This window comes from Clostridium chauvoei, from assembly GCF_002327185.1.
In the GTDB taxonomy this organism is placed as follows: Bacteria; Bacillota; Clostridia; order Clostridiales; family Clostridiaceae; genus Clostridium; species Clostridium chauvoei.
In genome coordinates, this window is record NZ_CP018624.1 from 749,731 (window position 1) to 865,073 (window position 115,343).

General features: G+C 27.3%; 116 protein-coding genes, 1 tRNA gene and 5 pseudogenes (2 of these 122 only partly in view). 97 read left to right on the top strand and 25 right to left on the bottom strand.

What is annotated here, in order from left to right:
* The 7 genes in view from BTM21_RS03430 to folK are tightly spaced (at most 14 nt apart) and all read left to right on the top strand, a layout consistent with a single transcriptional unit that may run on beyond the window.
* Positions 1–484, top strand: the 3' portion of a protein-coding gene (locus BTM21_RS03430) for an anthranilate synthase component II (protein WP_096145339.1). Its footprint begins 107 nt before the window's first position; the window shows 484 of its 591 coding nt (coding positions 108–591); its start codon lies off the left edge, out of view; it ends in the stop codon at positions 482–484.
* Positions 485–1,840 carry an aminodeoxychorismate synthase component I gene (pabB, locus tag BTM21_RS03435; protein WP_021876119.1) on the top strand — a complete coding sequence of 452 codons (1,356 nt, stop codon included), beginning with the start codon at positions 485–487 and terminating at the stop codon, positions 1,838–1,840.
* A complete protein-coding gene (locus tag BTM21_RS03440) occupies positions 1,840–2,595 on the top strand; it encodes an aminotransferase class IV (RefSeq protein ID WP_021876118.1) in 756 nt (251 codons plus the stop codon). Before pabB ends, BTM21_RS03440 begins: the two co-directional genes overlap by 1 nt.
* Positions 2,595–3,149: a GTP cyclohydrolase I FolE gene (gene folE / locus BTM21_RS03445; RefSeq protein ID WP_021876117.1), complete on the top strand. Its 555-nt coding sequence runs from the start codon at positions 2,595–2,597 to the stop codon at positions 3,147–3,149. The genes BTM21_RS03440 and folE overlap by 1 nt, the downstream gene beginning before the upstream one ends.
* 10 nt (positions 3,150–3,159) lie before the next feature.
* Entirely contained in the window at positions 3,160–3,633 is a 474-nt protein-coding gene (locus BTM21_RS03450; protein ID WP_021876116.1) for an HD domain-containing protein, read from the top strand.
* A 13-nt stretch (positions 3,634–3,646) separates the two neighbouring features.
* On the top strand, positions 3,647–4,456 hold the full coding sequence (folP, locus tag BTM21_RS03455) for a dihydropteroate synthase (protein WP_021876115.1): 810 nt from the start codon (positions 3,647–3,649) through the stop codon (positions 4,454–4,456).
* A gap of 14 nt (positions 4,457–4,470) precedes the next feature.
* Positions 4,471–5,292 (top strand): 2-amino-4-hydroxy-6-hydroxymethyldihydropteridine diphosphokinase, encoded by an 822-nt coding sequence (gene folK / locus BTM21_RS03460; RefSeq protein ID WP_021876114.1) that lies wholly within the window; start codon positions 4,471–4,473, stop codon positions 5,290–5,292.
* A gap of 31 nt (positions 5,293–5,323) precedes the next feature.
* On the opposite strand, the gene BTM21_RS03465 is transcribed toward folK, so the two are convergent.
* A complete protein-coding gene (locus BTM21_RS03465) occupies positions 5,324–5,812 on the bottom strand; it encodes a DUF4883 family protein (RefSeq protein ID WP_021876113.1) in 489 nt (162 codons plus the stop codon).
* Positions 5,813–5,930: 118 nt separating this feature from the next.
* Between BTM21_RS03465 and BTM21_RS03470 the strand changes: the two genes are divergently transcribed.
* The 5 genes and pseudogenes from BTM21_RS03470 (at position 5,931) to BTM21_RS03490 (ending at position 10,851) form a co-directional block, all read left to right on the top strand.
* Entirely contained in the window at positions 5,931–6,209 is a 279-nt protein-coding gene (locus tag BTM21_RS03470; protein WP_096145340.1) for a hypothetical protein, read from the top strand.
* A gap of 262 nt (positions 6,210–6,471) precedes the next feature.
* Positions 6,472–7,488, top strand: a complete 1,017-nt coding sequence (locus BTM21_RS03475; RefSeq protein WP_021876111.1) for a pyruvate kinase — start codon at positions 6,472–6,474, stop codon at positions 7,486–7,488.
* An 82-nt stretch (positions 7,489–7,570) separates the two neighbouring features.
* Positions 7,571–8,340: pseudogene (locus tag BTM21_RS03480) on the top strand (response regulator).
* 64 nt (positions 8,341–8,404) lie between these two features.
* Positions 8,405–9,195, top strand: a pseudogene (locus BTM21_RS03485) (ABC transporter ATP-binding protein).
* A gap of 3 nt (positions 9,196–9,198) precedes the next feature.
* Positions 9,199–10,851 (top strand): hypothetical protein, encoded by a 1,653-nt coding sequence (locus tag BTM21_RS03490; protein ID WP_021876107.1) that lies wholly within the window; start codon positions 9,199–9,201, stop codon positions 10,849–10,851.
* 159 nt (positions 10,852–11,010) lie between these two features.
* Here the strand turns inward: BTM21_RS03490 and BTM21_RS03495 are convergent, their stop codons facing one another.
* Together BTM21_RS03495 and BTM21_RS03500 are read right to left on the bottom strand one after the other, a co-directional pair.
* A complete protein-coding gene (locus BTM21_RS03495) occupies positions 11,011–11,328 on the bottom strand; it encodes a DUF1540 domain-containing protein (RefSeq protein WP_021876106.1) in 318 nt (105 codons plus the stop codon).
* A 32-nt stretch (positions 11,329–11,360) separates the two neighbouring features.
* Positions 11,361–11,903, bottom strand: a complete 543-nt coding sequence (locus BTM21_RS03500; protein WP_021876105.1) for an NADH peroxidase — start codon at positions 11,901–11,903, stop codon at positions 11,361–11,363.
* Positions 11,904–12,003: 100 nt separating this feature from the next.
* Here BTM21_RS03500 and BTM21_RS03505 point away from each other — a divergent pair, with 100 nt between their 5' ends.
* Together BTM21_RS03505 and BTM21_RS03510 are read left to right on the top strand one after the other, a co-directional pair.
* A complete protein-coding gene (locus tag BTM21_RS03505) occupies positions 12,004–12,735 on the top strand; it encodes an MATE family efflux transporter (protein WP_021876104.1) in 732 nt (243 codons plus the stop codon).
* Positions 12,736–12,872: 137 nt separating this feature from the next.
* A complete protein-coding gene (locus BTM21_RS03510) occupies positions 12,873–13,076 on the top strand; it encodes a Na+ driven multidrug efflux pump (RefSeq protein WP_021876103.1) in 204 nt (67 codons plus the stop codon).
* Positions 13,077–13,226: 150 nt separating this feature from the next.
* On the opposite strand, the gene BTM21_RS03515 is transcribed toward BTM21_RS03510, so the two are convergent.
* Positions 13,227–13,310, bottom strand: a tRNA-Leu gene (locus tag BTM21_RS03515).
* A 248-nt stretch (positions 13,311–13,558) separates the two neighbouring features.
* On the opposite strand from BTM21_RS03515, the gene BTM21_RS03520 reads away from it, so the two are divergent.
* From BTM21_RS03520 to BTM21_RS03555, 8 genes are all read left to right on the top strand, one after another.
* Positions 13,559–14,251: an iron-sulfur cluster assembly scaffold protein gene (locus tag BTM21_RS03520; protein WP_021876102.1), complete on the top strand. Its 693-nt coding sequence runs from the start codon at positions 13,559–13,561 to the stop codon at positions 14,249–14,251.
* 22 nt (positions 14,252–14,273) lie between these two features.
* Positions 14,274–15,275, top strand: a complete 1,002-nt coding sequence (locus tag BTM21_RS03525) for a GGGtGRT protein (protein WP_021876101.1) — start codon at positions 14,274–14,276, stop codon at positions 15,273–15,275.
* Positions 15,276–15,578: 303 nt separating this feature from the next.
* Positions 15,579–16,892: an NCS2 family permease gene (locus BTM21_RS03530; protein WP_079481484.1), complete on the top strand. Its 1,314-nt coding sequence runs from the start codon at positions 15,579–15,581 to the stop codon at positions 16,890–16,892.
* A 348-nt stretch (positions 16,893–17,240) separates the two neighbouring features.
* Positions 17,241–18,662, top strand: a complete 1,422-nt coding sequence (locus BTM21_RS03535; RefSeq protein ID WP_021876099.1) for an amino acid permease — start codon at positions 17,241–17,243, stop codon at positions 18,660–18,662.
* 247 nt (positions 18,663–18,909) lie between these two features.
* A complete protein-coding gene (locus tag BTM21_RS03540; RefSeq protein ID WP_021876098.1) occupies positions 18,910–19,200 on the top strand; it encodes a hypothetical protein in 291 nt (96 codons plus the stop codon).
* A 77-nt stretch (positions 19,201–19,277) separates the two neighbouring features.
* Entirely contained in the window at positions 19,278–20,162 is an 885-nt protein-coding gene (locus BTM21_RS03545) for a LysR family transcriptional regulator (protein ID WP_079481483.1), read from the top strand.
* Positions 20,163–20,264: 102 nt separating this feature from the next.
* Entirely contained in the window at positions 20,265–21,287 is a 1,023-nt protein-coding gene (locus tag BTM21_RS03550) for a YeiH family protein (protein WP_079481482.1), read from the top strand.
* Between the two features lie 174 nt (positions 21,288–21,461).
* Positions 21,462–21,623 (top strand): hypothetical protein, encoded by a 162-nt coding sequence (locus BTM21_RS03555; RefSeq protein ID WP_021876095.1) that lies wholly within the window; start codon positions 21,462–21,464, stop codon positions 21,621–21,623.
* 25 nt (positions 21,624–21,648) lie between these two features.
* Here BTM21_RS03555 and BTM21_RS03560 read toward each other — a convergent pair whose 3' ends face one another.
* Together BTM21_RS03560 and BTM21_RS03565 are read right to left on the bottom strand one after the other, a co-directional pair.
* On the bottom strand, positions 21,649–22,530 hold the full coding sequence (locus BTM21_RS03560) for an NAD-dependent epimerase/dehydratase family protein (RefSeq protein WP_021876094.1): 882 nt from the start codon (positions 22,528–22,530) through the stop codon (positions 21,649–21,651).
* A 103-nt stretch (positions 22,531–22,633) separates the two neighbouring features.
* Positions 22,634–23,860: an aminopeptidase gene (locus BTM21_RS03565; protein WP_021876093.1), complete on the bottom strand. Its 1,227-nt coding sequence runs from the start codon at positions 23,858–23,860 to the stop codon at positions 22,634–22,636.
* A gap of 171 nt (positions 23,861–24,031) precedes the next feature.
* On the opposite strand from BTM21_RS03565, the gene glsA reads away from it, so the two are divergent.
* The 4 genes from glsA (at position 24,032) to BTM21_RS03585 (ending at position 28,911) form a co-directional block, all read left to right on the top strand.
* Positions 24,032–24,949 carry a glutaminase A gene (gene glsA, locus BTM21_RS03570; protein ID WP_021876092.1) on the top strand — a complete coding sequence of 306 codons (918 nt, stop codon included), beginning with the start codon at positions 24,032–24,034 and terminating at the stop codon, positions 24,947–24,949.
* 182 nt (positions 24,950–25,131) lie between these two features.
* Positions 25,132–27,738, top strand: a complete 2,607-nt coding sequence (gene polA / locus BTM21_RS03575; RefSeq protein WP_021876091.1) for a DNA polymerase I — start codon at positions 25,132–25,134, stop codon at positions 27,736–27,738.
* Between the two features lie 13 nt (positions 27,739–27,751).
* Entirely contained in the window at positions 27,752–28,351 is a 600-nt protein-coding gene (coaE, locus tag BTM21_RS03580; RefSeq protein WP_021876090.1) for a dephospho-CoA kinase, read from the top strand.
* A 14-nt stretch (positions 28,352–28,365) separates the two neighbouring features.
* On the top strand, positions 28,366–28,911 hold the full coding sequence (locus tag BTM21_RS03585) for a lytic transglycosylase domain-containing protein (protein WP_079481481.1): 546 nt from the start codon (positions 28,366–28,368) through the stop codon (positions 28,909–28,911).
* A gap of 25 nt (positions 28,912–28,936) precedes the next feature.
* Here BTM21_RS03585 and BTM21_RS03590 read toward each other — a convergent pair whose 3' ends face one another.
* The 3 genes from BTM21_RS03590 to BTM21_RS03600 all read right to left on the bottom strand — a co-directional run bounded on the left by BTM21_RS03590 (position 28,937) and on the right by BTM21_RS03600 (position 31,898).
* On the bottom strand, positions 28,937–29,797 hold the full coding sequence (locus tag BTM21_RS03590; protein WP_021876088.1) for a 50S ribosomal protein L11 methyltransferase: 861 nt from the start codon (positions 29,795–29,797) through the stop codon (positions 28,937–28,939).
* A gap of 92 nt (positions 29,798–29,889) precedes the next feature.
* Positions 29,890–30,504, bottom strand: a complete 615-nt coding sequence (locus BTM21_RS03595) for a flavin reductase family protein (RefSeq protein WP_021876087.1) — start codon at positions 30,502–30,504, stop codon at positions 29,890–29,892.
* A gap of 110 nt (positions 30,505–30,614) precedes the next feature.
* A complete protein-coding gene (locus tag BTM21_RS03600) occupies positions 30,615–31,898 on the bottom strand; it encodes a D-alanyl-D-alanine carboxypeptidase family protein (RefSeq protein WP_079481480.1) in 1,284 nt (427 codons plus the stop codon).
* Positions 31,899–32,056: 158 nt separating this feature from the next.
* Between BTM21_RS03600 and BTM21_RS03605 the strand changes: the two genes are divergently transcribed.
* Positions 32,057–32,833 (top strand): polysaccharide deacetylase family protein, encoded by a 777-nt coding sequence (locus BTM21_RS03605; protein ID WP_021876085.1) that lies wholly within the window; start codon positions 32,057–32,059, stop codon positions 32,831–32,833.
* Positions 32,834–32,869: 36 nt separating this feature from the next.
* Here the strand turns inward: BTM21_RS03605 and BTM21_RS03610 are convergent, their stop codons facing one another.
* The gene (locus BTM21_RS03610; protein WP_021876084.1) at positions 32,870–33,595 is read right to left on the bottom strand and encodes a type 1 glutamine amidotransferase; all 726 of its coding nucleotides are present in this window, start codon (positions 33,593–33,595) and stop codon (positions 32,870–32,872) included.
* A gap of 14 nt (positions 33,596–33,609) precedes the next feature.
* Positions 33,610–34,968 (bottom strand): Mur ligase family protein, encoded by a 1,359-nt coding sequence (locus BTM21_RS03615; protein WP_079481855.1) that lies wholly within the window; start codon positions 34,966–34,968, stop codon positions 33,610–33,612.
* A gap of 203 nt (positions 34,969–35,171) precedes the next feature.
* On the opposite strand from BTM21_RS03615, the gene BTM21_RS03620 reads away from it, so the two are divergent.
* The 6 genes from BTM21_RS03620 (at position 35,172) to BTM21_RS03645 (ending at position 42,808) form a co-directional block, all read left to right on the top strand.
* Entirely contained in the window at positions 35,172–36,095 is a 924-nt protein-coding gene (locus BTM21_RS03620; RefSeq protein ID WP_021876081.1) for an alpha/beta fold hydrolase, read from the top strand.
* A 145-nt stretch (positions 36,096–36,240) separates the two neighbouring features.
* The gene (locus BTM21_RS03625) at positions 36,241–38,178 is read left to right on the top strand and encodes a sensor histidine kinase (RefSeq protein ID WP_096145341.1); all 1,938 of its coding nucleotides are present in this window, start codon (positions 36,241–36,243) and stop codon (positions 38,176–38,178) included.
* The gene (locus BTM21_RS03630) at positions 38,165–39,031 is read left to right on the top strand and encodes a hypothetical protein (protein ID WP_096145342.1); all 867 of its coding nucleotides are present in this window, start codon (positions 38,165–38,167) and stop codon (positions 39,029–39,031) included. Before BTM21_RS03625 ends, BTM21_RS03630 begins: the two co-directional genes overlap by 14 nt.
* Positions 39,032–40,156 (top strand): sensor histidine kinase, encoded by a 1,125-nt coding sequence (locus BTM21_RS03635; protein WP_096145343.1) that lies wholly within the window; start codon positions 39,032–39,034, stop codon positions 40,154–40,156.
* Positions 40,157–40,215: 59 nt separating this feature from the next.
* Complete coding sequence (locus tag BTM21_RS03640; protein ID WP_021876077.1) at positions 40,216–40,773, top strand: TspO/MBR family protein; 558 nt, start codon at positions 40,216–40,218, stop codon at positions 40,771–40,773.
* Between the two features lie 70 nt (positions 40,774–40,843).
* A complete protein-coding gene (locus BTM21_RS03645) occupies positions 40,844–42,808 on the top strand; it encodes a DNA topoisomerase (RefSeq protein WP_021876076.1) in 1,965 nt (654 codons plus the stop codon).
* Between the two features lie 159 nt (positions 42,809–42,967).
* Here the strand turns inward: BTM21_RS03645 and BTM21_RS03650 are convergent, their stop codons facing one another.
* The 3 genes from BTM21_RS03650 to BTM21_RS03660 form a co-directional block, all read right to left on the bottom strand.
* Positions 42,968–44,596, bottom strand: coding sequence for an IS1182 family transposase (locus BTM21_RS03650; RefSeq protein WP_079481794.1), 1,629 nt, complete (start codon positions 44,594–44,596; stop codon positions 42,968–42,970).
* A 112-nt stretch (positions 44,597–44,708) separates the two neighbouring features.
* Positions 44,709–45,413 (bottom strand): LrgB family protein, encoded by a 705-nt coding sequence (locus BTM21_RS03655; RefSeq protein ID WP_079481478.1) that lies wholly within the window; start codon positions 45,411–45,413, stop codon positions 44,709–44,711.
* The gene (locus tag BTM21_RS03660) at positions 45,413–45,787 is read right to left on the bottom strand and encodes a CidA/LrgA family protein (RefSeq protein WP_021876074.1); all 375 of its coding nucleotides are present in this window, start codon (positions 45,785–45,787) and stop codon (positions 45,413–45,415) included. Before BTM21_RS03660 ends, BTM21_RS03655 begins: the two co-directional genes overlap by 1 nt.
* Positions 45,788–45,927: 140 nt before the next feature.
* On the opposite strand from BTM21_RS03660, the gene BTM21_RS03665 reads away from it, so the two are divergent.
* Positions 45,928–46,899: an acyltransferase family protein gene (locus BTM21_RS03665; RefSeq protein WP_021876073.1), complete on the top strand. Its 972-nt coding sequence runs from the start codon at positions 45,928–45,930 to the stop codon at positions 46,897–46,899.
* Positions 46,900–47,107: 208 nt separating this feature from the next.
* Positions 47,108–47,284 (top strand): annotated as a pseudogene (locus tag BTM21_RS03670) (ABC transporter substrate-binding protein); the annotation flags it as partial.
* Positions 47,285–47,349: 65 nt separating this feature from the next.
* Here the strand turns inward: BTM21_RS03670 and BTM21_RS03675 are convergent.
* Positions 47,350–48,945, bottom strand: a complete 1,596-nt coding sequence (locus tag BTM21_RS03675) for a recombinase family protein (protein WP_021876071.1) — start codon at positions 48,943–48,945, stop codon at positions 47,350–47,352.
* A 91-nt stretch (positions 48,946–49,036) separates the two neighbouring features.
* Positions 49,037–49,495: an ImmA/IrrE family metallo-endopeptidase gene (locus tag BTM21_RS03680; protein ID WP_021876070.1), complete on the bottom strand. Its 459-nt coding sequence runs from the start codon at positions 49,493–49,495 to the stop codon at positions 49,037–49,039.
* Between the two features lie 222 nt (positions 49,496–49,717).
* Here BTM21_RS03680 and BTM21_RS03685 point away from each other — a divergent pair, with 222 nt between their 5' ends.
* Both BTM21_RS03685 and BTM21_RS03690 read left to right on the top strand, forming a co-directional pair.
* Positions 49,718–49,981, top strand: a complete 264-nt coding sequence (locus BTM21_RS03685) for an ABC-three component system middle component 6 (RefSeq protein ID WP_079481476.1) — start codon at positions 49,718–49,720, stop codon at positions 49,979–49,981.
* Positions 49,956–51,692 carry a DUF2326 domain-containing protein gene (locus tag BTM21_RS03690; protein WP_161493100.1) on the top strand — a complete coding sequence of 579 codons (1,737 nt, stop codon included), beginning with the start codon at positions 49,956–49,958 and terminating at the stop codon, positions 51,690–51,692. The genes BTM21_RS03685 and BTM21_RS03690 overlap by 26 nt, the downstream gene beginning before the upstream one ends.
* 116 nt (positions 51,693–51,808) lie before the next feature.
* Here the strand turns inward: BTM21_RS03690 and BTM21_RS03695 are convergent, their stop codons facing one another.
* The 3 genes from BTM21_RS03695 to BTM21_RS03705 all read right to left on the bottom strand — a co-directional run bounded on the left by BTM21_RS03695 (position 51,809) and on the right by BTM21_RS03705 (position 54,098).
* A complete protein-coding gene (locus tag BTM21_RS03695; RefSeq protein WP_096145344.1) occupies positions 51,809–52,660 on the bottom strand; it encodes a hypothetical protein in 852 nt (283 codons plus the stop codon).
* A 38-nt stretch (positions 52,661–52,698) separates the two neighbouring features.
* Positions 52,699–53,604: a DUF4236 domain-containing protein gene (locus tag BTM21_RS13565; protein WP_021876067.1), complete on the bottom strand. Its 906-nt coding sequence runs from the start codon at positions 53,602–53,604 to the stop codon at positions 52,699–52,701.
* A gap of 119 nt (positions 53,605–53,723) precedes the next feature.
* Complete coding sequence (locus BTM21_RS03705; RefSeq protein ID WP_021876066.1) at positions 53,724–54,098, bottom strand: helix-turn-helix domain-containing protein; 375 nt, start codon at positions 54,096–54,098, stop codon at positions 53,724–53,726.
* Between the two features lie 172 nt (positions 54,099–54,270).
* On the opposite strand from BTM21_RS03705, the gene BTM21_RS03710 reads away from it, so the two are divergent.
* From BTM21_RS03710 to BTM21_RS03875, 35 genes are all read left to right on the top strand, one after another.
* Complete coding sequence (locus BTM21_RS03710) at positions 54,271–54,462, top strand: helix-turn-helix domain-containing protein (RefSeq protein ID WP_161493099.1); 192 nt, start codon at positions 54,271–54,273, stop codon at positions 54,460–54,462.
* Positions 54,463–54,573: 111 nt separating this feature from the next.
* Complete coding sequence (locus BTM21_RS13640) at positions 54,574–54,747, top strand: hypothetical protein (protein ID WP_021876064.1); 174 nt, start codon at positions 54,574–54,576, stop codon at positions 54,745–54,747.
* Between the two features lie 64 nt (positions 54,748–54,811).
* Positions 54,812–55,003, top strand: coding sequence for a hypothetical protein (locus BTM21_RS03715; RefSeq protein WP_021876063.1), 192 nt, complete (start codon positions 54,812–54,814; stop codon positions 55,001–55,003).
* 179 nt (positions 55,004–55,182) lie between these two features.
* Complete coding sequence (locus BTM21_RS03720) at positions 55,183–55,674, top strand: helix-turn-helix domain-containing protein (protein ID WP_079481473.1); 492 nt, start codon at positions 55,183–55,185, stop codon at positions 55,672–55,674.
* A 147-nt stretch (positions 55,675–55,821) separates the two neighbouring features.
* The gene (locus BTM21_RS13820; RefSeq protein WP_021876061.1) at positions 55,822–56,682 is read left to right on the top strand and encodes a hypothetical protein; all 861 of its coding nucleotides are present in this window, start codon (positions 55,822–55,824) and stop codon (positions 56,680–56,682) included.
* A 1-nt stretch (position 56,683) separates the two neighbouring features.
* Positions 56,684–57,988 carry a replicative DNA helicase gene (dnaB, locus tag BTM21_RS03730; protein ID WP_021876060.1) on the top strand — a complete coding sequence of 435 codons (1,305 nt, stop codon included), beginning with the start codon at positions 56,684–56,686 and terminating at the stop codon, positions 57,986–57,988.
* 1 nt (position 57,989) lies between these two features.
* Positions 57,990–58,187: a hypothetical protein gene (locus tag BTM21_RS03735; protein WP_021876059.1), complete on the top strand. Its 198-nt coding sequence runs from the start codon at positions 57,990–57,992 to the stop codon at positions 58,185–58,187.
* On the top strand, positions 58,150–58,404 hold the full coding sequence (locus BTM21_RS03740) for a hypothetical protein (RefSeq protein WP_151901569.1): 255 nt from the start codon (positions 58,150–58,152) through the stop codon (positions 58,402–58,404). The genes BTM21_RS03735 and BTM21_RS03740 overlap by 38 nt, the downstream gene beginning before the upstream one ends.
* A gap of 381 nt (positions 58,405–58,785) precedes the next feature.
* Entirely contained in the window at positions 58,786–59,175 is a 390-nt protein-coding gene (locus tag BTM21_RS03745) for an ArpU family phage packaging/lysis transcriptional regulator (RefSeq protein WP_021876056.1), read from the top strand.
* Between the two features lie 237 nt (positions 59,176–59,412).
* The gene (locus tag BTM21_RS13750) at positions 59,413–59,571 is read left to right on the top strand and encodes a hypothetical protein (protein ID WP_165489634.1); all 159 of its coding nucleotides are present in this window, start codon (positions 59,413–59,415) and stop codon (positions 59,569–59,571) included.
* Complete coding sequence (locus tag BTM21_RS03750; RefSeq protein ID WP_021876055.1) at positions 59,564–60,202, top strand: tyrosine-type recombinase/integrase; 639 nt, start codon at positions 59,564–59,566, stop codon at positions 60,200–60,202. The genes BTM21_RS13750 and BTM21_RS03750 overlap by 8 nt, the downstream gene beginning before the upstream one ends.
* Before the next feature lie 419 nt (positions 60,203–60,621).
* Positions 60,622–61,200: a recombinase family protein gene (locus BTM21_RS03755; RefSeq protein ID WP_021876054.1), complete on the top strand. Its 579-nt coding sequence runs from the start codon at positions 60,622–60,624 to the stop codon at positions 61,198–61,200.
* A gap of 39 nt (positions 61,201–61,239) precedes the next feature.
* Positions 61,240–62,013: a phage terminase small subunit gene (gene terS, locus BTM21_RS03760; RefSeq protein ID WP_079481471.1), complete on the top strand. Its 774-nt coding sequence runs from the start codon at positions 61,240–61,242 to the stop codon at positions 62,011–62,013.
* Positions 62,006–63,316: a PBSX family phage terminase large subunit gene (locus tag BTM21_RS03765; RefSeq protein WP_079481470.1), complete on the top strand. Its 1,311-nt coding sequence runs from the start codon at positions 62,006–62,008 to the stop codon at positions 63,314–63,316. Before terS ends, BTM21_RS03765 begins: the two co-directional genes overlap by 8 nt.
* A gap of 92 nt (positions 63,317–63,408) precedes the next feature.
* Positions 63,409–64,872 (top strand): phage portal protein, encoded by a 1,464-nt coding sequence (locus BTM21_RS03770; RefSeq protein WP_079481469.1) that lies wholly within the window; start codon positions 63,409–63,411, stop codon positions 64,870–64,872.
* The gene (locus BTM21_RS13645; protein ID WP_079481468.1) at positions 64,862–66,220 is read left to right on the top strand and encodes a minor capsid protein; all 1,359 of its coding nucleotides are present in this window, start codon (positions 64,862–64,864) and stop codon (positions 66,218–66,220) included. Before BTM21_RS03770 ends, BTM21_RS13645 begins: the two co-directional genes overlap by 11 nt.
* Positions 66,213–66,524, top strand: coding sequence for a hypothetical protein (locus BTM21_RS03780; protein WP_079481467.1), 312 nt, complete (start codon positions 66,213–66,215; stop codon positions 66,522–66,524). Before BTM21_RS13645 ends, BTM21_RS03780 begins: the two co-directional genes overlap by 8 nt.
* Positions 66,525–66,737: 213 nt before the next feature.
* Positions 66,738–67,013: a hypothetical protein gene (locus tag BTM21_RS03785; RefSeq protein WP_021876048.1), complete on the top strand. Its 276-nt coding sequence runs from the start codon at positions 66,738–66,740 to the stop codon at positions 67,011–67,013.
* Positions 67,014–67,200: 187 nt separating this feature from the next.
* Positions 67,201–67,794, top strand: a complete 594-nt coding sequence (locus BTM21_RS03790; RefSeq protein ID WP_021876047.1) for a phage scaffolding protein — start codon at positions 67,201–67,203, stop codon at positions 67,792–67,794.
* 15 nt (positions 67,795–67,809) lie between these two features.
* On the top strand, positions 67,810–68,697 hold the full coding sequence (locus tag BTM21_RS03795; protein ID WP_021876046.1) for a hypothetical protein: 888 nt from the start codon (positions 67,810–67,812) through the stop codon (positions 68,695–68,697).
* 43 nt (positions 68,698–68,740) lie between these two features.
* Complete coding sequence (locus tag BTM21_RS03800) at positions 68,741–69,061, top strand: phage head-tail connector protein (protein ID WP_021876045.1); 321 nt, start codon at positions 68,741–68,743, stop codon at positions 69,059–69,061.
* Positions 69,058–69,372: a phage head completion protein gene (locus BTM21_RS03805; RefSeq protein ID WP_079481466.1), complete on the top strand. Its 315-nt coding sequence runs from the start codon at positions 69,058–69,060 to the stop codon at positions 69,370–69,372. The genes BTM21_RS03800 and BTM21_RS03805 overlap by 4 nt, the downstream gene beginning before the upstream one ends.
* A complete protein-coding gene (locus BTM21_RS03810) occupies positions 69,365–69,775 on the top strand; it encodes a hypothetical protein (protein WP_079481465.1) in 411 nt (136 codons plus the stop codon). The genes BTM21_RS03805 and BTM21_RS03810 overlap by 8 nt, the downstream gene beginning before the upstream one ends.
* Positions 69,776–70,129 (top strand): hypothetical protein, encoded by a 354-nt coding sequence (locus BTM21_RS03815; protein ID WP_021876042.1) that lies wholly within the window; start codon positions 69,776–69,778, stop codon positions 70,127–70,129.
* On the top strand, positions 70,130–70,687 hold the full coding sequence (locus BTM21_RS03820; RefSeq protein WP_021876041.1) for a hypothetical protein: 558 nt from the start codon (positions 70,130–70,132) through the stop codon (positions 70,685–70,687). It begins immediately after the preceding gene.
* Positions 70,688–70,757: 70 nt separating this feature from the next.
* Positions 70,758–71,060: a hypothetical protein gene (locus tag BTM21_RS03825; RefSeq protein ID WP_079481464.1), complete on the top strand. Its 303-nt coding sequence runs from the start codon at positions 70,758–70,760 to the stop codon at positions 71,058–71,060.
* A 313-nt stretch (positions 71,061–71,373) separates the two neighbouring features.
* Positions 71,374–74,133 carry a phage tail tape measure protein gene (locus tag BTM21_RS03835; RefSeq protein ID WP_021876039.1) on the top strand — a complete coding sequence of 920 codons (2,760 nt, stop codon included), beginning with the start codon at positions 71,374–71,376 and terminating at the stop codon, positions 74,131–74,133.
* Positions 74,130–74,834 carry a hypothetical protein gene (locus tag BTM21_RS03840; protein WP_079481463.1) on the top strand — a complete coding sequence of 235 codons (705 nt, stop codon included), beginning with the start codon at positions 74,130–74,132 and terminating at the stop codon, positions 74,832–74,834. The genes BTM21_RS03835 and BTM21_RS03840 overlap by 4 nt, the downstream gene beginning before the upstream one ends.
* Positions 74,834–76,267 carry a phage tail spike protein gene (locus BTM21_RS03845; RefSeq protein ID WP_021876038.1) on the top strand — a complete coding sequence of 478 codons (1,434 nt, stop codon included), beginning with the start codon at positions 74,834–74,836 and terminating at the stop codon, positions 76,265–76,267. Before BTM21_RS03840 ends, BTM21_RS03845 begins: the two co-directional genes overlap by 1 nt.
* Complete coding sequence (locus BTM21_RS03850; RefSeq protein ID WP_021876037.1) at positions 76,268–76,546, top strand: hypothetical protein; 279 nt, start codon at positions 76,268–76,270, stop codon at positions 76,544–76,546.
* A gap of 1 nt (position 76,547) precedes the next feature.
* Positions 76,548–77,828, top strand: coding sequence for a hypothetical protein (locus BTM21_RS03855; RefSeq protein WP_096145345.1), 1,281 nt, complete (start codon positions 76,548–76,550; stop codon positions 77,826–77,828).
* Between the two features lie 50 nt (positions 77,829–77,878).
* Positions 77,879–78,400 carry an SGNH/GDSL hydrolase family protein gene (locus BTM21_RS03860; RefSeq protein ID WP_242969967.1) on the top strand — a complete coding sequence of 174 codons (522 nt, stop codon included), beginning with the start codon at positions 77,879–77,881 and terminating at the stop codon, positions 78,398–78,400.
* 10 nt (positions 78,401–78,410) lie between these two features.
* On the top strand, positions 78,411–78,644 hold the full coding sequence (locus tag BTM21_RS03865; protein WP_021876035.1) for a hemolysin XhlA family protein: 234 nt from the start codon (positions 78,411–78,413) through the stop codon (positions 78,642–78,644).
* Between the two features lie 19 nt (positions 78,645–78,663).
* Positions 78,664–79,071, top strand: a complete 408-nt coding sequence (locus tag BTM21_RS03870; protein WP_021876034.1) for a hypothetical protein — start codon at positions 78,664–78,666, stop codon at positions 79,069–79,071.
* A 70-nt stretch (positions 79,072–79,141) separates the two neighbouring features.
* On the top strand, positions 79,142–80,197 hold the full coding sequence (locus BTM21_RS03875; protein WP_079481462.1) for an N-acetylmuramoyl-L-alanine amidase: 1,056 nt from the start codon (positions 79,142–79,144) through the stop codon (positions 80,195–80,197).
* A gap of 104 nt (positions 80,198–80,301) precedes the next feature.
* Here the strand turns inward: BTM21_RS03875 and BTM21_RS03880 are convergent, their stop codons facing one another.
* Positions 80,302–80,553 carry a spore coat protein gene (locus tag BTM21_RS03880; protein WP_021876032.1) on the bottom strand — a complete coding sequence of 84 codons (252 nt, stop codon included), beginning with the start codon at positions 80,551–80,553 and terminating at the stop codon, positions 80,302–80,304.
* Positions 80,554–80,566: 13 nt separating this feature from the next.
* Positions 80,567–80,752 carry a hypothetical protein gene (locus BTM21_RS03885; RefSeq protein WP_021876031.1) on the bottom strand — a complete coding sequence of 62 codons (186 nt, stop codon included), beginning with the start codon at positions 80,750–80,752 and terminating at the stop codon, positions 80,567–80,569.
* A gap of 225 nt (positions 80,753–80,977) precedes the next feature.
* Here BTM21_RS03885 and BTM21_RS03890 point away from each other — a divergent pair, with 225 nt between their 5' ends.
* The 9 genes and pseudogenes from BTM21_RS03890 (at position 80,978) to BTM21_RS03935 (ending at position 91,336) form a co-directional block, all read left to right on the top strand.
* A complete protein-coding gene (locus BTM21_RS03890) occupies positions 80,978–81,649 on the top strand; it encodes a manganese catalase family protein (RefSeq protein WP_079481461.1) in 672 nt (223 codons plus the stop codon).
* Between the two features lie 991 nt (positions 81,650–82,640).
* A pseudogene (locus tag BTM21_RS03900) lies at positions 82,641–83,441 on the top strand (ABC transporter substrate-binding protein); the annotation flags it as partial.
* A gap of 102 nt (positions 83,442–83,543) precedes the next feature.
* Positions 83,544–84,311: an ABC transporter ATP-binding protein gene (locus BTM21_RS03905; protein WP_079481459.1), complete on the top strand. Its 768-nt coding sequence runs from the start codon at positions 83,544–83,546 to the stop codon at positions 84,309–84,311.
* Positions 84,304–85,092 carry an ABC transporter permease gene (locus tag BTM21_RS03910; RefSeq protein WP_079481458.1) on the top strand — a complete coding sequence of 263 codons (789 nt, stop codon included), beginning with the start codon at positions 84,304–84,306 and terminating at the stop codon, positions 85,090–85,092. The genes BTM21_RS03905 and BTM21_RS03910 overlap by 8 nt, the downstream gene beginning before the upstream one ends.
* A 125-nt stretch (positions 85,093–85,217) precedes the next feature.
* On the top strand, positions 85,218–86,948 hold the full coding sequence (locus BTM21_RS03915; protein ID WP_079481457.1) for a tetratricopeptide repeat protein: 1,731 nt from the start codon (positions 85,218–85,220) through the stop codon (positions 86,946–86,948).
* Positions 86,949–87,014: 66 nt separating this feature from the next.
* Complete coding sequence (locus tag BTM21_RS03920) at positions 87,015–88,115, top strand: hypothetical protein (RefSeq protein WP_021876024.1); 1,101 nt, start codon at positions 87,015–87,017, stop codon at positions 88,113–88,115.
* 72 nt (positions 88,116–88,187) lie between these two features.
* The gene (locus BTM21_RS03925) at positions 88,188–89,072 is read left to right on the top strand and encodes an undecaprenyl-diphosphate phosphatase (RefSeq protein WP_021876023.1); all 885 of its coding nucleotides are present in this window, start codon (positions 88,188–88,190) and stop codon (positions 89,070–89,072) included.
* 224 nt (positions 89,073–89,296) lie between these two features.
* Positions 89,297–90,397, top strand: coding sequence for a 6-phosphofructokinase (locus tag BTM21_RS03930; protein ID WP_079481456.1), 1,101 nt, complete (start codon positions 89,297–89,299; stop codon positions 90,395–90,397).
* Between the two features lie 159 nt (positions 90,398–90,556).
* A complete protein-coding gene (locus BTM21_RS03935) occupies positions 90,557–91,336 on the top strand; it encodes a serine hydrolase (protein WP_021876021.1) in 780 nt (259 codons plus the stop codon).
* A gap of 71 nt (positions 91,337–91,407) precedes the next feature.
* Here BTM21_RS03935 and BTM21_RS03940 read toward each other — a convergent pair whose 3' ends face one another.
* A complete protein-coding gene (locus tag BTM21_RS03940) occupies positions 91,408–91,770 on the bottom strand; it encodes a hypothetical protein (protein WP_021876020.1) in 363 nt (120 codons plus the stop codon).
* Between the two features lie 306 nt (positions 91,771–92,076).
* On the opposite strand from BTM21_RS03940, the gene pyrB reads away from it, so the two are divergent.
* The 7 genes from pyrB to BTM21_RS03975 all read left to right on the top strand — a co-directional run bounded on the left by pyrB (position 92,077) and on the right by BTM21_RS03975 (position 98,301).
* Positions 92,077–93,000, top strand: a complete 924-nt coding sequence (gene pyrB / locus BTM21_RS03945) for an aspartate carbamoyltransferase (RefSeq protein ID WP_193433060.1) — start codon at positions 92,077–92,079, stop codon at positions 92,998–93,000.
* Positions 93,000–93,422, top strand: a complete 423-nt coding sequence (locus BTM21_RS03950) for an aspartate carbamoyltransferase regulatory subunit (protein WP_021876018.1) — start codon at positions 93,000–93,002, stop codon at positions 93,420–93,422. Before pyrB ends, BTM21_RS03950 begins: the two co-directional genes overlap by 1 nt.
* Positions 93,423–93,440: 18 nt before the next feature.
* Positions 93,441–94,637: a dihydroorotase gene (locus BTM21_RS03955; protein ID WP_021876017.1), complete on the top strand. Its 1,197-nt coding sequence runs from the start codon at positions 93,441–93,443 to the stop codon at positions 94,635–94,637.
* A 12-nt stretch (positions 94,638–94,649) separates the two neighbouring features.
* Entirely contained in the window at positions 94,650–95,525 is an 876-nt protein-coding gene (pyrF, locus tag BTM21_RS03960; protein WP_021876016.1) for an orotidine-5'-phosphate decarboxylase, read from the top strand.
* Between the two features lie 17 nt (positions 95,526–95,542).
* On the top strand, positions 95,543–96,280 hold the full coding sequence (locus tag BTM21_RS03965; protein ID WP_021876015.1) for a dihydroorotate dehydrogenase electron transfer subunit: 738 nt from the start codon (positions 95,543–95,545) through the stop codon (positions 96,278–96,280).
* A gap of 19 nt (positions 96,281–96,299) precedes the next feature.
* Positions 96,300–97,199, top strand: a complete 900-nt coding sequence (locus BTM21_RS03970) for a dihydroorotate dehydrogenase (protein ID WP_021876014.1) — start codon at positions 96,300–96,302, stop codon at positions 97,197–97,199.
* A 259-nt stretch (positions 97,200–97,458) separates the two neighbouring features.
* Positions 97,459–98,301 (top strand): hypothetical protein, encoded by an 843-nt coding sequence (locus tag BTM21_RS03975; protein ID WP_079481455.1) that lies wholly within the window; start codon positions 97,459–97,461, stop codon positions 98,299–98,301.
* A gap of 41 nt (positions 98,302–98,342) precedes the next feature.
* On the opposite strand, the pseudogene BTM21_RS03980 reads toward BTM21_RS03975, so the two are convergent.
* Positions 98,343–99,739: pseudogene (locus BTM21_RS03980) on the bottom strand (alanine/glycine:cation symporter family protein).
* A 291-nt stretch (positions 99,740–100,030) separates the two neighbouring features.
* Positions 100,031–102,622 (bottom strand): transglycosylase domain-containing protein, encoded by a 2,592-nt coding sequence (locus BTM21_RS03985; protein ID WP_021876011.1) that lies wholly within the window; start codon positions 102,620–102,622, stop codon positions 100,031–100,033.
* Positions 102,623–102,731: 109 nt separating this feature from the next.
* Here BTM21_RS03985 and yunB point away from each other — a divergent pair, with 109 nt between their 5' ends.
* Positions 102,732–103,388, top strand: coding sequence for a sporulation protein YunB (gene yunB / locus BTM21_RS03990; RefSeq protein WP_079481453.1), 657 nt, complete (start codon positions 102,732–102,734; stop codon positions 103,386–103,388).
* Between the two features lie 200 nt (positions 103,389–103,588).
* Here the strand turns inward: yunB and hpt are convergent, their stop codons facing one another.
* A complete protein-coding gene (hpt, locus tag BTM21_RS03995) occupies positions 103,589–104,113 on the bottom strand; it encodes a hypoxanthine phosphoribosyltransferase (RefSeq protein ID WP_079481849.1) in 525 nt (174 codons plus the stop codon).
* A gap of 139 nt (positions 104,114–104,252) precedes the next feature.
* Here hpt and hflX point away from each other — a divergent pair, with 139 nt between their 5' ends.
* The 8 genes from hflX to BTM21_RS04035 form a co-directional block, all read left to right on the top strand.
* The gene (gene hflX, locus BTM21_RS04000; RefSeq protein WP_021876008.1) at positions 104,253–106,049 is read left to right on the top strand and encodes a GTPase HflX; all 1,797 of its coding nucleotides are present in this window, start codon (positions 104,253–104,255) and stop codon (positions 106,047–106,049) included.
* A gap of 38 nt (positions 106,050–106,087) precedes the next feature.
* Entirely contained in the window at positions 106,088–106,747 is a 660-nt protein-coding gene (locus BTM21_RS04005) for a hypothetical protein (protein WP_021876007.1), read from the top strand.
* A gap of 64 nt (positions 106,748–106,811) precedes the next feature.
* On the top strand, positions 106,812–107,708 hold the full coding sequence (locus tag BTM21_RS04010; RefSeq protein ID WP_021876006.1) for a nucleotidyltransferase domain-containing protein: 897 nt from the start codon (positions 106,812–106,814) through the stop codon (positions 107,706–107,708).
* Positions 107,709–107,735: 27 nt separating this feature from the next.
* Entirely contained in the window at positions 107,736–109,139 is a 1,404-nt protein-coding gene (gene pdxR / locus BTM21_RS04015; protein ID WP_096145347.1) for a MocR-like pyridoxine biosynthesis transcription factor PdxR, read from the top strand.
* A complete protein-coding gene (locus BTM21_RS04020; protein ID WP_021876004.1) occupies positions 109,139–109,789 on the top strand; it encodes a YigZ family protein in 651 nt (216 codons plus the stop codon). The genes pdxR and BTM21_RS04020 overlap by 1 nt, the downstream gene beginning before the upstream one ends.
* 108 nt (positions 109,790–109,897) lie before the next feature.
* Entirely contained in the window at positions 109,898–110,629 is a 732-nt protein-coding gene (locus BTM21_RS04025) for a YebC/PmpR family DNA-binding transcriptional regulator (RefSeq protein WP_021876003.1), read from the top strand.
* A 462-nt stretch (positions 110,630–111,091) separates the two neighbouring features.
* A complete protein-coding gene (locus tag BTM21_RS04030) occupies positions 111,092–113,095 on the top strand; it encodes a PAS domain-containing sensor histidine kinase (protein WP_021876002.1) in 2,004 nt (667 codons plus the stop codon).
* A 316-nt stretch (positions 113,096–113,411) separates the two neighbouring features.
* On the top strand, positions 113,412–115,343 hold the 5' portion of the coding sequence (locus BTM21_RS04035) for a 5'-nucleotidase C-terminal domain-containing protein (protein ID WP_021876001.1). It continues 165 nt past the right edge of the window; only the first 1,932 of its 2,097 coding nucleotides appear in the window; it begins with the start codon at positions 113,412–113,414; the stop codon falls past the right edge of the window.

A 115,343-nucleotide genomic window follows, 5' to 3' on the forward strand; every position in this document is an offset into this window, starting at 1 on the left:
TGAAGAAATAGAAAAGTTAAATATAAATGGAATTATAATATCTCCAGGTCCTAAATCTCCAAAAGATGCAGGAATAAGTTTAGAAATTTTAGATAAATTTAAAGGGAAGTTACCCATATTAGGGATATGCTTAGGTCATCAATGTATAGGGCATTATTTTAAAGGTTACATAATAAAAGGAAAAGAACCTGTTCATGGAAAAATGAGTATGGTAAAACATAATAATAAAGAGCTTTTTAAGGATATTAAAAATCCACTTAGAGTTACAAGGTATCATTCTTTAATAATAGATAAGAATACTTTACCTTTAGAATTAGAAGTAACTTGTGAAACAGAAGATGGGATAATTATGGGAGTTAAACATAGAGAGTATCCTATTTATGGAGTTCAGTTTCATCCAGAGGCAGAAATGACAGAAGAAGGACATGGAATCTTAAATAACTTCTTAAAGATAACAAAGGAATTTAAAGGAGGAACTTTTTAGTTGAATTTTAAAATAAAAGAAATAGTAACAGAATTAAATTCTTTAGAAATTTATAATGTGTTTGAATCTGAAAAAGGTACAATATTATTAGATTCATCTAAAGAAGATAAAATGTTATCAAAGTTTTCATTTATAGGATTAAATGAATTTTTGAGGTTTGAATCTAAAGGGGATAAAGTATTTATAGATAATAAAGAAATCCAGGGGAACCCTTTTTGTGTTTTAGAAGGCTTACTTAATAAATATAAGATAAGTTTTAAAGAATATAAAGATATTCCATTTTTATCAGGTTGTATAGGATATATATCTTATGATACAGCTAGAATTTTAGAAGAGTTACCCAATACTTCTAAAGAAGATTTTAATATTCCAGATATGAGATTTTCATTTTATGACAATTTGGTAATTTTTGATTTAATAAATAATAAGAAATATATAACATCTTTAGGACTTAAAGAGAGTAGTGAAAAATCTTTAAAGAAAATAGAAGATAGAATAAAAGCTGGAGTAAAAATAGAGGAAGAGAAAGTAGTTTGTAAAAATAACAATTTCCAATCTAATTTTACTAAAGAGGATTATAAAAAAGCAGTAAAAACCCTTAAGGATTATATAATTAGTGGTGATGTATATATAGCTAATATGACTCAAAGATTTTGTTGTGAATGTAAAGAGGATGCATTTAATGTTTATAAGAAATTAAGGACTATAAACAAAGCACCTTTTTCTGCTTTTGTTAATTATGAAGATTTTCAAATAATTAGTTCATCACCAGAGAGGTTTATTCAAATTAAAGATAATAAAGTACATACAAGACCTATAAAGGGAACTAGACCAAGAGGGGAAAATAAAAAAGAGGATTATAAAAATAGTCAGGAATTATTAAATAGTGAAAAGGATAAAGCAGAGCTTTTAATGGTAGTTGATTTAGAAAGAAATGATTTAAGTAAAGTATGTAAAAATCATTCAGTAAAAGTTACAGAACTATTTAAACTTGAAAAGTATGCAACTGTATTTCACTTAGTTTCAACGGTAGAAGGGGAACTTAAGGATGATATTTCAGCTGTAAAGTGTATTAAGGAATGTTTCCCTGGAGGATCTATAACTGGGACACCTAAAATAAGAGCTATGGAAATAATAGAAGAATTAGAAGGACTTAAGAGAAATTTATATACAGGGTCTATTGGTTATTTTGATTTAAGAGGGAATTCTGACTTCAATATAGTAATAAGAACCATCTTAAAAAAAGACAATAAAGCGTATTTTGGAGTTGGTGGCGGAATAACTTATGACTCCATAGAAGAAGATGAGTATAATGAAACTTTAGATAAAGCAAAAGCACTTATGAGGGTATTATAATGAGGGAAATTTTACATAAACATGAAAAATTAAGTTTAGATGAAGGAGTTTTTTTTGGAAGAGGAGTATTTGAAACTATTCTAGTTAAAGAAAAGCCAATATTTTTTGATGAACATATAGAAAGGTTAAATCAAGGGATAGAGGTATTAGAAATAGGAGAAAAGGTTGATAAATCTATATTAAAAATAGAAATAGATAAATTGAATTTAAAAAATAAAGCTTTAAAAGTTCTAGTAACTCCAAAAAATCTAATTTTAATAGATAAGGAAATACCCTATTCGGATGAAGATTATAAAAAAGGATTTAAATTGAAACTATCAAAAGTTATTAGAAACTCGACATCTCCTTTAACTTATATTAAATCAATAAATTATATGGATAATTTATTAGAAAATAAAAAAGCTAAAAAAGAGGGATATAATGAAGTTATCTTTATAAATGAAGATGCTTTTATTACTGAAGGAAGTACATCTAATATATTTATAGTAAAAGAGAATAATATATATACTCCAAAGATAGAGTGTGGATTACTTAATGGAACTATAAGGAAATATATTTTAAAAAATACAAATTGTATAGAGAAAGAATTTACAATAGAGGAATTATTAAATTCAGACGAGGTATTTATAACTAATAGTTTATTAGGTATAATGAGAGTTATTAGTATAGAGGAAAAAATATTTAATAAACATAGTATTACAGATTATATAAGAAGAAAATATACTAAAGACGTAGAAATGCTAGGAGGGGAATAATGATAGATAAAGATAAGGTGAAAGCTGGAGTAAAATTAATATTAGAAGCTATTGGAGAAGATGTAAATAGAGAAGGGTTAATAGAAACTCCTGATAGAATAGCAAGAATGTATGAGGAAATTTTCTCGGGCATTGGACAAACAGCAGAAGAAATATTATCAAAAACATTTAAGGTAGAAAGTAATGATTTAGTTATAGAAAAAGATATAACTTTCTTTTCTATGTGTGAGCATCATTTAGTACCTTTTTATGGTAAAGCACATATAGCATATATACCAAAGGACAGAGTTGCAGGGTTATCTAAATTAGCTAGATGTGTAGAAATTTATGCAAAGAAACCACAACTTCAAGAAAAATTAACAGCAGAGGTTGCAGATGCTATAATGGAATATTTAGGTGCAGAAGGTGCCATGGTAGTTATAGAAGCAGAACATATGTGTATGACTATGAGAGGAGTTAAAAAGCCAGGAACTAGAACTGTAACTACAACTTATAGAGGTAGATTTAAAGAAGATTATGAGTTAAGACGAGAAGTTCTTGCTTTAATAAAATAGGGGGGACACTTTGGAGAGATTAAATAAAATTTTAAATAGCAAGGAATATAAGGGATATATTAAAAAATTAGAAGGCTATGAAAAAGATAGGGAGTTTTGTAAACATGACTTTAATCATTTTACAGATTTAGCAAGAATAGCTTATATAAAAGTTTTAGAAAGAGGACTTTTATATGATAAAGAAATAATATATACTATTGCATTTTTACATGATATAGGTAGAGTATTACAGTATGAAAGTAATATACCCCATCATGAAGGAAGTGCAATAATTGCAAAAGAGCTTTTAGAAAAAAATAATTTCTCTAATGATGAAATAGAGCTTATTTTAAAATGTATAATAAATCATAGAAAAGATAGTGAAAGTGAACTTGAAAAGATAATATACGAATGTGATAAGTTATCAAGAAATTGTTTTTCATGTAAAGCAATTTCTAATTGCTATTGGGATGAAAATAAGAAAAATAAGCTTATCAAGTATTAAAGGGGTGTAATATATGAATATAGGAAGTAAAAATTTTAATATAGGTGATAGAACATTTATTATGGGGATATTAAATGTAACTCCAGATTCATTTTCAGATGGAGGAAAATTCAACGAGATAGATGCAGCTGTAAGAAGAGTAAAGGAAATGATAGAAGAAGGTGTTGACATAATAGATATTGGTGGAGAATCAACTAGACCAGGATCAGATTATGTAACAGAAACGGAAGAAATAGAAAGAGTTGTTCCAATAATAAAAGCTATAAAGGAATTTTTTGATATACCAATTTCAATAGATACCTATAAAAGTAAAACAGCAGAAGAAGCAATAAAAGCAGGGGCAGATATTATAAATGATATTTGGGGCTTTAAGAAAGATGAAAATATGGCTAAAGTGGCAGCTAAATATAATGTTCCATGTATTTTGATGCATAATAGAGAACCTAAAAAATACATTAATTTAATGGAAGAAGTACTTAAGGATTTAGAAGAGAGTATAGCTATTGCAACAACAGCTGGAGTCAAAAAGGAAAATATAATATTAGATCCAGGCATTGGGTTTGCTAAAACCTATGAAGAAAATTTAATTGTAATGAACAATTTAGAAATGATAGTTAATATGGGATACCCTGTTCTACTTGCAACATCTAGAAAGTCAATGATAGGCTTAACTTTAGATCTTCCAGCAGATGATAGAGTTGAAGGGACACTTTCAACAACAGTAATGGGAATAATGAAAGGTTGTCATTTTGTTAGAGTTCATGACATTAAGGAGAATAAAAGGGTAGCAGTAATGACAAATAAAATATTAAATGCAAAGTAAGAAGGTGATAATTTATGGGTAAATTATATTTAGAGAATATAGAGATATTTGCTAATCATGGTGTGTTCCAAGAAGAAAAAAATTTAGGGCAAAAGTTTATAATAAGTTTAGAGCTTAAATTAAATACAAGAGATGCGGCAATAACTGGAGATTTAAACAAGTCTGTTCATTATGGTGAACTATGTCATGAAATAGAAAAAGAATTTCAAAAAGAAAGCTATGATTTAATAGAAACAGCAGCAGAAAAAATAGCAGAGTTTATATTATTTAATTATGAGTTAGTAAAAGAAGTTAAGGTTATACTAAAAAAACCTTGGGCTCCAATAGGAAGACATTTAGATTATGCAGCTATAGAAATAACTAGAGGATGGCATAAGGCATATATATCTTTAGGAAGCAATATAGGACATAAAGAAGAAAATATAAAGGAAGCTATAGAAAAAGTAAATAATAGTAAATATATTAAAGTTAATAAAATATCAACTTTAATAGAAACAGAACCTTGGGGTTATGAAGAGCAAGATGTTTTTATAAATGGAGCAATAGAAGTATATACTACCCTTTCACCAAAAGAATTAATAAAAGAACTTTTAAAAATAGAATCAGATATGAAAAGAGAAAGAGTATTAAGATGGGGACCTAGAATTATAGATTTAGATGTAATATTCTATGATAATTTAATTTCAAGTGATGAAGAAATTATTATTCCACATCCAAGAATGGAAGAGAGGGAGTTTGTATTAAAACCATTAAATGAAATAGCTCCAAATATGTTACACCCTATTTTAAATAAAAGAGTTTTTAGATTATTAGAGGAATTAAAAGAAAATAATTAAAAAAACGGATATTTGATATCCGCTTTTTTTATTAGCCTTCAAAGCCTCTTGATATTTTTTCTATATATTCACAGAATTTATAAAGGTTATAATATGCGGGGACATCCTCCATAGTTATAATATCTTCTTTATAAATTCCATCCCAAGGATACACAGAAATTTGTTTATCATTAAAGGCATTTATAACATATTTTGCATTTTCAAATTCTATTATTAATTTATATCTAGGTTTAATATTTTCTTCTAAAGTTGTATCATAACTAGATTCTTTTAAAGACTCTATAAACTCTAAAAGGATACTATGTTCTTCTGGATTTACATCATAATATTTATAAACATTTAAATCAAAAATTTTAAGAGTGTAGGATTCTTTATTTACTAACTTTGTATATATTTCTTCTGTATAAAAATAAGGTGTAGGTTTATTTTTAGCATTTATGTATTCAGGACCAGCTAAGCTACATCCAGGTAAAATACAAATAAATAATAAAATAATAATTAATTTAAAGTAACGTTTCACTATAATCCTCCAATTATATCAATTTCTTTATAAACTTATTCTAAAACAATAAAATTTAGAACATTTTCCTTTTTAATGAATACTATATAATTATAAATAATTTTCCTTGGAGGATATCGTGAAGTTTGGGATTGATATTAATAATAGGAAAATGTTAATTACTATTGTAGAGAAAATGAAAGAAAAAGGACATTGGGTAGTAGATTTATCAAATGAAGCAAGTGGGAATAGAGGACAAATAGTTTTTAGGAAGGCTTTGCTAGCGAATTTAACCAATATAGATTTTTATATGGGAATTGAATTTGTAGATAAGCTACCTATTTATGAAGTATTTTATGATGAAAATATTTTATCAGAAACCTGTTGTAATGAGATAAAAAATTATTTTCAGGATTAAATAAAGAATTGAACTGTACTGGTCAAAGTAATTTGTACTTGGTAAAAAACACTAAGTCACCGGCAATATATATTAAAATACCTATGTCAGATAAAGGTATCATAGAGAGTGATTATCTAGATAAACTTATAGAAATATTAGTAAAGCTTCAATAGCTCTGACAGGAGTTTTCTTGTTAGAGTTTTTATTTTGTAAGTCTTTGTAATAATTTAAAGTTGATTGTAGTAATAATAAATGATTAGTAATTTTAGGAGAGGAAACTATGCATATTATAGCAACTGTAGGACCAAAATCATCAGAAAAATGGATCCTAAAAGAGTTTATAAGTAAAGGAGTAGACATATTAAGGCTAAATTGTTCTCATTTTAATGAAGAGGAATTTTTAGAGGTAGTTAGATATTCAAGAGAAATAAAAAGCGATATACATATAATGACTGATTTATGTGGGGAGAAAATAAGAGTATCATCTGAACTTAAGGATATTTATAAAATATATAATGGAGAGATAGTGTATTTTTGTGGAGAAGACTTTTATAAAAATATAAATATAGAACAATTAAAGGATATGAAATTAATTCCACTAACTATTAAAGCTCAAATATTACTTGAGGAAAGTATAAATAATATATCAATGAAAGATAATACTATGAATTTTGAAATACTAGAGAAAAAACAAGGGATAATTAAGGCAAAAGTTATAAGAGGTGGAATAGTTAGAAGTGGAAAAGGGTGTAATGTACCTAATTTAAAAAGAAACGAGACTTTTTTAAGTGATAAAGATAAAAAAGACATTAAATGGAGTATGGAGAAAAACATAGATATTATTTGTCAATCCTATGTTGAAACTAAAGAAGATATTGAATTTTTAAAAGCATATATTGACAATGAATTTGTAGATTATAAAAAACCAGAAATTTGGGCTAAGGTTGAAACACCAGAGGGAATTAAAAATCTTAAAGATATATTAACTGTTACAGACAATGTAGTAATAGGAAGAGGAGATTTAGTGCCAGAGTCAGGAATATTAAAAGCGGTTGAATTGGAAGATAAAGCTATAGAGTATATAGTTAAAAATAATAAAAATATAATTGTTGCTACTAATTTATTAAATAGTATGAAGCTTGGTAGTAGAGCAAGTCTACCAGAAGTAGAAAGTATCTATACATTTATTAAAAAAGGTGTAGGAGGTTTTTTACTTGCAGGGGAAACGTCAATAGGGAAAGCTCCAATTAAAACTATAGATTTTTTAAATAATGCAATAAAGTACTATAAGGATTAAAATACTTTATAATCTTTATAAAGAGTTAACTTCTTATTTCGAAAATAGAATTATAAAACATTAAGAGATGAGGAGAATTAATATGTACACAGTATTGCATATAGAACAAAGTGAATTTTTCTTAAAAATAGTTAAAAGTGAAGTATTAGGGAAGGGATATCAGTATATTTCAACAGAAAGCTTTAATGAGGCTAGCCGTATATTAGAGAATGATAAAATAGATTTAATAATAACATCTTTTTATGCAAAGGGTGGTAAACTTGAAGATTTCGTTAAAGATGTGAATTCTGAATACAACATACCTATATTTGTTGTTACTAGCAATGATGTAGATGAGAGTAGCAGAAATATTATTAATTTAGGGATTAGCGAATATATTTTAAAGAAAGATTTACAAGTGGAAATAAAAAACATCTAGATACAATCTTTAGAGAAGATGAATATATGAGATGTTTAAAAGAAGTTAAGATAGCAGTATTAGAAGACAATAAGCTTGAAAGAATAATAGAAAAGAAAATGCTAGAGGATCATGGAATAAAAAATGTCGATTATTATCAATCAGGAAGTGATCTTTTAAATAGTGAAGAAAAGTATGATATATATTTAGTAGATATCATATTAAAAAATGAATTTGGAAAAGACATTATAAGAAGAATAAGAAGAAATAATATAGATTCATCTATAATAGCGGTTACAGGATTAGATAATCAAAAGACACTTGCTAATCTATTAAATACTGGTGCAAATGACTTTATAACAAAACCTGTTAATGAAGATATGTTTATTGCAAAGTTAAAATCCAATGTAAGAGTTTATAATTTAGAGAAGAAACTTAAAAAATACCAAAAATAAAAAATTAACAAATTGTTTACAACCCTCCTTGATTAACATAAAATGTATTCAAGGGGGAGTTTTTATGTGTAATTTAAATAATAAAGTAATAGAAATTAAAGATTTAAAAATGAGCTATGGTAGTAAAAAGATGTATTAAAGGGTATCAATCTAGATATAGAAAAAGGAAATATAATTGGATACATAGGTCCAAATGGAGCAGGAAAAAGTACAACAGTAAAAATAATATTAGGATTAGTTAAAGGATTTACAGGTGAAGTTAAAGTATTTGGACAAGATATAACTAAGGATGATGGAAATTATAAAAAAAGAATAGGTTATGTTCCTGAAGTTCCAGAGATATATGATAGTCTGACGGGAAAAGAATACTTAACTTTTATAGGTGAACTTTATGGCTTAGATTATGAGAAAGCAGATGAAAAAGCTAAAAAACTTATGACTATTATGGGAATAAGGGAGGTATATTATAAGAGAATATCTTCTTATTCAAAAGGAATGAAACAAAAGTTAATAATTATATCAAGTTTGCTTCATAATCCAGATATATTATTTTTAGATGAGCCACTTAGTGGTTTAGATGCCAATAGTGTAATGATTATTAAAGAGATATTAGCAGAGCTTGCAAGACAAGGGAAAACTATATTTTACTCGTCTCATATAATGGAAGTTGTTGAAAAAATAAGTGATAGAATAATCCTTATAAATGATGGAAATATTGTAGCTGATGGAGCATTTAATGAATTACAAGATAATTGTAAGGAAGGATCTCTTGAAGGAATATTTAATCAATTAACTGGATTTAATGACCATAAAGAGTTAGCTGAAAAATTTATATCTATAGTTAAAGAGGTGTAGTATATGAAGGAATTTAAAGTTTTCAAGATACTAGACAGATTAAAAGGGATGTATACAAATTTAGGTGTAGATTATGATGTTATGAAACTTATATTAAAAACTAAACTCACTATGGATAGAAGAAAAACGTCTACAGTTTTTAATGGAAATTATAAAAAAAATACTACTTCAGAAAATGCTAATAAAGCTATGATAATGTATGTAATTATGGGATTTATAATGATGCTTTTTATAGTAGTTAAAATGAATATTATGTATCAAATGTGTGTTTACTTTTTTATGTTTATGTTTTTTGTATTGACTATATTTATATCTGACTATGCATCCATACTTTTAGATGTAAGAGATAGTAATATAATATCAACTAAAGGAGTAAGTTCAAAAACTATAAATGCAGCTAAGATTACTCATATTATTGTTTATTTAGTAACTTTAACTTTAGCTATGGGGGGATTCGGATTAATAGTATCCTTAAGATATGGAATACTATTTTTCTTAGTATTTTTAATAAATTTAATATTAATAGATTTATTAATGATTATGATAACGGCATTAGCATATTTTTTAGTGCTTAAATTTTTTGATGGAGAAAAACTTAAGGATATTATAAACTTTGTTCAAATAGTACTTAGTATATCTATGGTATTGATGTCTCAAGTGCTTCCTAGAATGTTTTCATTTGTAGATGTTGAAGTTATTTATAATCCTAAATTATGGCATTATTTTATAGCACCAATGTGGTTTGCAGCTCCATTAGAAATGATTGTAGAAAAAAGAAGTGATAGTTCACTTATTATTATGACTATACTTTCCCTAATAATACCTATAATAACTATATGTATTTATTCTAAATTAACACCTGCTTTTGAAGAGTATCTACAAAAGTTAAATAATAATAATTATAAAATTAATAAAGAGAAGTTTAGTTTATACAAAACAATAGGAAAAATAATTTGCAAAGATAAAGAAGAAAGAATTTTTTATAACTTTACAAATAATTTAATATCTTCAGAAAGAGAATACAAGCTTAAGGTTTATCCCAATGTAGCTATGGGATTAGTATATCCTTTTCTATTTATGATAATTGATAAATCACATAATGAAAGTTTTTCGGCATGGATAGCACGTCTTCCAGAAAGTAAGACTTTTTTAACGATATATTTAGCTCTTATGATTATTCCAACTATTATAATGATGATTAAGTATTCAGAAAAATATAGAGGTGCGTGGATTTATGAAATAGTACCTATAAAAAATATATCATCTATATTTAAAGGATCTATAAAGGCGATATATGTTAAACTGATACTTCCTAGTATACTTATATTATGTATAATATTTACTTGCTTATATTCCTTTGGAGTTATAAAGCATTTAATAGCAGTGATTTTAGCAAGTATATTTATGTCAATAGTATGTTTTGCAATAGGGGATAAGGCTATACCTTTCTCGTTAGATTTTAAACCAGGAGAAAATGGAGGCGATATTTCATCGTTTATATTAACAATGTTTTTAATGGGCATTATTGCTGGAGTACATTTTTTAGCAACATTAATACCTATTGGAATATATATTTATATAGCAATTCTTTTAATAATAGATATATTGTTATGGAAAAACTCTTTTAATATATCTAAGAAGTCTATAATGAATTAAGATATTATTAATAATTTTGTATACTTTCTGTAACAGGATTGACACATAAGGGGTGTATTATAAAACCATGATAGTGATGCAGAAAGAGATTTTCATCATTGATCAATAATTATCCCCTTTAATAAAATTAACACCTATTGCTAGGTGTTAATTTTTTATTTATTTATTAGAAAAACTTTCACAATTAGTTTCAGTATAAATTTTTGCTTCGTTTCCAGATACGTCAATTGAATTTAAATTACATAATTTATTGTTATTATGGGTGCAACTTTCAACTTGACAAACGATACAATTACAAGGTCCTTCTTCTTTAGTAACATTTGTTAAATTACTATAATGTTTTTCATCTAAGAAAGAGCCACAACAAGTATCATGTTTATGGCAAGCTGTTTTACCACCTATATCAACACGATCAGAAAAACATATACCTGATTTATTATATGAACAATTATTTACATCACAATTAATTTTTTGCATAGAACTCACTCCTTCAAATAAAAGTTTTAATTTTAGTGGAAATATCTTTCAAGAAGACCTTTGAAGGCTCTTCCATGTCTAGCTTCGTCTTTACACATTTCATGAACACTATCGTGAATTGCGTCTAAATTATTTTGTTTTGCTAAAGTAGCAAGTTTTTTCTTACCATCACAAGCACCATATTCAGCTTCCACTCTAGCCTTAAGGTTTGCTTTAGTATCTGGAGCAACAACTTCACCTAACATTTCAGCAAATCTTGCAGCATGATCAGCTTCTTCAAAAGCTATTCTTTTATAAGCTTCACCAACTTCAGGGAATCCTTCCCTATCAGCTTGACGAGACATTGCTAGATACATTCCAACTTCAGTACATTCACCTATGAAGTTTGCTCTTAACCCTTCTATTATTTCAGCATCGATACCTTCGGCGATTCCAATTCTATGTTCATCAGCCCAAGCTAAATCATCTGACATTTCAATGAATTTATCAGCCCCAACTTTACAAACAGGACATATTTCAGGTGGTGTATCTCCTTCATGAATATATCCACAAACAGTACAAACAAATTTTTTCATTAAAGTCCCTCCTAGATTTATAAAATTATAGATATAAAATTTATATCTAATTAAAGTATGTCCGAATTTTTGAATAATATTTCATATAGAAGGGGGCATTATGGAAAAAATAAAGGATTTTTTTAAAAATAAGCAGTTTTTTAAAACTTTAATTATATTAGCATTACCTATTATATTGCAAAATATTTTAACTTCATCATTAAATATGGCTGATACATTAATGATTGGTTCTATTGGAGATGAACAAGTTGCAGCAGTAGGTATTTTTACAAAAGATCTACAAGTTATAAAAGAAGCATCTTCATATTTAGCTATTGTAAGTATAAGTTATATTGTAACAGCAATTACATTTACTATAGCAACAGCATTAAGATGTATGGAAGATTCTAAGACACCTATGATTATAAGTGCAGTTGCAGTTTGTATAAATATAGTATTAAACTATATTTTTATATTTGGTAAGTTTGGAGTACCAGAGATGGGAGTACAAGGAGCTGCTATTGCAACAGTAATAGCAAGATTTGTAGAATGTACTCTTCTAGCCATTAAAGGGCATAAACATAAAGTATTGCATGGAGAATTTAAAGAGTATTTTATGTTTAAAAAAGATTTTGCTTTTTCAATTTATAAATCAGTAATTCTAGTAGTTCTTAATGAAGCTTGCTGGGGATTTGGTACTTTTTTCTATTCAATAGCATATGGAAAGCTTGGTACAGAGTCTATGGCAGCAGTGCAAATAACAAATAATATTCAAAACCTTTTCTTTGTAGTATGTTTTAGTATGGCAAGTTCTTCTCTAGTAATGATAGGAAATTTAATGTATCATATATAGTTAAAGAATATTCAATATTAATATTAAGAATATATAGTGTATGTTACCCTATAAGAGTAGTTAATTTAGTTCTTATAGTAGGAGTATTTAGAGGTGGTGGAGATGCTAGCTTTGCTCTAAAAGCAGAAGTATTGACTATGTGGTTTATTGGAGTTCCTATGGCATTTATAGGGGCAGTACTATTAGGATTTCCTATATATTTAGTAATTTTAATGGTAACAGCGGAAGAAATAGCGAAGTTTATAGTATCTATATTTAGATTTAAAAGCTATAAATGGGTTCATAATGTAATAGAAAAATCATCTGTAAATAAAAAAAACAAAGAGGACTATTTAAAATAAAATAGTCCTCTTTGTTTTTTGAAATTTCATATTAATTAGGAATTTTATATATCCTTAATACTATTATTATCATAATAATAATAAATATATACATAAAATAAAAAATATCACAACTTTTTATTAAAAATTGTGATATTTTTATAATTTAATTGGTGCCGGCAGAGGGAATCGAACCCTCACGGTAAAACCGCATGATTTTGAGTCATGTGCGTCTGCCAGTTCCGCCATGCCGACAAGGTCTCTTCATTAGAAAATAATATCATAAAAGAATAAAAATTTCAAGTTTTAATTTTTTATTCCTAAAAAGATAAAAATTTTACAATAAAATCTTGTTAGTATGGACAAGTTCTGATATTATTAGAAGAGGATAAATTTAACCCAGTGGGTTTAATTTTGACCCAGTTATGTGTAGTCTACATATTAAACACATAGTTAGTAGAAGAAGACTACGACTATTTAATAATTAGGGAGGAATCAATGATATGATGTATTCAAGAGAAGTTGAAGAAATGTGTGTTGTTGCTAAGGGACCTAATCATGGTCCAGCACCGATTCCTGTAGAAGGAAGATGGGTACAATCTAAAGAAGTTAAAGATATTTCAGGATTAACTCATGGTGTGGGTTGGTGTGCACCACAACAAGGAGCTTGTAAATTAACTTTAAACGTTAAAGATGGAATAATAGAAGAGGCGTTAGTTGAAACAATTGGATGTTCAGGAATGACTCATTCAGCTGCTATGGCTTCAGAAATATTACCAGGAAAGACTATATTAGAAGCATTAAACACAGACTTAGTTTGTGATGCTATAAACACAGCTATGAGAGAATTATTCTTACAAATAGTTTATGGAAGAACTCAAACTGCTTTCTCAGAAGGTGGATTACCAATAGGAGCTGGACTTGAAGATTTAGGAAAAGGATTAAGATCTCAAGTTGGTACTATGTACGGAACAGTTGCTAAGGGACCAAGATACTTAGAAATGGCAGAAGGTTATGTAACTGAAACAGCTTTAGATGCTGATGGAGAAATCATAGGTTACAAATTCGTTCACTTAGGCAAGATGATGGAAATGGTTGCTAAGGGAATGGATGCTAATGAAGCTTTAGCTAAAGCTACAGGACAATACGGAAGATTTGATGACGCTGTTACAGTTATAGATCCAAGACACAAATAATATTGTAAGGAGGAATAGAAACATGGCATTATTTGAAAGTTATGAAAGAAGAATTAACCAAATCACTCCAGTATTACAAAAATACGGAATGGAAAAAATAGAAGATGCTAAGGCTGTATGTGATGAAAAGGGAATCAACGTTTATGATATCGTTAAGTCAACTCAACCAATCGCATTCGAAAACGCTATGTGGGCTTACACTTTAGGTGCTGCTATAGCTATAAAGAAGGGCTGCGTAAAGGCTGCTGATGCTGCTGAAGCTCTAGGAGAAGGATTACAAGCATTCTGTATCCCAGGATCAGTTGCTGATGATAGAAAAGTTGGTTTAGGCCACGGAAACTTAGGAGCTATGCTTTTAAGAGAAGAAACTAAATGTTTCGCATTCTTAGCAGGACACGAAAGCTTCGCTGCTGCTGAAGGTGCTATAAAGATAGCTGAAAAAGCTAACAAGGTAAGAAAAGAACCTTTAAGAGTTATATTAAACGGTCTTGGAAAAGATGCTGCTTATATAATTTCAAGAATTAACGGATTTACTTATGTTCAAACTAAGTTTGATTACATGACTGGTAAATTAGAAATAGTTAAAGAAAAAGCATACTCAAACGGACCAAGAGCTGCAGTTAAGTGCTACGGTTCAGACGACGTTAGAGAAGGTGTTGCTATAATGCATCACGAAGGAGTTGACGTATCAATCACTGGTAACTCAACTAACCCTACAAGATTCCAACATCCAGTTGCTGGAACATACAAGAAGGAATGTGTAGAACAAGGTAAGAAGTACTTCTCAGTTGCATCAGGTGGTGGTACTGGAAGAACTCTTCACCCAGATAACATGGCAGCAGGTCCTGCTTCATACGGTATGACTGATACTATGGGAAGAATGCACTCAGATGCACAATTCGCAGGATCATCATCAGTTCCAGCTCACGTTGAAATGATGGGTCTTATCGGAATGGGTAACAACCCAATGGTTGGAGCTACAGTTGCAGTTTCAGTTGCTATAGAAGAAGCAATGAGCAAGTAATAAGCTTTGATATTCAACAACAATAAAGTCATATCACAGTTATTAAACTTGTGTTATTGATGATAGAGTTGTGTTAAAAGTTGTGAAAATAATGAAGGAGAAATCCTTTGTTATTTCACAACTTTTTTGTTTTCATACGTATATTTTTATTTATAAATTTAATAAAATATGCAAATAACAATAATATTGCGAAATTTATTTAAAAAATACATAAAAATATTTGTATATTTACTTGGCAATTGACGAAAAATGTTGTATTATAGTTCAGGGATTTATAAAAATATACGAAAGAAGGAAAGTTTTATGAAAAACACGAAAATTAATAGTTATTTAGATAATTATTTTCACTTAGGTAAAAATAACACTAATGTAAAAACGGAAATGATAGCAGGTATAACTACTTTCATGACTATGGCTTATATATTAATAGTTAACCCATCAATATTAGCAGCAGCTGGAATGGATAGTGGAGCAGTATTTACAGCTACAGCAGTATCAGCAGTTATCTCAACGTTAATAATGGGATTATATGCAAAACTTCCTTTTGCTCAAGCACCAGGAATGGGATTAAATGCTTTTTTTGCCTTTACAGTAGTATTAGGCATGGGATATTCTTTTGAGTTTGCTTTAACAGCAGTATTTTTAGAAGGATTAATATTTATAATATTAACAGTATTTAATGTTCGTGAGGCAGTAGTTGATTCTATACCAAGCAATATTAAAAAAGCTATTTCAGTTGGAATAGGTTTATTTATTGCTTTAATAGGATTAGAAGGAGCAGGAGTTGTAATTAAAGGAGAAGGAACTTTAGTAGCTCTTGGAGATATAACTAAGGGAAGTGCATTACTTGCTATTATAGGTATAGTAATTACAGCAATTTTAATAGCTAGAAATGTTAAGGGTGCTTTATTCTTAGGAATGATAATTACAGCTATAATAGGAGTTCCTATGGGAATAACACCAATTCCAACCAATATATTAAGTACACCACCTTCATTAAGCCCTGTTTTTATGAAGTTTGAGTGGCATAATATATTCTCATTAGATATGGTAGTTGTATTATTTACATTATTATTTATGGACATGTTTGATAATATAGGAACTTTAGTTGGAGTTGCAACTAAAGCAAAGATGTTAGATGAAAATGGTAAAGTACCAAATATCAAAAAAGCTTTATTTGCAGATGCTATTGGTACTACATTAGGAGCGTGTCTTGGAACTAGTACAGTAAGTACATTTGTTGAAAGTGCTTCAGGGGTTGCTGAAGGTGGTAGAACAGGATTAACAGCTGTATCTACAGCTATAATGTTTGCTTTTGCATTATTCTTTGCACCTTTATTCGGAGTTATAACTCCGGCTGTAACATGCTCAGCTTTAGTGTTAGTTGGATTATTTATGTTAGAGCCAATACTTGAAATAGATTTAAAAGATTGGACTGAAGCTATACCAGCTTTCTTAACAATAATAATGATGCCTTTAGCATATAGTATATCAGATGGTATTGTTTTTGGAGTGATATCTTATATTATAATTAAGCTATTTACAGGAAGAAGAAAAGAAATAAGTATGACAACTGTAATAGTGGGTATAATCTTTATACTTAAATTTATAATTTAATATTAAATATAAGCATGTTTAAGATTAACTTTTCTTTAAAAGAAATCTAAAACATGCTTTTTAATTAGAAGGTAGTAGTATTAATTTAAAAGTTAAGTGGGATTATTAGCTAATAATATAATAAGTTTTTTTAGGATAATATATTAATATAGCACAAAATGTATTTTTATAGATTATATTTAATAAATAATTTATATATATAACTTTAATATAATAATAAAAGAAAAATCAGAATATTTTTTGTGATTGTCGAACTCTAAATAGGCTGGTAGAATAAGAGAGTATATATTATTATATTATAAATATATTATAAATTTTTAGAAAGTTAAAATTTTAGGAGGAGTAGAAATGACAGACAACTCTAAAAACATTAGATGGTATAATCTTGCCTTAATGGCATTTGTATCTGTTTGGGGATTTGGTAATGTAGTTAATAATTATGCAAATCAAGGATTAACAGTAGTTGTATCATGGGTATTAATAATAGCTTTATATTTTGTACCGTATGCATTAATGGTTGGAGAATTAGGTTCAACATTTAAAGATGCAAAGGGTGGAGTAAGTACATGGATTAGAGAAACAATGAGTCCTACATTAGCTTATTTAGCAGGGTGGACTTACTGGGTAGTACATATCCCTTACTTAGCTCAAAAGCCACAATCAGTTTTAATAGCTTTAGGATGGACAATAAAACAAGATGGTTCTTTAATAAAGAGTATGGATTCATTAGTAGCGCAAGGGATAACTTTAGTAGTATTCTTAGTATTTTTATGGATAGCATCTAGAGGTGTTACATCATTGAAGAGAATAGGAACTATTGCAGGAACATCAACTTTCATAATGTCAATATTATATATTTTATTAATGGTAGCAGCTCCAGCAATAAGAGGTATAGAGCCTGCAACAACTAATATTACATTTAAGACAATTATGCCAGAGTTTAATTTTGCGTATTTCACTACCTTATCAATGTTAGTATTTGCAGTTGGTGGATGTGAAAAGATATCACCATATGTAAATAATATGAAAAATTCAAGTAAGGAATTCCCAAGAGGAATGATTATATTAGCTGTTATGGTTACAGTATCAGCAATTTTAGGATCTATAGCAATGGGAATGATGTTTGATTCAAATAATATTCCAAAAGATCTTATGATGAATGGTCAATATTATGCATTCCAAAAACTTGGAGAATATTATGGTGTTGGGAAATTATTATTAATAATTTATGCTTTAGCTAATATGCTAGCTCAAATTTCAGCATTAGTTTTCTCAATAGATGCACCGTTAAAGGTTTTACTTTCAGATGCTGATTCAAGATATATACCAAAGGCTTTAACTAAGACAAATAAATATGGTGCTCCAATAAATGGATACTATATGACAGCTGTATTAGTAGGTATATTAATTATGATTCCAGCTCTTGGAATAAGAGATATGAATGCATTATTTGATTGGTTATTAAAATTAAATTCAGTAGTAATGCCACTTAGATATTTATGGGTATTCTTAGCATTTATAATGCTTAAGAAGGCTGCTGGTAAATTTAAAGCAGATTATAAATTTGTTAAGAATGATAAATTTGCTTTAATAATAGGTGTTTGGTGTTTTGTATTTACTGCTTTTGCATGTATTATGGGGATGTTCCCAAATGGAGTTGAAACTTATTCAAGTCAATGGTGGTTCCAAATAGTACTTAATGTACTTACTCCATTTGCATTATTAGGTTTAGGTTTAATTTTACCTAAAATAGCTTCAAAAACTAATTAAAAATTAAATTTATAGCTACTAGCATATTATGTTAGTAGCTATTTTTTATATAAAAAAGTATAAATTATTATATTAAAATAAATAATAAATAGTGAAGCAGGAATGAGTAATAAATAATACTAAGTGTTAAAAGGTAAAATAAACTATCTTATAAAATAAATAATATCACTTATTGAAAGTTTTAAATTATTGTTGTATAATAAGGACAAGCAAAATAAAAAAATAAGTAAGATTGAGGTATGGAATTATGAATGGTGGATTTAAAACTTTATTATACATATTAGGTGGATTTTTAGTTTTTTATTTAATTATGTCTTTAACATTTACAATATTGCCATGGGCAATATTAATAGGATTAATTTTATATATCTTCTTTAAAATTAAGGGTTGGTTTATTCAAAGAAGAAATAATAAAAATTCTAATCAATATTATAATAATGAAACTTCAAATTATGATGTAAAAGTAGATACAATAGAAACAGATGACATAGTAGGAAATATTATTGATGTTGATTATGAAGATGTAGATAATAAATAAATTATAAAAAACTCAGCAGGTGCTGGGTTTTTATGTTATTATTAATAAATTAGAAATATTTTGTAGGAGAAGGTAAAATGAATTTTAGAAAGTTAAAGATATTTTATGAGACAGCCACATGTTTAAATATGACTAAAGTAGCTAAAAATATGTACATAAGTCAACCATCCATAAGTCAAAGTATAAATGAGTTAGAGAACGAATTAGAAGTTAAATTATTTGATAGAATAGGTAAAAAGTTATATTTAACTCATGAAGGTGAAATATTTTTAAATTATACAAGAAGAATTTTAAATCTTTATGATGAAAGTACTAAGATATTAAAAGATTTTAATAATAATATAAAAGGAAAAATAACGATAGGTGCAAGTACTACTATAGGTATCTACATATTACCTGAAATTATAAAAGAGTTTTCAAGTGAATTTAAAGATATAGAAATATCACTAATTATTGAAAATACAGAGCATATAGAAAAGCTTATTTTAGAAAATAAAATTGATTTTGCATATGTTGAAGGTAGTGTACAATCAGATGAAATAAACAAAGAAAAAGTATGGGAAGATGAACTGGTATTTATTTGTGGTAAAAATCATAAATTTAAAGAAGAAAAAATTATAAGTGGAGAAAAGTTAGCAAAAGAAAAATTTATAATGAGAGAAGATGGAAGTGGAACAAGAGAGCATGTAGAAAATTTTCTTAACAATAAAAACTTACCTTTTAATATATTCTTAGAATTAGGCAATACAGAGGCTATTAAGAGGACTGTAGAGGCTAATTTAGGAATAGGGTGTATTTCTCTTATAACTATTGAAGAAAAGCTTGAGAGTGGAGATTTAAACGCTTTTAGATTGAAAGAGGGAGTTATAAAAAGAGATTTGCTTTTTATAATTCATAAAGATAAGTTTATCTCCAATAATATGAAAAAGTTTATGGAATTTGCTGAGAAAAACAGTATATAAGTAAATACCTATTATAACTATAAATTAATAGTATTTTACCTTTTAAGTCTTTGAATTTATAATCATATCTGTAGAAACGAGATTGAATTTAGAGGTGAAGAAATGTTAGGTAAATTTAAAAAAATTTTTCCTGGTTTAATTATATGTTTAATTGTGGGAATAATATCAGAATTTTTAGGTAGCTACTTTACTACCATAGGAGCAGCGAGTTTTGCAATATTTATAGGAATAGTATTAGGTAATACGATTTTTCATAAGAAAAAATATGAAGATGGAACTAAATTTGCAGAAAAAGATTTGTTAAATTATTCAATTGTACTTATGGGAGCAAATTTAAACTTAGCTGAAATATTACAATTAGGATATAGCGGTTTAATTTTTATAGTACTTCAAATGACTTTAACAATGACAGTAACTTATTTTATAGGAAGAAAGTTAAGATTCAATAGAAAATATTGCTTATTAATGTCATCAGGAAACTCAGTTTGTGGATCATCAGCTATTGGAGCAACAGCACCAGTTATTAATGCAGATGACTCAGATAAAGTAATATCAATTACTATAGTAAATGTTATAGGAACTATATTAATGATATTATTACCTGTAATTACATCAGTATTATATGATAATGCAACTCTTCAAACATCAGCAATTATGGGAGGAATTTTACAATCAGTAGGACAAGTTATAGGATCAGCAAAATTCGTTAGTGACGATGTTGTTAAATTAGCTACAGTATTTAAAATAATAAGAATTATATTAATAGTAGTTGTAGTTTTAATTTATGAAAAAATAGATTTCTCAGAAGAGGAAAATAAAGAAGAATTAAAAAAAGATAAAGTGGAAGAAGTTAAGAAAAAGAGAAGATTAAATATTCCATGGTTTATAACAGGATTCTTTTTAATTTGTATTCTTAATACTTTAGGAATAGTACCAGAATTTGTAGCTAAATCATTTAAGTGGATAAGTGGAAACTTTGAAATAATAGCTTTAGCTGGTATTGGAATGAGAGTGAAAATAAGAGATTTAGTAAAAGAAGGCCCAATGGCAATGTTATACGGATTGTTAGTAGGTACTTGTCAAATTATATTTGCTATAGTTTTAATAAGACTACTTATAAAATAGAATAGTTAAAACTATAAAAATTATTTTAGGTTATGAAAATAAAGGCAACTCATTAAAGAGTGTCTTTATTTTTTTGTTTAAAGCTAACTTAAGAATAAATCTTTATAGCAATTAATACTAGAATAAAAAAATTATAAAGGTAAAAAATAAATAGGAAGTATAGGAGGTGTTTTTATGGCTCATAAGAATAATAAAAATTCAAAAGATAATAAAAAGGCTAGTAAAAAAACTAAAGCAGAATTAAGAAAGATGCAAGCTGAAACCGCTGATGAGGTTGGATATTCTAAAGAATCAAGAAAACTTGGAAAAGATAAGCCAAGAAGTGAAGATAATTAAAAAATAAAAAAACAAATGGATTTTTTTAAAATCCATTTGTTTTTTTATAAGTTAAATTAAGACCTTGATCTAAATATATAACTGGAAGGTGAAATCCATTTTTTCTTAAATCAGTAATGTTTAAATTTAAATCCATACTTTTAAAAGGAAAGGAGTTTTCGACATTCAAATTATCTGTAGTAGTTTTTATAGTAGGTTTTATACCTAGGACTTTACCACAAGTTTCAATTAATTCTCTCAAAGAAATTCTACTTGGGCTTGTTACGTTATATGCTCTATTTATATGATCATTATAAATTGCACACTCACAAATCTTTAATAAATCTTGTATATAAATGAATTGAATTTTTATATTATCATCTGGAATATAGATAATCTCATTATTTTTTATTTTATCGAATAAAAATGATTCTCTATAAATATTATTTCCTTCTCCATAAACGTAAGATGGTCTGAATATTATAGCATTAAGATTATTATTTGAAATTAAGTTAGTTATATATTTTTCTGCATCAAGCTTACCTAAGCTGTAGTTTCCGAAAATAGAGTTTTCACCTTTTTTAGAATCTTCAAAGGTTTCCTCTTTAGATGGAGTATATACAGCGGCTGAAGAAAAGAAAATATATTTTTTTATAGAAGATGGATTAATACAATTAAAAAGAATTTCTACATCTTCTTTACTATAAGCTGATATATCAAAGATAATATCGTAATGTTTAGTTTTTAAGACTTTATTTAATTCATCTTCACAACGTCTATTACATATTATATGAGTTCTAAAATCAATAGAATCTATATTTACGTCTTCATTAGTAAGAATATCTACTTCGTAGTTTTTATCAGTAAGATATTTAGAAAGAGATCTAGATACAAACCAATTATCACCTAAAATTAAAATATTAATCATTTTTTCCTCCTAATGTTTAATTTAGTCTATAGTATAAAGTATAGACTAAACCTCACATATAATATACATATTAATTTTAGATAAAATTAATTAATAAAAAAATTTAAAATGCCCAGTTTCCATTTTTAAATATTTCAAAAGCATCTTTGTTTTCAGTGAAGCCTGTTATATCTAAATCTTCAGTACCAATCATAAAGTCAACATGTATTATTGATGTATTAACACCCTTTGATTCAAGTTCTTTATTAGACATTTCAGAGCCGTTTTCAATGCAAATAGGATAAGCTTTTCCAAAAGCTAAATGACAAGCAGCATTTTCATCAAATAAAGTGTTATAAAAAATAATATTAGAATTAGAAATAGGAGAATCGAAAGGAACTAAAGCCACTTCACCTAAATATCTAGCACCTTCATCACTTTCTAATAATTCTTTTAATACTTCATAGCCTTCTTCAGCAGAGAAGTCAACAACTTTACCCTCTTTAAAAGTAAGTGAAAAATTATTTATTAAATTTCCACCGTAGCTTAGAGGTTTAGAAGAAACAACAGTACCATTAACACCATTTTTCTTAGGAAGTGTAAAGACTTCTTCAGTTGGCATATTAGCATTAAACTCAATTCCATTAGTACAATCTTCAGAACCACCAAACCAAATATGTCCTTTAGGTAATTCTATAGTTAAATCCGTGCCTTTATTATTTTTAAAATGTAATCTTTCGAAGTTTTTATTATTTAAATAAGTTAATTTTTCTCTTAAATTTTTATTATGTTCTTCCCAAGCTTTAATAGGATTTTCATTATCTAATCTAACTACCTTAAAAATAACTTCCCAAAGCTTTTCAACAGCAATTTCTTTTGAGACATTAGGGAATATTTTTAAAGCCCAGGCTTCTGTAGGAATAGATATTACAGTCCAACGAATTTTATTAGACATAGAGTATTCATAGTATTCAGATAAAGCTAATTGTCTAGCTTTTTGCATAGCTGCAATTTTATCCATAGAAATACCCTTGTATGCATCAGGATCAGATGCTGATATTGAAATTACACATGCTCCATTTCTTGCATAATAATTATAAGATTCTCCAACCCAATCAGGAACAAAAGAAAGAGTTTCTATAGAAGAGTTTTCAAGTTTTATTCTTTGTAGTTTTTGATCATTATAGTGTACTACTACATCTTTAGCGCCTATAGTATAAGCTTCTTTAGCAATTTCTCTTGCAAAATCAGCACATTCAATAGGTGAGTTTATTATAACAGTTTGGTCTTGTTGAATATTAACTCCTTTTTTAACAGCTAATTCAGCATATTTTTTTAACATTTTTTCCATTTAGTAACACCTCGCAATATTTAATAATATATTTTATATTTTCCCACAATTTTAAAAATCAGTCTAGTAATTTAATAAGAGATGATTTACCCTTGTATATACTTTAATTTATTAATATAATAGAAATACTTGAATTTAGAAGTTATAAGAGATAATACGAGGTGATTATATATGTTTAATTTATTAGAGACTTTAGTAGAAAAAAATAGAGGATATGGAGCAGAAGGAAAACTTGCATCATATATACCAGCACTTTTAGAAGCTGATCCAAATAATTTAGGAGTATGTGTTGTAGATTTACAAGGTAGAGAATACTCTGCAGGAGATTGTGATGTAAAATTTACAATTCAAAGTATTTCAAAGGTTGTAACATTAATATTAGCATTAAGAGACAATGGAAGAAAAAATGTATTTAAGAAAGTAAATGTTGAACCTACAGGAATGGGATTTAATTCAATTGTAAATTTAGAAGTTACACAAAGTGACAGACCGTATAATCCTATGATAAATGCAGGAGCTATAGTTACAACTTCTTTAATAGGTGGGGTAACAGAAGAAGAGAAGCTTAATAAGATATTAGAATTTTTAAGAAAAGCAACTAATAATGATGATATTACATTAAATGAACAAGTGTATAAATCAGAAAAAGCAACAGGAGATAGAAATAGATCATTAGCATATTTTATGAAAAGTAATGATATATTATCTGGAGATATTGAAGAAATTTTAGATCTTTATTTTAAACAATGCTCAATAGAAGTAACAGCAAGAGATTTAGCAAGGTTTGGAGCTGTTTTAGCCAATGAAGGGGTAACTCCTTGGGGCGATGAAAGATTAATGTCTAGAGAAGTATGTAGAATAGTTAAGACTATAATGGTTACATGCGGAATGTATGATGCGTCAGGTGAGTTTGCAGTTCATGTTGGAATACCAGCAAAATCAGGTGTTGGTGGAGGAATTTTAGCAACAGTACCTAGAAGATATGGTATAGGTATATTTGGACCTGCATTAGATCAAAAAGGGAATAGTATGGCAGGACTTAAAGTTATAAAAGATTTATCTGATGAACTAGATTTAAGTATTTTTTAGTCTAAAATTCATGAATTAATTATAAGTAATTTGGGTAATTTTATAAATGATACTTAATATTTAATATATAAGTAAAATTTAAAATCTTACTTAATGATATAATGATTTTATAGTTAAAAAATAGTATAATTTATAGTAAAGAAAAAACTCTAAGGAAATTAATCCTTAATTTGGAGGAATAAATGGAAAGATTACTTATTTTAGATTCAAATTCTCTTTTAAATAGAGCATTTTATGCTATACCACCACTTACAACAAGTGATGGAACACATACTAATGCAGTATATGGTTTTACTAATATGCTATTTAAAATGAAAGATGAAATTAAACCAGATTATATTGTTGCAGCCTTTGATAAAAAAGGACCAACTTTTAGACATAAAGAATATGAAGAGTATAAAGCAGGAAGAAAGAAGATGCCACCAGAGCTTGCAGAACAATTTCCTTTAATAAAGGAATTACTAGGTTTATTAGCTATAAATGTTTATGAAATAGATGGCTTTGAAGCTGATGATATAATAGGTTCTTTAGCAAAATATGCAGAGAAAAATGGTATTGAAGTATATGTAGTTACAGGAGACAAGGATGCTCTTCAATTAGCTTCACATAATATTAATGTTGTTATAACTAAAAAAGGTGTTACAGAAACAGCTATATATGATGAAAAGACTTTCATAGAGGAATTTAATGTTACACCAACACAATTTATTGATGTTAAAGGGCTTATGGGAGATAAATCAGATAATATTCCAGGAGTTCCAGGAGTAGGTGAAAAAACGGCTTATAAATTAATTCAAACTTATGGTTCTGTAGAAGAGGTTCTTAAGAATATAGATAATATTAGTGGAAAAAAGCTAAAGGAAAACTTAACTAATTTTAGTGAGCAAGCTATATTCAGCAAAAAGTTAGCCACTATAATCACTGAAGTACCAATAGAGTTTGATTTAGATGATATAAAAAGTAAAGAGGCATATGACAGAGTTGGAGCAAAGAAGTTATTATTAAATCTTCAAATGAAATCTATAATTAATAAATTACCTGGAAATGATGAAGAAGCAGAACAAGTAAATATAGATTTCAAAGAGGTAAATACTTTAGATGAATTTAAAAAAGCAGTAAGCGAATTAGGAGATAAGTGTTTTATTACATATGAAGTAATAAACTCTTCAAAATATTCTAAGATACAATTAGCTACCTTGAATATAAATGATGGTAAAAATACATTTATAATTGATATAGATAAAGTTATGAATGAGAACAGCGATGATGCTTTAGCTTCATTAAAAGCTTTTATGGAAAATGAAAACAAGATTAAAGTTATACATGATGCAAAGACTTTAATAACTATATTAAATAAAAATAATATAGAAATAAAAGCTTTTGAATTTGATACTTCAATAGCTGCTTATTTAATAGATTCATCAAAAGGAAACTATGAAGTACAAACTTTAATAAATGACTATTTAGGGGAAGATATTAATGGCGAAGGGAATTTATTAAAGGCAAAAAATATTGCAAAACTTAAAGAGCTATATGATGTATTAAAAGATAAAATAAAAGAAGAAGCTATGGAAGAACTTTATTATAAGGTAGAACATCCTTTAATATATATTCTTTCTTCTATGGAAGCTTTGGGCTTTAATATAAATAAAGATAAGTTAGATGAATTAGCTATTATATTTAAAGAGGAAATAGCAAAGACTGAAAAAGAAATTTTTGAGTTATCAGAAGAAGAATTTAATATAAATTCTCCAAAGCAACTTGGAAAAATACTTTTTGAAAAATTAGACTTACCAGTAATTAAGAAAACGAAAACAGGATATTCAACTAATGCAGAAGTCTTAGAAAAACTTCAGGATAAGCATGATATAATACCTAAAATAACTTATTATAGACAAATAACAAAATTAAATTCAACCTATGTAGAAGGACTTAAAAATGTAATTGATGAGGATGGGCATATACATTCAAGCTTTAATCAAACTGTAACAACTACAGGAAGACTTTCAAGTACAGAGCCTAATCTACAAAATATACCTATAAAGCAAGAGATGGGTAGAGAAATAAGAAAAGTGTTTATACCTATGGAAAGCAATGATATATTACTTTCATGTGACTATTCGCAAATAGAACTAAGAGTTTTAGCTCATATGGCTGGTGATGAAAATATGATAGATGCATTTAAACACCATAGTGATATACATACTAAGACAGCTTCAGAAGTATTTAAAGTGCCTGTAGAAGAGGTTACATCCTTAATGAGAGGTAGAGCTAAGGCAGTAAACTTTGGTATAGTATATGGAATTAGTGATTTTAGTCTTTCACAAGATTTAAAAATAACTAAAAAAGAAGCTTCAGAATATATGGAAATATATTTTGATAGATATCCTAAAATAAAAGGATATCTAGAGGGCACTAAAAATGAAGCAAAAGAAAATGGGTTTGTATTGACAATTTTAAATAGAAGAAGATTTATACCTGAAATTAAATCTTCAAATAGGATTGTTAAAGCCTTAGGTGAAAGATTAGCGATGAATGCGCCTATACAAGGAAGTGCAGCGGATATTATAAAATTAGCTATGGTTAATGTTTATAACAAATTAAAAGAAAGAAAATTACAAAGTAAAATTATATTGCAAGTTCATGATGAACTTATATTAAATGTTAAAGAAAATGAACTTGAAGAAGTTAAAAATATAGTAAAAGAAGAAATGGAAAATGTATTACAAATATCAGTGCCACTTGAGGTTGATATTAATATAGGAAAAACATGGTATGAGGCTAAGTAGGGGGGCTTAATTAATGATTAAGGTAGGGTTAACAGGTGGAATTGGATCTGGCAAAAGTACAGTTTCTAAAATGTTAATAGAAAAGGGGTTTTCTATTATTGATGCAGATAAAATATCCAAAGATGTGTTAGAAAAATACCCTGAAATATTAGAGAAGGTTAAAATTGAATTTGGATCAGGTTTTTTTGACTGGAGAGGTGAGTTTAGAAGAAGAGAGTTTGGTAACCATATTTTCAGATTTCCAAAACAAAGAAAAAAATATGAAGAGATAATTATACCGTATATAAAAAAAGAAATCTTAGAAACTATAGATAGATACGAGAAAAATGGAGTAGATATTGTAATTCTTGATGCCCCAACTTTAATTGAAAATGATCTACATAATAATATGGATTTTGTTGTTTTAGTTTGGGTAGATAATAATACACAAGTTCAAAGAATAAAAAATAGAGATAGACTAGGAAGAGAAGAGGCAATTAATAGGATTAATTCACAGATGCCTTTGGAGAGAAAAAAGGAATTTGCAAGTATTATATTAAATAATAATGGGGATTTATTAAATACTAAAAATCAAGTAGATGGATTAATAGAGTTTTTAAGAGAAATTTGTTAGTAGGGAGAATGACTATGAAATTTAAACGCATATTAATATTCTTGCTTACCTTAATTATAGGATATTTTGGGTTGATTTTTTTCATGAAACAGTATGTTTTTCCTTACAAATATACTGATTACGTAGAGAAATATAGTGAGGAATATGACTTAGATCCATTATTAGTATTAGCTGTTATAAAAGCTGAAAGCGATTTTGAAGAACAGGCTGTATCTAATAGAGGAGCTAAGGGATTAATGCAAGTTATGGATAATACAGCAGAATGGGCATGTAAGGAAATTGGCATAAATTATTTTATGCCTAATATGCTGATGGATCCTGAATTAAATATAAGGCTTGGATGTTGGTATTTACACAATTTACGAGATGAATTTAAAGACTTAGATTTAATTATAGCAGCCTATAATGGGGGAAGTGGAAACGTAAATAAATGGTTAAATGATGATGAGTATTCAAAAGATGGAGAAACATTATCATATATACCTTTTAAAGAAACTAAAAAATACGTTGATAAAGTAAAAACTAATTACAGTGTCTATAAATATCTATATGGAAAGTAAAAAAGCACCAAAAGGTGCTTTTTTATTATTTAAATATTGCAGTTATCCATTCGTTTGTTTGATATTTTTCTTGTAATTTAAAACCATAGTTTTCTACGGCTTGTCTTACTTCATCAAAACTCCATTCTACTAAACCGGATATAAGTATTTTACCATTTTCATCTAAATGTCTTTTGATGAAATCCATAAACATTTTAGTTTCTTCTCCACCAATATTTATATATATCCATTCAAATTTTTCATTAACATCCATTTCATCTGATAGTAAATCTCCTATAAGAACTTTAATGTTATAAAGTCCATTAAGAGAAGCATTTAATTCAACTTCATCAGTAACATCTCTTATATCTACTGCGGTTACTGAGGAAGCACCTGCAATTGAAGATGCAATAGATAATATTCCAGAACCAGTACCTATGTCTAGAACATTTTTGTTTGTTAAATTTAATTTAGTAAGAATTAAATTTAAAAGGTCTTTTGTAGTTTCATGAAGTCCAGTTCCAAAAGCTCCTTGAGATATGAAATTAATTTTACTTTTATTGTTAATTTCTTCTTCTGGAGAAGCAAGAACCCATTCATTGTTAATTTCAACGATAGGAAAATCATAATTTGTATAATCATAATTAACTTCTTCAATATTTTCAAGTTTTGTTTCTAAAAGTGAAGTAACTAATTCTTTAAAGTTTTCAAAATCTTTATCTTCACCATCAAAAGCAACTTTAAGTGTAATTGAAGAATCATTTTTTTCTAAATATCCATATCCATAATCATCTTTAGTTATTTCAAGTGGAGTATCATAGAAAAAATTGAAGATATCATTGATTTGCAAAAGTTCAATTTTTTTATCTAAATCACAATTAAGAATATTATAAGATATAATTTTCATAAGAATACCTCTTTTATAAAATTTTAATTAAAGTATAAATTATGTAAAGCTGAAAGTCAATATAAAATTTGTAATAAAATGGTGATTGTTGACTACTTTCTTTTTTTAGGACTTTTATTAGTTTTTTTTGTCTTTAGATTCTTTTTTTTAGCTACTGAGAATCCAAAACTACCTATTGAATTTTGAGGAAGCCTAAAGTATTCCCCATGACAATAGGAAATTAAATCACCTTTCTCAAAGTGAATTTTCCCTTTTTCATCAATAAGAGAATCATTAATATGAGATGCTAAAACTTCGGCAATAAACATATCGTGAGTTCCAAGTGGTAAAATTTGTTTTACTTTACATTCAATTGTTATAGGACATTCATCTATATAAGCTACATTAACATTTGTACCTTCTTTCATAGTAAAGCCCATTTCTTTTATTTTATCAATTTTTTTACCAGGTTTAACACCACAAAAATCAACAGCTTTAACCATTTTAGATGAAGGGATGTTAACTATAAATTCCATTGTTTCCTTTATATATTCATAAGATAATCTTTCAGGTCTTATAGATATAGAAAGCATAGGAGGCTTTGTACATACAGTTCCAGTCCAACCAACAGTAAATACATTATCTTTACCATCTGAATTTCTAGAAGTTATTAAAACTACTGGTACAGGGTTTAAAACCACACTACCTTTAAAATCAACTTTTTTCATAAATTAGCTCCTTATCTTATATAATTACTTTAGAATTATAACATATTTAAGAAAAATGTGTTAGGAATAACATGGATAACGTATATAAAAAAAGTGCCTTAAGGCACTTTTTAATATCTTCTTCTTCTTCTAGATCTTCTTTTTCTCATATTAACAATTCTTATTATAATTAAAACTAGTATAGCTATTATAGCTACTATTAATATAAATGCTAAATAAAAACCTAAGTTAGCTTTTAATAATTCACCAGTTGAAACATCAACAGTTCCTTTTACTTCTTCATTATGACCAAGAGAAGAATATGTTAAAGCAACTTCTTTACCACCAGTTAATTTCCAAGCATTTTTATCTTCATTTAAATATTCTATTTTAGAATTTTTATCGTTAAAGTCATTTTTATAATACATAACATCTTCTGATACTTTTACAGGAGCTGTTATAGTTTTTTTAGGACCGAAGAATCTAAAAACTTTATATTCTAAATCAACAGTACCAACTTCATCTCCAGCTTTTTTATATACTTGTTTTTCAGAAGAATAACCATAATCAGCTATTTTTTCTGTATCTTTAAATACTGCAGTTCCATCAGCACCATATTCAGATTTTAAAACAACAGTAACTAGATTCCTTCCGTTTCTTTCATAGAAGCCTACGAAGCAATGACCAGCTTGAGTTTCTGTACCTGTTTTACCACCAATGTTTCCATTCTTGCCTAAATTTTTGTTTCTACTTTCTAATATATATGTAGAACCTGTTATATTTATTTTAGCAGCAGGATTATAAGGTTTTAATGTTTCTCTTACCCAATCATTTTTAAAAGATTCTTTAGCGATTATAGCTAAATCATAAGGTGTAGCATAATTATAACTAGTAGGTGTATCTTCTAAACCATTTGGATTTACAAAGTGTGAATCCTTTAAGCCTAATTTTGCTACTCTTTCGTTCATTAAGTTAGCGAAGTTATCTACACTTCCAGCAACTGATTCTGCTATCATATAAGCAGCGTCGTTAGCAGAGAAAATAAGAAGTGCTTCCATTGCATCTTCACCAGTTAGAGTATCTCCGACCCTCATTTTTTTAAAGTTTACATTAAGAGAAGCATCAGGTTGTTTTGCTGCAGCTTCAGTAAAAGGAATTGAATCTCCTTTAGTTTTGTTTTCAGCAAATAATAAAGCTGTTAATAGCTTTGTAGTACTTGCTAATGAATGCTTTACATCAGCATTTTTGGAGTAAATTACTTCATTAGTATCCATATCCATTACTATAGCAGCTTCTCCAACTATTTCAGGATTAGAAACAGTAGTTCCTTCTGCATTAACCCTACTAGCTAAAGGTGCCAATAAAGATATGGAAAGAGCTAGTGCTAATGATTTAAGTATACTTTTTCTTTTCAAAATAAATCTCCCCATCTCTATTAATATTTTAAATTTTCACTTGTATAAGTATAACACTTACGTTACATAATAACAATAATAATGTATTTAAATTACTTTTATATTAATTTCATGTTATAGTAATTTAATAACTGGACAAAATATATTTAGTTAAGGAGGTGATTAAAATTAAACTAAATAATCATTTAACTAAATACTTTAAGTTTGCAATTATTTTTATAGTGATTTTTTTTGCAATTATTTTAAATTATACCCCTGTTGCTGCTAGTAATTCAGATTTTACAAAAAAAGTAGTTTATCTAACTTTTGATGATGGACCAAATGAAAATATAACTAAAGAGATTGTAAATATATTAGAAAGTAATAATATAAAAGGAAGTTTTTTTCTAATAGGAGATAATGCTAATAATAATAAGGGATTAGTTAAACTTCTAAAGGAAAAAAATATGACTATAATGCCACATACTAATATACATAAATATAATGAAATATATAGTAGTACAGATGAATATTTTAATGATTTAAATAAGTGTGAAGAGACTATTTCTAACATTATAGGAAAAAGAGATTTCAAATTTATAAGAATGCCTGGGGGTTCTGATAATACTATTGGAAATGAACAAATAATGACAGAAATAAAAAATAGGATAAAAAGTGAAAATAGATATTATATAGACTGGAGTGTGGATTCAGGAGATACTGAAGAGCAAGGAGTATCTGTAAACTTTATAGACTCTAGAATAAAGGAATACGGAGGATTATACCCTGTAGAAGTTGTGCTAATGCATGATATTAGTGGAAAAGAAACTACAATAGCTGCACTTCAAAACACTATAAATTTCTATAAAGAAAAAGGATATAAATTTAAATCTTTAGATGAGATTGAAGATGATGATATAGAGTATTTAAAAAAGATTAAAGTAATAAATAAATAAAAATAAATGCTAAGCAATTAAGCCTAGCATTTATTTTTATTTAGAATTAAGTCTATTTATCATAACTTCTTTAGCTTTTAACTCTAATGAGTTATCTATATTTTCAAGATTAATGTTACCATACTTATTTTCTAAAGCTAATTTTAAAAATCTATCAGCAAGCTCAGGGTTTTTTGATAGGAGAGATCCATGAAAATAAGTGCAGAAAGTATTTTTATAAATACAGCCTTCTTGACCATCTTCACCATTATTCCCAAAACCATGTTTACAAACTCCAAGAGGAGATAAGTTGTTTATATAGGTTCTACCAGAATGATTTTCAAAACCTACATAAGTTTCATCAAACTCTTTGTTATATATAACCGTATCACCAATGAAACGAGTATTCCCACCTTCTGTATATATATCAAGAATTCCTAAACCGTCTATTTTCTCACCATTAGGTGCTCTATAATAGTTTCCAAGCAATTGATACCCACCACAAATAGCAAGTGTAACCTTACCAGATTCTATATATTTTTCAATAGCTTCTTTTTTATTAGTTTTAAGATCATCAGATACAATAGATTGTTCGTAATCTTGGCCACCACCAAAAAATAAGAAATCTATATTTTCATAATCAAATTCATCATTTAATGAAGTATTTATAATATTAACTTTTATCCCTCTAGCTTCAGCTCTATGTTTAAGAATTAGTATATTACCGACATCTCCATAAACATTAAGCAAATCAGGATAAAGGTGACAAATATTTAATTCCATAATTAAAATCTCCTTTACCAAAGTTTATCTATATAACCTTTTGAATGAAGGTATTTTCTAAAGTTAATCATTGCAGTATAAGTTGCTAACACATAAACTTTATTATTAGTACCATTTTTAATTTTTTCAGTAAGGCCTTCAAAAGTTTCTTCTAGGATAAATTTATCAGGATCTAATCCTGCTATTTTAAGTCTAACTGCCATATCATAACAACGCATACCAGATATAAATACTTCATCTATATTTAAAGTATGAAGTTTTTCAAAATCAACATCCCATATCCATGAAACGTCTCTACCATCTGCATAGTTATCATTTAGTAAAAAAGCAGAACTGAATGATTCATTGTTTAAACATAAAGTATCTAAAGCTTGATTATATCCAGCTGGGTTTTTTACTAATATTATTTTTAAATTCTTACCATCAATATTAATGACTTCTTGTCTACCAAAACTTGAAGTTTGATTTTCAAGAGAGTTTTTTATTATATTTTCATCTATGCCAAGTTCTTTGGTAATAGAATATGCACATAATGCATTATATATATTATATACACCAGATTGACTTACAGTAATAGGTAGATTATCAAAACGGACAGTTGAGCTTTCAGCTGTTAACTCTATAATCTCATCTACTCCATATTTAAGATCAGCTCTCTTATATCCACAGCCTGTACAGTAGAAATCACCTAAATGATTATATGTAATATGGTTATATTCATAAGGAGATTTACAAAATTTACAAAACTTTGCATCTGCATTGACATCAATTTTTTTATTTTCGTTAATTGGTGTATTAAAACCATAAAAAACAGTTTTATTTTTTACTTTTAGGTTACCAAGAAGAGATTCATCACCATTTAAAACAAGTGTTGAGTCTGGTACAAGAGTAACACCTTCTAAAATTTTAGTAAGAGTAGTATAAACTTCACCATATCTATCAAGTTGATCTCTAAATAAATTAGTAACAGTAATTATTTCTGGAGTTATATATTTTGTTATATATTTAATGTTTGCTTCATCAACTTCTATAATAGCGTATGTATCTTTAGCTTTATTGAAGAATTTATAGTTATCTATAAATGTAGTAACTATACCAGGGAATAGATTTGCACCAGTGTTGTTAGTTATTACATTATGTCCGCTTTCTTTTACGATATTATAGATCATACTAGTTGTAGTTGTTTTACCGTTTGTTCCTGTAACTAGAACGACTTTATATCCATTGGAAACCTTAGATAATATATTTTTATCTATTTTTAAAGCTACCTTACCAGGAAATGTAGTTCCTCCTTTTAGTATTGTTTTTGTTAGAAAAATTGTAATTTTTGAAGCTAGAATGCTTAATACTGACTTAATACTAATTGTCTTCACCACCTTATAATACTTATCCAATATTATTTACAATAATAAATGGATTTAATCATTTAGTTAAAAATCAAATTTAAACTATCAATAGTATATCACAAACTTCAAAGGTTACCAATGAAGATAATATAAGTTTTGTTTATAAATTGACATACTTAAATAGATATATAATAATATATGGAAATAGAAACTTTAATGGGGTGTATTAAATGGAAAAGTTTATGTTTAAGGATAAAGAGGGAGTAAATATTAGTTATTATAAATGGACTCCAGATATAGAAAATGTACGAGGGGTTATACAGATAGCTCATGGGATGACAGAAACAGCAATAAGATATGATTATTTTGCTAAAAGATTATGTGAAAAAGGATATGTGGTCTACGCTCACGATCATAGGGGGCATGGAGATACGGCTAAAATGAGAGAAGATTTAGGATATATAGCAGATAATGATGGGTTTTATTGGATGATAAATGATATAAAAGAACTTACTGATATAATTAAAGAGGAAAATAAAGGAAAAAAGTTAATATTATTTGGACATAGTATGGGATCTTTTTTAAGTCAAAGATATTTTCAATTATATGGTAATGGTATTGATGCGTTAATACTTTCAGGAAGTAATGGAAAACCTAAAAATATAACTAAACTGGGAGCTATAGTTGCTAGGATAGAGATGAAAATAAAAGGAAGAAAAGCCAAAAGTAAGTTGATGGATAAGTTATCTTTTGGTGGTTTTAATAAAAATTTCAAACCAAATAGAACAGAGTATGATTGGTTATGTTCTGTTGAAGAGGAAATAGATAAATATATAGAAGATGAAAAATGTGGCTTTATATGTTCAACTTCATTTTATTATGATTTAATTAAAGGATTATGGGATATTCATAAAAAAGAAAATTTAAGGTCTATGCCTAAAGATATTCCGATATATATATTTGCAGGGGATAAAGATCCAGTAGGATATTTTGGAGAGGGAATAGTGAATTTATATAAAACATTTAAGTCTATAGGGATAAAAGATGTGGAATATAAATTATATAAGAATGGTCGCCACGAAATGTTAAATGAGAATAACAAAGATGAAGTAATTTTTAACATTATAAAATGGTTAGATTCTAAAGAAATATAAGAGATTTTACAAAAAAGAGAAATTATCTTAATTTAAGATGGTTTCTCTTTTAATTTTACATAATATAAGAATTTAACTAATATTTTCAAGTAAAATGTTCCATTATTAGTAAAAATAATGTAGAATATTTAATGAGGTGAAAAAAATGGATAACCATAAGTTTTCTGATGAAATATTTTGTGATGATAATGTGTTTAATGTAGAAAAAAATAATTTTTTAAAAAACTTACTTAGATTTACAATATTAAATTTAGTTATCATGATGATTTTTACTCATAAAAATATTATGGGATTTATTATATTAGAGTTAGTTTCATTAATGTTTAGTATAGCAGCACTTATGTTTGTAATTCATAGTAGTTACTTTAGTGAGTTAAAATTATATAAAGTTTTAAAATTTCATTTAGGCTTAATTTGTATTATTTACATAATTAGACTTTTTCCTAATGGTTATTTTGGTGGGATATATTTTAGAATTACCGATATAAAGATTTTATGGGATAATAATTTTAATTTTATCCTTATGTATTATTTAATAGCCAATTATAGATGTAAAAATACTAATAGAATATATATAGATTATATTTTTTGGACCGGAGTTAAAGGGATTTTATATATTATAAGTTCTAGACATTTATTAACATGGTTAATACCTAATGTTTGTTTAAGTATAGAACTTTTATTATTAATAATAGCATTTTATAGAATAAGAAGAAAAAAAATAATTGAGAATAATAAAATAAATATTTTTAGTATAAACCTAATAATGTCTATAATAGCTGTTTTTGTAACCTTGATTTTTCAAGGTGGATGGGTAACAAATTTTAGTATAATAAAATTTGTAATATATGAATCATGTATGTTATCTTTAATGTTAAATTTAATACAAAGTACATATAATTTTATTTTTAAAGAAACATATGAAGAAAATAACAAATTAGAAATAATTAACAATAGAATAAAGGTTAGAAATATTGAAATGGAACGATCTCAAGAGTTTATGATGGAAAGAGAGGGGATGTATAGAAATTTTCTAGGGGTTATTCCAAAACCTATAGTAAAAATTAATACTTTGAATAATAGAATTTTTTATTGTAATAAGAGTTTCTTAAGTTTAATAGGTGAAAAAAATATTAGAAATGTCATAAATAAAAAATTAGATTCTATAATAGAGCATAATATTTACTTTAATGATTTTTTTAACCTAGATAAAAACAAAGGATATATGGCTTTATTAAAAGGAAAAGAACCTAGAAATTTGGAAATAAGATTATTAAAGATTGACGAATATAATAATAAAATTATGTTTAGTCTAGAGGACATTACAGAAAAAGTAGAAATGGAAAAGATGAAAAAAGAGATGGAGGAAAATAAGTTAAAAGATATATTAAAAAAGAATTTTTTATCTAATATATCGCATGATTTAAAAACTCCAATTAATGTTATTTATTCAGCGGTACAAATAGATGAAATATTAATAAGTAATAATGATATAAATAGTTTAAGAAAGTACAACGATATAAGTCAGAAAAATTGTTTAACTTTAATACAACTTACAAATAATTTAATAGATATAAGTAAAATAAATATTGCTTATTTACATCCTAAATTAGAAGTAAGGAATATCGTTTCAGATATTGAGGAAAAGGTTATTTCTCTAGCAGAGTATGTTAAAAATAAAAATATAAATATGATTTTCGATACATCTGAAGAAGAGATTTATGTAAATATAGATAAAGAATTTATAGAAAGAATAATCTTAAATCTTATTTATAATTCGGTAAAGTTTACAAAATCAGGAGGTTATATTTATATAACTATAACAGCAGATTATGAAAAAGTTTATATAGAAATTAAAGATACAGGAAAAGGAATGAGTAAGGATTTTACAAGACAAGCTTTTAAAAAATATTCAATGGAGAATATAGATAATAGAATAGAAGATGGTTCAGGCGTAGGTCTGTTTGTTGTATATAATTTAATTAAAAAGCAAAATGGTAATATAAAATTAGAAAGTGAAATAGGAAAGGGTAGTACGTTTACTATAGAATTTTCAAGGGTAAAAAGATATGGAGTTTCGTAGGTTAGATAAAGAGAAGAAGGTTATAGAAAGAGGATTATTAACAAGATTTTTTATAATATGTATAATTGGATTATCTATATTTTCTAGTGAAATATATAGATATAATTTCAACATAAATATTTTATGTATAATCATAGCCATACTTATATTTTTTATGTCAAATATAAAAAAAAGTAGAAAAGATTTAGGTTTTATAAAATATATAGGAATTGGTTTTTTTTATATTACGTTATTATTAATATTGCGTTTAAATTATGTAGTAGACATGAGTAATAAATTATCATGCATACTAATTAATATATTATTATCATATTTTGAATCAGTTGTATTACTACTTGCACTTATATTAGATAAAAAAAATAGTTCAACATTTAAATCTAATGTAGTATTTATAGTAACTATCATAAGTATGGTTATTTTTCTAAATTTAAATAATAATTTAGTTAATAAACATATACTAGGCCCTAATTTGTTTATAATATTAAATTTAATATTACTTGTAGCACATTTAATATATATTAAAAAATCTCATAATATAAAAGTATCAATAGAAAAAAGGCTTTTAATATTATGGAGTATAATAACAACAATATATAATATAATTGCATATTTTGAAATTAAGGATTTTTTCATATTAAGTTATAGTATTTGTACTATAAAATTAATATCATTTATAATAATGTACAAGTTAGTAGAGAGAAATTTATTAAGTAATGCATATGAACAAGCTTTTGAAGGTTTAAAAGAACTACAAAATAATAATAAGGAATTAAATGCAAGTTTAATAAGAAGAGAAAAGTTATTAAAAGATACAAAGAAGCAAATAGCTAAAAGTGAAAAAAGATATGAATAGATGATAGAGTCAATTTCAGAAGGTATATTAATTTTTAATAATAACAATTTAAGTTATATAAATGATGATGGACTCGATTATGTTTTTTGTAAGTTAAGAGGCGGAATTATTAATGAAGATATAAATTATATTTTAGAGGTACTTATAGGTCAAAAATTTAATGAAGAAGAAATAAATAGTGGTTTTATAAAAGAAGTAAAAATAAAGGATAAAAGCAATGGAAATAGGGTTTTAGAGATAACTTTAATAAATATGGATTTCCAAAATAAGATCCTTTTAATTAAGGACATTACAGATTTGAATGAACATAGAACAATTATTAAAAATGTTAAAAAATATATTTCTAGTGAAAAAGTAAAGGATGAATTTTATTCAAATATATCTCATGAATTAAGAACTCCTATAAATGTTATATCTTCAGCACTACAATTAAATAAATTAATGATAAGTGATGGAAATATAGAAAAGGTTGTTAGAAATAATAAACTTATTAAACAAAATTGTTTGAGACTTATAAGAACAATAAATAACTTTATAGATACAAATAAATTAACAGAAGGATTTTTAGAGGCTAATAAAAAAGTTTACAATATTGTAGATATAGTAGAAAATGTAGTTCTTGCAAGTAATAAATATATGCTTTTAAAAGAAAATATATTAATTTTTGATCCAGAAGAAGAAGAGATTTATATGTATTGTGATAGGGTTCATATTGAAAGAATTATGTTAAATATACTGTCTAATTCTTTAAAACATGGAGAAATAGGCGGTAAAATAGAAGTAAGTATTAAATGTCTAAAAGATAATATAGAAATAATAGTAGAAAATAATGCTAAAGCAATTCCAGAAGATAAAAGAAGAGTTATATTTGATAAATTTACTAAATTAGATAATTCTTTAGCAAGACCATCAGAAGGAAGTGGACTTGGATTATTTCTTACAAAAAATTTAGTAGAGTTAAACGATGGGAAGATAGATTTAAAAACTATAGGAGAAGATGGAAACAGATTTATAATAAACTTTCCTTATTCAGATGAAAAATATGTATCTTACAATGATGTATTACATGAAATAAATCAATTAGAAGAAAAAGTAGATATAGAATTTTCAGATATATATTTTTGATTTCATACTTTTAAGAAATAGCGCATATATAATAATGAAATATTACTTTGAGGTGTGTTATGAAAGAAAAGGCTAAAAAGATAAAAAATAAAGTGAATAAGAAAGGGACGAAGCATAGTTTTAATATATTTAAGGTAAATGGACAATTTAAATTTATTCCATTGATAATAAATATATTAATTCCGGTAGTTGGTGGGTTAGTAGTTGGGTATTTAAATAAGAATACTATGGGTACATATGCAATGTTAAAAAAACCGATATTTACACCACCTAGCTATGTATTTCCAATTATATGGACTATATTATATGTGCTAATGGGAATTGCAGCATATAGAATTTATATGAGAAATAAGCAAGGTGCTAATGATAATGGGGCATATTTCTTTTATTTAGTTCAACTTATATTTAATTTTATGTGGAGTTTTATTTTCTTTACATTTAGATTATATGGAATAGCTTTTATATGGCTTATTATATTATTTATATTAGTAATAATAACATTTATAAAATTTATTAAAGTAGATAAGATTTCAGGAATATTATTAATTCCTTATATGATATGGCTTATATTTGCTGGTGTTTTAAACTTTTTTATTTGGATGTTTAATGAAATGTAGTTAATTATATAGTATAATAAAATGAGCCCTCTTATTTAGAGGGTTTATTTTACTTAGAAGGGAAGTTCTTATGGGAAAAACTTTGTTTATAGCAGAAAAACCATCAGTAGCAATGGATTTTGTTAAATTATTAAACGTAAAAGCAAAAAGAAATAATGGATACATAGAAGGGGAAAAGAGTATATTTACTTGGTGTGTAGGTCATATGGTAACAATGAGTTACCCAGAAGTATATGATGAAAAGCTTAAGTTTTGGAATTTAAGAGATTTACCATTTCTACCTAAAGAATATAAATATGAGGTAATACCTTCAGCATCAGCCCAATTTAATGTAGTTTCTTCCCTTATGAATAGGGATGATGTAGATACTATATACGTATGTACTGACTCAGGGAGAGAAGGAGAGTATATATATAGATTAGTCGATGATATGGCAGGTAACCCTAATAAAGTTAAGAAAAGAGTATGGATAGATTCACAAACAGAAGAAGAAATAAAAAGAGGAATAAAAGAAGCAAAACCTTTATCGGAATATGATTCATTAGCATATTCTGCTTATTTAAGAGCAAAAGAAGATTATATCTTTGGTATTAATTTCTCAAGATTATTAACTCTTAGATATGGAAGAGTTTTAGCTAATATAATAAAAACAGATAAGAATGTGGTTATTGCAGTTGGTAGAGTAATGACATGTGTATTAGGAATGGTAGTAGAAAGAGAACGAGAAATAAGAGAATTTAAGAAAACCTCTTTCTATAAGATATCAGGTGAATTTTCAAAAGAAAATGAAGAGAGTCTTTTATTAAAAGGAGAATGGAAAGCTATAGAAGGATCTAAGTTCTTTGAATCACCTAAGTTATATAATGAAGTTGGATTCAAGAAAAAAGAAGATGCAGAGATATTAATGAAAGAGATTAGAGATATAGGTTTTGGAATTATTAAAGAAGTGAAGAAAACTAAAGAAAAAAAGAATGCACCTTTATTATTTAATTTAGCAGAAATACAAAATGAATGTACAAAAAAATTTAAAATAAGTCCTGATGAAACATTAAAGATTATACAAGGGTTATATGAAAAGAAGATGGTTACTTATCCTAGAACAGATGCTAGAGTATTATCTACAGCAGTAGCAAAAGGGATAAAGGGTAACTTAATGAAACTTATACATATGCCAATAGGTGATAAGTTAAATGATATAGTAAAAACAATTATATCTAAAGATTTAAGCAAATCTATAATAAAAAGTAAATATGTAGATGATAGTAAAATAACAGATCACTATGCCATAATTCCAACAGGAGAAGGAAAAGAAAATTTAAATAGACTTCCAGAGTTAGATAGAAAGATTTATATATTAATCTTAAAAAGATTTTTAAGTATATTTTATCCACCAGCTCAATATAGTAAGATTGCAATAACTATATCTGTAGGGAATGAAAATTTTTTATTAAATAAAAAAGTTTGCATAGATAAGGGATATTTAGTAATTATAGAAGAAAATAAAAATGATGAGGAAAGTGATTTCCAGGGAAATATACGTAAAGGAACAAAGGTTAATATAAATGAATTAGAGATAAAAGAAGGAGAAACTTCACCACCTAAGAGATATACAACAGGATCTATGATAATAGCCATGGAGAACGCAGGTAAGTTAATAGAGGATGAAGAATTAAGAGAGCATATAAAAGGTGCTGGTATAGGTACATCAGCAACTAGGGCAGAGATATTAAAAAAATTAATGAATATAAATTATATTAAATCAAATAGCAAAACTCAAATCTTAACACCAACAGAGCTTGGAGAGATGATATACGAATCTATAAGAATATCTATACCATCGCTATTAAACCCTTCACTAACAGCTTCATGGGAGAAGGGGTTAAAGCTAGTAAATGATAAAGAAATTGAGCCTAATGAATTTATGATTAAGTTAGAAGCATATACAAGGAAGAACACATCAAAAGTATTAAGTAACTCTAATATGGCTTACTTAAACGCAAAACTTTCAAAAGTTAAAGAGCAATACTCAAAATAAAAAAATGGGGCTGTCGCATAGCGGGTAAAAAAATCCGCTAGCGATAGCTCCTTTTCTATATTTTTATAAAATTTATTACACATTTTATAATATAAATAAACTCTATTTAAAAATAGACGCACTTTAATAAAGCTAATAAAAAAGACTTAAAAAATTTAACTATAAAGCTTCTTTTAGCTCAAATAAATGCTTACCAGTTCGGTTAGATTGTATTTTGTTATGTAATTTATTAACATTATGAGCCATAGCAATTAGGATGCTTTCTGCTAAAACATTCTTTTGACCACGACACATAAATCTTCTGAAATTCATATCATGTTTTACTTGTGCAAAAGAGCCTTCTGCTTGAATACTTCTATTCATTCTAAGTAAGATGCCTTCATCAGTAATAATTCTTTCTAAATCTTCTTTTCTTTGACGATTAAACTTTTTTGAAGTTTCAAGTTTCTTAGTTCTTTCCCCCAATGGAATTTTAGAATTATTTCCTTTAATACATTTACTCTTAAAGCTACAATTACTACAGTCCTCACATGAATAAATTGTTTTTTCACTTTCATATCCTGTTTTAGATTTCTTGAACTTTATACCATTGACTTTTAGAGTCTTACCATTCTGGCAAATAAATAAATCATTCTCAGCGTCATAATCCATATTTTCTATTCTGCCAATATCATTCTTATACTTTCTTGTCTTTGATATTTCATAATTAGAAGGTTTAATAAATGCTATTTGATTATTATCCTCAATAAATGAGTAATTCTCTTCACTTTCATAGCCAGCATCAGCAACTATTTTTGAATATTTAAAATTTAGATGCCATTCCATACTTTTTAAAAAGGGTATTAATGTAGTAGTATCTGTTGGCTGTGGTCCCACAGTAAGCCACGAAATATATTCTGCATCAACACCGTGTTGTACATTATAAGCAGGTTTAAGTTGACCATTTTTCATAGCATCTTCTTTCATTCTCATAAAAGTAGCGTCATTATCTGTTTTTGAATAACTATTTCTTTCTCCGCAGGTGTATACTTTTTGGTTATATTCTTTGAATTTTGAAAGATACTCTTCAAGCTTCTCTATAGATTTTTGAAGTGGTGATTTTCTTTTACCACATCCGTGGACGAATTCAATAGTTTCAATTTTCTTTAATTCATAAAGCCTTTTCTTTAGCTTTTTTACGTGCCTCATTTGAACTTTATTTTTATAAATCAATTTAATACCATAAAGTTCTTCGCATTCTTTTACAAGGTCGGCTATTTTTGTTAATAATTTAGCCATGTTTTTTGTCACAGCTTTTTTCCAAACGAATGTATATTTATTTGCATAAGCTTCTATTTTAGTACCATCAATAAATATTGATCTGCCTGATATTTCTCCAATCTCATAAAGAAAATTAGACATTTCAGCCAATATCTTTTCAGCACATGGAGCAAAATGTAAACTTCTAAATCTTGCAAATGTTGAGTGATCCGGAGCAGATGCCCCTTCGAGTAAAAACATAAAATTTATATCTCTAAGACATGCTGTTTCTATATCTCGTGAAGAATAGAAACCATTCATATATCCATAAAGCACAATCTTTAACATGTTCGTTGGCGATACTTGATTTTCTCTTATTTTAGAATAAGTAGAATATAGGTCAGTTAAATCCATCTCCTCTACAAACTGACTTAGTAATCTCACCGAATCATTTTCTGGAATTATGCAATCTATATCAAAAGGAAGTTTTAATTGATAAAACTTTCGATTTACAGTATAATTTTGTTGTAAAATATTTTTTAGTTGCATAAAAAACATTTTACCATAAATCCTAAACTATTGAGTTTAGGATTTATTTTTTTTGCATCAAAAAGGAGCTGTGCACTATTATTTAGTGCGACAGCCCCATTTTTTATTTGATTTAAGATAATATTAATGAAATCAAATGAAAACATAATGGAGCTAAAAATACAGTCATTATTCCCGCAATACCTATTGATAATGAACTCATCGCTCCTTGAGTTTCTCCAAGTTCTAAAGCTTTGGTTGTACCAACAGCATGAGAGGCAGTCCCAATAGCTATTCCAACAGCTAATTCACTTTTAATTTTAAATAAGTGACAAAGGGTAGGTCCTACAACTGCTCCCATAATACCAGATACTATTATTGCAAGTACTGTAACTGGTACTAGTCCACCTAATTGATTTGTTATTTCAATACCTATTGGAGTTGTAACTGATTTTGATAATAATGATATAGTAAGTACATTTTCTAAACCAAAGGTAAAGCATAAAATAATTACTGATGTTATTCCAACAAAGCTACCTATAAAAATACCAATAAGAATAGGGACAAGATTTTCTTTTAATAAATGAAACTGCTTGTATAAAGGAACTGCTAACACTACAGTTGCAGGCCCAAGAAACATATTAATAAATTGACCTCCATTATTATAAGAGTCAAAATCTATATTAAATATAACTAAAACTGCAATAATTATAGCAATAGCTATTAATAATGGATTAAATATGGGAAGTTTTGTTTTCTTATAAACAAATAATCCAATTTCAAAAGCTAATAATGATAGCACTATACCAAATAGTATATTGTTTGTTAAAATGTCCATTAAATTTCTTCACTTCCGTTCTTTTTTTTATTCAACGTATTACTTACCACTTGAACTACTAGTCCTGTAACTACAATTACAATTGCTGTTGCAACTGCACATATTAAAACTATTTTAATAAGACTAGATTTTATGTTATCAAAAGAAGTTAAAAGTCCAACTCCTGCAGGTATAAAGAAAAATGCTAAATGATCAAGAAAAAAGTTTGAAACAGTTTCTACACTTTCTACCTTTATTACATTAGTACATAATAATAAAAGTAACAATAGCATTCCTATTATATTTCCAGGTACAGGTAGACCAAGTCCTTTTGAAATTAATTCTCCTAATAAGTAAATTCCTAGAATTATGATTGACTGTCTAAATAATTTCATATAAACCCTCCTTAGTTAGTCCCCATTATTATAATTTAGCACTATTTTATTTATTAGTAAATGGCATTAAATACTTATTGAAAGATGTTAACCTTTTCCTGTATAATTTAATTTAGCTTATCGAAAAAAGGAGTGAAAATATGGAAAAAACAGAGAGAAATTACTATTTCGATAACTTAAAAACTTTTTTAATAATATGTGTAATTATAGGAAATTCTTTAGAACTTGCAAATCCTACTTCAGTAAATATACATACTTTTATATTAATACTTTACATATTTCATATGCCTATGTTTGCATTTGTATCTGGATATTTTTCGAAATTAAGTAGACGAACAACAAAAGAAAAAGTAATAGATACAGTGAAAATTTATTTTTGTACACAAATATTTTATACACTATTTAATTTTTTAATACTTGGAAAATTAAATGTTAAATTAGAACTTTTAATGCCACAGTGGACATTATGGTATTTATTATCTCTAATTTTTTGGTACATAATATCAGACTATATAGATAATTATAAAAAATGGATAGTATGTACTGTTATTTTATCAATGTTAATTGGATTAGATGGAAGCGTAGGAACTATAGCAAGTGTTTCTAGAACTGTATTTTTTCTTCCATTTTTCATAGGTGGACGAGCTTTTAAAAAGGAATATATAAATAAATTAAAAGAACATAAATTAAAAATCATAATTTCTACAATAGTAGTATTTATAATATTATTAGTATTAAGTAAGGAGACTCCTATAGAATTATTATTTGAATATACAAATTATACTTGGTATTTTGAAAGACCATGGTTTCCTATGTTTATAAGGGGATTTCATTATATAGCTTCTGTTATAGTAGGAACATTTATATTTATAATAATTCCACAAAGAAGTATGAAAATAAATATATTAGGAAAACACTCTCTAATAATGTATATAACACATTCTGGTATATGCCAAATTCTACTAAAAACTAGAATGGTAAAATATGATAATCTACTTGCAACCATTTTATCAACTTGCGTGGTTGTTCTTAACGTATCAATATTTACATTAACATACGTTAAGTATAAAAATTGGAGAAAAGAAAAAGCAACAGAATATAAATATTGTTAATTTATAAAATAAAAGAGATATTGGCTTATTGTAGGCTAATATCTCTTTTTAACTTTATTTTAGCTTTTAAATTTTAACAAATTACTACATGAAATCATATTATAAAACATGAAAGTAATTTAACTTCATAAAAAAGTGATTGGAGGAATTAGTGAGAAGTAAATTAATTAAATTAGCAACAATAACTGCTCTTATAGGAGTTATTGGAATGAGTCTTGTAGCGTGTGCTAAAAAAGATCAGAAAGAGGAGAAAACTAAGGTAAGATTAAATGAAGTTGTACGTTCAGTTTTTTACTCACCAATGTATGTTGCTATAAATGAAGGTTTTTTTGAAGAAGAGGGGCTAGAGATTGATCTAGCAACAGGTCAAGGAGCAGATACAACCAAGTCATTTACACAAGTATGTTAAGACGCTGAAAATACTAGGTTTTATAATAAGGCTGCAATAAATTACAGCCTCAATTTAAACTTAATTTGTTTTGTTTCAGAGTTATAAGTAAAATATTCAACTAGATTTTCTATCATGTTTCTTTTAATTTCAATATCACCTATAAGATCAATAGTCTTTTTAAATAATTTTAAGCTTTCTATGAAGGCTTTTTTATTTTCTTTTTCATCTTCAACAACAAATGATTTTATACTTAGATTATTTATATTTTTTTCTATAGTTTTATTTTCTGTTTTTAAGCTTTTAATCTCATTTTGAATAGTGTTTAATATGTCCATATCATCTAATAATGCTAATTTTTTTATAAGGCCTGAAATAATCTTATTATTTTCATTTAATGTTTTATTTAGCATTGTTTTTTTTCTTTCTATGCTTGAAGCATTTTCAATAGTAGAGTTATTTTTGTAGTTTTCTATAGTTTTTATATCAAGATTTTTTAATAAATCAATAACAAAGCTTTCAGCTTTATCTGCATTTAACATTTTACATATGCATCTATTAGAGGCTCTATTTTTTAATTCACATCTATAGTATCTTTCATATTTTCCATTTGGATTATTTCTGCTCCAAGAACACATAGAAGAGTTACAATGTGCACATCTTAATAATCCTGATAATAAAAATTTACTTCCAGTTCCAGTTCTATTGTTAGGTTTTTTCCTAATATCATTTAATATATTTTGACATTGTATCCATTGAGTTGATGATATAACTCCTATATGAGCTCCTGTTGATATTATCCATTCATTTATAGGATTATCTTTCTTGCCATTTTTACGCTTGTTATAAGCCATAATACCGCAATTAGAATTGGCATTTCCTTCAATAGTAGCACCTAGATTTTTAAAATAATCTAAAGCCTTTTTATCAGCAGTACAATAAACAGGATTAGTTAATATTTGAAGGACAGTATTTCTACTAAAGTCACCACCATTTTTACCTTTTATTCCATTACTACAAAGATATCTAGCAATAGGACTACAACTTTTTTTCTCAATATATAGATTAAATATAAGTTTAACTATATCCATTTCATTATCAACTACTTGAAGTTTGTACATTTTCTTTTTATGGCCATTACTTTCATAATTAACAGAAGTAGATTTAAAACCAAGAGGGCAAGTACCACCAAGCCATCTGCCTGTTTTAGATAACTCAAGCATATTATCTCTTATTCTTTCAGCTATAGTTTCCCTTTCCATTTGAGCAAAGGTAGCAGAAATGTTGATCATAGCTCTACCCATAACTGAAGTGGTATCAAATTGTTCTGTTATTGATATAAAGTTTACGTTATTTTCCTCTAAAATTTTAAGAGTAGAAGTGAAATCAGCTACATTTCTAGAAATTCTATCAAGCTTATAGCAAATAAGATAGTTAAATCTTTTTTTCTTTATATCTCTAATTAATTTTTGGAATTCTGGTCTATTAGTATTTCCACCACTAAAACCTTCATCTTGATAAACTAAAAATTCAATAGAAGTATCTAATTGAAGATTATAAAAATATTTTTTACATAGATCTATTTGATTATTAATAGATTCACCTTTTTCAGATAATCTTGATTTTCTTACATATATTGCTGCTCTAATTTTAATCACCTCTTTTGTATATACTATGAATCACTTTAATATATTATTTTGAAATAATAAATTGATTTAGAATAAAGAATAGGGGTTCGTGACGAACACCTTAATTGATTCGGAGTACACCAAAATAAGGTTCAAAATAAATAATATAATTATCAAGTTCTAAATGAGTACCATATTTAGCTTTCATTGTTTCTATAGACTCTTGTAAAAATTCCTCAGTTACATCAAGATATTTAGCTAATTCAAATCTACTTGTAATACCATTGTTAAAGGCATCTAGTAAGCTAAAAATACTAATTAATTTAGCATGTCCCCATCTTCGTGCTAAATTTTCTTGTTTTAAAGAATTAGTAGATTTTTTTATTATATTACTATAATTTTTGAAGTGATGACCTAATTCTTCAGCCAAAATACATTTCTTTTCTGTATTTGTATGAATATTGCTATCAATAATGATGATATTATCACAATAATAGCCTTTTCCTTGCCCCTTTAAAGAAAATTCAACTATATCAATGTCATTCTCTAATGCTTCAGTTAAAAGTTCTTCATAAGTCATATTTATTTCCTCCTATAGTTAATATAGGATAATAATAACACAAACTAACGTTCTTGAAAACGTATGTTCTGATATTTATTAAAAATAGAACTGAAGAAATTTATTGAAATACGAATGTATGTTTTGTATGATTAAAATAGTAATTTATTTATTTAATAAATTATGTTAAAATGTAATATAAATGTTTTACAAAAATATATAATAGTTAAGGGGGTGTTTATTATGATTATGCCGAAAAAACATATTACTTTATCTGAATCGTATATAGGTTTTGGTGCATTTGTACTTGATATGCTTAAAGAGCCACTGACAATAGATGATTGTTGGAATAAAATTCAAAAAAAGTATATTGATAAGGGTTTAATTAGCAAAAAGCACTCGTTTGATAGCTTAATTTTAACAGTAGATTTATTATTTGCATTAAACACAGTAGATATTAATGAAAGGGGAGAGATTTACAATGTATATAAAAAGACTAACAGCTAATAAGGAATCATTTCATTCTATAGAATTTCAACCTAACAATTTTAATATAATACTAGGAACAAAGAGTAAAGATGCAGATAAAAAGAATAATACTGGTGAAACTGTAAATGGAGTTGGTAAGTCATTAACAGTTAAATTAATTGATTATTGCTTAGGTTCAAGACAAACTTCACATAAGATTATTTCAAAACTTAAAGACTCAGGATGGCAATTTGAATTAAATCTACAAGATGAGAATAAGTTTTTTAATATAATTAGAGATGTTGATTCAGGAAAGGTTATATTTAATAATAAGGATTTAACAGTTACTAAAGTGAATAATATTTTAGAAGCTGAGATATTTGATAGAGTAGAGAATTATAAATATCTTTCTTTTAGAAATCTTATATGTAGATATTTAAGGATACCTAAATTAGCATATATTAAATGGGAGCAATATAAAAGTAAAGAGGATGAGGATAAATCAGTTTTATACAATTCTTATTTATTGGGATTAGATCCTCAATTAATAATAAATAAAATAAATAACAAGACACAAATTAATGAAGCAGAGAAGAGTAAAAAATATATAGAAAAAGATGAAACAATTAAAAAATTAATGAATGGTTCTAAGGTAAGTATAGGAATTACTAATCTTTCTAAAGAAATAGAAGAACTTGAAAAGAAACTTTCTAATTTTAAAATTTCAGAAGGATATAATGATGTAAAATTAAATATTGAAAAAAGTAAAGTTAAAAAAAATGAAATTATAAATGAAATTACTAAATATAATAATACTATTAAAACAATAGATAAAAACTTAAAAATAAATGTCGATATCACATGTAAAAAGGTTGAAGAAATATATGAAGAAGCAAAGGTACTTTTTTCAAGTGAAATGATAAAGAGTTTAGAAGAAATATCTATTTTTCATGAACAATTATTAGAGGGAAGAAAAGCGAGACTTATAAAGGATAAGAAAAGATATATTGATTTGATAAATAAATTAGAAATAGATTTAAAATCAATAGATAATACTATTAATAAAGATTTAAGTTTTATTCAAGATAAAGTATCAACTAATGAATATGAGAGATTACAAAATAGATTAACAGAGTTAAAGATACAATTAGAAAAAGCACAGCAATATGAAAAATTACTTAAGGAGTTTGAACAAAATATAGCTGAAATAAAAGCAGATATGGCACAAGATAACCTTAAAGCAATAAAGTATTTAGAAAGTATTTCAGAGTATATTAAAGAATTATCAGTTCAATTTCAAGGATATGTAGATTATATCTATGATGAGAGAAAATATTCAGGTATAGATATAGAGAATAATGATGGTAATAATAAAATACGATATGATATCATACCTCAAATTCAAGGTGATGATTCTGATGGTGTAGGGAATGTAAAGTTATTTTGTATGGATTTATTAATATGGGAAAGACAAATTAACAATTCAATAGAATTTTTATATCATGATGGATTTTTATTTACAGATATAGATCCTAGACAGGTTTATAGAATGCTTAAACTAGCATATTCTATTTGTAAAAACAAAAATCGTCAGTATATATTTAATATAAATTATAACATGTTTGAAAATATTTTAAGTGTTGCTAAACAAGATAATGATACTAAATTTGTAGAATACCTAGAAAGTTGTGTTATATTAAGGTTATATGATGATAAGCCAGAACAAAAATTATTAGGAATAGAAATATAAAAAAAGTAGCTAATTATTTGCTACTTTTTTTGGTTCTTCAAAAATATCACAAGTTTCAAAATACTTGGCAATCATTACATAACTATTAGTTTCGAATTGCTGGAGAGAATTTGGGTTCAAATTCTCTTTATGGCAATTATCAAGTATATATTTGAATTGAAGATTACTATCATTAGGGTATTTTTTTGAGCTTGATCATATAATTCTTTAAAAATACTACATAGAGTATCAGAGATAGCAATATCTTCATATGAAGATAAAAAATCATCTAAGGCTTCTATACTGTAACTAGCAGTTCTAAGATTACTTGCATAAAAAGGATTTATTTTGTTAAACTCTAATTTATCATCAAAATTAGGAGGAGTTTTTGTTATATCAATATTATTTGTATTACCTACTTTTATTAAATGTTGAATTATTTCTCCCATTACTTCATATTTAATATCATTAAAGTTTGGTTCAGGAATATATGTATTTGTTAAATTCATCATTTGAGTAGTTGATAAGTCTAAAAATATAGATAATAATTTATTTATGTCATATATAGGCATAAACTCAATATTAGGATTTTCACGTTTCAATTTATGTATAACTTGAAGCAAATCAGGATAAGTTCCTCTATGAGTTTTAAATACAAAAATATATTGATGGATTTCTTCCCAATAACCATTTTGTATATGTTCTTTTAGCTTTTCAAAGTCGCCAGGCATTTTTTTTATTGCTTCAGTCATAGTAGTCATATTAGAGCTATAATCTCTAGGGCCATATACTTGAAAAAAGATTCCTTCTCCAAATAAGTAGCCATCACACTTTCTATCTCCAATCGAACCTTGTGTATCAGTCTTTATAAAATTATCATGAGTTTCTGACATTAGATTATAAAAAATTTGTTGAAAACAATCACCCATTGATTTTAGTAATATATTTTCAAAGCATGATTTATAAATAAGTTTTTTTGCATCACTCAAATCTAAATCCTCCTATTTATAGTATTAAAAATAAAATATTAATGACACTTTTGACATGGTGTATATCCTAGATTTAATGCCTCATCTTTAGACAGTGGTGTTGCACCATTCATTTTGCTACAGTTAGGATTTGAATGATACTTCTTTCCTTTACCTGATGAAGCTATGTATACAGTTTGTCCTACGCCTTGATTAGCTTGTGGGATTGCTGTTGATGTTTGTGTTTGAGCAGCTCCAGATTGTTCTGCATAAGTTCTTTGCTTTTCAGCCTCTTCAGAAGCAGCCTTTTCTTGAGCGATTCTTTGTTTTTCGGCCTCTTCAGCGGCAGTCTTTTCCTCAGCAACTTTTTTCTTTTCGGCCTCTTCAGCAGCAATTTTTTCTTTTTCTGCTTTTTCTTGAGCTGCCTTTTTCTTTTCAGACTCTTCTTTATCTATTCTTTCTTTTTCAGCTCTTTCTTTTTCGATTTTTTCTTGTTCATTTTTTGTTTCTTGAGCTACTAAATTATTTTGAGTAGCAGTGTTAGAATGTGGTATAAATAAAATCATTGCATAAAGAGCAAATATTATAGAAAGAGCAACTCTAGGTTTTTTATTATATTTTTTTGAAGTCCATAATAAAACTATACCTACTGGTGGAAGAAGTATTAACATTAACCAAATAAACCATGATCTCTTATGAAAAGGAATCTTAGGTTTATTATCATTGTTATTATTAGAAAAATTAATTTTTTCAGTCTTTGAATTAGTTGAGGAATTTTTCTTATCTCCACTAACATCGACATAACTTAAACCAGTTCCAGGAATACTTAAAGTAGTTTGTTTTTTTCCATCAGCTCTCTTAGTAAATCGAGCACCTTTGGTACCTACACTCCATCCTATACCTGATTTTGATACATTAACCCTAAAAGGGCCAAAGTTTTTGGATTTCTTAAATCTAAATCCCATAAATTGTACCTCCTAAATAAAAAAAATATATATAAATTACACAATATGAATATATATTATATTATGTAAAATAGTTACACATAAAAATCAAAAAAATAATAGTGTTCGTGAAGAACACCTTATTTTTTCTTCTTTTTTTTAGCTAAAACAAAATTAATGAAGTTCTCAATATCTTCAAGATCATCTTCAGTGAATTCTTCACCTTCGAAGTGAGCAGCAATAGTGTTAATACCACTTTCTTCAATAAGCTTGTTTATTTTATCTTCTGCTGTAATTTCAACGTAATTTCTTATATTTGTTTTTCCAAGGAGATAGTCTATGGAAACATTAAAATATTCAGATATTTTTAATTTTATTTCATCATTAGGTGTGCTATTTCCATTTTCATACATAGAGATAGTTGTTTTCCCTACACCTAATATTTTTCCTAATTCAGTTTGAGTTAAATTATTAGATTTTCTAAGTTCTTTTAATCTATCTGCTAGTGTAATCATTTTTAAATCTCCTTTTAATTTAGTTCAATATAATTGTACCTTGTTTTCAATATAAATGGAATAGTGTCCAAAAAACTTGATTTTATTTTGTGTAAATACATTGACAGTCCAAGAAAAATGGACTAATATAAAAATATGAAATCCAAAATACTTGGACAAAAGGAGGAACATGATGAATACTTTGTTAAAGGATTTAAGAATAAAAAGTGGAAAAACCCAAGAGGAAGTAGCAAGAGTATTGGGATATAGCAGTAAAAGTGGATATTCTATGTTAGAAAATGGAAAGGTTGAACTAACTATTTCAAAAGTTAAGATATTAGCAGAACTTTATGGAATAGAGGCAAAAATTTTTTTAGAAATATAGTCCAAAAAACTTGGACAAATATATTTTAAATTATTTACTAAATCAAATAAATGGAAAGTGAATAATTAAAATCTTATATAAAGTTTAGTTAAATGAAAGGAAGGATTTTATATGAAATCTTTATTAGAAAGGGTTGAAGAAGTTTTTAAAGGAACAGAATTAAGAGTTACAAAAAGTAAGCTAAATGAAAATGGTAATTTAAAGGTTTGGATTTTAAATAGTAAAAATGAAGAACTATTTTGGTTATATGTTAAGGAAGAAAATGGAGAAATCGTTTGGTGCTAAGAAGAGTAACATTAAAAATCCTTAGAAATATATTGTAATATAAATAAGTTTTAGGAGTGAGAATATGGCTTGCATTAAAGAATTTAAAAGTGATAAATGTGATTTAACAGCTATATGCTTGAATTATCCAGATACAGAAGAGGAGTTCCAAGCATTAAGTAATGTTTTTTACAAGTCCATGATAGAAGGACTAGAAAAGCAATTTGGCCCTAATTGGGGAACAGAAGTTATGAAAAAGGTTAACTCTAAAAATTAAACATATAAGAAAAGAACAGAGCTTGGGTGCTCTGCTAAAAGTGAGTATGGTAATTATTTAATACTAGTATCTATCTTAAAAATATTATCTCATTTAGACATGAGACAATAAATGGATACTAGATAAATTAAAAGATTACATAACTGTATTAATGTTAAAGAATGAAAGGAAGTGTAAAAATGGCTAAAAAAGTTACTAAGGCAGCAGAAAATGTTTATTGTAAAGCAAGACTTGCAGCAGCTAAGTTTAATTCAAGTTTTGCAAGTAGAGAAAGTGCAAGTGAAGTATTAGGTGTTAGTAAAGACTCATTAACACAATATGAACTTGATCTTTGTAAGGTTGTTCCAGTGGACAAGGTAGTTATTATGGCGGATGTATATAATGCTCCAGAGCTTTTAAATAATTATTGCTGTAATGAATGTCCTATAGGAAGAAAAATAATGCAACCTATAGAGCAAGAAAATATTGATAACCTTTATAGATTTGCAGTTTTAACATCTAATGATCTTGCAAAAAGTAAGGAGATTCAAACAACTTTATTAAAAATAGTTGAGGATGGAATTATAGATGAAAGTGAATATGCTGATTTAGATAGGATAGTAGGATTCTTTACTAGATTAGAAAAAAGAGCTGCAGAACTTAGAGTATTAGCAGAAAAATATATGAAATAAAAAAAGAACCCTTAAAAAAAGGTTCGCAACAATTAAGATACGGACCGCCATCCGTATCTCCATTGTAACATATTGAATTGGAGGATGCAAAATGAAAGTTATATTAATAATTATTATATTGACAATTGAAAATAGGAGGAATGATTTATGCAATATTCATTTTTAGGATTTTCAGTGTCAAAAATGGTGGAATTTAAGTTAGATATGAAAGATATGGCTATACTTAGATTTTTTATAGATTTTAGAGAAACTGGAAAAATGAAGGCAGAAGTATTAGATGATAATACTTACTATTGGGTTAATTATAATACTATGGTTGAAGAAATGCCTTTTTTAGAACTTGGGAAAAGAACAATTATGAACAGAATGCTTAAATTAAGAGATTTAGGTATTCTAACTCATTATACCAAAAAGGAAGGCGGAACTTTTTCATATTTTGCTTTAGGACCTAAATATATAGAGCTAATAAGTAATTCTAATAGTGAGTGTGTACATCAAAATGAACAGGGTGTACCTCAAAATGAACAGGGTGTACCTCAAAATGTAGAGGGGGTGTCCATCAAAACAGACACCGGGTGTCCGTCAAAATGTACAACAAAGATTCATCTACTAAATAATCAATCTAATAATATATATAGTCAAGATGATGAATCATCTGACAACAGAGTTCCATATAACGAAATTATTAAATTGTTCAATGACATCTGTAAGTCTTTACCGAAAGTTAGAGCCAGGTCCAAAGTCAGAGACAAGAAAATAAAGAGTATGTTTAGAGAACTAGGGATTGAGAATATACAGGAATTGTTTAATAGGGTTGAAGGAAGCTCATTTTTATCAGGTAAGACAGGAAAATGGGAGAATTGCAATTTTGATTGGATAGTAAAACAAAGCAATTATATCAAAGTTTTAGAAGGCACATATGACGATAAGGATAAATGTAATACGCCTAAAGAAGAATCAAATGAGAGTACCAATAACTTTAACATAATTTTACAGGAGGATATGTAGTATGAGAAGTACACCACAGAATATTCAAGCAGAGCAAGTAGTTCTTGGTTGCATAATAAATGACAAAGAGAAGTTGCAAGAGGTAGAAGATGTATTGACAGTAGAAGATTTTTATTTGGACAAGCATAGAGTCATATATGAATCTATTAAGATCTTATCACATAAGGAAATTGATGTTGACTTAATAACACTACTTGAAGAGTTAAACTCAAAAGGAATTATTGAGAAGTGTGGAGGAGTTAATTATGTAACAGAGATAAGTTCAGCAGCTATATACAATGACAATGTATTTAATTATACACAAATAGTTAAAGATAAAGCAGATAGAAGAAAACTTATAAAAGCAGGAAGAGAGCTAATAGAAAAAAGCTATGAAGATAATGAAATACAAGAAGTGGTTAACGGAATAGAAGATAAGTTATATCAGGCTATAAGCAAAGATTCAGGTAATATAATTTCAGCATCAGATGCGGTAGATGAAGTATTAAAGCAAATAGAAGAGAGTTATAAAAATGGTGGTAAAATAACTGGAAAAACTACAGGATTTAAAGAGTTAGATACTTGCTTATCAGGATTACAAAAAGGTGATTTTATAGTAGTAGCAGCAAGGCCTTCTATGGGAAAAACAGCATTTGCTTTAAATATTGGACAATATGCTTCAAAGGAAGCAAAGGTTGGAATATTTTCTCTTGAAATGCCAAGAAGTCAACTTATGCAAAGATTAATATCATCAAGGTGTTTAGTAGAATTCCAAAATATAAAGACAGGAAAATTAAATACAGAGCAATTTGGAAAGATAGCTATAGCTGCAAATGAAATAGCTAAGAGAAGTATTTATATAGATGATGAATCAATAAGTATTGCTGATATAAAGTCACAATGTAGAAACTTGAAGAAGAAAAAAGGTCTAGATGTTGTAATAATAGACTATCTTCAATTAATTGAATCACTTGATAAAAATTATTCTAGAGAGCAAGAGATAGCAAAAATATCTAGAGAGTTAAAGAAGATGGCTAAAAAATTAGATATAACAGTAATTGCATTATCACAATTATCAAGAGCACCAGAACAAAGGGCAGATCATAGACCTATGTTATCAGATTTGAGAGAATCAGGATCAATAGAGCAAGATGCTGATGTAATAATGTTTTTATATAGAGATGAATATTACAATAAAGAATCAGAAGAGAAGAATATAGCAGAAGTTATAGTTGGTAAAAATAGAAATGGAGAAGTCAAAACAATAAAACTTGGATGGGTTGGACAATATCAAAGATTTGCTCCATTAGATATATGGAGAGGATAGTATGTTAAGTAAAGAAGTTATAGAATTTTTCAAGAAAAGCAGAGAGCTTATAGATCATAGTCACAGTATGGAAATGGCCACAAATTATAAAAAGGATAAATTTAATTATGCATTGTATGGAATATTACTACAACAAGCATTAAAAGAAATAGGTAACGAAGATGAATTTAAACAAGTCTACAGTAATGGAATATATTGAGGAAATAGTTAGACTATATTTTCTAGGATATTCAGTTGAAGGAGCGTTAGAAAAGGTAATGGAAATAAAAAGATGTAAGGTATGTAAAGAAGAATTGTCATTTATTGCACCAGGCAATAATGACAATAAAGAACTAGTTGAACTGTATCACTGTAAATACTGCGATACGTTACAAGAATTTAATTTAAATAAGAATGAATTTAATGTTATAGATTAGCTTGAAATTATTGTGAAATATATGAAGGATATAGAAATGATATTAGAATTTAGAGTAATTCTAAATTAAATAAAAAAAAGGCGTAACCTGAGTTACAACCTAACCGCAATTAGATTATAACTCAGATTACTCTTTAAGTAAAGGAGTATAAATATATGAGTTTTAAAATATTAGAAAGATATATAAACAAATGTAAAGTTAATGGAATAGAGCCGACATTAATAGGGGCTGAAATATTCAAAAAATATGGGATATTACTAACTAATAAAATTTAATGTAAATAATAAGGAGGTTTTTTAATTTATTAGTTTAGTGAATAAGGTGTTCTTCACGAACACCTATATCTCGTTATATAGATAAATTAAAAAGTGAGGATGTAAAATGGGAATATCAAGAGAAGAATATAAAATATTAAAGTCAAAAGCTGAAAGAGAATTAAAAAACTATCCATATTATTTAATATCATTAGAAACTCCAGGACTTGGATCTGCTACAAGGTGGGATCTTGTATATGAAAAAAGCAATTGTCCAAGTAGTAAGGTGGAAAGTGAAGCTATAGATAATGATTATAGAAGAAGAGTTATACATGCTATAGAGTATGTAATAGATAGGTTAGATAATAGTAGTAAAAAAATAATAGAAACTTCATATTTTAGGGAAGATATAACAAGGGAAGAAGTACAAGAAGAGTTAAAGATAGATAGAAATAGATACTATAGATTAAAGAAAAATTCATTAGAAAAGTTTATATTAGCACTAGCATATATATAATAAATTAAAATCAGAAAAAAGTGAGAAAAAAATGATACAAAATTATGTACAAATTTGATATAAAAGTGATACTATTTTGTGTACAAAAGTAAGAATAAATAGTAACATATAGGTAAGATGCCGAAGGTGGCTAAAATAAAATACCCTTCGGAAGGGATTACATTAAAAGCATTTAATAACTGTTGTGCTATTCAGTTATTAGGTGCTTTTTATTTTACCTAAAAGTGAGGTGAGATCATGAAAATAGGAAAAATAATTAAAAACAATCAACCAAAAGAGTTTAATAAGATTAAGGATAATTTACTTAGTAAAAGAGATATAGAGCAACTTATGAAACATAGCTCTTATAGGAGAGGAAACAGTGGTGCAATTAGGCAGGTGAGACAAGGTGGCTAGAAAAAAGGTACCAGCATCACCTATACCAGAAAAAGATTATATAAGATTTAAAGCAAGATTAGAAGAATTGAGCGTTGAATTCCCAGAGCGTAACTTAATGATATTTTATATTGGAGTAGCAACAGGATATAGAACTCAAGATATTGTAGATTTAACAATATCACAGCTTAAAGAAGCCTTAGAGGATGAAGAATTTTATATACAAGAAAAAAAGCAATATAGAGAATATCTTACTCATCTTAAAAATAATCCTAATTCAAATAAAAAGATACCTGATAAAAGGAAAGCTCCTATAAAACCTAAATTAAAAAGGTTGCTTAAGGATTATGTAAAAGGAAAAAGAAAATCTGAGTATGCATTTCCATCTAGAAATGGAAAAGGAAATAAACATATAACTCAAAAATCATATTCTGATATTTTAAAAATGGTTGGAGAAGATTTAGAATTAAAACATATATCAGGACATAGTATGAGAAAAACATATGCACATAGACTATGGGAGCGAACAAAGGATATTGAATATGTAAGAATTGCTTTAGGCCATAAGAATATAGAAACAACAAAAAGATATTTAAGTTTAGATGATGAAGTTAAAGAAGATGCAGCAGAGATAGCTGACGATAGACTTTAATTTTTTTATATATGAATACGAAAAAAAGTAAGCTATACGGATTCAGTAGAGAAATAAAAAAACTCTACTAATATATATAATAAAAAAAGTATATCAGCAATCATAACTGTTATTACGGATTGAGAATAAAAAGCATAAGTATGCTGAATCCCTTTAAATTCAACGACTTAGAGAGATTTAAAGATAATTTTTAATTGTTAATCAAATTTTTTGATAGTAATTCTAGGTAAGGTACAACATAACCCATTCTTCGGAAGCATTGATATATCTACTATTAAGCAAAAATCTTATTAGTTATTATGTTAGTTATAATTAATATCATAGTCAAAACTTAAAAGTATTGACACAAGAAGAGTAATAACCTATAATAGCCTTATAGAAGATGGTCAAAACATAGTATCAAAAGTGAGGCGGAAAATATGGGTAAAATATATGGATATGCAAGAGTTAGTACTAGAAGTCAAATAGATGGAAATAGTTTAGAGCAACAGGAAAATCAATTAAAAGATAATGGAGCAATTGAAGTTATAAAGGAACAATTTACAGGAACTAAAATTGATAGGCCATTATTCCAGGAGTTATTAAAGAAACTTGAAAAAGGTGATACTTTGATGGTTTGTAAACTTGATAGATTTGCAAGAAGTACAGTAGAAGGAATTACCACAGTAAGATCATTAATAGAAAAGGGAATAAAAGTCCACATATTAAATATGGGACTAATAGAAGATACTCCGACTGGTAGATTAATATTTAGTGTTATGAGTGCCTTTGCAGAGTTTGAAAGAGATATGATAGTTCAAAGAACACAAGAAGGAAAAGCTATTGCTAAACAAAAGGAAGGCTTTAAAGAAGGTAGACCTAAAAAATATACTAAGAAACAATTAGATTATGCAGTTGAATTATTAAAAACGCATAGTTATAGTGAAGTAGTTGAAATAACTGATATAAGTAAAAGTACTTTGATTAGAGAAGTTAGAAAGAGAAAAGCTAATGCATAAAAGCATAGCTTTTTTTATTTTGTGAAGAAAGGAGAAAGTATGGCTAGACCACCTAATGAAAATAGAAAAAAGGCATATGAATTATATAAAGAGTATAAAGCTAATATTTCATCAGTTAAGATAGCAGAAATATTAAGTGAAAAAGTAGCCAATATTAATTATTGGAAAAGGAAAGATAATTGGGATTCAAAATTAAAAGGTGGAGCTCCTAAAGGAAATAAAAATTCAATCGGGAATAAAGGGGGAGCACCAAAAGGAAATTTAAATAATTTAAAACATGGTACGTATTGTGATAGTTCTAAGTTCTTAGATAAAGGTTTTTTAGCTAAGTACCTTCCAGCTGCAACTAAAGTAATAATTAAAGGTGTAGTTGATGAAAATATAAGTGCTGTAGATATGTTATGGGATAATATAATGTTACTTTACTCATCTATTATCAGATCACAAAAAATCATGCATGTTAAAAATCATGCTGATTTAACCAAGGAATTAAAAAAGAGTAAAGTTAAGAATAAAACTAGATCTACAGAAAAGACCAATACTAGTGAAGGCGAAGAAGAGTATGAATATGAATTACAATTTGCTTGGGATAAGCAAGAGAGATTTATTAAGGCACAAGCTTCAGCTATGAATACTCTAAATAAAATGATAAACGATTATGAAGTATTGATTCATAAGAACTGGGATTTAGCTACAGAGGAACAAAAACTTAGAATTAAAAAGTTAAAAGTAGAAGTAGATAAAATTAGTGGTAACGATAATAAAGGCCCTATTAAGATTGAATTTATAAAGGTTGGTGAGATAAATGAGTAGATTAACAAGGGCAGTAAGATTTTCTGTTAATAATCATTTTTATGACTTTATTGATGATTGGGAAAGTAAATATTATTTTCTAGTTGGAGGATATGGAAGTTCAAAAAGTTATCATGTTGCTATTAAACTTATAAAGAAATTATTACAGGAAAAAAGAAAGGCGTTAGTAGTTAGAGAAGTCTATGAAACAATAAGAGAGTCTTGTTTTGATTTACTTCAAGAGGTAGTACTTGCTATGGGATTTGATGAAGATGAAATAATATTTACATCATCACCAATGCAAGTGAAATTTCCTAATGGAAGTAAAATAATATTTAAAGGTATGGATAATCCAGCTAAATTAAAATCTTTAAATGGTGTGTCTATAATATGGCTAGAGGAATGTTCAGAAGTTAAATATGAAGGATTTAAAGAGTTAAAGGGTAGATTAAGACATCCAACACTGAGTAATCATATTATATTATCTACTAATCCAGTAAGTAAGGGTAATTGGTGTTATAAAGAATTCTTTGAGGATAGTAAAAATAAGATATATATATTGAAAGATACTGATTTGTATAATCAAAGAATAATAAGAGATGGAAAAACATATTATCATCATTCTACAGTTGATGATAATTTTTTTGTGCCAAAAGATTATATAGAAACATTAGATGATTTAAAAAATAGTGATCCAGATTTGTATAGAATAGCTAGAAAGGGTATGTTTGGAGCAAATGGATTATTAGTATTTCCTCAATTTGAAGTTAAAAATCACAATAAAGTAATGGAGGAAATAAAGAAAATAAAAAATCCATTGCTTAAAAATGGGATGGACTTTGGATTTATAACTTCCTATAATGCAATACTTAGAATGGCAATAGACCATGATAATAAAATTTTATATTTATATTGGGAATATTATTCTAAGAATAAAACAGATCCTGAAATAGCAGAAGATATTAAGGAGTTTATTGAAACACAAGAATTAATTAAAGCAGATAATGCAGAGCCTAAAGCTATTAGGTACTATAAGCAAAAAGGGTTTAGGATTAAAGCTTGTAAAAAGTTCAAAGGTTCTAGGGCTATGTACACTAAAAAAGTTAAAAGATTTAATAAAATAATCTGCTCTGATATATGTGTAAACACAATTGAAGAATTAAAGGAGTTAACTTTTAAAGTAGATAAGAGGTCAGGAGAAATTATAGAAGATGAATTCAATATAGATCCGCATACTCTATCTGCTATTTGGTATGGATTAGATGATTATGAAGTTTCTAATTTAAAAGGTAGTGGATTAAGAAATTTTGGTAGCAATAAATAAATATAAGTTTTGACACCGATTGAAATAAGATTTTTTGGTGAAGATTAAAGTATATTCAAAACTTACAAGTTATGAATATAAGGGGTGATACAATGGGGATCAAAGAAATATGGAATAAATTTAAGAAGGGAGTGAAAGCTGGAGTTATGGCAATACAGGAAAATAATTTAACTGATAATAAAGTAGTTTCTATGATAAATGATTTTAAAGTTGATAATAAAAGACAATGGATGTTAATAGGAGAGAAATATTATAAAGTTGAAAATGACATCTTTAAAAGAAAAATAACTAAAAAAATTAAAGGAACAGAAGTTGAAGAAACTTATAAAGCAAATAATAAATTAGCACATTCAAAATATAAGAATATGGTTGATGAAAAGATTGCGTATTTATTATCAAAAGATTATAGCCTTAAATGTGATGATAAAAGTTATGTTGAAAAAGTAAAGAATGTTTTAGGAAGACACTTTCAGTATCAATTAAGTGGACTAGGCTATGAAGCTAGTAATAAAGGTATAGCATGGCTTCAAGCTTATATAGATGAAGATGGAAACTTTAAAACTATGATAATTCCTTCTGAACAATGTATTCCTATATGGAAAGATAATAGTCATGCGGAAATAGAAAGTATGATAAGAGTATATGAAACTGTTGTATGGGAATATGATAAGAAAAAGACTATAACTAATGTTGAAGTATGGAGTAAGGATGGCGTAAATTATTATAAATTAGATAATAGATTATTAGTACCAGATTACAATAGGAACAATGATAATAATGGGCCTGTAGCACACTATAAGAAAGGTGAAGAATGGTATGCTTGGGGTAGAGTCCCGTTTATACCATTTAAGAATAATAGAATAGAACTTCCAGATATTAAGTTTGTAAAAAGCTTAGTAGATAATTATGATTTATCAAGAAGTGAGGCTGCTAATTATGTTGAAGAAGTTAAGAATCTAATTTTCATATTAAAAGGTTATGGTGGAGAAGAAATATCAGAATTCATGAGGCGTTTAAATGAAGATAGAGCTATCCCTATAGATGATCCAACAGAGGGGGGTGTTGATACAATAACACCAACTATGGATATAACAGCTTTAAGAGAACACTATGAGCAATTAAAAAGGGACTTAATAGAAGATGGACAAAGTGTAAATAAAGATTTAGATAAGTTTGGTAGTTCTCCAAGTGGTGTTGCTCTTAAATTTATGTATGCAGGACTTGATTTAAAGTGTAATGCACTAGAAACAGAATTCAAAATGGGATTTGAAAACTTATTATACTTTATAAATATGTATTTATCAGAAAATAATTTAGGAACACATAAAAATATTGATTTAGATATTATATTTAATAGAGATATGGAGATAAATGAGTCAGAAGTAATTGAGAATTGTCAAAAATCAAAAGGAGTTGTATCAGATGATACTATAATAGCTAATCATCCATGGATCAAAGATGTTGAAAAGGAAAAAAAGGCATTAAAAGAAGAGAAACAAGAGAATTTACCCTTTCAAGACAAGATACCATTAGGTGGTGAGGTAGATGAAAAGTAGTGAGTATTGGGAAAAAAGAATAGCTAATAGTACATGGAAAACTTATAATAATTTAGAAGAAAAGAATAGAACTTTACTTGAGATGTATCAGGAAGCTAGTTTAAGCATATCAGATGAATTATATAGAGTTGCAGAAAAAGTCAAAACAAGTACTCCTACCTTATCAGATATGCACAAATATAATAGATTAATTGGACTGCAAAAGAATATAGAAAATATTATACGAGACCTTGGAGACAATGTTGAAAGCTTTGGTAAAACTAATATGATTGAAGGGTTTAAAGAAACCTATTCTAATATAATGATAAATATGGGATTAACTCAATTTGATTTTGTTCCTAAAAAAGTAATGGAAGAAATGCTTAGAAAACCTTGGTTAGGAAGTAACTTTTCAGAAAGACTGTGGAAGAATAATCAGGTATTAGTATCTAATTTGAATGATATATTAACTAATGGGATTATACAGGGAAAGACTATTACAGAGATGGCAATACAACTAAATAATAGAATGAATGAAGGGTTTAATGTAAGTCATAGACTTGTAAGAACTGAAACAATGCATTATTTAAATGAAAGTACCAAGAAGGCATATAAAGATAGTGGTTGTCAGAAGGTTCAATTATGGGCTGCAACAGATGAAAGAACTTGTCATGTATGTGGAATGAAGCATGGAAATATATATGAGTTAAGATCATGTCCTACATTGCCATTACATTCAAACTGTAGATGTACTATATTGCCAGTTATAGATGAAAAGAGTGCTAAGAAAGATTATGATAATGCTAAAGAAGATATAAATAATGAGTTTAATAAAAGAAATAATTTAGATAATGGATTTAATAATAAAAATAGAAAGTTAAATATATCTAAAGCAAGTTTAAAGCATTCAAATGAAGGTGATTTTACTAATCCTAGAAATCCTAAGAAGGTTAAACCAGGAGAAATAAAGCTTAAAAGTGGAGGTCATGGAGAAGATAATATTAAGCTTTTAGATAAACGTCAAATAGAGTATAATATACTTAAGAAGTATTCTAATGGTGTAAGATGTGGAAATGTACCTAAGCATAGTGATAAGAAGAAAAGGAATGATATTAATCAAAGTTGGTTTCCTAAAGAATGGAAAGCAAAAGATATTGAGAAAGCTGGTATATATGTAGTTAATTTGAAAGACAAAAGTAAATATATAATAGAAAAATTTGAATTTAATGGTATTACTACTGCTATATATAAATATGCAAACTATAATGATGTTACTGTAGTAGTATGTTATAATTGTAATGAGAGAAAAATTAAAACTATCTTTCCAGATAATATTCAAAGATTAGTGGAGGTGAAGAAGAATGATTAATGGTGAAAGAGTTTCGGAAATACTACAATACAGAAAATGGACAGTTGAACATAATGTAGATGCTCCAATGGAGTGGTGGGATGAACTACCGATAATATTTTCTAAAGATATAAAAGAAACAATTAAATACTTCGATAATTTTAAAGAAGAAGATATATATATACTTACAGAGATATTTGAAGATATAGCTAAAAAGTCTCAAAGTAAAGATTTTATTAGGTTTATAGAAAAGCTTGAAAAACAATACCCCAATATTGATATGAAACAAGAAATACAGTGGGCAAAATATGCAATAGAAGATTAAAAAGCACTTACTAAGTTAAATAGTAGGTGCTTTTATTATACAAATATAAATACTTCGTTGTTATTACTACGAAATGATACTTTTTAATATAAATGTTTAGTTTATATAAACAAAAAAAGTATAAATTAATCTTTATAAATGGCATAAAACCGTAATAAAAATAGAGTTCGTGAAATTAAGATTTAGCGAAATAAATTTATTAAGGAGAAAAATATGAAAATTGTATGTAAGAAATGTAATGGTGAATTTGAACCTGAAAATGATATGTTAGAAGAAAGTTATCTAGGAGCAATGATAACAGAAACATATTTTAATTGTCCTTATTGTAATAAGAAATATTTAGTGTGTATTAATAGTAAAATCACTAGAAAATTAATTAAACAAATAAAAGTATATACGGCTATAGGAGATATTGAGAAAGTAAATAAAATAAGAAAAGATCTAAAGATAGAAATGGATAGGTTGAATGGTAAAGTACTTAATAATTAAGTACTTTTTATTATATCTAAATTTAAGGATGATAAGAAATAAATTGTGAACAACTAAAAGTCTTAGGAAACTAAGGCTTTTTATATTGCCCTTTTTACAGGTTTGCAGGGCATAAAGAACAAAGGTGACTCTACATTACCTGGAGAGCAGGTATAAAAATCTATTAGAAGTAAAGGAGAAAGATAAAATGGAATGGTTAAGAAAATTATTAGAAAGTGCAAAAATAGTTGATGGTAGGCTGGATATTGAAGCATTAATGAAAGATATTAATACAGAGTTTCCTAAAAATGCGGTGCCAAAGGAAACATTCAATGATATTAATGGACAGCTTAAAACAGCTAATACAACTATAGCAGACTTAAAGAAAAATAATGTTGATAATGAAACATTGCAGAAAACAATCAAAGATCATGAATCAACTATTAAGACACAAAAGGCTGAGTATGAAGCTAAGGTTAGAAATTTAACTCTAGATAGTGCTATTGAAAAAGCATTATCTCAAGCTAAAGCAAAACATAGTGATTTACTGGCTAGTAAAATTGATAGGGAAAAACTATCAATAAATAAAGATGGTGAAATTACAGGTCTTGATGATCAGTTAAAAGGATTAAAGGATAATTATAAAGATTTATTCGAAGAAAAGATAAGTGGAATTCCACCAGTAAATCCAGAAGGTGGTTCAGGAGGAAATAACACATATGAAGCATTAATGGCCAATGCTGATAATATGACCGCTGAAGAAGTAGCAGCTCAATTTATGGCTATACAAAATAATAAATAGAAAGAGGGAATTTAAATGACAGTAACAAATTTTAAAGCAACATTATGGGAAGGTGCATTGATTGCCAATTTTCATTCAGTATCAGTAGCAGAGGCAGTCTCAACAAAACCAACTAAAATTAAAGGAAATAAAGTAATATTTAATAGAGTTGGAGCAGGAACTATAAAGGATTATTCAGGAACTGTTTCATGGGATGAAATTAATACTACTCCAATAGAAATGACTTTTGATAAAAAGAAGTATTTTGCATTTAGTTTAGATGATTGCGATAAGGTACAATTAGTAGCGGATGTTATGGCAGCAACTACAGCAGAACATGCAGCAGTATTAGCTGAAACATATGATAAGGATTTTTATATTACATTAGCAGGAGGTGTTAAATCATCTAATAAAATAGGTGCATCATCTTCAAAGAAGGATATATCATCTAAAAATATATATGATTATATTGTTGACTTAGGAACTATACTTTCTAAAAATAAAGTACCTAAAACGGATAGATATGTAACTATAGATGCAGAGATTCTAGGGTTACTTTCTAAAGATAGAAGATTTACATCTAATCCAGTAGTGCTTCAAAATGGAGTAGTTGAAGGACAAACTATAAATGGTATGAAAGTTATATGTAGTGAAGAAAAACCAGCTAACCAAATAGTTGCTCATTATAAAGGAGCTATAGGTGCTGCTAAACAATTAGATGAAATGGAAGCTATGAGGCTTCAAAATAGTTTTGCTGATGGCGTTAGAGGGTTATGTATGTATGGATCAAAAGTTCTTAGAGATGATGCAATTGCAGTATTGTTTTATAATGTAATATCAACAGATCAAGTTGCTCCAACTAAGGTTGAAATAGCTAATACTAAAGATAATCCAGTAAATACAAAGGAAGTTGCAGGAGCATAAGAGAGGCAAAGTCCTCTCGTCCTTTATGGAATGAGGTGTTAAAGTGATTCAAGAAGAGCAAAAAATAAAGATATTAAAATCATTAAAATTAAGACCAGGTATATCTAATTTTAATGATGAATTATTAAAGGATTTAATATCAGATTATTTTAATGATGTAGCAGAGTCTATAAACCTATCAGAAGGCTTACAAATGCCAGTAGGTTGTATCAATATTGTTAAAGAATTAGTAGTTGTTAAAATTAATAGATTAGGTTCAGAAGGGATTTCAAGTGAATCACATGAGGGAATAAGTCAAACGTATACTGATGATATTCCTAATGAAATTAAGACAAAACTTAGAAGATATAGGAGATTGCCGTGAGTATAATAAGTGATATGAACTCTATTATGTTGCAAGTTAAAGAGAAGGTTAAAAAACCTTCTGGAGCTAGTGGGGAAGAATGGAAAGATGTTAAATTAATAGATATTTCTATATATCACACTAATGATATGAAAAATACTCAAAGCGTTAGGTATAATGAAAGTACTAATACAGGTATAACATTTTACAAAGATATTAATAAGAATGTTAATCGACTTAAAGATGGAGATACAATTTACAATATAACTAAGGTTAATACAAAAGGTAGATTCACAACTTTATTATTAAAGGTGGTAGAAACTAATGGATAATAAGGATTTTGAAAGAAGTATAGAAAATGCAACTATTCATATTATTCAAGAAGTAGCTAAAAATATGGGGAAAGCATGTCTTTTAATAGAAAGAGAGGCTAAGAAGAATTGTCCAGTAGATCAAGGTCACTTAAGAGCAGCTATGCAACATGAAGTAACTGTTAGTAGTAAGGAAATTATAGGTAAAGTTTCGAATAGTTCTGAAATAGCTCCATATGTACATCAAGGTACTGGAATATATGCTAAAGATGGAAATGGAAGAAAAACACCATGGAAATATAAAGCTAGATCAGGAAAATATAAAGGATGGCATATAACAAAAGGACAAAAAGCTAAACCTTTTTTAGATAAAGCTAAATTAGATAATAAAGATAAAATAGTAAATATATTGGCAGGTGATTAAATGTTAGAAATAGCAATAAAAAATATTCTAGAAGAAACAACTGGATTAGATGTAACGCCTGTATTTGGAGTAGGAGAACCACCATTTATAACATATACAGTTATACCTATTGGCGGTGGAACTATTAAAGAGAGTCAAGTTGAAATTAAGATAATAGATATTGATTTTGATAATGCTTTACAAATAAGAGAAAAGATATTAAAAAAGTTAGATATAGAATATAAAGATCCTTCATTAGTTAACCACAATATAGTATTAAGGAGTGGGTTAGCTGGTGGAGGTTCTTTATTTAATGATTCAATTCAAATGTGGGAAGTGTCCTGCATTTTTATTATTAAATGGAGGAGTAAATAGATGGCAAAAGACAATAATGAAATTGTATTAGGTGCTGGGGAAGTGTATATGTATGAATTTACTGGAACTGAAATACCCCAAGATGAAGAAGTAGAAACAGAAGAACATAATGTTGGTCATTGTTCAGGAGGATTTAGTATAGATTATAAACCTGAAAAATATGATGTTAAAAATCAATATGGAAAAACAGTTAAGAGTTTTATAACTAAGGAAGAAATAACAGCTAAAACAGGAATATTAACTTGGTCTTTAGAAAAGTTATCATTGTTATCTACAGCTAAATTTACTACAGATAAAGAAAAGAAGATAAGAGTATTGAAGTTTGGAGGAGGAGGAGCTCTTAAAACAATTCTTGTAAGATTTGTCCATACTAAAGAAAATGGAAAGAAAATAAGATTTACAATGATAGGTCAGGGTGGTAATGGATTTAGTTTAGAGTTCTCAGATAAGGAGTTAACAGTAGATAGTCAAATTACTGCAATAGAATATATTAAAAATTTCCTTGCAGAGTTTGTAGAGGAATTAACAGATGAAGAGGTAAAGGCAATATCTGGTTAAAATTATATAGTGTTAGAGTGCTTTAAGCACTCTTTTTTAATTTAAATAAAATAAATTAGGAGGAATATAAATGGTGTTAGATTTAGATAAATATTTAAAGCAAAGTATAGATATTAAGATTAATGGAGAGGTTCTTGAAATACTTCAACCAACAGCAAAGATGACTAAAGAAATAGGAAAGTTAGAAAGGGATGTAACAGAAGATAATTACTTAGAAATAAAGAGTAAGACAACTCATCTTATATTAAATAATAATAACTCTAATAAAAAATTAACTTTAGAGGATATAGATAATATACCATATAAGTTACAAGACTTAATAATTAAAGAATTGACTAATATGGTATATGAGGCAAATAATGACCCAAACTAGCAATCCCCATACCAAAGGGGAAAATAGGAAAGGCAATAATTAATAAGTATATAAGTAATGAAGAATGGGAAGAAAGCTATATTCTATGTACAGGGGAATTAAGAAGGATATCTGAATATACGAAGCTTAATTTTAATGAAATTTTAAACCTTCCATATTCATTATATCTACTTTATAGAAAAGAAAGTTGGATAGATAGTTGGAGTAAAACAGAAGATGGACGAGAATTTTTAAAAGCATTATGGAGATTAAAACAAACTAAAGCAGATATAAAAAAAATTAGGGAATTTCAACATAGAAAGGAGGTTAATTAATGGCTTTAACTAGTGGAATTAAATTAGCCCCTTTAATGGTTGATATTAAAGCAGATATTAAAACTTTTAAGGATGATATGTCTAAAGCTAGTGTAGTTGCTGCAAATGAGGCTAAAAAAATAAGTAAAGAACTATCTAATGTAACTAAGATAGGAGAAGGGTTATCTAAGGCCGGTAGTAATCTTACAAAGTTTGTATCTCTTCCATTAGCTGGGTTTGGAGTAGGCTTAACTAAGATGTCAGTTGATTTTGAAAGCTCTTTTGCCAAAGTATCTACATTATTAGATTCAAATGTAGTTGATTTTAATAAATATAAGAAGGACTTATTAAAAGCTAGTAGTGATAGTAAAGTAGCAATAGATGAGTTTAGTGAAGCTGTATATGGATCTATTTCAGCAGGAGTTGACCAAACAAAGGCAATAGAATTTACTACAAATTTTATGAAACTTGCTAAAGGTGGATTTACGGATGGAGCTAAAGCTGTTGATGTATTGACTACTGCTATAAATGGGTATGGATTAAAAGCAGAAGATGCAACTAGGATAAGTGATTTACTTATTACAACTCAAAATTTAGGTAAAACTACAGTAGATGAATTAGCTAGTAGTATGGGAGCTGTTATACCTGTAGCTAGTTCTGTTAATTATGGGGTAGAAGAGTTATCAGCTTCATATGCACAATTAACTAAAAATGGTATTGCCACGGCAGAAAGTGGTACTTATTTAAAATCTATGTTATCTGAACTTGGAAAGAGTGGATCAATAACAGATAAGACACTTAGACAACTTACTGGGAAAGGTTTTTCAGATTTAAAAAAAGAAGGGAAATCTACTACTGAAATTCTTGGAATGATAAATAATGAAGCTAATAAGAATGGGAAAACTCTTAAAGATATGTTTGGTAGTGTAGAAGCAGGATCAGCAGCCTTAGTCCTTATGAAGGGTGATGGCAAAGAGTACAATGAAATGTTAGAGTCAATGGGGAAAAGTGCAGGTGCAACTCAAGCGGCCTTTGACAAAATGGATGCAACACCAGCTGAACAAATGAAAGGTGCTATAAATAAATTAAAGAATTCAGGAATAGAACTTGGTGCAAGTTTAGTACCTGCATTTAATAAGATGGCAGATATAATTAGTGGACTTGCTGAAAAATTTAATGGATTATCAGATGAACAAAAAGAAAATATTCTCAAGTGGGGAGCTATTGCTATTGCAGCAGGGCCAGTATTAAAAATAATAGGAGGAGGAATCCAAACTTTTGCAAGTTTAAAATCAATTTTAGGAGGAACATCTAAAGCTTTAAAAATATTTAAAACAGGTGCTGGATTAGCTAGTAAAGCATCAGCATTATTAGGTGCAGTAACCGGATCAGCAGGAAGTATAACAGGAGTTGGTGGATTGCTTACTAGTTTAGGGGGAATGGCAGTTGCAGCAGCTCCTTTTGTAGCTGGTGCAGCAGTTGTCGGAGTAGCGGCTTACGGAATACACAAAACATTATCAAAAGAAGTTATACCAACTGTTGATTTATTTGCTGATAAGGTTGAACATACATCAACTATGGTAGGAAATCAATATGGAGCTATGACTAGGCAGGTTAAAACTAATACTATAGAAATAAGTGAGTCTACTAAAACAGCAGTTAAAGCTTACATGGATATGGATGATGGTGTAACAAAATCCTTATATCAACAAAAAGTAAAGCAAGATGTTATTACTGATGATTTAGCTAATGGGATGATAGATAAATTTAAAAATATGGCTGAAACTATTAAAACATCTCAACAAGCTAAGCATGAAGAAATGACATCTAATTTAAATAATTTTTTTAGTAATAACTCTAGCCTAACTGAAACTAGGGAAACTGAAATTTTAAATACAATAAATACAAAACATCAGGAGCAACAAGCTATAGTAGATAATGCTATGAATAGAATAACAGAAATATATACTAATGCTAAAAATAATAATGCTAAATTAAAACAAGAAGAGTTAGATGAAATATCACGCTTACAAGAGCAGATGAGAAATAATGCTATAGATACTTTAAGTGGAACAGAAGAAGAAGCTGCAGTAATTAGAGAAAGAATGAAAGAATATCAAGGTAGATTAACAGCTGAAATGGCAAGTGAAATGATAACTAAAGCAAATGAAGCAAAAGATGGAGAGATAAAAGCAGCTAATGAAAAATATGATGAGGTAATAAAACAAGCAACTAGATTGAAAGAAGCTGGATTAATAACTAAAGAAGAATACGATAATATGGTTAGAGATGCTAAAAATACTAAAGATGAACAGATAAAGAAAGCTAATGAAGCTTGTGAAGGTATTAAGAATGAAATTAAAAATTCAACTCCTGGAATAGAAAATGAAGTAGAATTTCAAACAGGAAAAATTAAGACTGGATGGGACAGTTTGAGTAGCTGGGTAAGTGAAAAATGGCAATGGATAACTAGTAAATTTTCTGATGCTTCAAGTAAATCAAATGAAATGAAAGTTGATGGAAGTCATTATAACGGCCTTAATTATGTTCCAGTTGATGGATATATTGCAAGACTTCATAAAGGAGAAAGAGTATTAACAGCAAGTGAAAATGATAAATATTCAAGGGGAGAAATAGATAAAGGAAGTATATCAAATTTAACTATTCATGTTCCTATTAATCTAAATGATATGCAATTAGCAGAAGCTACAGCAAAAGCTAATGATATTGTTGGAGGGAATAGAATGGTTTTAGCAGAAAGGGGGCTTATTATTAATTGATAAATTATGAAGGAATAATAAAAGATGGTAAACATAGTTTTAGAGATTATGGATTAATAATTAAATCAAAATATATAAGTATTCCTGGAAAAGAAAAAATATCGGAGAGGGTTCCTTTTTCAAATTATAATTATGATTTTTCTAGACTATATGGAGAAGAGATATTTAAAGATAGAGAAATTCAATATATATTTAACCTTATATGTAATTCAAAAGAAGAGCTATATTCTAAAGGGGATAAAGTTATTGAATGGCTTTATGATAATAAGAATTTTAAACTATATGATGATGATATAAAAGGGTATTATTTTTTAGCAGAATGTTTATCAATAGATTATAAAGAACTTAGTACATTTTGGGAAATCACAGTAAATTTTAAAGCATATCCATATAAAATAAGAGTATATAATGAAGGATTAATACCATGGGATGATTTTAATTTTGAAACAGATTATTTACAAGAAACAAATTTCTTTATAGATGGAACTAAAGAAATTAAATTAATAAATTCAAGTTCTAAAAAAATAATTCCTGAAATAGTATGTGATTCAGATTTTATTATAAAAAAAGATAGTACCACATATTACTTTAAAAAAGGAAACTCTAAAGATTGGAGATTTAAGCTAAATAAAAATATAAATATCATAACAATAACAGGAAGTGGACACTTGAAATTCTTATTTAGGAAAGAGGTTATTTAATGTATGAAGTAGTTATGAAAAATAAGGATAATGAAATAGTTATAAATTCAGTATCAGTTGATTTATTTTCTCCTAAATTATTGAATGGAAATATTAAAAAAGGAATTAATAGTATTGATAGTTTTACATTTGATATATTGCCTAATAATCCAGGATACAATTTAATTGAGGAATTCAAAAGTAAAATAGATGTTGTAAATATTAATAGTGGAAAGATAGAGTTTAAAGGAAGAGTTTTAATATCTAAAGAAAAAATGAGTGAAGATGGAAAAGTTATTAAAACAATTATTTGTGAAAGTGAATTAGGTTACTTGCTGGATTCTATTCAAGATTATGGAGAATACCATAACATAAAAGTCAGAGATTTTTTTAAGTTAATTATAGATAGACATAATAAGCAGGTTGAGGAAGATAAGAAACTTATACTTGGAAATATAACTGTAGAGGATAATAATGATAGTTTATATAGATTTATAAATTATGGAAAAACTTTAGAGGTTATAAAAGATAAATTGATAAGTAGATTAGGTGGAGAATTAAAAATAAGATATGAAAATGAGGTTAGATATTTAGACTATTTATCAAGTATTGGAAGAAATACAAATTTAGAGATAAGATTATCAAAGAATTTAAAAACATTGGAGGAAGAAAAAGATCCTACAGGTATAATATCAAGATTAACTCCGTTAGGGGCAAAGATTGATGATAGTGAAAAACGATTAACTATTGAATCTGTAAATGGTGGCATTAAATATATAGATGATATTGAGGCTATTAACAGGTTTGGAATAATAGAAGGATATATAAAATGGGATGATGTTACTATTGACAGTAATTTATTAAAAAAAGGTAAAAAATACTTGTTAGAAAAAAATAGAGTTAAAAAGAAATATAATATAAGTGCATTGGACCTTTCAATTATAGGATTAGAAATAGAAGAATTTGAAGTAGGAAATATATATAGAATTATAAATCCGATTATGAATATAGATGAAGATTTAAGAATTATAGAAAAAAATATAAATTTTAATAAACCACAAGAATCTTCTTTAATATTTGGTGAAAAATTTGAAGATATAAAAACATATCAATTAAAAAATTTAAATACCATAAAAGAAGTTGATAATGTAAAAACAACTCTTAAAACCTCTATAAAAACTATGAACTCTATATCTGATGAGTTAGTTAATACCATAAAGGTTTTAGATAATACCAATGGAAATGTTAAGGCTATAAATGAAGCTGTAGCTATTAATATTGCTACCACAAAGGAATTAGTGGAAAATATCAATACATTAAACAATAATATTCAAAGTGTAAATTTAATAGTAGAGGAAAATAGTAATTCAATTTTAAATATTAATGAAAAATTAAATAAAATAAATAATAAATTAAATAAAATAAATATAAGACTAATGACAGGTGATTATTAAATGGATGAAATTATAAGAATAAAGGCTGGAATTTTAAGTGATATAGAATCTGAAATTTATAATAATATAAATGGAGCAGTAGTAAAAACTATAATATTGCATAATAGTAATGATATCAAAAAGGAAGTAATGCTAAATATAGATGGTGTTGCTTTTTTTGTTATTTTAGAACAAAAGGAAACTAGAATTATAAATAATACAATAATGATTAATTCATTAAAAGCTATTGGAGAGGGGATAAATATTCATATTACAGGAATACAATTAGGAGGAGTTTAATATGGGAGTTATAGCAGATAAAATAAGAAAAGCTATATTTGGAGGAGAGGTTAGAGAAAGCATAGCAGAAGGAATTGAAGTTGTAGAGAAATTAAGAGAGGACTATGATAGGCAAGTAATTAATGCTGGATCATCTAATAGCGAAATAGTTCAAGCAAGAGTAGGTAAAGATGGTAGTTCTTATAGCAGTTTAAAAGAAAGACTAGATAAAGAAAATGAACAAGTCAATTTGGAATTAGAGCAGAAAGTAATTAATTTGAAAAACTTAAAGCTTAGTAAAGATGATATTTTATCGATGGCAAATATGGGACAAGATATTAAAGAAGCTATGACAGGGGGGAGTGTATCTGTAGTTGGTAAAGATACTATATTAACAGAAAATATAGTTGATAAACAAATAACAGAAGAAAAAACAACTTTTATAAAAAATGATATTAATATTTTTAACCCTTTACAAGCAACTGATAATAAATGTATTTATGGGGAAATTGGTAGTATTTATGACCATGATGGTTTTTTTGTTAGTGGTAAGATTTATATTCCAGCAAATGTTAATATTTTCAAAAGTTCTGTTTATGCTTATTCTTTTTTTGATAGCAATAATAAATATATAAGTGGTGGAGAAACTCCGACACCTAAAATTATTAAAACCCCATCTAATGTGAGTTATATTATAATAACAGCTCCGATAAGTGAAAAGAAAACAACTATAGTTGCTATAAGTGAAATAGAAATTCCATTTTCAAATTTCAAAAAAAAGTTTAATGACTATATTGATAGTTTTACAACTGAAACTAAAAAATCTATGCAAAATGATTTTGAAAGGGATAGTGTAAATTGGAGTAACATAATAAACAAAGAATTTTTTAGTATTGAAAAAATATTTTATCCTTTTAAACCAAGAAAAATAGATAATAAAACAGTAAATGTAATTAATAATGTTTATGAAATTAAATTATATAATGCATTAAAAAATAGAGAATATACAATAACTTGTGGCGGTGGAATTGGAAAAACAACACAAATTATAATTTATGATACTAAGGATAATAATATAGTATGTAATTACTGGATTGAAAACCTAAATAGAAATGGAATAGAAACTATAAGAATAGATGAGTTTAATAAGAGTGGAATATATGCAGATATAACATTAAATTTAGATAATATACCTAATATTACAGGCGTAGATAGTTTTATTATTAGCAATAGAGCGTATTGCATTGAAAAAAAGTTATTAATAAAGATAATTATTGGGAAGGTAAAAATTTATTATGTATAGGAGACTCTATAACATCTCAAGAACTGTATCAAAATGAAATTAAAAAAATTATTGGCTTTAATAATGTTGTAACACAATCAAACCCAGGTTTTAATTTGAAACAATTTATGTCAAATGTTACAAGTGAACAAATCGATAATGCAGATTTAATAAGCATAATGGTATGTATGAATGATTTTGGTGGAAATACTCCAATAGGATCTATTAATGATAAAACAGATGATACTTTCTATGGCAGTATATATATGGCTATTAAAAAAATATTAGAACAAAAACCTGATGTAAGATTAATGTTTGTAATACCTCATAATCCTGGTCAGCATGATAACTACTTTAATAAAATTAACAAAAAAAATAAAGCCGAACAACATTATTATTATGAATATGTAGACGCAGTTGAAAAATCATGTAGATACTATGGAATACCAGTTGTTAATTTATATAGTGAATGTGGCTTAAACGAATTTAATCAATCATATTTTTTCAATAGTGCCGATGATCATGTACATCCTAACAAAAAACTTCATGATATTTTTGCTAGAATTATTTCTTCAAAAATAAAATCAATTTAAGAGGTGTGATATGGCAGATGAAAACCCTATTATTTATGAAATAAGAGAAAATGTAGTTGAAATAAAAGCTACACTAACAAGTATTGTACAGAATGTAGATTTAAAATTCCAAGTTCAAGAAGAAAAAATTAAGGTAGCAAATAACAGAATAAAGGATTTAGAAGATACAAACAAATGGCTTTGGAGAGCAATTGCTGGAACTTTAATAAGTACAGTAGTTGCTTTTTTAATTAAATTGAAATAAAAAGGGAGGAATAAAAATTATGAAAGAAATTTTAATAAATCAAATTTTACCACCAGTTTTAAGTGCTCTAGCAATAGGAGTAACAGGAATCTTCGTAGCGGTAATAAAAACTGTTGGAGATGCTGCAATATTATATATAGATAAGCAAAAAGAATTAGCAGAAAAGAATCTAAAATTAAGTAAGTATAAAGAAGAATTAATTATGGCTAAGCAAGTATGGAACATAGTAGAAGAAAAGTATAGAATAAATGATACTTTAAAAGAGACGTTGACCTCTAAAGCAAATGAATTTGACAAAATATTGTTAGAAAAAATACCTTACTTAACTAAAGATCAAGTGGAAGAATTAAGACAAGCTATAGCTGGAGAAGTAAACAAAGGTAAAGAAGTATTGTTAAAGAAAGATTTTAAAATAAATATAAATTAAGTTTACATGGCAGGAGTAATCCTGCTTTTTATATTATAGAAATATTAAAAAAAGGAAAGGTGATTTAATTATGTTAAAAATTAAAAGAATGATAAGTGAGTACAATTATTTTGAAGGGAATAGTATTAAATATTTAGTTATACATGGAACAGGAAATAAAACAGATACAGCAATAAATAATGCAAAGTATTTTAATGCTTGTGATAGACAAGCTTCAGCACATTATTTTGTAGATGATAATGATATAGTTCAAGTAGTAGAAGAATTTAATGGAGCTTGGCATTGTGGGGATGGATATAATAGAAATGGAATAAATAATCAAAATTCAATAGGTATTGAAATGTGTTGTACTAACTATACTTATTCAGATGCAACAGTAAAAAATACTATTGAGTTAGTAAAAGAATTACAACATAAATATGGTATTCCAAATGAAAGAGTTGTTAGACATTATGATGCATCTTATAAATGTTGTCCATCAGGATTTGCAGATAACAATTGGGAAAAGTGGATTGAATTTAAAAAGATGATAGATGGAGAAGTCATAATTCCAGTTGTTAAAGTAGAATCACAACAACAATCAGAATTAGCTTCAGGACTATATTTAAATTTAAAACCACATATGGAAAGCTGGTCTATATATAACATGAATGTTAAGCCTATAAAGGGGAATGAATTTGCATATTTAGCACCTAGTCAATATGGAGGACTTAGTTATAGAATAATAGAAGATAGAGGAGATGTAAAAGTAATTAATACAAGTTGTTTTGGAACAGTTCAGATTTATGCTCCAAAAGATAATGATAGTACATTTACTGATTATCCAGTATATGAAAATGGAAGTAATGATGAAGTATCAAATGAAGTAGATATTAAAGAAAGTATAGTAAAGGAATATGAAGAAGTAGGAGTATGTACTGTTAAATGTACACTTAATATAAGAAATAAGCCTTCAATAAATAATGAGCCTATAGGAACTTATGAAGCTGGAGAATCATTTAACTATGATTATGTAGTTATAACTGATAATTACGTATGGGTTTCTTATATTAGTTATACAGGGGTAAGAAGATATGTCGCTATAACAAATAGAGCGACAGGAGAGAAGTTTGCAGAGTGTGAATAGATAGTAAATATCTATAAAGTATAGATTGTTATATAAAGGGATAGAGTAAGAAAAAACTTGCTCTATCCCTTTATTTTTATTGGATTTATATTATTAATAGTTTTTTATTGGCCACTATTTAATTCAGATTTAATTGTATTAATATCATTTTGAGCTGCTGGTTGAGCAGGTTTATAATATCCTTTTTCTTTTGCTTTTTGGTATATTGAATATTGACGAATTTCATCTTCATTTCTCATTTGTTGTATAGTTTGACGTAGTTCTTGATTATCTGTTTGAGCTATTACATTAGCGTAATTTACCAAACTGCTATTAATCATACTTAAATAATCATTCATTATATCTTTTTCTTTCATTACATAAACCCTCCTATTTTAAGAATGACATTAATTTATCTTTGCTCATTCTCGCTTCATTAGCATCTTGTTTTAGTATGTTGCATATTTCAGGATCAGTACATTGTTTAGAAAAATCATCTAATTTATTTGCAATTGTAGCATGGGCACCTATAAGATGTCGTAAATTTTGCAATTCTAATTGTGTTAAATTTGGCATTTTAATCACTCCTTATAGTATATTTCGAAATTATTATGCTTATTATCAACAAAAAATATACCAAATTAGTAAATAATAAATAATTAGGATTAAATATTAATTAGTAAATATTGATTTTAATAATAATAAGCTCATTAAAATAGACAAAAATATTATTAATGTGAATAATATTTTTATTGGTGGAAAAAAATAAGATAGAAATTTAAAAAGTTGGAGGTTGATTTTATGTTTAAACATGAAAAAAAATTATTAAGAGATGTAATGGTGGAAAAACCTAATCCTCAATATGCTGTTTTAATGCAAGAACAACTTGGTGGAGGAAATGGAGAGCTAAAAGCAGCTATGCAATATATGGCACAAAGTTTTAGAATAAAGGATAAAGAAATAAAAGACTTATTTTTAGATATAGCTGCAGAAGAATTAAGTCATATGGAAATGGTTGCTCAAACAATAAATTTATTAAATGGTCATGATGTAGATAATTGTAAAGTTACTAATGGAGAAATTCAAACTCATGTACAATGTGGATTATCCCCTGTTTTAATAAATTCATCAGGAGCTCCATGGACAGCAGATTATGTAACAGTTACAGGAGATTTAGTAGCAGATTTACTTTCTAATATAGCATCAGAACAAAGAGCAAAAGTAGTATATGAATATTTATATAGACAAATTGATGATAAATATGTAAAAGAAACTATAGATTTTTTACTTAATAGAGAAGAAGCTCATAATGCTTTATTTAGAGAGGCTTTAAATAAAGTACAAAATACAGGATCAAATAAAGATTTTGGAGTTACGGAAGATTCAAAACTTTATTTTGATTTATCATCTCCAAGTGAACCACATAAAAGTCCTAATCCAACCCCTCCATCATTTGAGAATCCATCAAGATAATTATATTAATTTTTAATATGAATTTAAAACAGCTTTTAAGAGCTGTATAATTAACTTAAAGATTATTAATTAGAGAAATAGAGTATAAATATGCTTTATTTCTCTAATTTTTTTTATATGAAGGTAAGAAGATATATCGTTATAACAGATAGAACAATAGAAGTGAAATTTGTAGAATTTAAATAAAGAATAAATATCTATAAAGCATAGATTATCAATCTTTATCCCTTATTTTTACATTATTGACTTATATTAATACGAATAGTACAATGTGTTTGGTGAAAGGGGTGAGTAATGTGAAGGAGGTTAAATAATAATATTTACTTATATTCTTCATAATTAATATGGACAAAATATATAAAGAATTAATTCGTAGAGTAATAACCTTAATTGGATTAGTAGTATTTTTAATATTAGCTATAAAAGCGTTATTCCAATTGATTATAGGCGGGTTTTAGATATTCTTTAATTAAATAATATTAAAGGATTCTTATTATTTTAACTGCTTAAAAGTTTAGTATTTATTTAATTTGGGGGGAATAAATGAATTTAAAGTTATATAAAAAATTAAATTTAATTTTTAGTGGTATTGTTTTTCTACTTCTTTTATCTACATCAAGAATTCCGGAATTATTTAATATAATTCCACAAATGATTTTATTATTTTTGAGTATATCTTATATAATAAATAGCAAAAATAGGTTGATTAAAATTAGAAATATGTCATTTAAGAAAACTTTAATTTTAGGATATTTAGGATTAATATTATCTATTATTTGTCTTATAGGCTATTTTTTACATTATTTATTTTAGGAAATATCGACTGTTATATTTATTATTATTATATAAATATAGAAAGAGGTGAAAAAATGAGAAAAATAGACAAAATAACAGCAGGGATGAATATAATTGCATTAGCTATAAGTATAGTAACCCTTATGATATTAATATTTAAATAAAAAATATATATATTTGTGTATAAGAATAAGTTGCAGACAAAACAATGCAGCAAGTATTAAGTAAAAATGCAGATATAGGATTTTGTGGTCCAGAACAAGTAATTTACATTAATAATCAAGGTAGAGAGGACTATCCAGTTCTTTTTGCTCAATTAACTCAAAGAGATGGATCATTTTTAGTTGGAAGAAAAGAAGAATCTAATTTCGATTGGAAGGAATTAAAAAATGTTGAGATGATTGGGGGAAGACCAGGTGGAATGCCTCAAATGGCATTTGAGTATGTTCTAAGAAAAAATGGATTAGATCCTAAGACTGATGTAAATCTAGTTACCAATTTAGACTTCACTGCAACAGCAGGAGCATTTAAAGCAGGTACTGGAGATTATGTAACATTGTTTGAACCTACAGCATCTATGTTAGAAAAAGAAGGAAGTGGAAAAATAGTCGCTTCTATAGGAGAATCAGCAGGAGATATTCCATATACATGTTTCTTTTCTACAAAGTCATATATGGATGAAAATCCTGAAGTGATTGAAAAATTTACTAGAGCTATTTATAAGGGACAACAATGGGTACAAACACATAGTGATGAAGAGGTTGCAGATGCTATTATTTCATTTTTCCCAGGAACAGATAAGGAGATAATAGTTAATGTTGTTAAAAACTACAGAAAAATAGATGCGTTAGCTAAAGAACCTAAAATTGAAAAAGAAGATCTTGATAGATTAATGGACATAATTGAAAGTTATGATAAAACACTTTTACCATCAAGACCTGACTTTAATAAAATAGTTAACAATAAATTTGCTGAAGATGTTATTAACAATAAGTAAATACAGAAAAAATTTTAGCTCTAAATATTTAAATAGATATTTAGGGCTAAAATTAGGAAAGCTCCTTTCTAAAAATACATAAATAGAAAGGTGGTGTATATATTGAATTTAATAGAAGTATCAAATATTAGATTGACCTATCAATCTTTAAAGGGTGAAACAGAAGCTATAAAAGAGGTAAACTTTACAGTTCCAAAAGGTGAATTTGTAAGTATTATAGGTCCATCAGGTTGTGGTAAATCAACACTTTTAAATATTATAAGTGGATTGTTGGAGCCTTCAGGTGGAGAAGTTATTTATAATGATAAAAATATAAAGAATAGATTAGATAAAATGGGATATATGTTCCAAAAGGATTACTTATTTGAATGGTTAACAGTATGGGATAATGTATTACTTGGATTGAAAGTAAAGAAGCTATTAAATAAGGAGAATATAGAAAGAGTAGAAAAACTACTTGAAAATTATGACTTAGCAAAATTTAAAGATCATAAACCAAATGAATTATCAGGAGGAATGAGACAAAGAGTAGCACTTATAAGGACTTTAGCATTAAGTCCAGAAGTTTTACTATTAGATGAACCTTTTTCAGCCTTAGATTACCAAACTAGATTAAAAGTATGTGACGAAGTAACTGATATAATAAAGAAGGAAGAGAAAACGGCAATTATGGTTACACATGATTTAGGAGAAGCTATAGCAACTTCAGATAGAATAATTATGTTAACTAAAAGACCATCAAAAGTTAAATTAGATATAAAAATTGAATTTGAAAATAAAGAAGCAACTCCATTTCAAAGAAGAAAAGAACCAGAATTTAATGAGTATTTTAATTTGTTGTGGAAGGAGTTGGATAAGTGTAATGAGTAAGGAACATGAAAAATATTTAAAAAGAGTAAAGAGAGATAAAGTAAAACTTGCTGTAGTTAGAATATCAATATTAGTTATATTAATTGGATTATGGGAAATTGCTGCAGATTTAAAATGGATAGATCCCTTTTTAACTTCAAGTCCTAGTAGAATATGTAAATCCCTTATGTCTTTTGTTAATGATGGAACTTTAGGACGACATATTTGGGTTACTTGTTATGAAACAATTTTAGGATTTACACTAGGTACTATTCTTGGAACAATAATAGCAGTTATATTATGGGCATGTCCATTTACATCTAAGGTTTTGGACCCATATCTTGTAGTTTTAAATGCATTACCTAAAGTTGCATTAGCTCCAATAGTTATATTTTGGGTTGGTAATGGTATGACAGCAATTATAGTTATTGCTTTACTTATCTCTATTGTAACAACTATAATTAGTGTTTTAACTGGGTTTAACGAAGTAGATAAAGGAAAACTTACACTTATGAAAACATTAGGTGCAAGTAAAGCACAAACATTAAGAAGAGTAATTTTTCCAGCAAATGTTCCAATATTAATTTCAGCTCTTAAAATAAATGTAGGTTTATCATGGGTTGGGGTAATAATGGGTGAATTCCTTGTAGCAAGAGAAGGATTAGGATTTTTAATTGTTTATGGTGGTCAAATTTCGCAATTAGATATGGTTATGATGAGTATAGTAATACTTTCAATAATAGCATTTTTGATGTATAAGATTGTTGCTATGTTAGAAAATAAATTAATAAGTAGAAATTAGTAACAAAATTAATAACCTTGGCATTTTAAGGCCAAGGTTATTAATTTTGTTGTCAAATAATCAGAAATTTGATACAATAAAAATTATGTGAAGCATAATTTTAAGAAAAGTTGTGAGGGATAACTATGAAATCGTTTATAAAAAAGGTAAGTTCATCTTACAAATATATATATAATAAATTTCCTTATATAGAACCAATTTTGGTTATATCATTATCAATAATGATAGTGCTTAGTATTATATTAACAATTAAGGGACAAAGTGAAGGCAATGATACTACATTTACGAAAAATATAGCAGAAGAATTATTTTATAAAGGCGAATATGATAAAGCAATAGAAGAATTTAAAATATTACAAAAAGATGAAGGATGGCCAAGCTGGAATGTTAAGATAGCAGAGATTTATTCACTTAAAGGTGACCGTGATAGATCTAATACTATATTGAAGGAATCTGTAGTTAAGAGAGATAAGATAATAAAAGAAAAAGGTTTAAAAGAGTATCAGGATAAAGATTCAAAATTAATGAACAATGTTATTTTAACCTTTTTAATGAATAATGAAAAAGAAGAAGCTTTAACATTAGGAGAAAGTCATTTACAAGATTATATTAATGATAAACAAATGCTTAAAACTATGACAGCTGTTTATATGGCAAATAGTAAATATAATAAAGCTGAAGAAATGGTAGATACATATATATTGAATAATAAAGAAGCGTATGACTATTCAACAGCTGCTGAAATGTACATGTTTATAAATAAATTTGATAAAGGTATTGATGCCTTAAGTAAAGCGTGGGCTTTAAATTCAAATGATGTTAGTATATATAAAGTTATATATCAAATACCACAATGTGATAGAAAAACTATAATAGAAAAATTAAATAAATTATCTAAAGAAAATCCTAATGAAATTAAATACAAAATATGGTTAGCTCAAGGGTATTTAGGTAATGAAGAAGTAAATAAAGCTGAAAAAATATTAGATAAATTAGAAGATGAAGAAAATAATAATTTAAGACTTTTAAAAGTTGAAGTATATAATAAAACTAAGAAACAAAAAGAAATGAAAGAAACTATAGATGAAATAATAGAACAAGATAAAGAATCCTATGTATCAGATGCTATTTTATCTTGGGAGTATTATATAGAAGGTCAGTATGATAAGTCTTTTGAATTAGCTAAAAAAAGTATTGTTAAAAATGGAGATTGTGCTGAAATTTACGGATTATTAATTCCTAAAATAATGATCAAAAAAGGTGATATAAAATTAGCAGAACCATATCTTAGAACTGCAATAGAAAAAGAGCCTTTTAACTATAATATTATGAATAGTATTGCAGATTATTATAGTAGCGTATCAATAGATAAAGAAAAAGCTAAGAACATATATAATATATCATTAGCTATGAAAAACAATGATAGTGAAGCTACTTATAATTTAGCTAATTTATATATTGCAGAAAACAATATAAAAGAAGCAATGAATAGTATTAAAAAGGCAATTAATATAAGCGATGGTGTTGGTAAATATCATAGAATGTTAGGAGCATTATATTTAGAAAAAGAGTTGTTTGAAGAAGGTATGGAAGAAATAAGACTTGCCTATTCAATGGATGAAAATGATATGTTAGCATTAAACAATGCAGCTTGCTATTATTTTGCAGTTGAAGGTGATATTGAAAGAGGTATGGATAATATGCAAGAAGCATATGATAATTTAATTAAAATATCTAGGATAGATATGCAAAAGTCTTTAACAGAAAATTATAATAAAGCTAAAAAAATATATGATAGATATCAAAATGGAAATGAACCACAAATAGAAATTGATGAATTCATATTATTTTATTAAAAAGTGCCATAGGGCACTTTTTATGTTATTATAAGAAATATATGTAATTTTTAGAGGTGATAATTTATGAAGAAATTTAAAAATATAATTATAGGAGCAATTGTAATTTGTATAATTGTTGGAATATCTATATTTATAAGTCTACAAAATGGGAAAAATAAGTTCAGTATAGTAGAGTGGGACAACCTATATAATGAAAAAAATATAGCCTTTCATTTTAGTGAAAGTAAAAATCCTAAAATAAAAGAATTAAATGATATGTACAAAATAAAAGAAGCTACATCAAAGGAAGATACAACAATTAAGAAAGTCTTAAAGGCTGTAGAATATGTAAACAATATTGTAACTTTTGATGATGTACCAAATAGCCAAGGGATTAATGCGTACGATATCATACAAGAAAAGGGAAATTCAAAAAAGACATCTGCAAGAGATATGGCAATAATAACAAGAGATTTTCTAAAATGTTTAGACTTAGATGCAAGAGTTGGTGAGTTTAGAAAATCTACAGGAAATATTAAGAAACAAAGTAATTATTATGTGGTAGAATATTGGAGTAAATCAGATAACAAATGGATAATGGTAGATTTTATTGATTATGGTTATTTTGAGAATCAAGGATTTTTATGTAGTGCTACAGAACTTTTAGGAAATGATATTAGAATGTTAAAATATACTGGTAAAAGTAGTCAAAAAGATTATATGTATAAATTAAAAAAATCGTTAGAAAGTTATACAGTAGCAATAGATAATACAGTAGAAATGAAAAAGAGCAATAGTTATATTACATATATAAAAGGAACAGATAGTATAACATTAGATTTTAAAGGAACATATTTAAAACCTACAATATATACTGAGGAACTAGAATTAATTAATAAAAATCCTATAGATAATATAAAGGAAGAAGATAAAAAAGCTTATATAATTTTAATGAAAAAAGATGACAAAAATGAAACAGAAGAAAGCAAAGAGAAAGCATTAATAGTAGGAGCTTTTAAAAACGGATCAATAATGAATGAGTACTATATAAAAGAAAATAATGGTGACTATAAACTAATTAAAAAATATTCAGATATAGTACTAAAGCCAGGAGAAAACACAATAGAATTATCAATAGATGGAAAAAATACAGTATCTAAAATAGTTATAGATTATAAAGAATAGACATAAGTGGTCAATCTATGTATAATATAACTTGTTTTAAAAACATATATCGTTAGAAGGAGAGGTTAAAGTATGGGATTAGATTTAATTTATATACTTAAAGCTATATTTATAGCTATAATTGAAGGATTAACTGAATTTGTACCAGTATCATCAACGGGGCATATGATTTTATTTGGAAGTCTAATAGGTTTCAACTCAGGAAACCACGTAGAGTTTGCAAAAATGTTTGAAGTGGTAATACAATTAGGTGCAATTTTAGCAGTTGTAGTTTTATACTGGGGAAAATTATGGTATTCAATAGTAGAATTCTTTACTTATATTTTTACTTTAGGTAAAAAAGGTGAGAAAGGATTTAAATTTGGGATTAATGTAATAGTAGCATCATTACCAGCAGGTGTAATAGGATTACTTTTCCATGATAAAATAAAAGAATTATTTAAGCCGTCAGCGGTTGTAGTAGCATTTATTATTGGTGGTGTCTTATTATTAGTTATTGAAAATAAGTTTAGAAATAAAATGTCTAAAAAGGGTAAAGTACCAACTACAGATGTTTTTGATTTAACACCAATGCAAGCGTTAAAAGTTGGAGTATTTCAAGTTTTATCAATGTGGCCAGGGATGTCAAGAAGTGCATCAACAATAATGGGAGGTTGGATTGCAGGGTTATCAACACCAGTTGCTGCTGAGTTTTCATTTTTCTTAGCAATACCAGCTATGGTAGGATCAACAGGGGTTGATTTATTAAAATTTGATTTTTCAATTATGAATAAAACATATATAATAGCTTTAGTAGTAGGTTTTATAGTAGCATTTATAGTTTCTTTAGTAGTTATGGAAATGTTCGTAAGTTACTTAAAGAAAAAGCCGATGAGAGTATTTGCTATATATAGAATTATAGCAGGAGTAATATTATTAATATTATCTACATTAGGAATTGTATCTTTAGTTATATAAGAAAAAAGGGATTTGTTAAATCAAGTCCCTTTTTTGTTATAAATTATGATTTTAAAATAAAAAAAATTACAGTAAAAGAAATTTTTTCTTTTAACTTTTTATCCTTTATGCTATTATATTAATAGAAAACATTTAGATATTATTTCGATTTGAATTTACAGAAAATTATAAAAATAATGTCAATTCAAAGAATATAAGCGTATTTGGGTGAGGGGGATTTTCAAATGGCAGGAGAAATCAAAAAAATAGCACTATTAACAGGTGGTGGAGACTGTCCTGGATTAAACGCAGTTATTAGAGCAGTAACTAGAACCGCAATATTAAATTACGGAATAGAAGTAATAGGATACAAGTTTGGATATAGAGGACTATATAACAATGATTACGTACCTCTAACCCTAGATAGTGTATCAGGAATACTTCATAGAGGTGGAACAATTCTATATAGTTCTAATAAAGATAATTTATTTGATTATCAGATAGAAGAAAATGGAGTTTTAGTAAAAAAAGACGTATCTGATGTTGCAGTAGAAAACCTAAAAAAAGAGGGTGTTGATGTATTAGTAGTTATTGGGGGGGATGGTACATTAACTTCAGCTAGAGATTTTGCTAGAAAAGGTGTTAAAGTAATAGGAGTTCCTAAAACAATAGATAATGATTTAGCATCAACGGATGTTACATTTGGATTTAATACAGCTATAGATGTAGCTACAGAAGCACTTGATAGACTTCATACAACAGCAGAATCACATCATAGAATAATGCTTTGTGAAGTTATGGGAAGAGGAGCTGGTTGGATTGCTCTAGAATCAGGAATAGCAGGTTCAGCTGATGTAATTCTTTTACCAGAATTACCATATGATATAAATAAAATAGTTGAAAAAATAGAAGAAAGAGAAGCTCAAGGGAAGAGGTTTAGCATAATAGTTGTTGCTGAAGGAGCAAAACCTAAAAATGGAGAGGTAGTAGTATCTAAAATAGTTAAAGATAGCCCAGATCCTATAAGATTAGGTGGAATAGGAAATAAATTAGCCGCAGATTTAGAAAAATTAGTTCCAGACAAAGAAGTAAGGTGTACAGTACTTGGTCATATTCAAAGAGGTGGGAACACTTCAACTTTTGATAGAATTTTATCAACAAGGTATGGAGTTGCTGCTGTAGAATTAATGAATCAAGGAAAGTTTGGGGAAATGGTATGTTTAAAGGGTAATAAAATATCAAGTGATAGTTTAGAAAATGTAATTGGGCAAAAATCAAAACTAGTTAATCCAGAAGGAGAGTTAGTTCAAATTGCAAAGAAGATAGGAATTTCATTTGCAGATTAATATATATTACAAAAATAGAACCAGAAATATCTTGGTTCTATTTTTATTTTTTTATTCACAGTAGAGATAAAAAAAGTTTTTTGTTAAGACTTCAAAATTTTCTGAAAATATGATATACTTTAGATAGGCAGATTATATAAAAGAAAGCTGGAGGGTATTATGAAGGAGATAAAAAAATACTTAGAGTCAAGAATAGGAACATATGGATTTTTCTTTGAGGATTTAAAAAGCGGGTTCATTTATGGATACAATGAAAACGTTAAAATGGTTGCTGCTGGCTGTATGAAGCTTCCTATAGCAGTTTCATTAATAAGTGCTGTAGAACATGGTAAAGTAGATTTTATGGATAAGATAAAAATAGATGGAAAAGACAAAGTCTATGGAACAGGAATTATTCATGAATTTAATGAAAGAGAATATACGGTATTTGAATTGTTAGTAGCTATGCTTATTCAAAGTGATAATACAGCTGCAAATAAGATTATAGATATTATAGGAATGGAACAAATAAACAAAGATATCCAAGAGATGGGACTAAAAAATACTACCTTAAACAGAAAGACCACTGACGAAAGAAAACCTAAAAATGAAGTGGAGAATATTACTACAGCAAGTGATTTGTCAAAAATATGGAAGCATTTATATAAAGGGACTTTTTTAAATGCAGATAATAGCCAAATGCTTATAGATATACTAAGAAGACAGCAGATAAAAAATAAATTAGCTTTATATATTCCAGATGATTTAAAGTATGAAATTTCAAGTAAAACTGGCGATAAAAATGGAGTTGAAAATGATACTGAATTAATTCAATTATCTAAAGGTAACTTTGCATTTACAATAATGTCGATGAACATACCAAATAGTGTTTATGGAACAGTTACTCTTGCGAAGTGTGGAAAGATGATGTGGGATAATCTTATGAATAAATGGCATTAAAATTTATAAAAATTATAATTTTGCTATATAAAAAGGAGAATTTTTAAAATTCTCCTTTTTATATAGCAAAATTATTTTATGAAATTTATGAAAAATTCTCCTTCACCAACTATAACTACAGTGTCCTTATTTGTTAATTTTCCAACATTTAAAGTAATAGAACTATCACTACATTTTTGAAATAATCTTTCGGTATGATCTTCATTAATAATTAGTATAACAGCGGGCTTATCGTTAGAGAGAAGCCTAACATTAGCTGTACAATGAGTACAAGTAATATCAAACCTATAAATCCCTTCTTTATAGACATTAGAAATAGGAATTTTATATTCAACGGAGTTTAATGTTTGTGCTTTAATTTCTTCAGCAAAAGTTGGTTTAGATAAGCATAAAACTGATAAGAAGAATATTATTAAAAATTTACGGATTTTCATTTATGTCACCTCACTTTAGTTATATTAAAAGTATGTCCATTATATAAATAAATATTAAAGTTATTTTTTGTAATTGTTAAATTTATGGGATTAATTGTTATTGACAATAGATGAAATAATTGTTATCCTTATAAAAAATAGATTAACCTTTAAGTTGATCCGAGAGATTAACAAGGAAGTTATATTAATCCATATAAACAAGGACTAACTATGCCTTCCTATAAATATAGGAAGGCTTTTTTTATAGAAATTAATAGAACTTCAACCTTTAAATTTAACACAGAGATGTTAACAAGGAGTGTATTTATTATGAAAAACAAACATTTAATAGATCCAATGGATTTTAATTTAGACCAACTAAACGAAATATTCAAATTATCACATCAAATAATAACAAATCCAAATAAATTTTCAGATATTTGCCAAGGCAAAATATTAGCAACACTTTTCTATGAACCAAGTACTAGAACAAGATTTAGTTTTGAAGCAGCTATGATGAGATTAGGTGGAAAGATTTTAGGTTTTTCAGAACCAAACTCAAGCTCAGCAGCAAAGGGAGAAACTTTAGCTGACACTATCAAAATGGTTTCTATTTATTCCGATATAATAGCAATGAGACATCCAAAAGAAGGCTCTGCAAGAGTAGCTAGTATGTATTCAAAGGTTCCAGTAATTAATGCAGGTGATGGAGGACATCAACATCCAACTCAAACTTTAACAGATCTTTTAACAATAGAATCCCTAAAAAAAGGATTAGAGAATCATACATTAGGTATATGTGGTGATTTAAAAAATGGAAGAACGGTACATTCTTTAATAAAAGCTATGTCAAGATATAAAAATAATAAGTTTATTTTAATATCACCTAAAGAATTAGCAATACCAGAGTATATAAGAGAAGAAATATTAAAAAAGAATAATATAGAATTTAAAGAAGTTGAAAAGCTTGAAGAGGTTATAGAAGAACTTGATATTTTATATATGACTAGAATTCAAAAGGAAAGATTCTTCAATGAAGAAGAATATTTAAGATTGAAAGATAGTTATATATTAGATATGGATAAGATGAACTTAGCTAAAGAAGATATGATAGTTATGCATCCATTACCAAGAGTAAATGAGATTGATATAGAAGTAGATAATGATAAAAGAGCAGCATATTTTAAACAAGCAGAATACGGTATGTATGTAAGAATGGCTTTAATCGCTAAACTTTTGGAGGTTGCATAATGTTACAAATAACAAGTATTAAAAATGGGTTAGTTATAGATCATATAAAAGCTGGAGTAGGAATAAAAATTTTTAATTATTTAAAACTTGAAAATCAAAAGAACCAAGTTGCTTTAATAATAAATGCAGATAGTAGGACATTAGGAAAAAAAGATATAATAAAAATTGAAAATTCAAAATATATAAATTATACAATATTGGGAATACTATCTCCTGATTTGACAATAAATGAAGTTAAAGATGGAGAGATAAAAAATAAATTTAAACCTCAATTACCAACAAGGGTTGTAGACATTATAAAGTGCAATAACCCAAGATGTATAACTTTAGATGAAAAGTATATTAAACATTCATTTAAATTAGTAGATGAAAAAAGTGCTACCTATAGATGTGAATATTGTGATTATATAAGAAAAATATAGGAAAGAGGTATATAAGAGATGAATTTATTAGTTAAAAATGCAAATGTAATAGATGCTATACAGAATTTTCATGGAGATATCTATATAGAAAATGGAAAAATTAAAGAGATTGGAAAGTCGTTAAAAATAGATAATGTGGAGGTTATAGATGCAAGGGGATTTACAGTAATGCCAGCATTTATAGATACGCATGCACATTTTAGAGAACCAGGTCTTACCTATAAAGAAGATATAGAAACGGGTTCAAAAGCAGCTTTAAGAGGTGGGTATACAGGAGTATGTCTAATGGCAAATACATCTCCTATATGTTCAAATAAAGATGTGCTAGAGGAAGTTAGAAGTCGTTCAAAGAGATTAGGGTTAATAGATATTCATCAATGTGTATCTGTAACTAATAAATTTGATGGAAAAACTTTAGATCATTTATATGATTTAAAAGATGATAAAGAAGTTAAGGCAATATCAGATGATGGTGTTGGAGTTATGGATTCTTTTGTTATGTATAAAGCAATGAAAATAGCTAAAGAAAATAATTGGATTATAATGTCTCATGCAGAGGATCATAATTTTTCAAAAACTGATATGAGAATGGCAGAAAATATGATGACGTTAAGAGATCTAGCTTTAGCTAAGGAAAGTAAAGCTAGATTGCATATGGCGCATGTAAGTACTAAAGAAGCTATTAAATATATAAAAGATGCAAAAGACGAAGGGGTAAATGTAACTTGTGAAGTTACTCCACATCATATAGCATTAACAAGCAATATTAGTAATTATAGAGTAAATCCACCTATAAGAGAAAAAGAGGATGTAGATTATATATTAAAAGCAATAAAACAAGGGGTGGTAGATTGTATAGGAACAGATCATGCACCTCATACAGAAGAAGATAAGAAGAAAGGCTCACCAGGAATGGTAGGACTTGAAACTGCTTTTTCAATATGTTATACAAATTTAGTTTTTAATAAGGTTATAGGAATAAATAAATTAAGTGAAATAATGTCAAAGAATCCAGCCGAAATACTAGGAATGAATAAAGGAAAAATTAGCATTGGATTAGATGGAGATTTGGTATTAATAGATTTAGATAAAAAGATAAAAGTATCTTCAAAAGATTTCCATTCAAAAGGGAAAAATACACCATTTGAAGGAATGGAGTTTTATGGAGAAATTCAAATGACTATAAAAGGCGGAAAGGTACTATATAAGAAATAGGGGGATTTATTGATGAGAAGTAATATAATAGATAAATTATTTAATAGAGTAGCAGAAAGAGGAGTGGTTTGTGTAGGATTAGATACTTCACTTTCTTATATACCTAAACATCTTTTTGAAGGAAAAAATGAAATTGAAGCTTTAGTTGAATTTAATAAACAAATTATAGATGCTACTTTAGATGTAGCTGCCTGCTTTAAAGTTCAAATTGCTTACTATGAAGCATTAGGATTAAAAGGAATGATGGCATATAAAGAAACTTTAGATTATTTAAGAGAAAAGGATGCTATTATAATTGCTGATATTAAAAGAGGAGATATAGCAGCAACTGCTAGTCAATATGCTAAAGCTCATTTTGAAGGAGATTTTGAAGCAGATTTTATAACTCTAAGTCCATATATGGGAATGGATAGTATAGAACCATATTTACCTTATATGAAGACTGGGAATAAAGGTGTATTTTCACTTGTTAGAACATCTAATAAAGGGGCAGAAGATATTGAAAATATAGATTCTGTAGATGGAAGAAAAGTTTATACAGTAGTTGGAGATAAACTTATGGAACTTTCAAAAGAAATTAAAGGAGAATGTGGATATTCAGCAATTGGAGGAGTTATAGGCTGCACTCATGTTGAAGAAGGAAAAGAAATAAGAAAGAGATTTGAAAATATGTTTTTCTTAATTCCTGGGTATGGAGCACAAGGTGGTAAGGCAGAGGATGTAGCTTTATATTTAAATAATGGTAATGGTGGAGTTGTTAATTCATCAAGAGCTATACTTTTAGCATATAAGAAGCAAGTAGGAAGAGAAAAGGAATTTGCTCTTTGTGCAAGAGAAGAAGCTATAAGAATGAGAGATGAGATAAAAACAGCAGTAGAATCATTATAATAGGGAGAGATTGAAAGATGAATTATACTAAAGCTAGAGTGATTTCAAATGAAGAATTAGTAAATGGGATATACAAAATGGTTGTTGAAGATAAAAATGAAATTAGAGCAGGCCAATTTTATATGTTGAAGCTTAATGGAGCAACATTACTTCCAAGACCTATAAGTATATGTGAAAAAGGAGCTGGAAACATAACTTTTGTATATGCAGTAGTAGGAACTGGAACAAAAGAATTTTCTAATCTTAAAAAAGATGATTATATAAATTTAACAGGTCCTTTAGGAAATGGATTTGATACAAACGAAAATCTTGGGAGAGTTGCATTAGTATCAGGTGGAATTGGAACTGCACCAATGTTAGAACTTGCCAAAAAACTAAGAAACAAAGATGATCATATGATTATAGATCTTTATGCTGGTTTTAGAGATGATATATATTTAATAGATGACTTAAAACAATATGTAAATGAAGTATATATAACAACTGATACAGGTAAACACGGACATAAAGGATTTGTTACAGAACTTCTTAAACCTGAAAATTATGATACAGTACTTTGTTGTGGGCCAGAAGTAATGATGAAGAAAGTAATTGAAATGTGTAAAGCTAAAGGAGTTAAAGTATATGTTTCTATGGAAAAACATATGGCTTGTGGAGTAGGTGCTTGCTTAGTATGTACATGTAAAACCAAAGATGGGAATAAAAGAACCTGTAAGGATGGCCCAGTATTTGATGGAAATTATGTAGAATTATAATATTACTTAGGAGGAATTTATGTTAAAAGTAAATATAAATGGTTTAGATTTTAAAAATCCAGTAATTGCAGCATCAGGAACTTTTGGCTTTGGATCAGAATATAATAATTTCTATGATGTAGGTATTCTTGGTGGTATATCATCAAAGGGGCTTACTCTAAACCCTAAAGATGGAAATGAAGGGATAAGAGTTTATGAAACACCATCAGGAATGATGAATTCTGTAGGTCTTCAAAATCCAGGGATAGATAAATTTATAAAAGAAGAACTTCCAAGGATGAAAAAAATAGGAACAAATATAATAGCAAATGTTGGTGGAGGCTGTATAGAAGACTATGAAAAGGCAGTAGATAAGTTAAGAGGTCAAGATATAGATATGCTAGAATTAAATATATCATGTCCTAATGTAAAATCAGGAGGAATGGCCTTTGGAATAAAATCAGATGTGGCTTTTGAAATAGTTTCTAAAATAAAAAAGATATCAGATAAACCACTTATGGTTAAACTTTCTCCAAATGCTGAAGATATAGTAGACATGGCTATTAAGTGTGAAAAAGCAGGAGCAGATTCTATATCATTGATAAATACATTAAAAGGACTTGCTATTGACCCTTATAACAGAAAGCCTGTATTTAATAATACTTATGCAGGTATTTCAGGTCCTGCAGTTAAACCTATAGCTTTAAGAATGGTTCATGAAGTAGCTAAGAGGGTAGAAATACCAGTAATAGGCTTAGGTGGTATAAGCAATGGAATTGATGCTATAGAATTTATGATGGCAGGAGCTTCAGCTATACAAATAGGAACAGTAAACTTTACAAATCCTATGGCAGGAAAAGAAATCATAGAAGAAATGGAAAATTTCTGTAAGTCACAAGGGATAAAAGATATTAAGGAAATAATAGGATGTATTAAATAATTTAATACAACTATCGATTATGTGCTTTAGCAATAAGATAAGATTCGGTTTTAACTTAGGGGAGTAATTTTAAAATTACAAAATTAATAAAAATGGGCAAAAGATTTTGCCCATTTTTATTATTTAAACATTAATATAAAAAAACTTTATATTAATGTTTAAATAATGTACAATATACTTATAGAAAATCACTATTATTTTAATAATATAGACACTATATAATGAATAATATGATTTCATTATTGGGGGAGGAATAAGAGTGAAAATTAAAAGGACAACTATAGGTTTTGCGCTGTTATCAGTATTATTGGTAATTGCAATTTTTATTACTGTATATTTTATAATTGGAGATAAATCACGAGAAATAAAAACAGCAAAGAATTTTATTAAAACTCTTCAAAATGTAAATGCTATTGATAGTACTGTAAAAATAGAGAATATGGAGTATAAACCACTTAAGGCAGAGGGGAATAATAATCCTAAAATTAAATATACCATAATTACAGAAAATTATGGGGTGGATTTGGACAAAGATTATAATGTAATAGGATTTTCTAAAAAGGAAGCAGATATTAGCGATAAATCAATATTAATAGAAGAAGAAAAGGCTGTAGAATTAGCTGAAAGATATATTAAATCTATTTCTAACGAAGAAATTAAATTTAAAGAGTTAAGAAAATTAGATGTAGATATGGCTCAATTTTACACTGTTGTATTTTACAAGTGTAAAGAAGGATATCCTTATTATGATTATGAGGTAGTAGCTAAAATAAATAAGATAACTGGAGAATTAGATGGATATTCAAATGCTACATTAGAAGAAATAAAACACTTTTCAAAGATTAATATAGAAAGTAATAAAGCTAAAGAGATAGTATATAATTATTTTTCTAAACTAGATTGTAGAGCGAGTATAAATAGTGATCCATTAATAGCATATGTGAAAGTAAAAGACAATGAAATTAAATTAGCGTATATATTTATAGCTGATACGAAGAATAAAGATGGGATTATTCAAAAACATAAGATTTTTGTAAGCACAGACACAGGAGAAGTAATAGGTATAAACAGTGAAGGGATAGATAAACCTAAAGTAAATTAAAATAAATAGAGGATGTTTGCTTAAGAAAACATCCTCTATTTTTATTTCCATTCTTCAACTTCATCTCCTAATTCAGGGATAGAAGAAGATTTAAACACTGGATCTTTTATTCCAGCTTTCTTTTGTTTGTTATAGTCCTTTAATGCTTTAAATGCAATTTTACCTAGTAATAATATAGTATTAGATTTATTATAGCCATAAGTCCCATAAAGACATCAGCTAAGTTCCAAACTATATCCATACTAACTAGTGAACCGAAGAACACCATTAAACCAACAGCTAATCTATATAATTGAACATATATTTTTTTATCAGTTATAAATGATATATTAGCTTCACCATAATAGTAGTTACCAACTATTGAACTAAAGGCAAATAGTAATATACATATTGAAATAAATATTCCACCCCATGAGCCAAGTTGTGATGTAAGAGCCATTTGAGTAAGTTGAATACCTTTTATAGAACCATCAAGTGGAGCACCAGATAGAAGAATTATAAATGCAGTACAACTACAAATTATAATTGTATCAGTAAACACACCTAATGTTTGGATTAAACCTTGTTTAACAGGATGAGATACAGAAGCAGTAGCAGCTGCATTAGGAGCAGAACCCATACCAGCTTCGTTTGAGAATAAACCTCTCTTTATACCTTGCATTAAAGCAGCACCAACACCACCACCAAGTAATGGGCCTACACCAAAAGCATTTTCAAAAATTAATTTTAAAATTCCAGGAATTTCATTAAAGTTTCTTAAAACTATAAATAAAGCAACAATTATGTACGCAACGGCCATTATAGGAACAAGAACTCCAGATACCTTTGCAACTCTATTAACTCCACCAAATATTATGATTACAGTTAATATTGTAAGTATTAAACCTAAAATAGTTCTATTGAATCCAAAAGATTCATTTAATGCAAGCGTGATAGTATTTGCTTGTACTGAGTTAAATACAAGACCAAATGTTATAGTTATAAGTATTGCAAATAATACTCCCATCCACTTCTTTTTAAGTCCTTTTTCCATGTAGTAAGCTGGACCACCTCTAAATGAATCTCCATCTTTTACTTTGTAAATTTGAGCTAAAGTAGATTCAACAAAACTTGATGCAGAGCCTATTAATGCAATAAGCCACATCCAAAAGATTGCACCAGGACCACCAATTGCAAGTGCAGTAGCGATACCTGCTAAGTTACCAGTACCAACTCTTGAAGCAGTACTAATACAAAATGCTTGGAATGAAGAAACTGAGTTTTTAGCACCACCACTATTAGAATCTCCTAAAAGTCTAAACATTTCTTTAATATTCGTAAATTGAACAAATTTTGTTTTAAAAGTAAAATATAATCCAATAACGATTAACATAGCTATCAGTATGTAAGTCCATAGGAAATCATTAAAGGTTAAAATAATCTTGTTTAGTAATTCCATGTTTTTTCCCCCTTAGTATTTATATAAAATTATTATAAGTTAAATAACGTATTTACTATAGTTATTTTATAATAGTATTTGAAATTTTGCAAGAAGAAAAATCATTTAATTCATAAAAAATATTTTAAATAGAAAAAATGGCAATAATTATAGTGTAAATTAAGCTCTTATTGAAATGTGATGAAGTGATAACTGACAACTTATTCAAAAATACAAGTGATTAACAGGGGCTTTTTAGAAATAATTAGAATGAAAATAAAAAAGAGCTAGAAAAACATCTAGCTCTATAAATTAATAAATTAAATTATACAATCCTCTTAATGTTAATAATGGATTAGCTCTAAAGAAATTATTTCTTTCATTATTATTAGGGTGAGGAAGATTTCTATTATTTTCATTAGGATTATCTCCAGCACTACCATTGTTATTTTCATGATCATTATTGGTATCCCCAACATTATTATCTGTAGCATTATCAGGATTAGTAGGATTATTATTAGTATTATTATTGTTGTTATTATTATGTTGATTTTCCACTTTTTTTGGTGGTTCTGGTTTTGTATCATCCTTTTGTGTTGGAAGTATATATGGATAATCAGCAGTTCCTGAATAAGGATTATCTTTTCTTATAAATACTCTATCTTGAATTAAAGATTTTGGAGTATTTTCTGTAGCTAATTTATTATTATTTTTATTTACTTTAGCACTAACATGAACATCACATACGCCAGTAGGTTCTGTGCCAGCTATAAATAACTCATTATGAATTCTAGATCCTCTTGGATCTCTTGAGCAAAGATCTGTAGGTCTTTTTCCTGAATCTCTACACACAGGAACACTTACAACACCTTCAGGCATTTCTGCAATTTCTTTGTATTCTAAACCGTCGTGAATAGGGGACATAACTCTACCCCATAAGGCAGCAGCTGATGAACTATAACTTGCACCACCCATAGGTCTATGATTATCATATCCAATCCATACAGCACCTGAATAATATGGTGTTAAACCTTCAAATAGGAAATCAGTAACCTTCTCAGTAGTACCAGTTTTACCTATTACAGGAACATTACTAAGTTTAGCGTTAGCGCCATCAAAAGTAAGAGGTCCTTTTAGCAACTCTTGCATTATATATGCAGCTTGCGGTGAAAATACTTGAGTTTGCTTCGGTTCAGATTCTAATATAACCTTACCAGTTGCATCTACAACTTTTGTATAAAGTCTTGGTTCAGTATAAATACCTTTATTACCGAAGGTACCAAAGGCTGCTGATAGAATTAAAGTATTACCACCTTCACTAGGATCATTAGATTCACCAAGTGCTAAAGTTGATAATGTAGTACTATCATCATAAACTAAACCAAGTTTTTGAGCATAAGATAAACCAGTTTTAGTTCCAATTGTATGTTCGACTATAACTGTAGGAACATTTTTAGATAATGCAAGTGATTCACGTGGTGTAATTAAACCATCAAACTTAAAGTTCCAGTTATTTGGACTATATCCACCATATTGATCACCGATTGAAGCTGGTAATGGAGCATCATCTATAACGGATGCTGCAGTAAATTGCTTGCTATCAATAGCAGGACCATAAACTGTTAATGGTTTTGTAGTTGATCCAATAGATCTTAAAATATCATAAGCTCTATTAGTTGATCTTGCAGGTTGAGTACCTCTACCTCCAATTAATGCTTTAACTTCACCAGTTCTATAGTCCATTACAACAGCTGAAGCTTGAAGTAGTGGAACTCCATTTTCATCAAATTCCTCAGGGTTAGCATATTGATCTATTGAAAGGTTATCTCTATTATCTAATATAGCTTGAGTAGAATCTTGAATAGTTCTATCCATTGTAGTATATATTTTTAAACCACCATTAACCATAAGTTTTGAAATTTCTTCATCTGTATATTTATATTTATCTTTCAAATCTTTTTTTACCTGATCTACAGCAGGGTAAGCAAACCATTCATAATTTAAAGTATAGTCTGTTTCAGATTGAGAAAAAGCAAATTCATTATTGTCTACAAATTTATAAGCTTCATCAAATTCTGCTTGTGTTATATATCCTAAATCCCTCATCTTCATAAGAACAGTTTTAGTTCTATCAAGATATTTGACAGGATTTTCCTTGTTCTCAGGATTATAAGGACTATAAGTTGTTGGAGCTTGTGTAAGCCCTGCAATAAATGCACACTCAGGAAGTGTTAGTTGTTCAGCAGGTTTTTCAAAGTAGTAAAGAGACGCAGCTTGAACACCATAAACTAATCCACCTAAAGGAATTGTATTAAGGTATGTTTTTAGAATTTCATCTTTAGAAATTTTAGATTCTAGTTTTAAAGATAGATAAATTTCCTTAACTTTTCTTTCTATAGTAGTTTCATTAGTTAAAACAGTATTTTTAATAAGTTGCTGAGTAAGAGTGGAAGCTCCATGAAGTCCACCATCACCGGTGAAAATATAAATAACATCTCTATAAAGAGCACCTAATATTCTTCTAATGTCAATACCTTTATGTTGGTAAAAACGTTCATCTTCTATTGCAACACATGCATCTTTAAGATTTTGAGGTATTTTATCAAAATCAAGTACATATCTTTCTTCTTCAGTTGGAAGATTATCAATGTATTGGCCTTTATTATCATAAAGCATAGAAGGTTGACTTAAGTTTAATATTGCATTTACATCAAGTGGCGGAGCACTTTTAATAATTGCAAAAACATAACCTAGTCCTACAACGGAAAATAATAATGTGGCTATTAATATTCCGAGTAAAAACCTCTTAAAAAATTTTTTATATTTAGACTGATTTTTCTTATTACCATTTTTCTTAGCTTTAGCTTGGCTTTTATCTAGTTTAGAATTATCTTTCTTAGCCATCGGTTCCTCCCTCACAAATTTATATTTAGTAAATGTAATTAAAATAAATATTATAGCTTATTATAGCATATTTATATAAAGAGTAAAATAATAACTCTAAAAGGTGAATATGAACTATTATACAAAAAAACCTAAAAAGCATATAAAAATTAAGCATAAAAAGCTTATATTGGTCATTATTACCATATTTTTTGTTTTTAATTCTTTATTATATTTTTTTGATAGAAGTATTTTGCCAGCATTGATAAATATAGCAGAAATTGAAATGAAGAGAGAAGCAACAGATATAATACAACAAACTGCATTAGATATTTATTCAAAATATTTTAATTATGATGACGTTATGATAATTGAAAAAGATAATGAAGGTAATATTACCATGGTAAGAGCAGATACTGTAAAATTAAATTATCTTTCATCAAAGTTAATCTTAGAGTGTAATAAGAAAATAGATGAATTAGAGAATTTAGGTATAAAAATTCCAATGGGATATATGACTAACAATTCTGTAACTCATAATTTAGGTCCTAAAATAAATATTAAAATGGAGCAAGTAGGGAATATATCTAGTAATTACGAGTCAGTATTTGAAAGTGCTGGAATAAATCAGACAAGGCATAAAATATATTTAAATGTAAAATTAAATATGAAAGTTATAATACCTTTAAATAGTGAAGAAGTAGAAGTTACTTGTCAAATTCCTATAGCAGAAACTATAATAGTTGGAAAAATACCAGATACAGCCTTGGAATTTAATAAACAATAATAAAAAGGCTATTACAAAAATAACCAAATGGTTAAAAGGGAACGGTGGATTAAATAAAATCCACCTTCTTTGCATAAACTTAATTTATAAAATCATTTAAGTTATATTAAGTAGTATTTTTTTATAAAAAAAGAAACTGCAACAAAATTATTTAAAATTCTTTTGGAACAGTTTCCTATTATATATGTAGAAATTTCTAATTAGCTTTCCCAGTTAAATACGTAAGGAACATTTCTATAAAAACTTTCATAATCTAATCCATAGCCAACTACGAATAAATCTTCTATTTCAAAGCAGCAATAGTCAGGTGTAAGGCTTACTTTTCTTCTTGAAGGCTTATCTAGTAGCACGCAAGTTTTAACTGAATTTGCTCCACGGCTTTTAACATAGTTTATAACGAATTCCATAGTATATCCTGTATCCATTATATCATCAACAATTAATACATCCCAACCTTCTATATTATCAGGAATATCATTAACTACTTTAACTTCACCAGTACTATGCTCACCATGACCATAACTAGAAGTTGTCATAAACCCAACTTTAGCTTTGCAATCTAATGCTCTGAATATATCAGCTCCAAACACAAAGCTTCCTCTAAGTAGAGGTAAAACATAAAGTTTTTTATCTTTATATTCTTCAGTTATAACTTTTCCTAATTCCGCTATTCTAGTTTTAATTTGTTCTTCTGTAAAAAGTATATTACGTTTTTTATTTTCTATATTCATATTTTAACCCTCCAAAATGTAGTATTTTAAAGCATAATGACGTATTTACAATATTTAATTAATAGTATAAAATTATATGAAAGTTGTCAAGTATATATAAGAAAGCAAAATAAAGAAAATGAGGTAAGTAATAATGATATATGGAAATATAGATGGAGTAAAAAAGTGTTTTTTAGAAGAGCTTGAAAATCTTTATAAAACTAAAGTTCTTAAAGATGAAACCTTTAGCATGGAAATTTTAGAAACTATAACTCGTATATCTACTATTTTAGAAAGAGAAGTAAGTGTAGGCGTTGATAGAAGAGGAAAAGTAGTTTCTGTAGCAATTGGAGATTCCACTTCTGTTGAAATAGGAATGATAGATATAAAGGAAAAGAGATTATCTGGAGTTAGAATAATCCATACACATCCAAATGGCTTATGCAATTTCTCAGCTTTAGATTTAACTGCTTTATTAAAATTAAAATTAGATGCTATAGTAGCAGTAGGAATTTACGGTGGTAAAATTATAGATTGTTCATTGGGTATGTTAACTATAACTGATGATATGTTAGATTATGAAGAAAAAAACAATCTTTCTGTTGATGAAATTCTTTCAATAAATATTTTAGATAAGATTAAATATATTGAAGGGTTAATAAAAGAAAAAGAAATAATAGAAGAAGATGAAGAAAAAGCTATATTAGTAGGCTCTGATACAAAAGAAAGTCTTGAAGAATTAAAAGAACTTACAAAAGCTTGTGAAATTCCAGTTTTAGATATGATTTTTCAAAGTAGAAGTAAAATAGATCCAGCTTTTTATATAGGAAAAGGAAAGGTTTTAGAAATAGCTCATTTAAGACAAACAGAAAGAGCGAATCTGATTATTTTTGATGACGAACTTTCAGGTTCACAAGTTAGAAACTTAGAGGCTGCACTTGGGGCTAAAGTAATAGATAGAACTACATTAATACTAGAGATATTTGCAAGAAGAGCTAGAAGTAAGGAATCTAAAATTCAAGTAGAATTAGCTCAACTTAAATATAGATTAGGAAGACTTCAAGGATTAGGAACAGTACTTTCAAGAACAGGAGGAGGTATTGGGACTAGAGGACCTGGAGAAAAGAAACTTGAAACTGATAGAAGACATATAAGAGAAACGATATATGATTTAAATGCAGAACTTAAAAAGATTAAAAAAATAAGGGAAACACAAAGAGAAAAAAGAAACAAAGAGAGTATTCCAAAAGTATCATTAGTAGGATATACAAATGCCGGTAAATCTACTTTGAGAAATAAGCTTTGCGATATAGCAACGCAAAAAGAAGCTAAGGAAAAAGAAAAAGTTTTTGAAGCAGATATGTTATTTGCAACATTAGATATTACTACTAGAGCTATAGTTTTAGGTAACAAAGGAGTAGTAACTCTTACAGATACAGTAGGGTTTGTAAGAAAATTACCTCATGATTTAGTAGAGGCATTTAAATCTACTCTTGAGGAAGTTATATATTCAGATTTATTATGTCATGTTGTAGATACATCATCTAATTATGCTTTAGAACAAATAAAGGCAGTAGAAGATGTATTAGAAGAACTTGGAGCTAAAGATAAGGATACTATATTGGTTTTAAATAAAATAGATAAAGCCACAGAAGAACAAATTCAAGTGGTAAAGGAAGCTTGCAAGGAATATAATACAATTGAAATATCAGCTAAAGAAGGATTAAACTTAGAAAACCTTTTGAAAATTATAGAGGAACAACTTCCTTATAAAATGAAAAAGTGTGAGTATTTAATTCCATATGATAGAAGCGATATGAACTCATATCTTCATAGAAATGGAAGAGTATTTGAAGAGGACTATAGAAATGAAGGAACATATATGCTTGTTGAATTAGATGACGAAACTTTTAATAAATCAAGCGAATTTATAATAAATACAATAATATAAAAATATAATAGTAGTAAGTACTTTATGGAGTTGATTAAGTGGGAAAAAAGCATAGAGATCCTGATCCAACACAAGGGGATGAAAATGTTACTTCAGAAGAAAATATTGAATCCATTGAAGGAGAGCAAATAGCTCAAGGTAATACTAAGAATAATTCGAAAGAAAGTACTACAGGAGAAGGGACATCTAATGCTAATAAAACTGCAACAGAAAGTACTACTAATAATAAAACTGCTCAGGGCAAAACTTTAAATGATAGATTCAATAATATGGCTACATTAGCAGGGCAAGTAAATACCTTTCAAACAGATATAGCTTCTTTAAATGTTGGTGGAGAAGATGAAAGAATATTTTATGATAGAAAAATAAGGCCATTAATAGACGAGATGTTTTTTTTAACACAATCAGCTCAGTCTATGGCTATTGTATCTCAAAGTATGCAGTCTATAGCTTTTGCTAAAAAGAAGCAAATTAAGTTTCCAGTAGATTTAAGTTATGAAATAACTAAGGAAATATACTGTATGTTTCAAGTGTTAAAAAAGAGAAATTCCGTATATAGAAAAATAATAGAGGATGACCTTGAACGGTGTAATATGCCTAGCGATAACTGTTATGAATCAGATTTTTTTGATTTAGATGAAGAGTGTTTTGACCAAATAAATAACTATTGTAATAGTTTTTACTGCGATGAGGATTAGACTTCAACGCAGTTTTTTCATATAATAATTATTATAATACAATAAAAAGAGGAGTAAATTTTAAATGGCAAGAGCAATAATTGATTATCAAAAAGCATTTAAAGAAATTACTAATACATTAACTAAAAATGAAAATATCTTATCTATATTTGTATTTGGAAGTATAGTTTCAGGAGATTTATGGGAAGAATCAGATATAGATTTATTTGTTTTATGTAAGGATGAGTTTGATGAAGTTAGAGATGTATATTTAGAATCATTATCTATACCAATTCATATTAAGTTTTTAAGCAAAGATTCCTTTGTTAATTTATGTAATGAAGTAGGTAAGAAGAGTATTATAAAAGATACTTTAATGTCTTCTAAGTTAATATATTCAAAAGATAGTGATATAGAAAAATTTTATAGCGAAATAAAGTATATAGCATCTAAAGATAAGGAAATCTGGAATCTTGTATATCTAGGAAAGCTTCTTAAGGATATAGGGATTTGTAAAAAATATTTACATAATGGAGGAATATATACTTGTTATGAAATATTAATAAGAGTTTTAGATAACTACTCAAAATTATATTTAAGTATGAATGGATTCAGTGTAAGTAAGGATTCATTAACAATGGCATGTAACTTTAATGATTCTTTTGATGAAAAAGTAAATAAGATTTTATTTAAAGAGTTAGATGTAAATAATATAAACGAGATATTAAAATATATTGAAGACTTTGTAGATATTAATCTAAAGGATTCAACTAAGGAATTATTAGAATTTTTAAAAGAACAAAACATTCCTTTAAGTTCTTATGAAATACAAAATAATGATATATTTAAAAATTTTGATATAAAGTTAGAGAATATATTAAAAAGATTATATAAGAATAATATAATTTTAAAGTCTGTTAGGGATTTTAAAGATCCTTTTGGAAATCTTTTAACAGAAGAAAATGTATATTCATATAAATAATTTGCTGATTGCAATAAGAGGTATAAAATGAAGTTTAATTTTAAGATATCCTTTATAGAAGAAGTTCCTAAATATATTCAAATAGCAAATAATATAAAAAGGCTTATAGATAATAAGGAAATACAAGATGGAGAAAAGTTACCTACTATAAGAACTTTAGCTTTAGAATTAGATGTAAATAATGTAACTATAGTAAATGCATATAAAAAATTAAAAAATGAAGGGTATGCTTATCAAAAAGTAGGATCAGGAACGTATGCTAAGAGAAAAGATATATTACCTACTTTTAATAGGGAATATAATAAGTGTTTTAAGAGAATAAATCAAGAACAATTAGAAAGTATAATAGATTTTACTGGAGAAACCTCAACACAAGTATACTTCCCTATGGATGAATTTAAAAGTGTTATTAATAAGGTATTAGATAGAGATGGAGCTAATGCTTTAATTATGAAAGAACCCTTAGGATATGAAGAACTAAGAAAAACTATAAACAAAGCTTTTTGGAATGATTCATTAAATTTGGATAATATATTAATTGTTTCAGGAGCTCAACAAGGAATAGATATAGCATCTAAAGCGATGTTAAATATAAATGATAATGTAATAGTTGAAAAACCAACCTATGGAGGTGCATTATCGGTATTTAAATGGAGAAGAGCCAATATATTTGAAGTTAAAATTAAAGAAGATGGTATAGACATTGATGAATTTGAAGAAGTATTAAAAAAGAATAAAATTAGATGCTTTTATACTATGAGTTATTTTCATAATCCTACTGGGATAAGCTATAGTAGAGATAAAAAGCTAAAATTATTAGAACTTGCAGAAAAATATGATTTTTATATTATAGAAGATGATTATTTATCAGAGCTTATTTATGAAGATGGACATGTACATGAGCCTTTTAAGAAGTTAGATAAAAATGATAGGGTTATTTATATAAAGAGTTTTTCGAAAATATTTTTACCAGGAATAAGATTGGGCTATATAATAACCCCAGATGAATTTAGAGAGAATATTCAAAACTCTAAAATAAACACAGATATAGCAACATCAAGTCTTATGCAAAGAGCATTAGAATTATATATAAGAGATGGATTTTGGAAAGGGCATATTGCTTTTCAAAAAGAAGAATGTAAAAAGAAATATAACTTAATGAAAACTTTAATAGAACAACATTTATTAGATAAGGTAAATTATACTGATCCCAAGGGCGGAATAAATTTTTATTTAGAACTTAAAGATAAATCTAGAACATCTAAAGAATTATTTTATTTATTAAAGAATAAGGATGTTTATATAACTCCAGGAGTAATATTTTTTAGATATCCAAGTGATGGAGATTATACATTTAGAATAGGTTTTTCTCAAGTTGATGAAGAGAAGATAGTAAAAGGTATAGAAATTATTAGTAAGGAGTTAAAGTAATGGGGTATGTAACTATAAAAGAGTTTGGAGAAGATAGATTTACAGAGAAAAAATCTGAATTTATAGGATATGCAAAGAGATGTGAAACAGAAGAGGAAGCTAAAGAATTTGTTGCTGAAATAAAAAGTATGCATAAGCAAGCTAGACATAATTGTTGGGCATATGTTATTGGAGAAAACATGGGGATTCAAAGATATAGTGATGATGGAGAACCACAAGGAACAGCAGGGATTCCTATATTAGAAGTTATGAAAAAAAGTGATATTACAGATTGTGCAGTAGTAGTAACAAGATATTTTGGAGGAATATTATTAGGAGCTGGGGGACTTACTAGAGCATATACAAAAGGAGCTTCAATTGCGTTAAAAGCTGGTGGAGTTGTTGAAAAAGTATCTGGAATAAAATTAACAAGTACAATAGATTACGATATGTTAGGAAAAATTCAATATATATGTGGACAAAATAATTGGCATATAGAAGAAGTAGAATATTCAGATAAAGTTAAGGTTAATATATTAGCAGAGATAGAGGTATCTGATGAAATAGAAAAACAATTTATAGAAGCAACAAGTGGAAAAATACAAATAGATAAATCAAAAGAAGAGATTTATTTTAAAGAAGAAAATAGATTATTTAAATGTATAGAATAATAGCCTCAATTAGACATAATAGGTATAATTGTCAAGTTTGAGTAATTGTGCTATAATTTTTTAGACAGAAGATATAAAATTAAAAATAAATGTTGGGAGGAATACTAGATGTCAGGACATTCAAAATGGCATAATATCCAAAATAAAAAGGGAAAAGCAGATGCAAAGAGAGGAAAGATTTTTACTAAATTAGGTAAAGAATTAGTAATTGCAGTTAAAAATGGAGGGCCTATACCTGACAATAACCCAAAACTAAGAGATACAATAGCTAAGGCAAAGGCGGCTAATATGCCTAATGATACAATACAAAGATCAATAAAAAAGGCTTCAGGAGAACTTGCTAGTGTAAATTACGAAAAAATAGTATATGAAGGTTATGGTCCATCAGGGGTAGCTGTAATAGTAGAAACATTAACAGACAATAAAAATAGATCAGCAGGAAATGTAAGAAGTGCCTTCACAAAAGGTGGCGGAAATATGGGGGCTGCTGGATGTGTAGGATTTATGTTCCAAGAAAAGGGAGAAATTGTTATAGAAAAAGCGGACTTAGACGAAGATGAATTAATGATGATGGCGTTAGATGCAGGAGCAGAAGATTTTGCTGCTGAAGAAGAAGTATTTATAGTTACAACAGCGCCAGAAGATTTTAGTCAAGTAAGAGAAGCTTTAGAGGCAGAAGGAATAGAATTCTTAGAAGCAGAAGTTAAGATGATTCCAGATACTTATACTGAAATCAATGAAGATGATGCTAAGAAATTCCAAAAAATGTTAAATTTACTTGAAGATGATGATGATGTTCAAGAAGTTTGGCATAATGCTGAATCTGAATTTTTAGATTAGTATAATTAAAAATAATAAGAAGTGAAATAAAAAATACCTCTTTTATTGCAAGAGACAGCTTATTTTAAATAAGTTATATTGTAATAAAAGAGGTATTTTTATAATTTATAATAAGAAAATAATTATTTTTTATTAGACTTAATATTTCATAGAGAATTTCTAAGTTATAAATTTGATAAAAGTATAGAGTATTATAAATTGGAAGTAAAGTTTATAGTAGTAATTATATTGACAGCACCAATAACAGCAATAATTTCTAATTATTTATGTAAAAAATATATAAAAATCTAAGTAATCCATTATTTTTACTAGAAAATATTTTAATATTTTAAAAAATACTGATAAAATATTACTTTTTAGTCGAGAAGTGATGAAATATGATGTATAAAAAACCAAGAATAATAGTGGAATATATGTTATTATGGTATTTGATATATAAAATAAATGAAATGGGTAACGGGAATGATAGGAAGATTTTACAATGAACCAAGAAGTGATATAAATAGAAAATTAATAAAAAGCATGTTAGTTGGAACAACTATTTTTTTAATTATAACTGTAATTGATATTTTATTTATAGATTTGCTTCCAATAAGTAATTTAGGAGCATCAGTTAGTATAAATAGTATGAACTATGTACTTGGAATAATATCAGTAGCTTGTTGCGCTGTATATTACTATATGTATAAAAGCAATGAATTTTTTATATTAAATCTTAGTTATATAAGTATAGCTATAGAGTATATGTTTGTAAATATTATATTAAATAATTCTATTTTAAAAGAGGTATTTACTTTAAGATTAATAATGTTGCCGTTTTTATTTAGAGCCATTTTATTAACATTAGCAATATTAAACAATAGTAAAGTTGTTAAGGGACTTTTAAAAAGAAAAGACATTTCAGTAATAATAACGATTATAGTAACTATAAGTTCTATTATACTAGAAATGATTATGTATTCTAAAATAGAGAGTAATTATATATATAATATACTATTAGTAATTAATGATTTAATAGTGGTTTATTACTACATATTACTTGTATTATTAGCTAAGAGATGTTTGGAAAAAAACCAATTTATCTATACAATAATAATAACTAGTTTAAGTATTTTTAATATGAGAAGAGTTTACATATTTGAATCAATTGGCTTAAATAATAAGGATATATTTTCTTATAGAAGAGGGTTAGCATTTATAGGATTTACGATTCTTTTGATAGGATTATTTATAGAAATAATAAGGAAAATAAAAGAGAATGAAAAATTAACTAAAGAATTAAAAAATAATGAGAAAATGCTTTTAACTATTACTGAAAATATAAAGGATTTAATTATTACAGAAGACTACGAAGGAAATATAACCTATGTAAATAATGCTGTTGTAGCTAACTTAGGATATACAAAAGAAGAACTTTCAGGGGTAAAGTTTGAAAGTTTAATACAATCAGAGAAAAATATAATAGATAGTAAAAAAGAAGATATAGAATTTAAGGAACAGGAATGGAAAACAAAGTTAAATGGATTATTAACTGTAGAAAGTATAGTTAGTAATATTATCGAAGAAAAGGATGGATTATGCAGAATAATAGTTGCAAGAGATTGTAGTTTCAGAGATAAATTAGAAAAACTTGAGAAGAAGTGTGATGAATTAAAGGAAGTTGAAAATATTAGAAGTCAGTTTTTTGCCAATTTATCTCATGAGTTTAAAACGCCAATAAATATAATTTATTCCTGCATTCAAATGTTAGATACTTATAAGAATTTTCAAGATAAAATGTTAGCTGATACGTATAGAAAATACGATAAAACAATAAAACAAAATTGCTTTAGAATGTTAAGGTTGATTAATAACCTAGTAGATATAACCAAAATAGATTCTGGATTTATAAAAATAAAGCTAACTAATTATGATATAGTAAGCTTAGTTGAAAATATAACTTTATCAACAATACCATATGCGAAAAGTAAAAATATAAGTTTAGTTTTCGATACTCTAATTGAAGAGTTAGAGATAAAATGTAGCCCAGAATACATTGAAAGGATAATATTAAACTTACTATCTAATGCAGTAAAATTTACAAATGATGGAGGGAATATTTTAGTTTTCATAGATTCAGATGAAGAATGGGTAACTATAAAAATTAAAGATGATGGAATAGGAATTCCTACGGAACTTAGAGAAATTATTTTTGAAAGATTTATGCAAATAGATAAGTCTTTCCAAAGGGCTAAAGAAGGTAGTGGCATAGGTTTAGCGTTAGTTAAATCATTAGTAGAACTTCAAGATGGGAAAATTTATTTGAATAGTGATAACATTACTGGAGGAAGCGAGTTTATGATAAAATTACCTAATGAAAAAATAGATTTAGAAGAGATTAAAAGAGAAAATTTTGAAAAAAATAGTTCCAAATTTCTAGTTGATACAGTATCTATAGAGTTTTCAGATATATATGAAATATTATAGCCATTTTAAAGAGGTCTAAATAAAATGATTTTTAATCATTTTATTTAGACCTCTTTTTTAGAAAATTATAATATAATCATTATATAATATATTATGAATATTTTTACAGTAGATTTAAAGTAGCAAAAATATACAATTTTTACTATGAATTTAATAAGTAAATTCTATTGAAAATGAAGTTATAATAAAAAAAATACATATTATTGGAAACTATATTGCAATTAGTAAACATATACATTAAAATGAAAAATGAATTAATTGTTAACAAAAATTCAATTTTATTTTCATTTATCAATATAAGATAGGGGAGAAATATATGTGGAAAAAAACTAATAAAAAGAAGTTTATAGCATTTTTAACTACATTGACTTTGGTTTTAGGATTAATAATGCCAATAAATTGTGAAAAAGTATATGCCGTAGATGGACAACCTACAGAAAAAGTAAGTGAAGTATTTAATAATAAAGATTTAGAGAATAAAATTTTAAAGGATGATAAGAAAACGATTCCTGAAGTTACTAAATCTGTTGAGGAAGTCTATACAAATATAAAAAATATAAAAATTTTAGGGTATGAAGATAATAAAGACTTAGAAAGTAAAGTAGTACAACTGATAAACTTAGGGAAGATTAAATTAAATAAAGATCAAGATAGTATTACTTGGGAAGAAATAAAGAAACAATTATCTGCTGAAGATTTAAAAGCTTTAGTAAAGGGTGTTAATAAGAAAATAGATATTTTAAGTTTTAATGATATACATGGTAGTGTACAAGAAACCAAAAAAAATACAGGTGTTGCTAAGTTAACAACAGAAATAAAAAAATATACGAATAAAAATAATGAAATATATAATAGTTTTATCGTTTCAGGGGGAGACATGTACCAAGGAAGTGCAATGTCAAACTTAAAATTAGGGGAACCAATAAATAAGTTTGCAAAAGAAGTAGGGTTACTTGCTTCAGCTGTCGGAAATCATGAATTTGATTGGGGAACAAATAATTTTGAAAAATGGCAAGAAGATGGTGGATTCCAGTTTTTAGCAGCGAATTTAATAGATAAAAGAACAAATAATATTGCTTCTTTTGCTAAACCTTATTTAGTAGTAGAAGAAAATGGAGTTAAGATTGGATTAATAGGTTTAGCTACACCGGATACTTTATATACTACTAAACCAACAAATGTAGTAGATTATGATTTTACAAGTGGTGTAGAAGAAGTAAATAAGTATGGTAAGCTTTTAAGAGAACAAGAGCATGTAGATGCTGTAGTAGTTATTACACATATGGGTGCAAAACTTGAAAATGGAGAATTAAAAGGTGAAGCTGTAGATATTGCTAAAAACGTACAAAAAGGAATGGTAGATGCAATTGTAGCAGCTCATGATCATAGATTTACAGCTGGAGAGGTTAATGGAGTAAGGATTGCCGAAGGTGGTTGTAATGGTAAAGGATTAGGTAAAGTAAGCTTTACTTTTGACCCATCAGGAAAGTTAGTATCAGTTGAAAGCTCTTACGATGAAGTTTATAAGAGAAAAGATACAATTAAAGCAGATGAAAAAGTACAAGCTATGGTTAAACAATATGAAAAAGAATTAGAAATTATATTAGGTGAAAAAATAGCTGATTTAGACGTTGACTTAACAAATGATAAGTACAATGGAATAACTGTACTTGGAGTTACAGTCTGTGAAGCTATGAAAAAAATTACAGGCGCTGATATTGCAATAACTAATGGTGGAGGATTAAGAGCACCTATAAATAAAGGGGTAGTTACAATGGGAGATTTATATACAGTACTTCCTTTTGATAATACTTTAGTAACTATGGACCTTAAAGGTGAGGATATAATAAAGATAATTGATTATGGAATAGATCCTAAAACTAGAGGTTGGGGACAATTTTCAGGAGTTAAGATTTGGTATAATCCTGAAAATGAATTAGGAAATAGAATAACATCAGTAAGATTGCCAGATGGAACAAAATTAGAAAGTAATAAATATTATAAAGTTGTAACTAATGATTTTATGGCAGTTGGTGGAGATAACTATGATTTCTCAAAAGCTATAAATGTAAATAATGCAGGTTTAGTAATGAGAGATGAAATAGCAGATCTTTGGAGAAAAGAAGGTATAAGTCCTAAGGAAACTAATATTTTAGTATCAGGAGTTGATGATACTAAAGATGTAGTAATACCAAATACAAGCAAGGATAAAAATGAAACAATATCAAAAGATGAGAATAAGAAACCA

Excerpts from the sequence above, each read along its gene's own strand:
- BTM21_RS03440 (WP_021876118.1), top strand. The coding sequence starts at position 1,840 with ATGAGGGAAATTTTACATAAACATGAAAAATTAAGTTTAGATGAAGGA.
- folE (WP_021876117.1), top strand. The coding sequence starts at position 2,595 with ATGATAGATAAAGATAAGGTGAAAGCTGGAGTAAAATTAATATTAGAA.
- folP (WP_021876115.1), top strand. The coding sequence starts at position 3,647 with ATGAATATAGGAAGTAAAAATTTTAATATAGGTGATAGAACATTTATT.
- folK (WP_021876114.1), top strand. The coding sequence starts at position 4,471 with ATGGGTAAATTATATTTAGAGAATATAGAGATATTTGCTAATCATGGT.
- BTM21_RS03475 (WP_021876111.1), top strand. The coding sequence starts at position 6,472 with ATGCATATTATAGCAACTGTAGGACCAAAATCATCAGAAAAATGGATC.
- BTM21_RS03490 (WP_021876107.1), top strand. The coding sequence starts at position 9,199 with ATGAAGGAATTTAAAGTTTTCAAGATACTAGACAGATTAAAAGGGATG.
- BTM21_RS03495 (WP_021876106.1), bottom strand. The coding sequence starts at position 11,328 with ATGCAAAAAATTAATTGTGATGTAAATAATTGTTCATATAATAAATCA.
- BTM21_RS03500 (WP_021876105.1), bottom strand. The coding sequence starts at position 11,903 with ATGAAAAAATTTGTTTGTACTGTTTGTGGATATATTCATGAAGGAGAT.
- BTM21_RS03505 (WP_021876104.1), top strand. The coding sequence starts at position 12,004 with ATGGAAAAAATAAAGGATTTTTTTAAAAATAAGCAGTTTTTTAAAACT.
- BTM21_RS03510 (WP_021876103.1), top strand. The coding sequence starts at position 12,873 with ATGTGGTTTATTGGAGTTCCTATGGCATTTATAGGGGCAGTACTATTA.
- BTM21_RS03520 (WP_021876102.1), top strand. The coding sequence starts at position 13,559 with ATGATGTATTCAAGAGAAGTTGAAGAAATGTGTGTTGTTGCTAAGGGA.
- BTM21_RS03525 (WP_021876101.1), top strand. The coding sequence starts at position 14,274 with ATGGCATTATTTGAAAGTTATGAAAGAAGAATTAACCAAATCACTCCA.
- BTM21_RS03530 (WP_079481484.1), top strand. The coding sequence starts at position 15,579 with ATGAAAAACACGAAAATTAATAGTTATTTAGATAATTATTTTCACTTA.
- BTM21_RS03535 (WP_021876099.1), top strand. The coding sequence starts at position 17,241 with ATGACAGACAACTCTAAAAACATTAGATGGTATAATCTTGCCTTAATG.
- BTM21_RS03540 (WP_021876098.1), top strand. The coding sequence starts at position 18,910 with ATGAATGGTGGATTTAAAACTTTATTATACATATTAGGTGGATTTTTA.
- BTM21_RS03545 (WP_079481483.1), top strand. The coding sequence starts at position 19,278 with ATGAATTTTAGAAAGTTAAAGATATTTTATGAGACAGCCACATGTTTA.
- BTM21_RS03550 (WP_079481482.1), top strand. The coding sequence starts at position 20,265 with ATGTTAGGTAAATTTAAAAAAATTTTTCCTGGTTTAATTATATGTTTA.
- BTM21_RS03555 (WP_021876095.1), top strand. The coding sequence starts at position 21,462 with ATGGCTCATAAGAATAATAAAAATTCAAAAGATAATAAAAAGGCTAGT.
- BTM21_RS03560 (WP_021876094.1), bottom strand. The coding sequence starts at position 22,530 with ATGATTAATATTTTAATTTTAGGTGATAATTGGTTTGTATCTAGATCT.
- BTM21_RS03565 (WP_021876093.1), bottom strand. The coding sequence starts at position 23,860 with ATGGAAAAAATGTTAAAAAAATATGCTGAATTAGCTGTTAAAAAAGGA.
- glsA (WP_021876092.1), top strand. The coding sequence starts at position 24,032 with ATGTTTAATTTATTAGAGACTTTAGTAGAAAAAAATAGAGGATATGGA.
- polA (WP_021876091.1), top strand. The coding sequence starts at position 25,132 with ATGGAAAGATTACTTATTTTAGATTCAAATTCTCTTTTAAATAGAGCA.
- coaE (WP_021876090.1), top strand. The coding sequence starts at position 27,752 with ATGATTAAGGTAGGGTTAACAGGTGGAATTGGATCTGGCAAAAGTACA.
- BTM21_RS03585 (WP_079481481.1), top strand. The coding sequence starts at position 28,366 with ATGAAATTTAAACGCATATTAATATTCTTGCTTACCTTAATTATAGGA.
- BTM21_RS03590 (WP_021876088.1), bottom strand. The coding sequence starts at position 29,797 with ATGAAAATTATATCTTATAATATTCTTAATTGTGATTTAGATAAAAAA.
- BTM21_RS03595 (WP_021876087.1), bottom strand. The coding sequence starts at position 30,504 with ATGAAAAAAGTTGATTTTAAAGGTAGTGTGGTTTTAAACCCTGTACCA.
- BTM21_RS03610 (WP_021876084.1), bottom strand. The coding sequence starts at position 33,595 with ATGGAATTAAATATTTGTCACCTTTATCCTGATTTGCTTAATGTTTAT.
- BTM21_RS03620 (WP_021876081.1), top strand. The coding sequence starts at position 35,172 with ATGGAAAAGTTTATGTTTAAGGATAAAGAGGGAGTAAATATTAGTTAT.
- BTM21_RS03625 (WP_096145341.1), top strand. The coding sequence starts at position 36,241 with ATGGATAACCATAAGTTTTCTGATGAAATATTTTGTGATGATAATGTG.
- BTM21_RS03630 (WP_096145342.1), top strand. The coding sequence starts at position 38,165 with ATGGAGTTTCGTAGGTTAGATAAAGAGAAGAAGGTTATAGAAAGAGGA.
- BTM21_RS03635 (WP_096145343.1), top strand. The coding sequence starts at position 39,032 with ATGATAGAGTCAATTTCAGAAGGTATATTAATTTTTAATAATAACAAT.
- BTM21_RS03640 (WP_021876077.1), top strand. The coding sequence starts at position 40,216 with ATGAAAGAAAAGGCTAAAAAGATAAAAAATAAAGTGAATAAGAAAGGG.
- BTM21_RS03645 (WP_021876076.1), top strand. The coding sequence starts at position 40,844 with ATGGGAAAAACTTTGTTTATAGCAGAAAAACCATCAGTAGCAATGGAT.
- BTM21_RS03650 (WP_079481794.1), bottom strand. The coding sequence starts at position 44,596 with ATGCAACTAAAAAATATTTTACAACAAAATTATACTGTAAATCGAAAG.
- BTM21_RS03655 (WP_079481478.1), bottom strand. The coding sequence starts at position 45,413 with ATGGACATTTTAACAAACAATATACTATTTGGTATAGTGCTATCATTA.
- BTM21_RS03660 (WP_021876074.1), bottom strand. The coding sequence starts at position 45,787 with ATGAAATTATTTAGACAGTCAATCATAATTCTAGGAATTTACTTATTA.
- BTM21_RS03665 (WP_021876073.1), top strand. The coding sequence starts at position 45,928 with ATGGAAAAAACAGAGAGAAATTACTATTTCGATAACTTAAAAACTTTT.
- BTM21_RS03680 (WP_021876070.1), bottom strand. The coding sequence starts at position 49,495 with ATGACTTATGAAGAACTTTTAACTGAAGCATTAGAGAATGACATTGAT.
- BTM21_RS03685 (WP_079481476.1), top strand. The coding sequence starts at position 49,718 with ATGATTATGCCGAAAAAACATATTACTTTATCTGAATCGTATATAGGT.
- BTM21_RS03690 (WP_161493100.1), top strand. The coding sequence starts at position 49,956 with ATGTATATAAAAAGACTAACAGCTAATAAGGAATCATTTCATTCTATA.
- BTM21_RS13565 (WP_021876067.1), bottom strand. The coding sequence starts at position 53,604 with ATGGGATTTAGATTTAAGAAATCCAAAAACTTTGGCCCTTTTAGGGTT.
- BTM21_RS03705 (WP_021876066.1), bottom strand. The coding sequence starts at position 54,098 with ATGATTACACTAGCAGATAGATTAAAAGAACTTAGAAAATCTAATAAT.
- BTM21_RS03710 (WP_161493099.1), top strand. The coding sequence starts at position 54,271 with ATGAATACTTTGTTAAAGGATTTAAGAATAAAAAGTGGAAAAACCCAA.
- BTM21_RS13640 (WP_021876064.1), top strand. The coding sequence starts at position 54,574 with ATGAAATCTTTATTAGAAAGGGTTGAAGAAGTTTTTAAAGGAACAGAA.
- BTM21_RS03715 (WP_021876063.1), top strand. The coding sequence starts at position 54,812 with ATGGCTTGCATTAAAGAATTTAAAAGTGATAAATGTGATTTAACAGCT.
- BTM21_RS03720 (WP_079481473.1), top strand. The coding sequence starts at position 55,183 with ATGGCTAAAAAAGTTACTAAGGCAGCAGAAAATGTTTATTGTAAAGCA.
- BTM21_RS13820 (WP_021876061.1), top strand. The coding sequence starts at position 55,822 with ATGCAATATTCATTTTTAGGATTTTCAGTGTCAAAAATGGTGGAATTT.
- dnaB (WP_021876060.1), top strand. The coding sequence starts at position 56,684 with ATGAGAAGTACACCACAGAATATTCAAGCAGAGCAAGTAGTTCTTGGT.
- BTM21_RS03735 (WP_021876059.1), top strand. The coding sequence starts at position 57,990 with ATGTTAAGTAAAGAAGTTATAGAATTTTTCAAGAAAAGCAGAGAGCTT.
- BTM21_RS03740 (WP_151901569.1), top strand. The coding sequence starts at position 58,150 with ATGAATTTAAACAAGTCTACAGTAATGGAATATATTGAGGAAATAGTT.
- BTM21_RS03745 (WP_021876056.1), top strand. The coding sequence starts at position 58,786 with ATGGGAATATCAAGAGAAGAATATAAAATATTAAAGTCAAAAGCTGAA.
- BTM21_RS13750 (WP_165489634.1), top strand. The coding sequence starts at position 59,413 with ATGAAAATAGGAAAAATAATTAAAAACAATCAACCAAAAGAGTTTAAT.
- BTM21_RS03755 (WP_021876054.1), top strand. The coding sequence starts at position 60,622 with ATGGGTAAAATATATGGATATGCAAGAGTTAGTACTAGAAGTCAAATA.
- terS (WP_079481471.1), top strand. The coding sequence starts at position 61,240 with ATGGCTAGACCACCTAATGAAAATAGAAAAAAGGCATATGAATTATAT.
- BTM21_RS03765 (WP_079481470.1), top strand. The coding sequence starts at position 62,006 with ATGAGTAGATTAACAAGGGCAGTAAGATTTTCTGTTAATAATCATTTT.
- BTM21_RS03770 (WP_079481469.1), top strand. The coding sequence starts at position 63,409 with ATGGGGATCAAAGAAATATGGAATAAATTTAAGAAGGGAGTGAAAGCT.
- BTM21_RS13645 (WP_079481468.1), top strand. The coding sequence starts at position 64,862 with ATGAAAAGTAGTGAGTATTGGGAAAAAAGAATAGCTAATAGTACATGG.
- BTM21_RS03780 (WP_079481467.1), top strand. The coding sequence starts at position 66,213 with ATGATTAATGGTGAAAGAGTTTCGGAAATACTACAATACAGAAAATGG.
- BTM21_RS03785 (WP_021876048.1), top strand. The coding sequence starts at position 66,738 with ATGAAAATTGTATGTAAGAAATGTAATGGTGAATTTGAACCTGAAAAT.
- BTM21_RS03790 (WP_021876047.1), top strand. The coding sequence starts at position 67,201 with ATGGAATGGTTAAGAAAATTATTAGAAAGTGCAAAAATAGTTGATGGT.
- BTM21_RS03795 (WP_021876046.1), top strand. The coding sequence starts at position 67,810 with ATGACAGTAACAAATTTTAAAGCAACATTATGGGAAGGTGCATTGATT.
- BTM21_RS03810 (WP_079481465.1), top strand. The coding sequence starts at position 69,365 with ATGGATAATAAGGATTTTGAAAGAAGTATAGAAAATGCAACTATTCAT.
- BTM21_RS03815 (WP_021876042.1), top strand. The coding sequence starts at position 69,776 with ATGTTAGAAATAGCAATAAAAAATATTCTAGAAGAAACAACTGGATTA.
- BTM21_RS03820 (WP_021876041.1), top strand. The coding sequence starts at position 70,130 with ATGGCAAAAGACAATAATGAAATTGTATTAGGTGCTGGGGAAGTGTAT.
- BTM21_RS03825 (WP_079481464.1), top strand. The coding sequence starts at position 70,758 with ATGGTGTTAGATTTAGATAAATATTTAAAGCAAAGTATAGATATTAAG.
- BTM21_RS03835 (WP_021876039.1), top strand. The coding sequence starts at position 71,374 with ATGGCTTTAACTAGTGGAATTAAATTAGCCCCTTTAATGGTTGATATT.
- BTM21_RS03845 (WP_021876038.1), top strand. The coding sequence starts at position 74,834 with ATGTATGAAGTAGTTATGAAAAATAAGGATAATGAAATAGTTATAAAT.
- BTM21_RS03850 (WP_021876037.1), top strand. The coding sequence starts at position 76,268 with ATGGATGAAATTATAAGAATAAAGGCTGGAATTTTAAGTGATATAGAA.
- BTM21_RS03855 (WP_096145345.1), top strand. The coding sequence starts at position 76,548 with ATGGGAGTTATAGCAGATAAAATAAGAAAAGCTATATTTGGAGGAGAG.
- BTM21_RS03865 (WP_021876035.1), top strand. The coding sequence starts at position 78,411 with ATGGCAGATGAAAACCCTATTATTTATGAAATAAGAGAAAATGTAGTT.
- BTM21_RS03870 (WP_021876034.1), top strand. The coding sequence starts at position 78,664 with ATGAAAGAAATTTTAATAAATCAAATTTTACCACCAGTTTTAAGTGCT.
- BTM21_RS03875 (WP_079481462.1), top strand. The coding sequence starts at position 79,142 with ATGTTAAAAATTAAAAGAATGATAAGTGAGTACAATTATTTTGAAGGG.
- BTM21_RS03880 (WP_021876032.1), bottom strand. The coding sequence starts at position 80,553 with ATGAAAGAAAAAGATATAATGAATGATTATTTAAGTATGATTAATAGC.
- BTM21_RS03885 (WP_021876031.1), bottom strand. The coding sequence starts at position 80,752 with ATGCCAAATTTAACACAATTAGAATTGCAAAATTTACGACATCTTATA.
- BTM21_RS03890 (WP_079481461.1), top strand. The coding sequence starts at position 80,978 with ATGTTTAAACATGAAAAAAAATTATTAAGAGATGTAATGGTGGAAAAA.
- BTM21_RS03910 (WP_079481458.1), top strand. The coding sequence starts at position 84,304 with ATGAGTAAGGAACATGAAAAATATTTAAAAAGAGTAAAGAGAGATAAA.
- BTM21_RS03915 (WP_079481457.1), top strand. The coding sequence starts at position 85,218 with ATGAAATCGTTTATAAAAAAGGTAAGTTCATCTTACAAATATATATAT.
- BTM21_RS03920 (WP_021876024.1), top strand. The coding sequence starts at position 87,015 with ATGAAGAAATTTAAAAATATAATTATAGGAGCAATTGTAATTTGTATA.
- BTM21_RS03925 (WP_021876023.1), top strand. The coding sequence starts at position 88,188 with ATGGGATTAGATTTAATTTATATACTTAAAGCTATATTTATAGCTATA.
- BTM21_RS03930 (WP_079481456.1), top strand. The coding sequence starts at position 89,297 with ATGGCAGGAGAAATCAAAAAAATAGCACTATTAACAGGTGGTGGAGAC.
- BTM21_RS03935 (WP_021876021.1), top strand. The coding sequence starts at position 90,557 with ATGAAGGAGATAAAAAAATACTTAGAGTCAAGAATAGGAACATATGGA.
- BTM21_RS03940 (WP_021876020.1), bottom strand. The coding sequence starts at position 91,770 with ATGAAAATCCGTAAATTTTTAATAATATTCTTCTTATCAGTTTTATGC.
- BTM21_RS03950 (WP_021876018.1), top strand. The coding sequence starts at position 93,000 with ATGTTACAAATAACAAGTATTAAAAATGGGTTAGTTATAGATCATATA.
- BTM21_RS03955 (WP_021876017.1), top strand. The coding sequence starts at position 93,441 with ATGAATTTATTAGTTAAAAATGCAAATGTAATAGATGCTATACAGAAT.
- pyrF (WP_021876016.1), top strand. The coding sequence starts at position 94,650 with ATGAGAAGTAATATAATAGATAAATTATTTAATAGAGTAGCAGAAAGA.
- BTM21_RS03965 (WP_021876015.1), top strand. The coding sequence starts at position 95,543 with ATGAATTATACTAAAGCTAGAGTGATTTCAAATGAAGAATTAGTAAAT.
- BTM21_RS03970 (WP_021876014.1), top strand. The coding sequence starts at position 96,300 with ATGTTAAAAGTAAATATAAATGGTTTAGATTTTAAAAATCCAGTAATT.
- BTM21_RS03985 (WP_021876011.1), bottom strand. The coding sequence starts at position 102,622 with ATGGCTAAGAAAGATAATTCTAAACTAGATAAAAGCCAAGCTAAAGCT.
- yunB (WP_079481453.1), top strand. The coding sequence starts at position 102,732 with ATGAACTATTATACAAAAAAACCTAAAAAGCATATAAAAATTAAGCAT.
- hflX (WP_021876008.1), top strand. The coding sequence starts at position 104,253 with ATGATATATGGAAATATAGATGGAGTAAAAAAGTGTTTTTTAGAAGAG.
- BTM21_RS04010 (WP_021876006.1), top strand. The coding sequence starts at position 106,812 with ATGGCAAGAGCAATAATTGATTATCAAAAAGCATTTAAAGAAATTACT.
- pdxR (WP_096145347.1), top strand. The coding sequence starts at position 107,736 with ATGAAGTTTAATTTTAAGATATCCTTTATAGAAGAAGTTCCTAAATAT.
- BTM21_RS04020 (WP_021876004.1), top strand. The coding sequence starts at position 109,139 with ATGGGGTATGTAACTATAAAAGAGTTTGGAGAAGATAGATTTACAGAG.
- BTM21_RS04025 (WP_021876003.1), top strand. The coding sequence starts at position 109,898 with ATGTCAGGACATTCAAAATGGCATAATATCCAAAATAAAAAGGGAAAA.
- BTM21_RS04030 (WP_021876002.1), top strand. The coding sequence starts at position 111,092 with ATGATAGGAAGATTTTACAATGAACCAAGAAGTGATATAAATAGAAAA.